Annotated in this window: 101 protein-coding genes and 3 tRNA genes (2 of these 104 only partly in view); 46 read left to right on the forward strand and 58 right to left on the reverse strand. The window is 69.4% G+C overall.

Going from position 1 to position 115,343, the window contains the following annotated elements; genetic code table 11:
* Nucleotides 1-1,178: the 3' portion of a Stk1 family PASTA domain-containing Ser/Thr kinase gene (gene pknB, locus OG408_RS19570; protein ID WP_326671061.1), read on the forward strand. The gene continues 814 nt to the left of window position 1, outside the view; only the last 1,178 of its 1,992 coding nucleotides appear in the window; its start codon lies off the left edge, out of view; the stop codon is at nt 1,176-1,178.
* Between the two features lie 75 nt (nt 1,179-1,253).
* Here the strand turns inward: pknB and OG408_RS19575 are convergent, their stop codons facing one another.
* The 6 genes from OG408_RS19575 to OG408_RS19600 all read right to left on the reverse strand — a co-directional run bounded on the left by OG408_RS19575 (nt 1,254) and on the right by OG408_RS19600 (nt 5,838).
* Nucleotides 1,254-1,982 carry a class E sortase gene (locus OG408_RS19575; RefSeq protein ID WP_285569820.1) on the reverse strand — a complete coding sequence of 243 codons (729 nt, stop codon included), beginning with the start codon at nt 1,980-1,982 and terminating at the stop codon, nt 1,254-1,256.
* Nucleotides 1,983-2,016: 34 nt separating this feature from the next.
* Nucleotides 2,017-3,414: a class E sortase gene (locus OG408_RS19580; protein ID WP_326671064.1), complete on the reverse strand. Its 1,398-nt coding sequence runs from the start codon at nt 3,412-3,414 to the stop codon at nt 2,017-2,019.
* Nucleotides 3,411-4,049 (reverse strand): aminodeoxychorismate/anthranilate synthase component II, encoded by a 639-nt coding sequence (locus OG408_RS19585; RefSeq protein ID WP_266780374.1) that lies wholly within the window; start codon nt 4,047-4,049, stop codon nt 3,411-3,413. Before OG408_RS19585 ends, OG408_RS19580 begins: the two co-directional genes overlap by 4 nt.
* The gene (locus OG408_RS19590; protein ID WP_266780375.1) at nt 4,046-4,234 is read right to left on the reverse strand and encodes a hypothetical protein; all 189 of its coding nucleotides are present in this window, start codon (nt 4,232-4,234) and stop codon (nt 4,046-4,048) included. Before OG408_RS19590 ends, OG408_RS19585 begins: the two co-directional genes overlap by 4 nt.
* Nucleotides 4,235-4,322: 88 nt before the next feature.
* Nucleotides 4,323-5,045 (reverse strand): class E sortase, encoded by a 723-nt coding sequence (locus OG408_RS19595; RefSeq protein ID WP_266780376.1) that lies wholly within the window; start codon nt 5,043-5,045, stop codon nt 4,323-4,325.
* 25 nt (nt 5,046-5,070) lie between these two features.
* Nucleotides 5,071-5,838, reverse strand: a complete 768-nt coding sequence (locus OG408_RS19600; RefSeq protein WP_266780377.1) for a DUF881 domain-containing protein — start codon at nt 5,836-5,838, stop codon at nt 5,071-5,073.
* Between the two features lie 141 nt (nt 5,839-5,979).
* Between OG408_RS19600 and crgA the strand changes: the two genes are divergently transcribed.
* Nucleotides 5,980-6,234 carry a cell division protein CrgA gene (gene crgA, locus OG408_RS19605; RefSeq protein ID WP_136326732.1) on the forward strand — a complete coding sequence of 85 codons (255 nt, stop codon included), beginning with the start codon at nt 5,980-5,982 and terminating at the stop codon, nt 6,232-6,234.
* A gap of 352 nt (nt 6,235-6,586) precedes the next feature.
* On the opposite strand, the gene OG408_RS19610 is transcribed toward crgA, so the two are convergent.
* Nucleotides 6,587-7,486 carry a rhomboid family intramembrane serine protease gene (locus OG408_RS19610; protein WP_266780378.1) on the reverse strand — a complete coding sequence of 300 codons (900 nt, stop codon included), beginning with the start codon at nt 7,484-7,486 and terminating at the stop codon, nt 6,587-6,589.
* A gap of 153 nt (nt 7,487-7,639) precedes the next feature.
* A complete protein-coding gene (locus OG408_RS19615) occupies nt 7,640-8,167 on the reverse strand; it encodes a peptidylprolyl isomerase (RefSeq protein WP_266780379.1) in 528 nt (175 codons plus the stop codon).
* A gap of 381 nt (nt 8,168-8,548) precedes the next feature.
* Here OG408_RS19615 and OG408_RS19620 point away from each other — a divergent pair, with 381 nt between their 5' ends.
* On the forward strand, nt 8,549-9,274 hold the full coding sequence (locus OG408_RS19620; protein ID WP_266780380.1) for a DUF5324 family protein: 726 nt from the start codon (nt 8,549-8,551) through the stop codon (nt 9,272-9,274).
* Nucleotides 9,275-9,346: 72 nt separating this feature from the next.
* Here OG408_RS19620 and OG408_RS19625 read toward each other — a convergent pair.
* A tRNA-Ala gene (locus OG408_RS19625) sits at nt 9,347-9,419 on the reverse strand.
* Nucleotides 9,420-9,589: 170 nt separating this feature from the next.
* Between OG408_RS19625 and OG408_RS19630 the strand changes: the two genes are divergently transcribed.
* Both OG408_RS19630 and OG408_RS19635 read left to right on the forward strand, forming a co-directional pair.
* Complete coding sequence (locus OG408_RS19630; protein WP_266780381.1) at nt 9,590-10,138, forward strand: helix-turn-helix domain-containing protein; 549 nt, start codon at nt 9,590-9,592, stop codon at nt 10,136-10,138.
* Between the two features lie 76 nt (nt 10,139-10,214).
* Nucleotides 10,215-11,579: a serine/threonine protein kinase gene (locus tag OG408_RS19635; RefSeq protein WP_326671069.1), complete on the forward strand. Its 1,365-nt coding sequence runs from the start codon at nt 10,215-10,217 to the stop codon at nt 11,577-11,579.
* 32 nt (nt 11,580-11,611) lie between these two features.
* On the opposite strand, the gene OG408_RS19640 is transcribed toward OG408_RS19635, so the two are convergent.
* The 3 genes from OG408_RS19640 to OG408_RS19650 all read right to left on the reverse strand — a co-directional run bounded on the left by OG408_RS19640 (nt 11,612) and on the right by OG408_RS19650 (nt 15,186).
* Nucleotides 11,612-12,952, reverse strand: a complete 1,341-nt coding sequence (locus OG408_RS19640) for a hypothetical protein (protein ID WP_326671071.1) — start codon at nt 12,950-12,952, stop codon at nt 11,612-11,614.
* Nucleotides 12,952-14,901 carry a vWA domain-containing protein gene (locus tag OG408_RS19645; protein ID WP_266780384.1) on the reverse strand — a complete coding sequence of 650 codons (1,950 nt, stop codon included), beginning with the start codon at nt 14,899-14,901 and terminating at the stop codon, nt 12,952-12,954. The genes OG408_RS19640 and OG408_RS19645 overlap by 1 nt, the downstream gene beginning before the upstream one ends.
* Nucleotides 14,902-15,051: 150 nt before the next feature.
* On the reverse strand, nt 15,052-15,186 hold the full coding sequence (locus OG408_RS19650; RefSeq protein WP_003958712.1) for a DLW-39 family protein: 135 nt from the start codon (nt 15,184-15,186) through the stop codon (nt 15,052-15,054).
* Between the two features lie 328 nt (nt 15,187-15,514).
* Between OG408_RS19650 and OG408_RS19655 the strand changes: the two genes are divergently transcribed.
* Nucleotides 15,515-15,886 (forward strand): DUF6344 domain-containing protein, encoded by a 372-nt coding sequence (locus OG408_RS19655; RefSeq protein WP_266780385.1) that lies wholly within the window; start codon nt 15,515-15,517, stop codon nt 15,884-15,886.
* A 365-nt stretch (nt 15,887-16,251) separates the two neighbouring features.
* Here OG408_RS19655 and OG408_RS19660 read toward each other — a convergent pair.
* The 9 genes from OG408_RS19660 to dnaA form a co-directional block, all read right to left on the reverse strand.
* A tRNA-Ile gene (locus OG408_RS19660) sits at nt 16,252-16,325 on the reverse strand.
* 77 nt (nt 16,326-16,402) lie between these two features.
* On the reverse strand, nt 16,403-17,014 hold the full coding sequence (locus OG408_RS19665; protein ID WP_266780386.1) for a DUF3566 domain-containing protein: 612 nt from the start codon (nt 17,012-17,014) through the stop codon (nt 16,403-16,405).
* A 93-nt stretch (nt 17,015-17,107) separates the two neighbouring features.
* Nucleotides 17,108-19,777 (reverse strand): DNA gyrase subunit A, encoded by a 2,670-nt coding sequence (gene gyrA, locus OG408_RS19670; RefSeq protein WP_285574555.1) that lies wholly within the window; start codon nt 19,775-19,777, stop codon nt 17,108-17,110.
* A 52-nt stretch (nt 19,778-19,829) separates the two neighbouring features.
* Nucleotides 19,830-21,917 (reverse strand): DNA topoisomerase (ATP-hydrolyzing) subunit B, encoded by a 2,088-nt coding sequence (gyrB, locus tag OG408_RS19675; RefSeq protein ID WP_285574558.1) that lies wholly within the window; start codon nt 21,915-21,917, stop codon nt 19,830-19,832.
* A 423-nt stretch (nt 21,918-22,340) separates the two neighbouring features.
* Nucleotides 22,341-22,889, reverse strand: coding sequence for a DUF721 domain-containing protein (locus tag OG408_RS19680; protein WP_266780388.1), 549 nt, complete (start codon nt 22,887-22,889; stop codon nt 22,341-22,343).
* A complete protein-coding gene (gene recF, locus OG408_RS19685; RefSeq protein ID WP_266780389.1) occupies nt 22,886-24,016 on the reverse strand; it encodes a DNA replication/repair protein RecF in 1,131 nt (376 codons plus the stop codon). Before recF ends, OG408_RS19680 begins: the two co-directional genes overlap by 4 nt.
* Before the next feature lie 84 nt (nt 24,017-24,100).
* Nucleotides 24,101-24,979, reverse strand: a complete 879-nt coding sequence (gene gnd / locus OG408_RS19690; RefSeq protein WP_266780390.1) for a phosphogluconate dehydrogenase (NAD(+)-dependent, decarboxylating) — start codon at nt 24,977-24,979, stop codon at nt 24,101-24,103.
* 147 nt (nt 24,980-25,126) lie between these two features.
* Nucleotides 25,127-26,257: a DNA polymerase III subunit beta gene (gene dnaN, locus OG408_RS19695; RefSeq protein ID WP_266786289.1), complete on the reverse strand. Its 1,131-nt coding sequence runs from the start codon at nt 26,255-26,257 to the stop codon at nt 25,127-25,129.
* A 982-nt stretch (nt 26,258-27,239) separates the two neighbouring features.
* Nucleotides 27,240-29,042, reverse strand: a complete 1,803-nt coding sequence (gene dnaA, locus OG408_RS19700) for a chromosomal replication initiator protein DnaA (RefSeq protein ID WP_266780391.1) — start codon at nt 29,040-29,042, stop codon at nt 27,240-27,242.
* 380 nt (nt 29,043-29,422) lie between these two features.
* On the opposite strand from dnaA, the gene rpmH reads away from it, so the two are divergent.
* The 9 genes from rpmH (at nt 29,423) to OG408_RS19745 (ending at nt 36,231) form a co-directional block, all read left to right on the forward strand.
* Nucleotides 29,423-29,560: a 50S ribosomal protein L34 gene (rpmH, locus tag OG408_RS19705; protein ID WP_010985740.1), complete on the forward strand. Its 138-nt coding sequence runs from the start codon at nt 29,423-29,425 to the stop codon at nt 29,558-29,560.
* Nucleotides 29,561-29,581: 21 nt separating this feature from the next.
* The gene (gene rnpA, locus OG408_RS19710; RefSeq protein WP_148019659.1) at nt 29,582-29,953 is read left to right on the forward strand and encodes a ribonuclease P protein component; all 372 of its coding nucleotides are present in this window, start codon (nt 29,582-29,584) and stop codon (nt 29,951-29,953) included.
* Nucleotides 29,950-30,309, forward strand: coding sequence for a membrane protein insertion efficiency factor YidD (gene yidD / locus OG408_RS19715; RefSeq protein ID WP_266780392.1), 360 nt, complete (start codon nt 29,950-29,952; stop codon nt 30,307-30,309). Before rnpA ends, yidD begins: the two co-directional genes overlap by 4 nt.
* Nucleotides 30,310-30,312: 3 nt before the next feature.
* On the forward strand, nt 30,313-31,575 hold the full coding sequence (gene yidC, locus OG408_RS19720; protein ID WP_266780393.1) for a membrane protein insertase YidC: 1,263 nt from the start codon (nt 30,313-30,315) through the stop codon (nt 31,573-31,575).
* A gap of 14 nt (nt 31,576-31,589) precedes the next feature.
* Complete coding sequence (locus OG408_RS19725; RefSeq protein WP_266780394.1) at nt 31,590-32,099, forward strand: Jag family protein; 510 nt, start codon at nt 31,590-31,592, stop codon at nt 32,097-32,099.
* A gap of 84 nt (nt 32,100-32,183) precedes the next feature.
* A complete protein-coding gene (gene rsmG, locus OG408_RS19730) occupies nt 32,184-32,924 on the forward strand; it encodes a 16S rRNA (guanine(527)-N(7))-methyltransferase RsmG (RefSeq protein WP_405404287.1) in 741 nt (246 codons plus the stop codon).
* A 292-nt stretch (nt 32,925-33,216) separates the two neighbouring features.
* The gene (locus tag OG408_RS19735; RefSeq protein ID WP_285570735.1) at nt 33,217-34,293 is read left to right on the forward strand and encodes a ParA family protein; all 1,077 of its coding nucleotides are present in this window, start codon (nt 33,217-33,219) and stop codon (nt 34,291-34,293) included.
* Nucleotides 34,290-35,393, forward strand: coding sequence for a ParB/RepB/Spo0J family partition protein (locus OG408_RS19740; protein ID WP_285570651.1), 1,104 nt, complete (start codon nt 34,290-34,292; stop codon nt 35,391-35,393). The genes OG408_RS19735 and OG408_RS19740 overlap by 4 nt, the downstream gene beginning before the upstream one ends.
* Before the next feature lie 220 nt (nt 35,394-35,613).
* Nucleotides 35,614-36,231: a GNAT family N-acetyltransferase gene (locus OG408_RS19745; protein ID WP_326671081.1), complete on the forward strand. Its 618-nt coding sequence runs from the start codon at nt 35,614-35,616 to the stop codon at nt 36,229-36,231.
* A 79-nt stretch (nt 36,232-36,310) separates the two neighbouring features.
* Here the strand turns inward: OG408_RS19745 and trxA are convergent, their stop codons facing one another.
* The 7 genes from trxA to OG408_RS19780 all read right to left on the reverse strand — a co-directional run bounded on the left by trxA (nt 36,311) and on the right by OG408_RS19780 (nt 45,885).
* Nucleotides 36,311-36,640, reverse strand: coding sequence for a thioredoxin (trxA, locus tag OG408_RS19750; protein WP_266780398.1), 330 nt, complete (start codon nt 36,638-36,640; stop codon nt 36,311-36,313).
* Nucleotides 36,641-36,682: 42 nt separating this feature from the next.
* Nucleotides 36,683-37,645 (reverse strand): thioredoxin-disulfide reductase, encoded by a 963-nt coding sequence (trxB, locus tag OG408_RS19755; protein WP_285570645.1) that lies wholly within the window; start codon nt 37,643-37,645, stop codon nt 36,683-36,685.
* Nucleotides 37,646-37,777: 132 nt separating this feature from the next.
* Nucleotides 37,778-38,722 carry an anti-sigma factor family protein gene (locus OG408_RS19760; RefSeq protein WP_326671084.1) on the reverse strand — a complete coding sequence of 315 codons (945 nt, stop codon included), beginning with the start codon at nt 38,720-38,722 and terminating at the stop codon, nt 37,778-37,780.
* Complete coding sequence (gene sigM, locus OG408_RS19765; RefSeq protein WP_326671086.1) at nt 38,719-39,489, reverse strand: RNA polymerase sigma factor SigM; 771 nt, start codon at nt 39,487-39,489, stop codon at nt 38,719-38,721. The genes OG408_RS19760 and sigM overlap by 4 nt, the downstream gene beginning before the upstream one ends.
* A gap of 36 nt (nt 39,490-39,525) precedes the next feature.
* A complete protein-coding gene (locus OG408_RS19770) occupies nt 39,526-41,247 on the reverse strand; it encodes a protein kinase family protein (protein ID WP_326671087.1) in 1,722 nt (573 codons plus the stop codon).
* A 128-nt stretch (nt 41,248-41,375) separates the two neighbouring features.
* Nucleotides 41,376-43,535, reverse strand: coding sequence for a murein biosynthesis integral membrane protein MurJ (gene murJ, locus OG408_RS19775; protein WP_266780403.1), 2,160 nt, complete (start codon nt 43,533-43,535; stop codon nt 41,376-41,378).
* A 49-nt stretch (nt 43,536-43,584) separates the two neighbouring features.
* The gene (locus tag OG408_RS19780; protein WP_326671089.1) at nt 43,585-45,885 is read right to left on the reverse strand and encodes a DUF6049 family protein; all 2,301 of its coding nucleotides are present in this window, start codon (nt 45,883-45,885) and stop codon (nt 43,585-43,587) included.
* Nucleotides 45,886-46,066: 181 nt separating this feature from the next.
* Here OG408_RS19780 and OG408_RS19785 point away from each other — a divergent pair, with 181 nt between their 5' ends.
* Nucleotides 46,067-47,518 carry a CCA tRNA nucleotidyltransferase gene (locus OG408_RS19785; RefSeq protein WP_285570626.1) on the forward strand — a complete coding sequence of 484 codons (1,452 nt, stop codon included), beginning with the start codon at nt 46,067-46,069 and terminating at the stop codon, nt 47,516-47,518.
* 96 nt (nt 47,519-47,614) lie between these two features.
* Here the strand turns inward: OG408_RS19785 and OG408_RS19790 are convergent, their stop codons facing one another.
* From OG408_RS19790 to OG408_RS19800, 3 genes are all read right to left on the reverse strand, one after another.
* Nucleotides 47,615-48,874: an MFS transporter gene (locus OG408_RS19790; RefSeq protein WP_285572276.1), complete on the reverse strand. Its 1,260-nt coding sequence runs from the start codon at nt 48,872-48,874 to the stop codon at nt 47,615-47,617.
* 124 nt (nt 48,875-48,998) lie between these two features.
* Nucleotides 48,999-50,081, reverse strand: a complete 1,083-nt coding sequence (locus OG408_RS19795; protein WP_266780407.1) for an inositol-3-phosphate synthase — start codon at nt 50,079-50,081, stop codon at nt 48,999-49,001.
* Between the two features lie 62 nt (nt 50,082-50,143).
* Nucleotides 50,144-50,848: a PadR family transcriptional regulator gene (locus tag OG408_RS19800; protein WP_266780408.1), complete on the reverse strand. Its 705-nt coding sequence runs from the start codon at nt 50,846-50,848 to the stop codon at nt 50,144-50,146.
* 401 nt (nt 50,849-51,249) lie between these two features.
* Here OG408_RS19800 and OG408_RS19805 point away from each other — a divergent pair, with 401 nt between their 5' ends.
* A complete protein-coding gene (locus OG408_RS19805; protein WP_326671094.1) occupies nt 51,250-53,976 on the forward strand; it encodes a transglycosylase domain-containing protein in 2,727 nt (908 codons plus the stop codon).
* Between the two features lie 138 nt (nt 53,977-54,114).
* Nucleotides 54,115-55,611, forward strand: a complete 1,497-nt coding sequence (locus OG408_RS19810; protein ID WP_285572270.1) for a glycosyltransferase family 87 protein — start codon at nt 54,115-54,117, stop codon at nt 55,609-55,611.
* 21 nt (nt 55,612-55,632) lie between these two features.
* Here the strand turns inward: OG408_RS19810 and OG408_RS19815 are convergent, their stop codons facing one another.
* The 3 genes from OG408_RS19815 to OG408_RS19825 form a co-directional block, all read right to left on the reverse strand.
* A complete protein-coding gene (locus tag OG408_RS19815) occupies nt 55,633-56,664 on the reverse strand; it encodes an alanine racemase (protein ID WP_266780411.1) in 1,032 nt (343 codons plus the stop codon).
* A gap of 133 nt (nt 56,665-56,797) precedes the next feature.
* Nucleotides 56,798-57,916: a lipid II:glycine glycyltransferase FemX gene (locus OG408_RS19820; protein ID WP_266780412.1), complete on the reverse strand. Its 1,119-nt coding sequence runs from the start codon at nt 57,914-57,916 to the stop codon at nt 56,798-56,800.
* 187 nt (nt 57,917-58,103) lie between these two features.
* Nucleotides 58,104-58,418, reverse strand: a complete 315-nt coding sequence (locus OG408_RS19825) for a hypothetical protein (RefSeq protein WP_266780413.1) — start codon at nt 58,416-58,418, stop codon at nt 58,104-58,106.
* Nucleotides 58,419-58,698: 280 nt separating this feature from the next.
* Here OG408_RS19825 and rpsF point away from each other — a divergent pair, with 280 nt between their 5' ends.
* From rpsF to rplI, 4 genes are all read left to right on the forward strand, one after another.
* Nucleotides 58,699-58,989, forward strand: coding sequence for a 30S ribosomal protein S6 (rpsF, locus tag OG408_RS19830; RefSeq protein ID WP_018101872.1), 291 nt, complete (start codon nt 58,699-58,701; stop codon nt 58,987-58,989).
* 74 nt (nt 58,990-59,063) lie between these two features.
* Nucleotides 59,064-59,690, forward strand: a complete 627-nt coding sequence (locus OG408_RS19835; protein WP_266780414.1) for a single-stranded DNA-binding protein — start codon at nt 59,064-59,066, stop codon at nt 59,688-59,690.
* A gap of 43 nt (nt 59,691-59,733) precedes the next feature.
* Entirely contained in the window at nt 59,734-59,970 is a 237-nt protein-coding gene (gene rpsR / locus OG408_RS19840) for a 30S ribosomal protein S18 (RefSeq protein ID WP_003967857.1), read from the forward strand.
* Between the two features lie 18 nt (nt 59,971-59,988).
* Nucleotides 59,989-60,435 carry a 50S ribosomal protein L9 gene (gene rplI, locus OG408_RS19845; RefSeq protein WP_018553905.1) on the forward strand — a complete coding sequence of 149 codons (447 nt, stop codon included), beginning with the start codon at nt 59,989-59,991 and terminating at the stop codon, nt 60,433-60,435.
* Nucleotides 60,436-60,609: 174 nt separating this feature from the next.
* Here the strand turns inward: rplI and OG408_RS19850 are convergent, their stop codons facing one another.
* Nucleotides 60,610-61,947, reverse strand: coding sequence for an MATE family efflux transporter (locus tag OG408_RS19850; protein ID WP_266780415.1), 1,338 nt, complete (start codon nt 61,945-61,947; stop codon nt 60,610-60,612).
* 458 nt (nt 61,948-62,405) lie between these two features.
* Here OG408_RS19850 and dnaB point away from each other — a divergent pair, with 458 nt between their 5' ends.
* From dnaB to OG408_RS19865, 3 genes are all read left to right on the forward strand, one after another.
* Nucleotides 62,406-63,884 (forward strand): replicative DNA helicase, encoded by a 1,479-nt coding sequence (dnaB, locus tag OG408_RS19855; protein ID WP_266780416.1) that lies wholly within the window; start codon nt 62,406-62,408, stop codon nt 63,882-63,884.
* Between the two features lie 205 nt (nt 63,885-64,089).
* Entirely contained in the window at nt 64,090-65,220 is a 1,131-nt protein-coding gene (locus OG408_RS19860; protein ID WP_326671103.1) for an NADAR family protein, read from the forward strand.
* 41 nt (nt 65,221-65,261) lie between these two features.
* Nucleotides 65,262-66,644, forward strand: a complete 1,383-nt coding sequence (locus OG408_RS19865; protein ID WP_326671105.1) for a serine hydrolase domain-containing protein — start codon at nt 65,262-65,264, stop codon at nt 66,642-66,644.
* Nucleotides 66,645-66,676: 32 nt separating this feature from the next.
* Here OG408_RS19865 and OG408_RS19870 read toward each other — a convergent pair whose 3' ends face one another.
* From OG408_RS19870 to OG408_RS19880, 3 genes are read right to left on the reverse strand one after another with little or no spacing between them, the layout of a single operon-like run.
* Nucleotides 66,677-67,840, reverse strand: a complete 1,164-nt coding sequence (locus tag OG408_RS19870) for a winged helix DNA-binding domain-containing protein (RefSeq protein ID WP_326671106.1) — start codon at nt 67,838-67,840, stop codon at nt 66,677-66,679.
* Nucleotides 67,841-67,868: 28 nt separating this feature from the next.
* On the reverse strand, nt 67,869-68,321 hold the full coding sequence (locus tag OG408_RS19875) for a GNAT family N-acetyltransferase (RefSeq protein WP_285572251.1): 453 nt from the start codon (nt 68,319-68,321) through the stop codon (nt 67,869-67,871).
* A 37-nt stretch (nt 68,322-68,358) separates the two neighbouring features.
* Nucleotides 68,359-68,817: a MarR family winged helix-turn-helix transcriptional regulator gene (locus tag OG408_RS19880; protein ID WP_266780421.1), complete on the reverse strand. Its 459-nt coding sequence runs from the start codon at nt 68,815-68,817 to the stop codon at nt 68,359-68,361.
* Nucleotides 68,818-68,957: 140 nt separating this feature from the next.
* Here OG408_RS19880 and OG408_RS19885 point away from each other — a divergent pair, with 140 nt between their 5' ends.
* From OG408_RS19885 to OG408_RS19895, 3 genes are all read left to right on the forward strand, one after another.
* The gene (locus OG408_RS19885; RefSeq protein WP_266780422.1) at nt 68,958-70,169 is read left to right on the forward strand and encodes an MFS transporter; all 1,212 of its coding nucleotides are present in this window, start codon (nt 68,958-68,960) and stop codon (nt 70,167-70,169) included.
* A 55-nt stretch (nt 70,170-70,224) separates the two neighbouring features.
* Nucleotides 70,225-70,650: a GlcG/HbpS family heme-binding protein gene (locus OG408_RS19890; protein WP_285572247.1), complete on the forward strand. Its 426-nt coding sequence runs from the start codon at nt 70,225-70,227 to the stop codon at nt 70,648-70,650.
* 71 nt (nt 70,651-70,721) lie between these two features.
* Nucleotides 70,722-71,351, forward strand: coding sequence for a hypothetical protein (locus OG408_RS19895; RefSeq protein ID WP_326671110.1), 630 nt, complete (start codon nt 70,722-70,724; stop codon nt 71,349-71,351).
* Nucleotides 71,352-71,411: 60 nt separating this feature from the next.
* On the opposite strand, the gene OG408_RS19900 is transcribed toward OG408_RS19895, so the two are convergent.
* The 6 genes from OG408_RS19900 to OG408_RS19925 all read right to left on the reverse strand — a co-directional run bounded on the left by OG408_RS19900 (nt 71,412) and on the right by OG408_RS19925 (nt 76,345).
* Nucleotides 71,412-72,299: a GNAT family N-acetyltransferase gene (locus tag OG408_RS19900; RefSeq protein ID WP_326671112.1), complete on the reverse strand. Its 888-nt coding sequence runs from the start codon at nt 72,297-72,299 to the stop codon at nt 71,412-71,414.
* A 5-nt stretch (nt 72,300-72,304) separates the two neighbouring features.
* Entirely contained in the window at nt 72,305-72,832 is a 528-nt protein-coding gene (locus tag OG408_RS19905) for a DUF2269 domain-containing protein (protein WP_266780426.1), read from the reverse strand.
* A 211-nt stretch (nt 72,833-73,043) separates the two neighbouring features.
* Nucleotides 73,044-73,523 carry an NUDIX domain-containing protein gene (locus OG408_RS19910; RefSeq protein WP_266780427.1) on the reverse strand — a complete coding sequence of 160 codons (480 nt, stop codon included), beginning with the start codon at nt 73,521-73,523 and terminating at the stop codon, nt 73,044-73,046.
* A 63-nt stretch (nt 73,524-73,586) separates the two neighbouring features.
* Nucleotides 73,587-74,483 (reverse strand): LysR family transcriptional regulator, encoded by an 897-nt coding sequence (locus tag OG408_RS19915; protein ID WP_266780428.1) that lies wholly within the window; start codon nt 74,481-74,483, stop codon nt 73,587-73,589.
* A gap of 285 nt (nt 74,484-74,768) precedes the next feature.
* Entirely contained in the window at nt 74,769-75,899 is a 1,131-nt protein-coding gene (locus OG408_RS19920) for a cystathionine gamma-lyase (RefSeq protein ID WP_266780429.1), read from the reverse strand.
* Between the two features lie 68 nt (nt 75,900-75,967).
* Nucleotides 75,968-76,345, reverse strand: a complete 378-nt coding sequence (locus OG408_RS19925; RefSeq protein WP_266780430.1) for a phage holin family protein — start codon at nt 76,343-76,345, stop codon at nt 75,968-75,970.
* Between the two features lie 68 nt (nt 76,346-76,413).
* Between OG408_RS19925 and OG408_RS19930 the strand changes: the two genes are divergently transcribed.
* The 4 genes from OG408_RS19930 to OG408_RS19945 all read left to right on the forward strand — a co-directional run bounded on the left by OG408_RS19930 (nt 76,414) and on the right by OG408_RS19945 (nt 78,632).
* Entirely contained in the window at nt 76,414-76,731 is a 318-nt protein-coding gene (locus tag OG408_RS19930) for a cupin domain-containing protein (RefSeq protein WP_266780431.1), read from the forward strand.
* A 126-nt stretch (nt 76,732-76,857) separates the two neighbouring features.
* On the forward strand, nt 76,858-77,070 hold the full coding sequence (locus OG408_RS19935) for a DUF5326 family protein (RefSeq protein WP_266780432.1): 213 nt from the start codon (nt 76,858-76,860) through the stop codon (nt 77,068-77,070).
* A gap of 252 nt (nt 77,071-77,322) precedes the next feature.
* Complete coding sequence (locus OG408_RS19940; protein WP_285572232.1) at nt 77,323-78,093, forward strand: IclR family transcriptional regulator; 771 nt, start codon at nt 77,323-77,325, stop codon at nt 78,091-78,093.
* Between the two features lie 101 nt (nt 78,094-78,194).
* Complete coding sequence (locus OG408_RS19945; protein WP_114245561.1) at nt 78,195-78,632, forward strand: SsgA family sporulation/cell division regulator; 438 nt, start codon at nt 78,195-78,197, stop codon at nt 78,630-78,632.
* A gap of 80 nt (nt 78,633-78,712) precedes the next feature.
* Here OG408_RS19945 and OG408_RS19950 read toward each other — a convergent pair whose 3' ends face one another.
* On the reverse strand, nt 78,713-80,044 hold the full coding sequence (locus tag OG408_RS19950) for a YibE/F family protein (RefSeq protein WP_326671118.1): 1,332 nt from the start codon (nt 80,042-80,044) through the stop codon (nt 78,713-78,715).
* Between the two features lie 198 nt (nt 80,045-80,242).
* On the opposite strand from OG408_RS19950, the gene thiC reads away from it, so the two are divergent.
* Both thiC and OG408_RS19960 read left to right on the forward strand, forming a co-directional pair.
* On the forward strand, nt 80,243-82,045 hold the full coding sequence (thiC, locus tag OG408_RS19955; RefSeq protein ID WP_266780434.1) for a phosphomethylpyrimidine synthase ThiC: 1,803 nt from the start codon (nt 80,243-80,245) through the stop codon (nt 82,043-82,045).
* Nucleotides 82,046-82,221: 176 nt separating this feature from the next.
* A complete protein-coding gene (locus tag OG408_RS19960; RefSeq protein WP_326671121.1) occupies nt 82,222-83,898 on the forward strand; it encodes a DUF885 domain-containing protein in 1,677 nt (558 codons plus the stop codon).
* An 87-nt stretch (nt 83,899-83,985) separates the two neighbouring features.
* Here OG408_RS19960 and OG408_RS19965 read toward each other — a convergent pair whose 3' ends face one another.
* The 3 genes from OG408_RS19965 to OG408_RS19975 form a co-directional block, all read right to left on the reverse strand.
* Complete coding sequence (locus OG408_RS19965) at nt 83,986-84,822, reverse strand: hypothetical protein (protein WP_266780436.1); 837 nt, start codon at nt 84,820-84,822, stop codon at nt 83,986-83,988.
* A gap of 180 nt (nt 84,823-85,002) precedes the next feature.
* Nucleotides 85,003-86,061, reverse strand: a complete 1,059-nt coding sequence (locus OG408_RS19970; RefSeq protein WP_326671123.1) for a metallophosphoesterase — start codon at nt 86,059-86,061, stop codon at nt 85,003-85,005.
* 173 nt (nt 86,062-86,234) lie between these two features.
* The gene (locus OG408_RS19975; protein WP_266780437.1) at nt 86,235-87,347 is read right to left on the reverse strand and encodes a LacI family DNA-binding transcriptional regulator; all 1,113 of its coding nucleotides are present in this window, start codon (nt 87,345-87,347) and stop codon (nt 86,235-86,237) included.
* 371 nt (nt 87,348-87,718) lie between these two features.
* Between OG408_RS19975 and hisC the strand changes: the two genes are divergently transcribed.
* From hisC to OG408_RS20000, 5 genes are all read left to right on the forward strand, one after another.
* Nucleotides 87,719-88,798, forward strand: a complete 1,080-nt coding sequence (gene hisC / locus OG408_RS19980; protein ID WP_266780438.1) for a histidinol-phosphate transaminase — start codon at nt 87,719-87,721, stop codon at nt 88,796-88,798.
* 246 nt (nt 88,799-89,044) lie between these two features.
* Nucleotides 89,045-90,553, forward strand: coding sequence for a cytochrome ubiquinol oxidase subunit I (locus OG408_RS19985; RefSeq protein ID WP_266780439.1), 1,509 nt, complete (start codon nt 89,045-89,047; stop codon nt 90,551-90,553).
* A 19-nt stretch (nt 90,554-90,572) separates the two neighbouring features.
* Complete coding sequence (cydB, locus tag OG408_RS19990; RefSeq protein WP_266780440.1) at nt 90,573-91,574, forward strand: cytochrome d ubiquinol oxidase subunit II; 1,002 nt, start codon at nt 90,573-90,575, stop codon at nt 91,572-91,574.
* 46 nt (nt 91,575-91,620) lie between these two features.
* Nucleotides 91,621-95,223, forward strand: coding sequence for a thiol reductant ABC exporter subunit CydD (cydD, locus tag OG408_RS19995; protein WP_326671129.1), 3,603 nt, complete (start codon nt 91,621-91,623; stop codon nt 95,221-95,223).
* 139 nt (nt 95,224-95,362) lie between these two features.
* Entirely contained in the window at nt 95,363-97,087 is a 1,725-nt protein-coding gene (locus OG408_RS20000; RefSeq protein WP_326671131.1) for a sensor histidine kinase, read from the forward strand.
* Between the two features lie 117 nt (nt 97,088-97,204).
* Here the strand turns inward: OG408_RS20000 and OG408_RS20005 are convergent, their stop codons facing one another.
* Nucleotides 97,205-98,071 (reverse strand): HAD hydrolase family protein, encoded by an 867-nt coding sequence (locus OG408_RS20005; protein ID WP_326671133.1) that lies wholly within the window; start codon nt 98,069-98,071, stop codon nt 97,205-97,207.
* Between the two features lie 230 nt (nt 98,072-98,301).
* Between OG408_RS20005 and OG408_RS20010 the strand changes: the two genes are divergently transcribed.
* Complete coding sequence (locus tag OG408_RS20010) at nt 98,302-99,258, forward strand: LLM class flavin-dependent oxidoreductase (protein ID WP_285572203.1); 957 nt, start codon at nt 98,302-98,304, stop codon at nt 99,256-99,258.
* A 29-nt stretch (nt 99,259-99,287) separates the two neighbouring features.
* On the opposite strand, the gene OG408_RS20015 is transcribed toward OG408_RS20010, so the two are convergent.
* The 4 genes from OG408_RS20015 to OG408_RS20030 form a co-directional block, all read right to left on the reverse strand.
* Nucleotides 99,288-99,830 carry an RNA 2'-phosphotransferase gene (locus tag OG408_RS20015; protein WP_285572202.1) on the reverse strand — a complete coding sequence of 181 codons (543 nt, stop codon included), beginning with the start codon at nt 99,828-99,830 and terminating at the stop codon, nt 99,288-99,290.
* A gap of 184 nt (nt 99,831-100,014) precedes the next feature.
* Nucleotides 100,015-100,965 (reverse strand): MerR family transcriptional regulator, encoded by a 951-nt coding sequence (locus OG408_RS20020; RefSeq protein ID WP_285572200.1) that lies wholly within the window; start codon nt 100,963-100,965, stop codon nt 100,015-100,017.
* On the reverse strand, nt 100,962-102,734 hold the full coding sequence (locus OG408_RS20025) for an SDR family oxidoreductase (RefSeq protein ID WP_266786297.1): 1,773 nt from the start codon (nt 102,732-102,734) through the stop codon (nt 100,962-100,964). The genes OG408_RS20020 and OG408_RS20025 overlap by 4 nt, the downstream gene beginning before the upstream one ends.
* A 5-nt stretch (nt 102,735-102,739) precedes the next feature.
* Nucleotides 102,740-103,591 carry a M24 family metallopeptidase gene (locus tag OG408_RS20030; RefSeq protein WP_266780447.1) on the reverse strand — a complete coding sequence of 284 codons (852 nt, stop codon included), beginning with the start codon at nt 103,589-103,591 and terminating at the stop codon, nt 102,740-102,742.
* A 256-nt stretch (nt 103,592-103,847) separates the two neighbouring features.
* On the opposite strand from OG408_RS20030, the gene OG408_RS20035 reads away from it, so the two are divergent.
* The 6 genes from OG408_RS20035 to OG408_RS20060 all read left to right on the forward strand — a co-directional run bounded on the left by OG408_RS20035 (nt 103,848) and on the right by OG408_RS20060 (nt 108,839).
* The gene (locus tag OG408_RS20035) at nt 103,848-104,882 is read left to right on the forward strand and encodes an ABC transporter ATP-binding protein (RefSeq protein WP_266780448.1); all 1,035 of its coding nucleotides are present in this window, start codon (nt 103,848-103,850) and stop codon (nt 104,880-104,882) included.
* Complete coding sequence (locus OG408_RS20040) at nt 104,872-105,780, forward strand: ABC transporter permease (protein ID WP_266780449.1); 909 nt, start codon at nt 104,872-104,874, stop codon at nt 105,778-105,780. Before OG408_RS20035 ends, OG408_RS20040 begins: the two co-directional genes overlap by 11 nt.
* Nucleotides 105,777-106,688: an ABC transporter ATP-binding protein gene (locus OG408_RS20045; protein WP_266780450.1), complete on the forward strand. Its 912-nt coding sequence runs from the start codon at nt 105,777-105,779 to the stop codon at nt 106,686-106,688. Before OG408_RS20040 ends, OG408_RS20045 begins: the two co-directional genes overlap by 4 nt.
* A 28-nt stretch (nt 106,689-106,716) precedes the next feature.
* A complete protein-coding gene (locus OG408_RS20050; protein WP_266780451.1) occupies nt 106,717-107,436 on the forward strand; it encodes an ABC transporter permease in 720 nt (239 codons plus the stop codon).
* Nucleotides 107,437-107,757: 321 nt separating this feature from the next.
* Nucleotides 107,758-108,453 carry a hypothetical protein gene (locus OG408_RS20055; protein WP_326671141.1) on the forward strand — a complete coding sequence of 232 codons (696 nt, stop codon included), beginning with the start codon at nt 107,758-107,760 and terminating at the stop codon, nt 108,451-108,453.
* 299 nt (nt 108,454-108,752) lie between these two features.
* Nucleotides 108,753-108,839 (forward strand) — tRNA-Ser (locus OG408_RS20060).
* A 72-nt stretch (nt 108,840-108,911) separates the two neighbouring features.
* On the opposite strand, the gene OG408_RS20065 is transcribed toward OG408_RS20060, so the two are convergent.
* The 5 genes from OG408_RS20065 to OG408_RS20085 form a co-directional block, all read right to left on the reverse strand.
* Nucleotides 108,912-109,709, reverse strand: a complete 798-nt coding sequence (locus OG408_RS20065; RefSeq protein WP_266780453.1) for an HAD family hydrolase — start codon at nt 109,707-109,709, stop codon at nt 108,912-108,914.
* The gene (gene serS, locus OG408_RS20070) at nt 109,706-110,995 is read right to left on the reverse strand and encodes a serine--tRNA ligase (protein WP_266780454.1); all 1,290 of its coding nucleotides are present in this window, start codon (nt 110,993-110,995) and stop codon (nt 109,706-109,708) included. Before serS ends, OG408_RS20065 begins: the two co-directional genes overlap by 4 nt.
* 641 nt (nt 110,996-111,636) lie before the next feature.
* On the reverse strand, nt 111,637-112,572 hold the full coding sequence (gene pheA / locus OG408_RS20075) for a prephenate dehydratase (protein WP_266780455.1): 936 nt from the start codon (nt 112,570-112,572) through the stop codon (nt 111,637-111,639).
* A gap of 28 nt (nt 112,573-112,600) precedes the next feature.
* Nucleotides 112,601-113,935 (reverse strand): iron uptake transporter deferrochelatase/peroxidase subunit, encoded by a 1,335-nt coding sequence (gene efeB / locus OG408_RS20080; RefSeq protein WP_442806046.1) that lies wholly within the window; start codon nt 113,933-113,935, stop codon nt 112,601-112,603.
* Nucleotides 113,936-113,943: 8 nt separating this feature from the next.
* A protein-coding gene (locus OG408_RS20085) for a copper resistance CopC/CopD family protein (RefSeq protein ID WP_326671143.1) crosses the window boundary here: on the reverse strand, nt 113,944-115,343 show its 3' portion. Its footprint extends 589 nt past the window's final position; only the last 1,400 of its 1,989 coding nucleotides appear in the window; the start codon falls outside the window, past its right edge; its stop codon occupies nt 113,944-113,946.

A 115,343-nucleotide genomic window follows, 5' to 3' on the forward strand; every position in this document is an offset into this window, starting at 1 on the left:
ACATCGAGGCCTGCCTCGACGGCCAGCCGGTCGCGGCGACCGCGGCGATGGGTGCGGCCGGTTACGGCGGCTACGGCGGTTACGACAACGACCAGCCCACCACCGCCCTGCGCGCCACGGACCAGAACGGCGAGCGGACGTCGATGCTGCCGCCGGTCAACCCGGACGACGGCGGCTACGGCTACGACGACCGCCCCGACCGCCGGCGCCAGAAGAAGAGCAACACCTCGACGATCCTGCTGGTCATCGCGGGCATCCTGGTGCTGATCGGCGCGATCCTCATCGGCAAGGCCGTCTTCGGCGGCGACGGCGACAGCGGCGACGGCACGTTCAAGGCGCCGAACATGGTCGGTTCGACCTTCAAGGAAGCCCAGCAGCTCGCGGACAACACCAACACCGTGGTCAAGCAGGGCCCCAAGGAAGAGTGCGAGGACCAGCCCGCGGGCAAGATCTGCCGGCAGAACCCGACGAAGGACCAGCAGGTCTCGGAGGGCGACACCATCACGGTCTTCGTCTCCAGCGGTGCGCCGAAGATCGAGGTGCCGGACGTCACGGAGAAGTCCGAGGAGAGCGCCCGCAAGAACCTCGAGGACAAGGGCTTCACGGTCACGGTCACCTCGGTCGAGTCCGCCGACGCCGATCCCGGCACGGTCCTGAAGCAGTCCCCGAAGGGCGGCGCCAAGGCCGAGAAGAACTCCGAGGTGAAGCTCTCGGTCGCGACGGAGAAGCTGCTCTCCATGCCGCCGGTGACCGGCCGCTCGTTCGACGACGCGGTCGCCCAGCTCAACGGGAACGGCTTCACCAACATCGGCAAGAGCGAGGTCGACTCCGAGAAGCCTGCGGGCGAAGTGGTCGATCAGAACCCGACAGCCGGCGAGAAGGTGGGCAAGGACACCGCGATCGTCCTCAAGGTGTCCAAGGGCCCGACGCAGCCCGCGACGGTGCCCGTCCCCGAGGTCAGGGGCGGGAAGGTCTCCGACGCCAAGGCGAAGCTGACCCAGGCCGGCTTCACGCAGATCAAGTTCGCCGACGGCAGCTCGCCCGACGACAACGCCACCGTCGTCAACATCGACCCGCAGCCGAACACCCAGGCCGACCCGGCCACCACCGTCATCACACTCACGACGATGGGCGGCAACGGGAACGGCGGACTCCTGGGCGGCGGGAACGGCCAGTAGGACGCACGGTCCAGTACACACAGGGCCCCGGTCACCTCAACGGTGACCGGGGCCCTGTGTCTGTCTGCGACCGGGTCAGCGCAGCTCCGCCGGCTTCGTACGGTCGCGGTCGACCTTCTCCGTACGCACCAGTTCGCCCCACACGATGTAGCGGTACTTCGACGTGAAGACGGGGGTGCACGTCGTCAGCGTGATGTAGCGGCCGGCCTTCTTCGCGCCGGAGCCCTTCGGCACCGCCTGGAGCACGTCGACGTTGTACTTCGACGTCTCGGGAAGCTCCTTGAAGACCTTGTAGACGTACCAGGTGTCCTTGGTCTCGAAGACGACCGCGTCCCCGGTCCGCACCTTGTCGATGTTGTGGAACTTGGCCCCGTGGCCGTCGCGGTGGGCGGCCAGGGTGAAGTTGCCGGTCTTGTCCGAGGGCAGCGCAGATTTCACCGGATCGGTGTAGTAGCCGGCGATGCCGTCGTTGAGATTCTCGGTGTCGGTGCCCTTCTTCACGAGCACCTCGCCGTTCCTCATCGACGGGACGTGGAGGAAGCCGATGCCGTCCTTGGTGTCCAGGGCGCCGGGGCCGCCGGCCCAGCGGTCGCGGACGGTGTGGCTCTGCGCGGTGGCCTCGCGGTCGGCGAGCACGTTCGTCCACCAGAGGGAGTAGACGACGAACAGGCCGAGCACCAGACCTGCGGTGATCAGGAGTTCGCCGAAGACGCTGACGGCGGTCGCGACGGGATGGCGGCCCCTGGGTCGCACCGGGGGCGCGGACTCGCCGGTCTGCTCTTGGTCCTCGGTCCTCGCTGCCACCGCACCGTCCCTGTCGTGATGTCGTTCGGCCCGCTCACTCCACGAGCGCGTCGGGTTTCCCCTTGCTGCGCGGCCGTTCGTCGACCATCTTGCCCCAGACGATCAAACGGTACGTACTCGTGAATTCGGGCGTACAGGTCGTCAGGGTGATGTACCGCCCGGGCTTCTTGAAGCCGGACTGCGGCGGCACCTCGCCGATGACCGACACGTTGGACGGCGAGGTCTGAGGCAGGACGCTCGTCATCTCGTACGTGTAGTAGGCGTCCTGGGTCTCGACCACGACCTTGTCGCCGGGGTTCAGCCGGTTGATGTAGCGGAACGGCTCGCCGTGCGTGTTGCGATGACCGGCCAGCGCGAAGTTGCCCTGCTTGTCCGACGGCATCGCCGTGCGCAGCGGTTCCTCCCCGTAATGGCCGACCATCCCGCGGTCGAGCACCTTCTCCTTGCTGATGCCCTCGGCGATCGGCGTGACGACGTCGAGCTTCGGGATGTGGATGATGGCGAAACCCTGGCCCGGTGCGAACACTCCGGGGCTGCGTTTGCCATGGGCCCAGTCGTCCTGGATCTTGTGCGTCTCCTTGCCGGCGATCTGTTCGGCACGCACGTTCGTCCACCACAGCTGGTACGTGACGAACAGCAGCATCAGCACGCCGAGCGAGATGAACAGCTCACCGACCACCCGGCTGACGACGACCGCGGGGCTGTCCTTGGCCGCCTTGGCCGCACGGCGCGCCTCGACCCGCGACATCGGCTTCGCCGGGGCCGCCGCGCCGTCCGCTCCTGCCGCCCCGGTCACCGGCTGCGCGTCCCCGCGCCGGTGGCCGCGGCCCTTCGCCGCACGACGCCGCTCGGCCCGGCCACCGGTGGCCGCGGACCCGGGATCGGTATCCCGCTCCGGCTCCGGCTCCGGCTGCGAGTCCGGGCGGACCGTCGTCACCGGCAGGACGGCCGTGACCGCTTCGTCGGCGACGACTATTCGCCGGGGCTCCGCCTTCCGCAGCGCGACGGTCTCCTCATGGCGGGGCATCGGAACAGCGGGCGCCGTGGGAACCGGCTCTGCCGGCACGGCGGCGGGCGGGGACTGCGCGGGCGAGGGCCGCACGGGCTCCTGGTGGCCGTACCAGTCCCGCTCGTACCCTTCGGGGTCGTACCACTCGCTCGGCTGGCCCTGGCCCGCCTGTGGCCCCTGTGACGCCTGCGTCGGGGTCCCTGCGGCGACGGGCTCCGCCGCCCCGCCGCCGTCCGCGGCAGACTGCTCCGCGGGGATGCTGTCCACCCGGAACCAGGGGGACGCGTGCCGCCCCGGCAGCGGATCGTTCAGTGGGTCCACCAACTGGTCGACCGCCGCCTCGAACGCGCCTGAGGCCTCGTACGCACCGGGGTCGTACGGGCCGTCCTGTCCGGCGTCGGATCCGTGGCGGGGTGGGGTCACGCGACGGCCTTGCCCACCACCGGCGCGAGTCCCGCCGACCTCTCGACGGCGCCGGTGTCACCGCACTGTGCCAGCCAGTTCGCCAGCATCAGATGGCCGTGCTCGGTGAGCACCGACTCCGGATGGAACTGCACTCCCTCGACCGCCAGCTCCCGGTGGCGCAGCCCCATGATGATGCCGTCGGCCGTCCGCGCGGTGACCTCCAGCTCATCGGGGACCGTGTCCGGTTCGGCGGCGAGCGAGTGGTAGCGGGTCGCGGTGAACGGGGAGGGCAGACCGGCGAACACGCCCCCGCCCTCGTGGATCACCGGGGAGGTCTTGCCGTGCAGCAGCTCGGGGGCGCGGTCCACAACACCGCCGTACGCCACCGCCATCGACTGCATGCCCAGACAGACGCCGAAGACCGGGACACCGGTCGCCGCGCAGTGCCGCACCATGTCGACGCAGACACCCGCGTGCTCGGGGGTGCCGGGGCCCGGCGAGAGCAGGACGCCGTCGAAGCCGTCCTGCGCGTGGGCCGTGGTCACCTCGTCGTTGCGCAGCACCTCGCACTCGGCGCCCAGCTGGTAGAGGTACTGCACGAGGTTGAAGACGAAGCTGTCGTAGTTGTCGACGACCAGGATGCGGGCGCTCACCGGACGGCCCCCATCGCGCTCGTGCCGTCGCCGTCCACCGTCACATCGCCGAACGGAAGCAGCGGCTCCGCCCACGGGAAGACGTACTGGAACAGCACGTAGACGACCGCCAGGGCGAGCACGAGCGAAATGACCCCACGCACCCAGACGTTGCCCGGCAGATGCCGCCAGATCCAGCCGTACATGCTGACCCCTCCATTCGGTACGGGACCAGACTAAAGGGCCCGGGCATCGCCGTGGGTCAGCTGTGGAAAGCCGCGGGCCCACGGCGGGTCAGCTGCGGAGGGCCGCCGGCCTGCCGTCGGTCACCGGCTGCGTCGCGTCCAGGTGCGCCCAGGCGATCAGCCGGTGGCTGCTGCCCCATTCCGGCTCGCAGGTGGTCAGCGTCAGATAGCGGCCGGGCCCGTCGAAACCGGACTTGCGGGGGACCGGGTCGATGACCCCGACATCGCTCGGCACGGTGCGGTACGGCTTCTTGTCGATGCGGTACGTGAACCATGTCGTCCCGTCCGTCACCAGCACCGCGTCGCCGGGGCGCAGTTTCGGGAAGTCCTTGAACGGGTCTCCGTAGGTGCGGCGGTGCCCGGCCACCGCGAAGTTGCCCGTCTCGCCGGGGCCGGCCGTGCCGCGGTAGTGGCCCAGCCCCTTCTGCAAGGTCTTGACCTCGGTGTTCTCCAGGACGGGCCGCTCCCAGCTCTTGCCGAAGCGGGGTATGTACAGCATCGCGAACGGCTTTCCGTCGCGGAGGGCCTTGTGGTCCGGGGCTTTCGGGTCGGGCGTCTCCGGTGACGCCGACGGGGCGGGCGCCGGTGCGGGTGCGGGCGTGACCACCGCTCCCTGGGCCCACTGCTTCTGCAGGGCGTCGATCTGGCCCTCGGTCGCACCCGCGGCCTTCACTCCCGTCCAGAACAGGACGTACACCACAAAGAGAACGATCAGGGCGCCGACGGTGATGCACAGCTCGCTGAACGTCCTGACGATCAGTCGCACCGACACCGGTCGGCCTCCCCGCAGCTGCTCGCTACTTCACCGGCTCCGCATAGTGGAGATCCACTGTGCCCGAGTAGCCGGGAAGAGTCACCGCCTCGTGCTCGTCGACTTTCCAGCCGAGCCCGTAGGCCTTCACGTAGAGCAGGTAGTTCTGGATCGCCGGGGAGGCGTTGAGCGCGCGCTCCAGCTTCCCCGGGTCGCCCACGGCGGTGATCTTGTACGGCGGTGAGTAGACGCGCCCCTGGAGGATCAGGGTGTTGCCGACGCAGCGCACCGCGCTGGTGGAGATCAGCCGCTGGTCCATGACCTTGACGCCACGGGCGCCGCCCTGCCACAGGGCGTTCACCACGGCCTGGAGGTCCTGCTGGTGAATGACCAGGTCATTGGGTTGCGGATCGGGGTAGCCGGGGCTCGCGGTGGCGTTCTGCGGGGCATCGTCGAGGGTGACGGACACGGCCCGGCCCGAGAGCTTCGAGGTGCCGGCGGCCCGCTCCAGCGCCTTCAGCCGGGCGTCCTCCGCCTTGGTGCTGCCGTCGTCGCGCTGGGCGAGGGTGTCGATGTCCTGGCGCACGGAGGCGGCGGACTCGTCCAGAGCGGCGTTCTTCTCGCTGCGCTGCTGAATGAGATCGGAGAGTTTCAGCAGCGAGGAGTCCGTACGGATATTGGTGCCCTTGGCGGTGTTCGCACTGGTCACGAAGATGAGTCCGGCCAGGGCGAAAACGGCAGCCGTGAGCACTTTGGCCGGATGCCGGAAGCTGCGCCGGACCGGCCCTGGGGGAGAGTCGGCAGAATTGCTCAACGTACCCTTATCTCCTTCGGCGCCACGGAAGCACTACGCTAACGGACGCCCGGGGGAGGCAGCATTCCCCCTCGCGCCCAGCCCCGGCGCCAGCCACAGTTCCCTGCGCGGTCACGCAGCGCATCGACAGGAGAGTTCCTCGTGCCGAAGTCACGTATCCGCAAGAAGGCCGACTTCACGCCGCCTCCGGCGAAGCAGGCAACCAACATAAAGCTGACCAACCGCAGTTGGGTCGCGCCGGTGATGCTGGCGCTGTTCCTGATCGGTCTGGCCTGGATCGTCGTGTTCTACGTGACCGACGGCGACCTGCCGATCGATTCGCTGGGGAACTGGAACATCGTCGTCGGCTTCGGCTTCATCGCCGGCGGCTTCGGTGTCTCGACCCAGTGGAAGTAGCTCCGCGGACCGCCTAGCACCACAGCGGGCACCCGTCCCGCAACCCTTGCCCTGAGTTACCCACAGCGTTATCCACAGGCGGGGGAAAAGGTCAGACGATCTGTGGATAACTCCTCGGCCATTGACGCCGGTGTGACTGCAGCCACCCTCGACGCGGGCGGCACGCCCCTTGTCCTCGCTGGAAAAACCCAGCTCAGCGACAAGGGGCACAGTTGTACCCGCTGCATGCACAAGATCGCGTGCACGCTGTGGACAACTTCGATCACAAACGGTCGATAACGCCCCCGGTGGCTTCGTGCGCAGCCGTATCCGCGTCGGCATCCGCATTCCGCCTATCGAGCCGCGGAGCCGTTTACGTCAGCGAGGCCGTTCTCGCGACGACGATCAGGATCACCACGAGCAGCACCGCGGCACAGGTGCCGAACTGCACCAGATTCCGCCGCTCCCGTGGCGCGTGCACCATGCCGATCCCGATCAGCGCACCGGCGACCAGCCCGCCCACATGGGCCTGCCAGGCGATGCCGCCCCAGGGGTTGAAGGTGATGACCAGGTTGAGCGCGAGGAGCGTGAAGACCGGGCGCATGTCGTAGTTCAGCCGGCGCATCAGGACGACGGTGGCGCCCAGCAGCCCGAAGATGGCACCCGAAGCACCCAGCGAGGGCTGGTTCTCCGCGGCGAGCCAGTAGGTCAGGGCGCCGCCCGCCAGCCCGGAGATCAGATAGAGCGCGAGATAGCGGGCGCGGCCGAGCGCCGCCTCCAGCGGACCGCCCAGCCACCACAGTCCCAGCATGTTGAAGGCGATGTGCCACACCTCCTGGTGCAGGAACATCGACGTCACCAGCCGGTACCACTGGCCTTCGGCGATGCCCTCGGGCGGACCGCCGTAGTAGAAGTTGGCCCGGCCCAGCAGCACCAGGTCGTCGACCAGGGCCTTGTTGGCCAGCACCGCGACGAACACCGCGAGGTTGATCCCCAGCAGGATCTTGGTGACCAGCCGGGGATCGGCCGCGACGGTGCCGCCGGCGACCGTGCGCGGACTGTTCGCCGCCGGGTGGTGTCCCGTACCCGACCCCTCGCGCACGCAGTCGGGGCACTGGAAGCCGACCGAGGCGCTGACCATGCAGTCGGGGCAGATCGGGCGCTCGCAGCGGGTGCAGCGAACCGCCGTCTCACGGCCCGGGTGGCGGTAACAGCTGACCGGACCGTCGACGGACGGGCTCGGGTCCTGGCCGCCGGGCGGCTGCTGGTCCATCGGTCCCATCACTCCCGGCCCCTCGGTCCTCGTCGTCGCGGCGGCGCGCACGCCACCGCCCTGCGCGTCCGCTCTCTCATCAAGTACGGACGGGCAGGGCGGTTGGTTCCCGAACGGAAGGACCGGAGAGTGACCGCCGGTGACGAAAGGCGATCAGCGCTTCTCGACGACGACCGACTCGATGACCACGTCGTCCAGCGGGCGGTCGGTGCGCGCGTTGGTCGGGATGGCCGCGATGGCGTCGATCACCTTCTGGCTCGCCGGGTCCACCACCTCGCCGAAGATGGTGTGCTTGCCGGTCAGCCATGCTGTCGGCGACACGGTCAGGAAGAACTGCGAGCCGTTGGTGCCCGGGCCCGCGTTGGCCATGGCCAGCAGGTACGGCTTGGTGAAGGCGAGGTCGGGGTGGAACTCGTCACCGAACTCGTACCCCGGACCCCCGGTGCCGTTGCCCAGCGGGTCGCCGCCCTGGATCATGAAGCCGCTGATGACCCGGTGGAAGACGGTGCCGTCGTACAGCCGGTCCGTGGACTTGGCCCCGGTCGCGGGGTGGGTCCACTCGCGCTCACCGGTGGCGAGCTCGACGAAGTTCCTGACCGTCTTCGGCGCGTGGTTCGGCAGGAGCCGGATCTCGATGTCGCCCTGGTTGGTCTTCAAGGTGGCGTAAAGCTGCTCGGCCACGATCTGCCTTCCGTAAGTCTGGTCTGACGTCCACCGATCCTCGCACGGTCCACCCCGCCCGGCGCCCGGCCCGGCCGCGCCGCACGGAGCCTTCGCACCCCTGCGCCCCCTCGCACGCCGTCCGCCTGCGGCTTCCCATACTTCGCGCCGAACGGGGCACAAGAACAAATGCGGCCAAGTGTGTGACCAATCGGCGCGTGGCGGACCGAACCGTGGCATTGTCATCGGGAGGCTCCCCTTGCACCTGCTTGTCCCACGGCATCCTGCATGACTCGAATGACCCGGATGCCCGTCCCACGTGCCCCACAGGCCCCCTGCAGGCATGATCTCGAATTGGGTGGAAAGGCGGAGTACCTACCCGCCACCAAGGAGGAGGATCCCGTGACCCGCATCGACAGCGTGCGCGCCGCAACCGACTCGGCGAAGGACAGCGTGCAGCACGCCGCGGTAGTGGTGGCGCCCTACGCCGACTCGGCCAAGGAGCAGGCCGCTCACTACGCGAACGAGGCACGCACGCTGCTCGCGCCGAAGGTGTCGAAGGCAGCGCAGCAGGCCCGAGTCCAGTACGACGCGCACCTCGCACCACGACTCGAACTCGCCCTCGCACACGTGCCCCCCAAGGTCGACGAGGCGGCACAGCGCGCCGCGCGGGGCACCCGTAAGGCCGCCAAGAGCGCCGCGGACTACACCGTGCCCCGCTTCGAGCACGCCCTCGCCGCCGCCCAGCCCGTGGCCGAGGAGGCCACGGCCCGCAGTTCGGCCGCGCTGGCCGCCCTGCGCGGACAGGTCACGGCGAAGGAGATCAGGAAGCTCACCAAGAAGCACGACCGGCGGGCCAGGGCCGGCCGGGCGTTCAAGGGTCTGGCCGTGGCCGGCCTCCTGGCGGGCGGCGCGTATGCCGTCTGGCGCTGGTGGGACAAGCAGGCCAACCCCGACTGGCTGGTCGAGCCCCCCGCCCCCACCGAGGTCGACGACCGCGCCCCGCTGACCTCGGTCGACGGCAGCGGCGAGCCGATCCTGGACCCTGAGGTCCAGGCGAAGCAGGCCGACGCCGAGGCGGACGGCCGGGACACCGTGGACGGCAAGGACCTGGACGACCGTCCCTGACCTGCCGCCGGACCCGCTCACGAAAAATGCCCTCTGATCTGCGTTCACGCAGATCAGAGGGCATTTCGTATGTGGAGCCTAGGAGATTCGAACTCCTGACATCTGCCTTGCAAAGGCAGCGCTCTACCAACTGAGCTAAGGCCCCGAGAAGCAGGCAGCACCCGACGCTCGGCGTCGTGGGCCACCGCCGCAGACCAGAGTACCGGGTCACCCCCTGATTCCTCCAAAAAGATGGGGGCTCCCGGTCGGCAACCACGCTCCGTAAGATGCTCGTCGAGGTTCGCAGCAGCGAAGCCGCAGCGAAGGGGAGACGCCATGGATGCAGCGCAGCAAGAGGCAACGGCGAGAGCCAGGGATCTTCAGCGCAGTTGGTACGGGGAGCCGTTGGGCGCGCTCTTCCGCCGGCTGATCGATGATCTCGGTCTGAACCAGGCCCGGCTCGCCGCGGTGCTCGGGCTGTCCGCCCCCATGCTCTCCCAGCTCATGAGCGGTCAGCGGGCGAAGATCGGCAACCCCGCGGTCGTCCAGCGCGTCCAGGCGCTCCAGGAACTCGCCAGTCAGGTCGCGGACGGCAGCGTCAGCGCGGGAGAGGCCACCGACCGCATGGAAGAGATCAAGAAGTCCCAGGGCGGCTCCGTGCTCACCGGCACCGGCCAGACCACGACGACCGGCGGCGCCCCCACCGTGCGCCGTGTGGTCCGCGAGATCCAGTCGCTGCTGCGGTCCGTCGCGGCCGCCGGTGACATCATCGATGCCGCGGACTCCCTCGCCCCGACCCACCCGGAACTGGCAGAGTTCCTCAGGGTCTACGGCGCAGGGCGCACCGCGGACGCCGTGGCGCACTACGAGGGCCACCAGAACTAGACGCCGGACCGGACGGCGGCGGCAGTGGCAGCAGAACGCACGGACCGAGACGGGAACGGGGAGCGGGCGCAGCACAATGGGTGAGGTCTTCGCTGGTCGGTACGAACTGATCGATCCGATCGGACGTGGTGGGGTCGGTGCTGTCTGGCGTGCCTGGGATCACCGGCGCCGCCGTTATGTGGCGGCCAAGGTCCTCCAGCAGAGCGACGCGCACACGCTGCTGCGCTTCGTGCGGGAGCAGGCCCTGCGGATCGAGCATCCGCACGTGCTCGCCCCGGCGAGCTGGGCGGCGGACGACGACAAGGTCCTGTTCACGATGGACCTGGTCAGCGGTGGCTCGCTGGCCCATGTCATCGGTGACTACGGCCCGTTGCCCCCCAGGTTCGTCTGCACGCTCCTCGACCAGCTGCTGTCCGGGCTGTCGACGGTGCACGCCGAAGGGGTCGTCCACCGGGACATCAAGCCGGCGAACATCCTGATGGAGGCCACCGGAACGGGACGGCCGCACCTGCGGCTCTCCGACTTCGGGATCTCCATGCGCAAGGGCGAGCCGCGCCTCACCGAGACGAACTACGTGGTGGGGACGCCGGGTTACTTCGCCCCCGAGCAGATGATGGGCGCGGAGCCGGACTTCCCCGCCGACCTCTTCGCGGTCGGCCTCGTCGCCCTCTATCTGCTCCAGGGCCAGAAGCCCGACTCCCAGGCGCTCGTCGAGCACTTCGCCTCGTACGGGACGCCGAGCGCCCCGCAGGGCATCCCCGAACCGCTGTGGCAGGTCCTCGCGGGGCTGTTGCAGCCGGACCCGCAGGCCCGCTTCCGTACGGCCACGGGCGCGCGCAAGGCCCTCACCGCCGCCGTCGAGATGCTGCCCGAACCCGGGATCGACGACGAGCCGGTGGAGGTCTTCGACCAAATCGGCCCGCTGCCCGCCGGGTTCGGCCCCACGGGCCCCGAGCAGGCCTCCCGGACCTCCCACACCTCCGAGGCCCCTCAGATCCCTCAGGCATCCCCTCAGACCTCTCAGGCACCTCAGACTCCTCAGGCAACGGGGCAGCAGCCGTACGCGCAGCCGCAGCCGCCCTCCGCGATGTCGGAGACGGGCAGCTTCCACCTCCCGCCGCCCCCGCAACACCCCACGCCCGCGCCCCAGGCGATGACGCCCGTCGCGGCGCATCCGGCCCAGCAGGCCGCCCCCTACCCCGCTGCCGTACCGGACGCCTCGCAGGCCCCCACCGCCGCGGTGCCGCACGACCAGCCGCTCACCCGGGCCTACACCGCCCAGCACCCACAGGCCCCACAGGCCTCCCATGCCCCGGTGGCCTCCCACGCGGCCCCGGCCCCGCAGACGCGTCCGGGACCGTCCCCGAAGGTGGCGGTCCCGGTCCTGCTGGTGGCGCTGATCTGTTTCGCCGTGGGCATCTGGGCGCTGACCCAGGCCTGAGCGGAGCCCGGCCCGTGAGGGGGGCCGGGCCGCTACCAGGCCTGCGGCGGCCCTCCGTACGGTGACTGCCCGCTGCCGGCGCTGCTCGCACGGCGGCGCGCGAGCAGTGTCCAGGCGCCGAGCGCGATGACGAGCACCGCGCCGGCGCCGATGCCGGCCGCGCCTACCAGCTTCATCGTGTCGCTCTTGCTCTCGGCCGCCTGCAGATCGCTCTGGCCGTTCTTCGCCATGTCCTTGTCGTCCTGCGTGACGGAGAAGATCCCGGCGTCACCCTTGTACGGCGTCCCCTTGGCCTCGCCGTCCACCTTGACCGTCAGCGTGAGCGGGAACGGCTTCTTGCCGTAGGCCGTACCGACCTCCGGGCTCAGTGCGACGGACAGGTAGTACCAGCCGGCGAAGCGCATGGCGCTGACGCTGCTGTCGGAGTCGAACCTGTTGTTGTACGCCACCGGCGGCACCGGGTCGAGGGAGACGGAGGCGGGCTTGCCCGAGTACGCCATGGGCGAGACGTCGTCCACATGACCGCGGGCCGGGTTGTCCAGGGACATCGCGAGCGCGTTGCCGATGTACTCGTTCTCCTCGGTGCCCGTGCTGTTGCCGAGGCCGGCGGTGGCGAAGACCTGCTGCCCCCAGTCGACCGGGACCCGGTAGAAGAGGGTCTGGCCCGGCGTGATCTCGTCCTTCCACTCGCCCGTCTCCAGGCTCGTGGCGTCGTAGTAACTGCTGCCGCCCTGCCTGCGGTTGTCGGCCGCCGCGGCAGGCGGTTCCGGCGAGGCGGACGGCCATTCCTCCGGGGCGTTCGTCGGCATCGAGCCGCCCTCGGCGAGCTCCGGCTCCGTCTCGTACCGCAGCTCCAGGTCCCAGTCCTCCGGGCCCGAGGTGTCCTTGCTCTCCCGCTCGACCAGGACGTTGAACGTACCGGCGCCCTGGCAGGTGCTGCTGTCCTTCTCCACGGTCCGGTAGGCGTACGCGGCGATCGGCCGCGGGTACTCCGCGGACTCGAAGTGGGCGTCCTCGGAGCTGCACCGCAGGTCGGAGTTGTCCCTGATGCTGACCGTGACGCCGTCCCCGTAGGCCACCTTGCCGCCGCCCTTGGGCACCACGACGGCCGAGACGTACGCGTTCGTCGTCGCCGCCAGGTTCAGGCGGTAGTAGAGCTTCTGGCCGGCCTTGATCGTGCTCTTGTAGACCGAGCCGGCCTTGAGCTCCGACGCCTCGGTGTTGACCTCGGCCCCGGTCACCGGCTTCGCGCCCGGGTCGAAGGCGTACGCGCCGTTAGCCCCGTCCGCGTACGCCTGTCCCGGCAGCGCCGCCACCGCGCACATCGCCGCGAACGCGGCCAGTGCCACCCGGCCCCTGCTGCGCTGCCTCATCACGCGCTTCCCCTCGTCGTCCGTGCGGCTGACCCGCGGCGGCTGCGTACATATACGAACACGGCGACCAGTACGGCCATGACGCCCGCCCCGGCAGCAGCCGCGATGCCGGTCCATCCTGCCCCTCCCGCACCACCGCTGTCTGCGGACGCGATCGAATCGCCCCTCTTGTCCGCATCCTGGCCCGCCTCGCCGCCCGCCTTCCCTGCCGCGGCGGGGGCGCCGTGCTCCGGTCCGGTGCGTGCCTCGCCGAGCACCGACACCCGCAGCACCAGACCGATCTGCGGATTCTCCGCGATCTCGGCGGCCTGCGCGCCCAGCGTGACCGAAATGTAGAACTCGCCCCCGGCGTGCACCGGCTGGACGTCGGTCCGGTCCTCGTAGCGGTTCGTCCAGGCGACCGGGACACCACCCATCGCGACCGCCGAAGGACGGCCGCTGTACATCGTGCTCGTGCTGAACTCGCCGCCCCCGGTGAGCGGATGGCGGGCCGGCGTGTAAAGCCGGGTCGCGCCGTAGGAGTACGTGGCGGCCGTCCCGTCCACCGTGGGCTCGTTCGCGAACTCCACGTCGTAGCGCACCTGCTGGCCCCAGCTCGCCGGGACCTTGTACCAGAGCGTCTGGGAGGGCAGGATCCGGTCGCGCCACACGCCCTGGGCGATGGTCCGGGCGTCGTTGAACCCGGTGCCGCCGCGCACGTCACGCGGGTTGCCCGCGGGCAGCGTGGCCTCCTTGCCGCCCCGGCCGTACTCCGTCTGCGACTGGGCGGGCGTCACGCCCTTCGCCAGCGGCGCCTCCGCCCCGAGCACGAGCTCCAGCGGCCAACGTGCGGCGTCCGAGCCCTTCTTGCTCTCCCGCTCCACCACCAGCCGGTACCGGCCCGCCCGGTCGCAGGTACGCGTCCCCGTCTTCGAGCGGATGCGGGCGACCGCCGACGTCAGCGGTACGGCCCCCTCCTTCTGTGCGAAACGCTCGGTGTGCGTCCCGCAGGAGCCGTGCTCGTCGTACTCGATCCTGGTGCTCAGCGCGTCGAACGTGTCCACGGCCGCACCCGGCTGCGGCACCGCCGTCGCCGCGAGGTCCACCGTGGACTCGGAGTCCAGATCGGCGGCGTAGTAGCGCTTCTCGCCCGGGCCGATGGTGTCCAGATACTGCCCCGGTACGAGCACGGGCGCCCGGTCCGCGGTGGCCGCGCCCGCGACGCGCCGGCCCCGGAGGCGGTAGCCGTCCGCGGAGAGCTGCGAGGCACGCTGGAGCTGGCGGGCCAGCGCCTTGGCGTCGGGTGCGTCGTAGTAGCGGCCGTTGCCCGCGTTCGCGATGCACTCCAGCTGCTTGCGGGCCGCGCCCTTCACCTGGAAGCCGACCGTGTCGATCCGCAGCCCGATCCCCTCCCTGCCGAGCTGTTCGGCGACCTCGCAGGGCTGCGGCGTACCGCAGTTGTCCTCTCCGTCGGAGATCAGCAGGACCGTGCGCGTACCGATGGCGCCGCCCGTGGGTTCCGGCAGGTCCTGGGCCGCTTTGCGCAGCGACAGGCCGATGGGGGTGTCGCCCCGGGGCCGTACGCCCGCGACGGCCCGCTTCACCGCGGCCCGGTCGAGCTTCTGCACCGGGCGGACCAGCCGGGTGTCCGTGCAGCCCTGCGGGTGGTCGGCGCCGTACACCCGCAGACCGGTCGGATAACCGTCGGGCAGACCGTCCACGACCGTGCCGACGGCCGTGCGGGCACTCTCCATCCGGGTGTGCCCGGTCCCGTCGTCGTCCCCCATCGATCCGGATGAGTCGAGCACCATGACCAGGCTGCCGCTTCCGTCGGACCGGGCCGCGTCCACCGCGGCGCCGGCACCGGGCGGACCCGCCAGGGCCGGCAGCGCGCCTGCCACCAGGGCGAACAGCGCCCCGCCGATCAATGTCCCCGCCCGCGCAGTGCGGTGGTGTGTGCGTGCCGTCACCCGTGCCCCCTCGACCGAAACCTCAGCTCGTTTGCTCAAGCAACCTATTGATTTGCTTGAGTGAACTCAAGAGCACAGGCGTCACGGTCCCGCAACAGCACGAAGCCCCGGCCGCATCAGCGACCGGGGCTCGCAACAGGCTGTTCTGTCTCACACACCCGAACCTGCGGGCACGGAGTCAGTCGCCTCCGTCCACAGATCCTGCTCGGCGCGATCCGCCTGGATCTGGCGGTACACGAGGAGCCCGCCGATGGCGGCCAGTGCGACCAGGAGAAGCTTCTTCACCGCGCGACCTCGTCTTTCCTTGGCGTAGGGGACTTCTGCTGCCCGACTATACACATCGGCCGATATCGACCGGTGACCTCCCCGCAACCCAACTGGCGCCTGCCGAAGAGCGATCGCCCGGAGACTGTGCATCCGCGGCCGCCGGGTTCCGGCACCCAGGGAACCTCGCCCGGAGCCGGCCCGGACACCGCCTCCGGGGACCGGTTGCACCATACGAGTGGTGTTCATCTGAAGATCGGCGCATCGGCGCCGTCGGTCCACGAAATCGGGAGCCGGATCCACATCATCAGAAAGGTAAGCAAAACGGACCACCTGAAAGTGAGGGGCCATGAGCACCTTCAAGGCCAAGAGCATCTGGACCGCCTTCATCACCGCGTTCTTCGCACTCCTCGCGTCGCTGGGCCTCGCAAGCTCCACCGCCGCGGCCACGGAAGCCACGGTCACGGAGCCGGCGACCACGACCCAGCAGCACACGGGGGCGGCCACGGCAACCGTGACCACACCGTCCGTGCGATGGACCCTTCCGCGTGACCGGGCCCTGCCGCCCACGATGAAGCAGCGGATCCGCGCCGAGGCCCACGGCTCCTCACCCGCCACCCGGCACCTGTCCGCAGACACGACGGACACCGCGAACACCACCAGCACCGCCCGCGCCTCGCACGGAGCCCCGGCGGGGGACGCGTCCCTCCTCCCGCCCTGAGAGCGGCGCACCTGAAGCCCAGAGCCCCCGGGCCGGTTCACACCGGACGGGGGCTTTCCCGTGCCCCCGCACACAGCTCCGTCCCGCACACAGCCCCGTCCCGTCCCTGCGCCCGCTCACGCCTCCTCCCGTGAGGCCGCGTGCGGGGCTTTCCGGGTTCGGGGGTTCTTTCCGTGCGTCAGCATGTGGGCGGGGCAGCCCCGGTGCGTACGACAGGGACACGCAGCGGCACGCAGCCGCGCACAGCGGCACAGGGTCAGCGCGGGGGCCAGGCGCCGGGCGCTCTCCCCGCCCACGTCGGACACCCCCGCACACGCAGAAGGCCCGGTCCCTCCGAAGAGGAACCGGGCCTTCTGCTGTCACTGTGGGGCTAACAGGATTTGAACCTGTGGCCTCATCCTTATCAGGGATGCGCTCTAACCAACTGAGCTATAGCCCCGCCGCGCTTTTGTGTCGCGCTGACGTGAAGAAGATTAGCGCACGTCGGGGCCAGTCCCAAAATCGATAGATGCGTCGCTACTCGTCCTCGGCCAGCGTGAGCTCGACACCGCCCACGAAGCCGGCCGACAAGTTGTAGATGAAGGCGCCCAGCGTCGCCAGCGCGGTCGCCAGCACCACATCGATCACCGCGATGACCGAGGTGAAGATGAGGACCCGCGGCAGCGACAGGAACGACTGCAGGTCGAAGCCGTTGCCCTCGTTGGAACCGGTCGCCTCGCTGATCGTGCCGCCCACGGTGGAGAAGACGCCCATCGCGTCCATCACCATCCACAGGACCGCCGACGCGATCACCGTGCAGATGCCCAGTGCGATGGACAGCAGGAAGCTGACCTTCATCACCGACCACGGATCCGCCTTGGCCACCCGCAGACGCGCCTTGCGGGTGCGCGGAGTGGTCCGCGCCCCCGTCCGGGGTCTGCGGGTCGCCTGTGCCGTGCCTGCGCCCGGCATGCCGCCCTGCTGACCCCCGCGGGGCCGGCCGCCTCCCTGGGTCCCGCCCGGGGGCGAGGGGTAGGCCTGCGGCGGGTGGTAAGGGCCCGCCTGCCCCGGTGCGGGTTCCCGCTCACCGGGCAACGGCCCGGTCGCGTAACCCTCGTACTGGGGCTGAGGGCCCCGGGTATCCGTCACAGTGCCCCCTTGGGAGTCCGTGGCAGGGCCACGGGCACCGTTACCTCCGGTTTCGGAAGCTGCCGGACCGGCGCCCGTGGCTCCACTCACGCTCTACTCCTCGTGCTCCCCGGTCGAGGACGTGTTGCCCTCGACAGTGCCGTCGACCGTGCTCTCGGCAGTCGCCTCGGCCGTGGTGGCCTCGGCTGTCGCTGCCTCGGTCGTCTCGCCTTCGGCATCGAGGTCGACGGCTCCGTCGACCTCTTCGGCCTCGCGGCCTGCCTCGGCGTTGCGAGCGATACCGACAACGGCGTCGCGCTTGCCCAGATTGATCAGTTGGACGCCCATGGTGTCACGGCCCGTCTCCCTGACTTCATTGACTCGCGTACGAATCACACCACCGCCGAGCGTGATGGCGAGGATCTCGTCCGTCTCCTCGACCACCAGCGCACCGACCAGCGAGCCCCGGTCCTCCACGATCTTGGCGGCCTTGATGCCGAGGCCGCCGCGACCCTGGACGCGGTACTCGTCGACGGGGGTCCGCTTCGCGTACCCGCCGTCAGTGGCAGTGAACACGAAAGTACCGGGCCTGACGACATTCATCGAGAGCAGTTCGTCTCCCTCGCGGAAACTCATGCCCTTGACACCCGAAGTGGCACGGCCCATCGGCCGCAGCGCGTCGTCCGTCGCAGTGAACCTGATCGACTGGGCCTTCCTGCTGATGAGCAGCAGGTCGTCCTCGGACGACACCAGCTCCGCGCCGATCAGCTCGTCGTCGCTGCCGTCGGCCGTCTCGCGCAGGTTGATCGCGATGACGCCGCCGGAGCGCGGGGAGTCGTAGTCCTTCAGCGCGGTCTTCTTCACCAGACCGCCCTTCGTGGCCAGGATCAGATACGGCGCCGCGTCGTAGTCGCGGATCGCCAGGATCTGCGCGATCTGCTCGTCCGGCTGGAAGGCCAGCAGGTTCGCCACGTGCTGACCGCGCGCGTCACGGCCGGCGTCCGGCAGCTCGTACGCCTTCGCCCGGTAGACCCGGCCCTTGTTGGTGAAGAACAGCAGCCAGTGGTGCGTCGTCGACACGAAGAAGTGGTCGACGATGTCGTCTTCCTTGAGCTTCGTGCCGCGCACGCCCTTGCCGCCGCGCTTCTGCGAGCGGTAGTCGTCCGTCTTCGTGCGCTTCACATAGCCGCCGCGGGAGATCGTGACGACGATGTCCTCCTCGGCGATCAGGTCCTCGATGGACATGTCGCCGTCGAAGGGCACCAGCTTGGAGCGCCGGTCGTCGCCGAACTTCTCGACGATCGCCGCCAGCTCCTCGCTGACGATCTGCCGCTGCCGCTCGGGCGACACCAGGATCGCGTTGTACTCGTTGATCTTCGCCTGGAGCTCGTCGTGCTCGGCGGTGATCTTCTGGTGCTCCAGAGCGGCCAGCCGGCGCAGCTGCATCTCCAGGATCGCGTTCGCCTGGATCTCGTCGATCTCCAGCAGGCCCATCAGGCCCTCGCGCGCGATCTCCACGGTGTTGCTGCGCCGGATGAGGGCGATGACCTCGTCGATGGCGTCCAGGGCCTTGAGCAGACCGCGCAGGATGTGCGCGCGCTCCTCGGCCTTGCGCAGCCGGAACTTCGTACGCCGGACGATGACCTCGATCTGGTGCGTCACCCAGTGGCGGATGAACGCGTCGATCGACAGGGTGCGCGGCACGCCGTCCACCAGCGCCAGCATGTTGGCGCCGAAGTTGCTCTGCAGATCGGTGTGCTTGTACAGGTTGTTCAGGACGACCTTGGCGACCGCGTCCCGCTTCAGGACCACGACCAGGCGCTGGCCGGTACGCGACGAGGTCTCGTCACGGACGTCCGCGATGCCGCCGACCTTGCCGTCCTTCACCAGGTCGGCGATCTTCTGCGCGAGGTTGTCGGGGTTGGTCTGGTACGGAAGCTCCGTGACCACCAGGCACTGGCGGTTCTGGATCTCCTCGACCGCCACGACCGCGCGCATCGTGATCGAGCCACGGCCGGTGCGGTACGCCTCCTCGATGCCCTTGCGGCCCACGACGAGCGCGCCGGTCGGGAAGTCCGGTCCCTTGATGCGCTCCATCAGGGCGTCCAGGAGGTCCTCCTGCGAGGCCTCCGGGTGCTCCAGGTACCACTGGGCGCCGGAGGCGACCTCGCGGAGGTTGTGCGGCGGGATGTTGGTCGCCATGCCGACCGCGATGCCCGCGGAGCCGTTGACCAGCAGGTTCGGGAAGCGCGCCGGCAGGACCGTCGGCTCCTGGTTGCGGCCGTCGTAGTTGTCCTGGAAGTCGACGGTCTCCTCGTCGATGTCCCGGACCATCTCCATGGACAGCGGCATCATCTTGCACTCGGTGTACCGCATGGCGGCGGCCGGGTCGTTGCCCGGGGAACCGAAGTTGCCGTTGGAGTCCACCAGCGGCATGCGCATCGACCAGTGCTGCGCCAGGCGCACCAGGGCGTCGTAGATGGAGGAGTCGCCGTGCGGGTGGTACGTACCCATGACGTCACCGACGACGCGGGCGCACTTGTAGAAGCCCTTCTCGGGCCGGTAGCCGCCGTCGTACATCGCGTACAGCACCCGGCGGTGGACGGGCTTGAGACCGTCCCGCACGTCGGGCAGGGCACGCGACACGATGACGGACATCGCGTAGTCGAGGTAGGAGCGCTGCATCTCCGTCTCGAGCCCGACGGGCTCGACACGCATGCCCACGCCCTCGACGGGCGGGACCTCTTCGGGCGTCACGGGGACAGGGGTGTTCTCGTCGGCCATTGCTGGTCAAAATCCTTTCGCGCTGCGGCTGCGGCTTGCTTGTACGGCCGACTCAGATGTCGAGGAAGCGGACGTCCTTGGCGTTGCGCTGGATGAACGAGCGCCGCGCCTCGACGTCCTCACCCATCAGCACCGAGAACAGGTCGTCGGCCTGCGCCGCGTCGTCGAGCGTGACCTGACCGAGCACACGGTGGTCGACGTCCATCGTGGTGACACGCAGCTCCTCGGCGTTCATCTCGCCGAGACCCTTGAAGCGCTGGATCGAGTCTTCCTTGATCCGCTTGCCGTTCTGCTTGCCGAGCGCCACCAGGGCGTCGCGCTCGCGGTCCGAGTACGCGTACTCGAAGTCGTCCCGGCCCCACTTGATCTTGTAGAGCGGCGGGCGCGAGAGGTAGACGTGCCCGGCCTCGACCAGCGGACGCATGAAACGGAAGAGGAACGTGAGCAGCAGGGTGTTGATGTGCTGACCGTCGACGTCGGCGTCCGCCATCAGGATGATCTTGTGATAGCGGAGCTTCTCGATGTCGAAGTCCTCGTGGACCCCGGTGCCGAAGGCCGAGATCAGCGCCTGGACCTCGGTGTTCTGCAGGATCTTGTCGATCCGGGCCTTCTCGACGTTCAGGATCTTGCCGCGGATCGGCAGGATGGCCTGGTACATCGGGTTACGGCCGGACTTCGCCGAACCACCGGCGGAGTCACCCTCGACGATGAAGATCTCGCACTTCGTCGGGTCGTTGGACTGGCAGTCGCTCAGCTTGCCCGGCAGCGAGGCGCTCTCCAGGAGCCCCTTGCGGCGGGTCAGGTCACGCGCCTTGCGGGCCGCCACCCGGGCGGTCGAGGCGGCGATGCCCTTGCGGATGATGTCGGCGGCCTCGTTCGGGTTCCGGTCGAACCAGTCCGTCAGCTGCTCGTGGACGACCTTCTGCACGAAGGTCTTGGCCTCCGTGTTGCCCAGCTTGGTCTTCGTCTGGCCCTCGAACTGCGGCTCGCCCAGCTTCACCGAGATGATCGCCGTCAGACCCTCGCGGACGTCCTCACCGGTGAGGTTGTCGTCCTTCTCGCGCAGCAGCTTCTTGTCGCGCGCGTACCGGTTGACCAGCGAGGTCAGTGCCGCACGGAAGCCCTCCTCGTGCGTACCGCCCTCGTGCGTGTGGATCGCGTTGGCGAAGGAGTAGACACCCTCGCTGTACTGCGTGTTCCACTGCATGGCGATCTCGGCCGAGAGGAGACGGTCCTTGTCCTCGGCCTCGATGTCGATCACCGACTGGTGGATGACGTCGCCCTTGCGGGAGTTGAGGTACTTGACGAAGTCGACGATGCCGTTCTCGTAGTGGTACGTGACCGTGCGGGTCGTCTCGTCCTCGGGGACCTCGGTCGCCTCGGCGCTGTCGGCGCCGGCCGTGGCCTTCGCCGACTCGCGCTCGTCGGTCAGCTTGAGGGTGAGGCCCTTGTTGAGGAAGGCCATCTCCTGGAAGCGCCGCGAGAGGGTCTCGAAGGAGTACTCGGTCGTCTCGAAGATGTCCCCGTCGGCCCAGAAGGTGACCGAGGTGCCCGTCTCGTCGGTGGCCTCGTTCTGGGCCAGCGGGGCGGTCGGGACGCCGAACTTGTAGTCCTGGGTCCAGCGGTAGCCGTCCGTCTTGACCTCGACGGCCACCCGGGTGGACAGGGCGTTGACGACGGAGACGCCGACGCCGTGCAGACCACCGGAGACGGCATAGCCGCCGCCGCCGAACTTTCCGCCCGCGTGCAGGACGGTGAGCACGACCTCGACGGCCGGCTTGCCCTCGGACGGCACGATGCCGACCGGGATACCGCGACCGTTGTCGATCACGCGCACCCCGCCGTCGGCGAGGATCGTGACGTCGATGGTGTTCGCGTGCCCGGCCATGGCCTCGTCGACCGAGTTGTCGACGACCTCTTGGACGAGGTGGTGGAGACCGCGCTCACCGGTCGAGCCGATGTACATGCCAGGCCGCTTGCGGACCGCGTCCAGACCCTCGAGCACGGTGATCGCGCTGGCGTCGTACGAGGCTGTCACCTCGCCCGAGGCGGGAGCGACGCTGCTCTCACCGGGGGTGGACGGAATGTTCTCGTTGGGGTTGCCGGAATCGGCCACGAAGCGCCCTTTCTGGCACAGCACAGGCCGTTCTCCGGGCAGGCGGGAGCGGCTGCGTCGTTCGGCTTGTATCGACGAATCCCGCAAGGACGCGGGATTGTCCACCAGTCTACCGGTAGCGCCGACCCGAATGGGGGTTTGCCGGTACCTGAGTCCGCATGTGCCGCCCTGAATGAGCGCCTGACGACTCCCCATATTCGGGAAGGGGCCTCAAGAGGCTCACACGGGCGTTGAGCGCTTCGGCCTGTCAGCTCCCCACTACGGTGAGGGACGCCCGCTGCCCGGCATACGGTTTCCACCACCACGCACCCGGGCAACACGGGTCCCCGGCCCCTCGGTGACAACCGGGACACGCCCCGCCGCGGCTCCCTCCCGCGCACCACGGCAACCGCGGGCGAGCAGGGCAAAAAGGCCAGGTCAGGACAGGTGGGAGCGAGTCGGGACCGGTCAGCCGTAGGTGTCGCCGGGGCCCGTGCTGCCCGGGGCGCGCAGCGGTCCGTACCGGCGCTGCGGGCCGCCCGGGCCCAGCACCTTGATCATTCTCACGGTGCCGTGACCCAGGTCCGCGTTGAGCCGGGCCACCAGCTGCGGCGCCAGCAGCCTCAGCTGCGTCGCCCACGCCGTGGAGTCGCACTGCACCGTCAGGACCCGCTCGTCGGGGTCCTCGTCGTAACGCAACGGCACACAGTGATTGGCCAGATCGTCACCCACGATCTGCGGCCAGCGGCCCATCACACCGCCCACCGCGGCGGGCGTCTCCCAGCCGCGCTCGGTGATCAGACGGTTGATCGCGGCCCCCAGCGGCAGCGGATCCCGGCCGTCGGCACGCGCCCCGGAGCGCAGCCCGCCACCGCGCCTGGCCTGCTTCTTCTGCTGCGCGGCCGCGCCGCGGGCCCGCGCCTGCTCCTTCGCCGCGCGCAGGGCCACCCGGGCCAGATCCACACCCGAGGGCTCCGGCTGCTTCGCCGGGTCCTTGCCGTCCCCTTCGCCGCTCACAACCGCTCCACCTCACCGGCGGACACCGCGTACCGCGCGCCCGCGAGCACCCCGGGGACGTCGTCGTCCACCGCGGCCGTCACCAGCACCTGCTCGCCCGGAGCCACCAGCTCGGCCAGCCGCTCGCGGCGCCGTGCGTCCAGCTCGGCGAAGACGTCGTCCAGCACCAGCACCGGCTCGTTGCCCTCGGTGCGCAGCAGATCGTACGAGGCCAGCCGCAGGGCCAGCGCGTACGACCAGGACTCCCCGTGGCTCGCGTACCCCTTCGCCGGCATCCCGCGCAGCCCGAGGACCAGGTCGTCGCGGTGCGGGCCGACGAGCGTCACACCGCGCTCGATCTCCTGCTTGCGCACCTCGGCGAGGGCCTCGATCAGTTGCGCGTACAGCTCCTCGCGCGTGCGCGCGGGCTCCACACCCGCGCCGACCGAGCTCCGGTACTCCAGCGTCACCGGACCGCCGCCAGGCGCCACGTCCGCGTAGGCCTTGTCGGCCAGCGGCTGGAGGGTCGCGATCAGGTCGAGACGCTGCGCCAGCAGTTCGGCGCCCACCCGCCCCAGGTGCTGGTCCCAGACGTCGAGCGTCGACAGGTCCATGGAGCGTCCACCGTGCCGGCGCGCCATCGCCGCGGACTTCAGCAGGGTGTTGCGCTGTTTCAGCACCCGCTCGTAGTCGGAACGCACTCCGGCCATCCGCGGCGAGCGTGCCGTGACCAGCTCGTCGAGGAACCGCCGGCGCTCGCCGGGGTCGCCCTTGACCAGAGCCAGGTCCTCAGGCGCGAACAGCACCGTACGCACTATGCCCAGCACATCACGCGGCCTGACCTGCGACGATCTATTGATCCGGGCGCGATTGGCCTTGCCCGGATTCAGCTCGAGCTCGATCAGCTGGGACCGCTCGCCCTGGGTGACGGCGGCCCTGATCACGGCCCGCTCGGCGCCCATGCGCACCAGCGGTGCGTCGGATGAGACCCGGTGGCTGCCGAGCGTCGCGAGATAGCCGACGGCCTCGACCAGATTCGTCTTGCCCTGGCCGTTGGCCCCCACGAACGCGGTGACGCCCGGGTCGAGAGGCACCTCGACCCGGGCGTACGAGCGGAAGTCGGCCAGCGACAGATGCGTGACGTGCATGGTGTACGCCGACCTTCCCGGCTGCTGCTCCGTGCTTCGTGGGGCGGGGCCCGACCGACCGGCCGGGCCCGCTCCTCGTTGTGGCTACTTCTTGTTCTCGACCGCGTGGCCACCGAACTGGTTGCGCAGCGCGGCGATCATCTTCATCTGCGGGGAGTCGTCCTGGCGCGAGGCGAAGCGGGCGAAGAGCGACGCGGTGATCGCGGGCAGCGGCACGGCGTTGTCGATCGCGGCCTCCACCGTCCAGCGGCCCTCGCCTGAGTCGGCGGCGAAGCCACGGAGCTGGTCCAGGTGCTCGTCGTCGTCCAGCGCGTTGACCGCCAGGTCGAGCAGCCAGGAACGGATGACCGTGCCCTCCTGCCAGGAGCGGAAGACCTCGCGCACGTCGGTGACGGAGTCGACCTTCTCCAGGAGCTCCCAGCCCTCGGCGTAGGCCTGCATCATGGCGTACTCGATGCCGTTGTGAACCATCTTCGCGAAGTGGCCGGCGCCGACCTTGCCCGCGTGGACGGAACCGAAGTCGCCCTCGGGCTTCAGGGCGTCGAAGACCGGCTGGACCTTCGCGACGTTCTCGGCGTCGCCGCCGTACATCAGCGCGTAGCCGTTCTCCAGGCCCCAGACACCGCCGGAGACGCCGCAGTCGACGAAGCCGATGCCCTTGATGCCCAGCTCGACCGCGTGCTTCTCGTCGTCGGTCCAGCGGGAGTTCCCGCCGTCCACGACGATGTCGCCGGGCGAGAGCAGCTCGGCGAGCTCGTCGATCGTGGACTGGGTCGCGGCACCGGCCGGGACCATGACCCACACGACCCGCGGGCCCTTCAGCTTGCCCACAAGCTCTTCGAGACTGTGGACATCGGCGACGTCCGGGTTGCGGTCGTAACCGATGACGGTGTGGCCAGCGCGGCGGATGCGCTCGCGCATGTTGCCGCCCATCTTGCCGAGGCCGACGAGACCGAGCTCCATCAGAGATTCCTTAAGCGTTGTGCCGATTCGTACCCTGGACCGAGCCTACGCCCGGCAGGGGACAGGACGCCGGGCATGCTCGGCGCTGAACGTGCCCGTCGGGTCCTGCCGCGATTCCTTGGACGTCGGGCAGGACCGGTGACCGGATCAGCCGGAGAGGCGGACCGGCATGATCAGGTACTTGTACGCGTCATCCGCCTCGGCGTCCACGGCCGGCCGGCCGCTGAGCAGCGCGGGCTTGGTGGACGTCGTGAAGGAGAGCTGGGCGACCGGGGAGTCGATGGCGCTCAGGCCGTCCAGCAGGAAGGTCGGGTTGAAGGCGATCGAGATGTCGTCGCCCTCCAGCACCGCGTCGACGCGCTCCACAGCCTGTGCGTCGTCGCTGGAACCCGCTTCCAGGATCAGCACGCCCTGCTCGAAGGTGAGCCGCACCGGGGTGTTCCGCTCGGCGACCAGGGCCACACGCTTGACGGCCTCGACGAAGGGGGCCGTCTCGATGACCGCGACCGAGTTGAACTCGGTGGGGAAGAGCGTGCGGTACTTCGGCAGATCGCCTTCGAGCAGTCGGGTGGTGGTGCGCCGGCCCGCGCCCTCGAAGCCGATGAGGCCCTCTCCGGCACCGGAGCCCGACAGCGCCAGCGTCACCGTGTCGCCGCTGGTGAGCGCCTTGGCGGTGTCCAGCAGCGTCTTGGCGGGCACCAGGGCGACGGCGGACGCGTCGGCGTTCTCCGGCTTCCAGAGGAACTCGCGGACGGCGAAGCGGTAGCGGTCGGTGGAGGCGAGGGTGACGGTGTCGCCCTCGATCTCGATCCGCACACCGGTGAGCACGGGCAGCGTGTCGTCGCGGCCGGCGGCGATGGCGACCTGGGCCGCGGCGGAGGCGAAGACCTCACCGGGCACGGTGCCGGTCGCGGTCGGCATCTGCGGGAGTGCCGGGTACTCCTCCACAGGCAGGGTGTGGAGTGTGAACCGCGAGGAGCCGCAGGCGACGGTCGCCCGTACACCGTCTGTGGAAATCTCGACCGGCCGGTTGGGCAGGGCGCGGCAGATGTCGGCGAGCAGCCGGCCGGAGACGAGCACCGTGCCGTCCTCCTCGATCTCGGCGTCCACCGAGACCCGGGCCGAGACCTCGTAGTCGAAGCTCGAGAAGCTGAGGGCTCCGTCCTCAGCCTTCAGCAGAAGGCCCGCGAGAACGGGCGCCGGCGGACGGGCCGGGAGGCTACGGGCCACCCAGGCCACAGCCTCCGCGAGTACATCGCGCTCCACCCGGATCTTCACCGGAACCGCCTCCTGCTGTTGCTCGCTCGCCCTGCTGGCCTTCGTCGTCTGGTCGGGTCGCTCCACCGATGCCGGGGGAGGACGCCGGGGACCAGTCTGACGTACGGCACCGACACTCGGTGCTGCTCGGGGTCAAGTCGCGACAAGAGGTTCGGGGAGCTCCGGCGCCGAGTTGTGCACAGGCCCCACTTCGAAGCGGATTCCGGGCTAACTATAGGTGGCAGTAGTAGTAGGGCCTGTGGAAACCGTGGATAACGTCGTTTTCGCAGGTCAGACCCTGTTTTTTGTCCACCGACCCTGTGGGTGGCACCGGTGGACAACCCGGGGTTTCTGTGGACACCCGAAAGTTCTGCACAACCGATGCACAGGGCAGGGGGGTTTCTCCCCAGGCCTGTCCCCAGCTTTACCCACCTTCCCCACAGCCCAACCGACCCTCTTGGTGTGACGCCTTTCACTCGGTGCGGTGAAAGCGGGTGTTGCGTTGCCGAACAGTGGACAGCGGTGTGGAGAAGCCCGTCCGGACTGGGGAAAACGGCGGCCCGCCTGTGGGCCGACGGTGGACAACCTTGATCGCTCCCTGTGGACGAAAAACTTGTCCACAGGCTGTGGATCATTGTTGACCACAAATCCCCAGGCTCCTGAGCTGGCCTGATGGAGTATCGGACGCCGCGCCTGTGGAAGCAGTATGGACAACTTTTGGATCCCCAGGCTGTGGAGGGAAAATTCTCCCCAGATCTGTGGAGAACAGCCGTAACCCAGCAGGTATTCGAACAACGCGGGCGGCCGCGCCCCCTCTTCGGGACCGCCCGGAGCGCCGGGAAGGGGCCTCCGGGAGCGGTCGAGGGCGCTTCGGCGGACGCCGGGAGGGCTTCCGGAGACGTGAGGGAGGCGCTCCGGGAGACGCGAGAAGGGCGCTGTGCGGACTCCTGGAGAGTCCGCACAGCGCCCTTCCGGTGCCTGCGGGAGACGGTATGGCGCCCCGTCAGCCGTTCTTGATGCGGTTGGTGAGCTCGGTGACCTGGTTGTAGATGGAGCGCCGCTCCGCCATCAGCGCGCGGATCTTGCGGTCGGCGTGCATGACCGTCGTGTGGTCACGGCCGCCGAACTGCGCCCCGATCTTGGGCAGTGACAGATCCGTCAGCTCGCGGCACAGATACATGGCGATCTGGCGTGCCGTCACCAGCACACGGCTGCGCGAGGATCCGCAGAGGTCCTCCACCGTCAGACCGAAGTAGTCGGCGGTCGCCGCCATGATGGCCGGCGCCGTGATCTCCGGAGCCGCGTCCTCGCCGCCCGGGATCAGGTCCTTCAGCACGATCTCGGTCAGCCCGAGGTCGACCGGCTGACGGTTCAGGCTGGCGAAGGCCGTCACCCGGATGAGAGCGCCCTCCAGCTCACGGATGTTGCGGGAGATGCGGGAGGCGATGAACTCCAGGACCTCGGGCGGAGCGTTCAGCTGCTCCTGCACCGCCTTCTTGCGCAGGATCGCGATCCGCGTCTCCAGCTCCGGAGGCTGCACATCGGTGGTCAGACCCCACTCGAATCGATTCCGCAGCCGGTCCTCCAGCGTCACCAGCTGCTTGGGCGGGCGGTCCGAGGACAGCACGATCTGCTTGTTGGCGTTGTGGAGCGTATTGAAGGTGTGGAAGAACTCCTCCTGCGTCGACTCCTTGCTCGCCAGGAACTGGATGTCGTCGACGAGCAGGATGTCGACATCGCGGTACCGCTTGCGGAAGGTGTCGCCCTTGCCGTCGCGGATCGAGTTGATGAACTCGTTGGTGAACTCCTCCGAGCTCACGTACCGCACCCGGGTGCCCGGGTAGAGGCTGCGGGCGTAGTGCCCGATGGCGTGCAGCAGGTGGGTCTTGCCGAGCCCGGACTCCCCGTAGATGAAGAGCGGGTTGTACGCCTTCGCGGGTGCTTCGGCGACGGCGACGGCCGCGGCGTGCGCGAACCGGTTCGACGCCCCGATGACGAAGGTGTCGAAGAGGTACTTCGGGTTCAGCCGCGCGTGCGGTTCGCCGGGGCCGGGTGCCGGTGCGGGCTGTGCGCCCATCGGACCGGTGCCGCCGCCGGGCCGGCCGGTACCGCCGCCCTGCCGGTGCTGCGGCTCCTGCATGTCGTGGCGCTCGGGGCGCTGGGACTCGTACCCCTGGCGCTCGGGCGGCTGCGGACGGTAGTCGTGCTGCGGCTGCTGCTGGGGGCGGCCGCCGTACGGCTCGCGCCACTGGTCGGCGGACGGATCGCGGTCCTGGAATCCGCCGAGCCGGGGCTGCTGCCAGGAGAGGTCCTCCTGGGTGCGCGGCCAGGCGCCGGGTTCCGGGCGCTGCTGCTGCTGGTAGTCGGGGTAGGCGGGCCGGGCCGTCGGCATTCCGTCGTCCGAGGGCCGGTGGCCGTAGCCGTCGTACCCGTCGTTGTGCTGCCGCTCGTCGTGCTGCGGTCCCTGGTAGCGATGCTGCTGCGGCTGCTGGGACTGGTGCATCGGCGGGGCCGGCGGGTTCGGCGGTTCGCCCGCGGAGTCGTCGACCGTGATCGCGATCCGGATCGGCCGGCCGCACTCGCGGCTCAGCGTCTCGCTGATGAGCGGGGCGAGCCGGCCCTCCAGGACGCGCTTGCCCCATTCATTGGGGACGGCGAGCAGGGCGGTGTCGGCGACCAGTGCGAGCGGCTGGCAGCGCTCGATCCACTGCTTGTCCTTCGGCTCGATGCCCTGCTGGCCCTCCCCGAGGAGTTGCTCAAGCACTCGTGGCCACACTGCGGCAAGATCGGCAGGTACGTCAGCCACAAGGCACGCTCTCTCGCTGGTCCCACGAATGTGTGTTTCTCGGGACGTATGGGTCGGGATGGGTGAGGACCGGCAGGCGGGAAGAAAAAGAACCGGGGTTCAGCCACGGTAGGCGGGCCGACCCGTGCGGTTCAAGTCGTTGTCCACAGGCTGTGCACAATGGGGGGTCCGACAGGGTCGGTTTGACCGGATGGCGTAGCCGCGCGTACCGTGACCAGGTCGAGTTGTCGATGGCTGCTGCCGCCTGCCTCCGATGGGCAAAGATCACGATCTGTGATTGTGAAGCGGTGCAACTAGGGCGTTTACGCGAGTCTCTCGTGGGCGCACGGTGACAGCCAGGCGATGTCCCGCCAATACACGATCATTACTGGAGCCCCCGAGTGAGCAAGCGCACCTTCCAGCCGAACAACCGTCGTCGCGCGAAGACCCACGGTTTCCGCCTGCGTATGCGGACCCGTGCCGGCCGCGCGATCCTCGCGTCCCGCCGTGGCAAGGGCCGCGCCAGCCTGTCCGCCTGATCGCGTACAGGTCGTCATGACGTGCTGCCTACCGAGAATCGGCTGAGGCGGCGCGAGGACTTCGCGACCGCGGTACGACGAGGACGCAGGGCCGGCCGCCCGCTGCTCGTCGTCCATCTGCGTAGCGGTGCAACGGACCCGCACGTGACTGGGGAGACTGCTCCCCCGCCGCGTGCGGGTTTCGTTGTCAGCAAAGCAGTGGGTGGTGCGGTCGTCCGCACAGCGGTGAAGCGCAGGCTTCGCCATCTGGTCCGCGAACGGCTCGCCCTGCTGCCCCCCGGTAGCCTGGTTGTCGTACGTGCGTTGCCCGGTTCGGGTGACGCCGACCATGAACAGCTGGCCCGAGACCTGGATGCCGCTCTTCAGCGGCTGCTGGGAGGGGGCGCGCGATGAAGTACCCGCTGCTGGCTCTCATCAAGCTGTACCAGTGGACGATCAGCCCACTTCTCGGGCCTGTCTGCCGTTACTACCCGTCGTGTTCCCACTATGGATATACGGCGATCGACCGGCACGGAGCGATCAAGGGAACGGCGCTGACAGCCTGGCGCATCCTGCGGTGCAATCCGTGGTCACCCGGCGGCGTGGATCACGTTCCCCCACGCAAACGTCCGCGTTGGCACGAACTGCTGCGCAGTGCCATGCGCGGCAGCAAGGGCGGGGACTCCGCCGCTGATGTGCCTCCCGGGGGATCGGTCAACGATCTCCCGAGCTCGGCCGCAGAGACTTCGCCCAATGCTCAAGGAGCCTGATTAGTGGACACGATTGCCAGTCTGTTCAGCTTCATCACGTGGCCCGTTTCCTGGGTCATCGTCCAGTTCCACAAGTTGTACGGGGCGATCTTCGGCCCTGACACGGGATGGGCCTGGGGTCTTTCCATCGTGTCCCTCGTGGTGCTGATCCGTATCTGTCTGATCCCGCTGTTCGTCAAGCAGATCAAGTCGACGCGGAACATGCAGGTGCTCCAGCCGAAGATGAAGGCGATCCAGGAGCGCTACAAGAGCGACAAGCAGCGTCAGTCCGAAGAGATGATGAAGCTGTACAAGGAGACGGGTACCAACCCGCTCTCCTCGTGCCTGCCGATCATCGCGCAGTCGCCGTTCTTCTTCGCCCTGTACCACGTGCTCTCGGCCATCGCGTCGAACAAGAAGATCGGCGTCATCGACCAGTCGCTGCTGGACAGCGCGCGTCAGGCGCACATCTTCGGTGCTCCGCTGGCCGCCAAGTTCATGGACAGCGCGGACAAGGTCGAAGCCCTGGGCGCTTCGCTCACGGATGTGCGGGTCGTCACCGCGGTCATGATCGTGATGATGTCGGCCTCGCAGTTCTTCACGCAGCGCCAGCTGATGACGAAGAACGTCGACCTGACGGTCAAGACGCCGTACATGCAGCAGCAGAAGATGCTCATGTACATCTTCCCGCTGATCTTCGCCGTCATGGGCATCAACTTCCCCGTCGGTGTCCTCGTCTACTGGCTGACCACGAACGTCTGGACCATGGGTCAGCAGATGTACGTGATCAACCAGAACCCCACCCCGGGCAGCAAGGCGCAGGAGCAGTACCTCGGCCGTCTGCTGAAGAGCGTCACCACGCACGGCGAGGTGCGCGGCCGGACCCGGCGCAACACCGTCAAGCGGATCGTGTCCAAGGGCCCGGACCGCAATGACATCGAGCGGAAGTTCGTCACGAGCCTCGCCAAGCTCGGCCTCGCTCCCCAGGAGGACGGCTCGGTGGTCAAGAGCGACACCGCCGTGGCCGAGGCCGAGGGTGGAGCGGCCCAGCGCCGTCAGCAGCCCAAGCGCCAGACCAAGGCGAAGCGCCAGACCGGTGCGGGCCACCAGGGCGGAGCCAAGGACGCCGACTCCAGCGAGTCGGAGTCCAAGACCTCCCTGGAGAAGAGTGCCCCCCAGGACGACAAGCCCAAGCCGGCGGCCAAGCCCGCGTCCGGCTCCTCACGCCAAGCCAAGTCCGGACAGCGCAAGGGCCCGCAGCGGCCCAAGCACCCGTCCAAGAAGTAAGAAGGAGTCCATCCGTGACGGAAGGCACCACCTCCACGGCCGCTGAGGGCAGCGACACCTTGACCCGCCTCGAGCAGGAAGGGGAGATCGCAGCGGACTACCTTGAGGGCCTGCTCGACATCGCCGACCTGGACGGCGACATCGACATGGACGTCGAGGCGGACCGGGCCGCGGTCTCGATCATCAGTGAATCGGCACGTGAACTGCAGAAGCTCGTGGGCCGCGACGGTGAGGTGCTGGAGGCACTCCAGGAGCTGACGCGGCTGGCCGTCCACCGGGAGACCGGTGACAGGAGCCGTCTGATGCTCGACATCGGGGGCTTCCGGGCGCAGAAGCGCACGGAGCTCGCGGAGCTGGGTGCCAAGGCCGCGGACGAGGTCAAGAGCACCGGTGAGCCGGTGAAGCTGGACCCGATGACGCCGTTCGAACGCAAGGTTGTGCACGACGCGGTCGCGGCCGCGGGTCTGCGCAGCGAATCGGAGGGCGAGGAGCCGCAGCGCTTCGTCGTCGTCCTGCCGGCCTGACCGGATCCTCTCCAGTCGGCCCCGTCTGTTCGCAGGCGGGGCCGATCTTTGTCAGCCTGATAGTCAGCCACCCATGGTGCGGTAATGCGGTATGGAAGGACGGTTCCCGTGACGGAGGAAGTAGCGCTTCCCCAGGCGCCCGACGAGGCCCGGGAGGTGTTCGGTGAGTGCTTTCCCGAAGCCGTCCGGTACGCGGAACTGCTGGCAGATGCGGGGGTCAAGCGAGGGCTGATCGGCCCGCGGGAGGTCCCTCGGCTGTGGGAGCGGCACCTGCTGAACTGTGCGGTGCTCTCCGAGGTCGTGCCCGAGGGGGTCACGGTCTGCGATGTGGGTTCCGGCGCGGGGCTTCCGGGGATTCCGCTGGCGCTGGTGCGCCCGGATCTGAAGATCACCCTGCTTGAGCCGCTGCTGCGACGGACCAACTTCCTCCAGGAGGTCGTCGAACTGCTGGGCCTGGAGCATGTGACGGTCGTCCGCGGCCGGGCCGAGGAGGTTCTGGGGACACTTCAGCCCGTGCACGTGGTGACGGCTCGCGCGGTGGCCCCGCTGGACCGCCTGGCGGGCTGGGGAGTGCCGCTGCTGCGCCCCTACGGGGAGATGCTGGCGCTCAAGGGTGATACCGCCGAGGAGGAGATCAACGGCGCACGAGCGGCCCTCAGCAAGCTCGGGGTCGTGGAGACCGAGGTGCTCCACGTGGGCGAAGGCGTCGTCGACCCGCTGTCCACCGTGGTGCGCGTGGTGGTGGGTGAGAGCCCCGGCGGAGTGAGGTTCGCGACGAAGCGAGCCAGGGCCGCGAGGGTCAGTCGGACCCGTCGTCGCCGCTGAGTGACGCGATGACGCTGCGCATCTGACCGTTACGCACCGTTTGGTCCCGGTCTCGGCCATGTGTCAACCAACGAGCTGTACGTACCCCGTGCGGAGTGTCGTGCCCCTGTAGCTACGCTGCAGGGGCATCGTGTTTCACGTGAAACGTCGCTCTCTGCTGCATGGAATCATCGGCCGCGGTCGTGCGGCCGCCACCCCTCGCCATCGCAGGCCCGTTAGGGCTACGGAGTTGTCCACAGAAGTGGATTCATCCACAGAAGAGCGGGCCTCGCTGGTTCACGACCCCGAAACCATGGCAGGCTCTGTTCATTGCGAGCCTGAAGTCGAGGAGAGTGAATCCTTGCGGTCCGACGCCAACATCGCGGGACCGATGACCGATCCGGTCCCCGGTCCCCGATCCGAATCGGCGGGGGACGGTGTTTCACGTGAAACACCGCCGCCGATGGATGACACACCTATTGGCCGTGCGGCCCAGCTGGCGGTGGAGGCCCTCGGCCGTGCCGGTGAGGGGCTGCCGCGGCCTGACCAGACGCGGGTCATGGTGGTGGCCAACCAGAAGGGTGGGGTGGGTAAGACCACCTCGACGGTCAACCTTGCCGCGTCGCTTGCACTCCACGGTGCCCGCGTTCTGGTGGTCGACCTCGACCCGCAGGGGAACGCCTCTACGGCGTTGGGCATCGACCACCATGCCGAAGTCCCCTCTATCTATGACGTCCTGGTGGAGAGCAAGCCGCTCTCCGACGTGGTTCAGCCCGTTCCGGACGTCGAAGGTCTCTTCTGCGCCCCGGCGACCATCGATCTCGCCGGTGCGGAGATCGAGCTGGTGTCGCTGGTGGCGCGGGAGAGTCGACTGCAGCGAGCGATTCAGGCGTACGAGCAGCCTCTCGACTACATCCTGATCGACTGCCCGCCCTCGCTCGGCCTGCTGACAGTGAATGCTCTGGTGGCCGGCGCGGAGGTGCTGATCCCTATCCAGTGCGAGTACTACGCGCTGGAAGGCCTGGGCCAGCTGTTGCGCAACGTCGACCTGGTGCGGGGACATCTCAACCCCGATCTCCATGTGTCGACGATCCTGCTCACCATGTACGACGGCCGGACCAGGCTCGCGTCGCAGGTCGCCGAGGAGGTGCGCAGCCACTTCGGCAAGGAGGTGCTGCGGACCAGCATTCCCCGTTCGGTGCGGATCTCCGAGGCTCCCAGCTACGGGCAGACCGTACTGACCTACGACCCGGGTTCGAGCGGGTCCCTGTCGTACCTCGAAGCGGCTCGCGAGATCGCGCTGCGCGGGGTCGGGGTCCAGTACGAGGCCCAGCATGCCCACACGGGCAGTCGGAACAGCCAGCAGAATACTTCGGAGGGGATCCAGTGAGTGAGCGTCGTAGAGGGTTGGGGCGTGGGCTCGGTGCCCTGATCCCCGCCGCTCCGCAGGAGAAGCAGGTGCCGTCGGCCGGGATGGGTACGTCCACGCCCGGAACACGACCGGTGCTGACGTCCGAGCGGGGCGTGGCCGTCGCGAAGGTGACCACCCTCGGCTCGGGCCCTGTGGTGCCGGAGCCGAGCAGCCCTGTGTCGGTGTCCGACGGGACCGATGGGCCGGCCGAGGTGGCGGGAGCCTATTTCGCCGAGCTGCCCATCGACTCGATCACACCGAACCCTCGTCAGCCCCGCGAGGTGTTCGATGAGGACGCGCTCGCCGAGCTGGTCACCTCCATCAAGGAGGTCGGTCTTCTCCAGCCCGTCGTGGTCCGGAAGTCGGGGACCGGACGCTTTGAGCTCATCATGGGTGAGCGGCGCTGGAGGGCCTGCCGGGAGGCCGAGCTCAAGCAGATCCCTGCGATCGTCCGGGCCACGGACGACGAGAAGCTCCTTCTGGACGCGCTCCTGGAGAACCTTCACCGGGCTCAGCTGAACCCCTTGGAGGAGGCGGCCGCGTACGACCAGCTCCTCAAGGACTTCAAGTGCACCCACGACCAGCTGGCCGACCGGATCGGGCGTTCGCGGCCGCAGGTGTCCAACACCTTGCGTCTGCTGCGGCTGTCGCCGCCGGTCCAGCGCAGGGTCGCGGCCGGGGTGCTGTCCGCGGGACATGCGCGGGCGCTGCTGTCGGTGGATGACTCCGAGGAGCAGGACAAGCTGGCGCACCGCATCGTGGCCGAAGGGCTTTCGGTGCGTGCGGTCGAGGAGATCGTGACGCTCATGGGCTCCAGGCCCACGAGCACCACACGGTCCAAGGGCCCTCGGGCCGGTGGCCGGCTGTCGCCGGCGCTGACCGACCTGGCGTCCCGGCTCTCCGACCGGTTCGAGACCAGGGTGAAGGTCGACCTCGGGCAGAAGAAGGGGAAGATCGTCGTCGAGTTCGCCTCGATGGAGGATCTGGACCGCATCCTCAACAGCCTCGCGCCGGGTGAGGGCCGTGTCCTGGACCGTGCCCCGTCGGAGGAGGAAGCGTCCGAGGACGACGAGAGCTGACGTTCTGAGCGCTGAGGGCGGGTTGTGTTCCGGTCGGTGACGGAGGACAGCCCGCTCTTTGCGTTCCCCCGGTCGCCCTTTGCTTTCTCTCGGTGTCGGCTTGATCCCCGGGTGGATACGATGCGTTCTGGTAGGGCACACCCAATTGATCCACCTCCGTGATCGGAGTGCACCGGCCGTCGCGCGATGCGGTGGGTGAGGGAAGTGAGGAACAGCCTTCATGGCGCGTCGGCTCGTACCGCTCACGTTGGACAACCTGACTGATCTCCCCCGGCGCTGCCGCTCGTGTGTGTTCTGGGAGCTTGACCCGGTGCGTGGAGAGGCCGCGGTCAAGGGCGGGAAGCCCGAGGTGGAGAAGGAGGCCTGGATCTCCGCGGTCCTGCTGGAGTGGGGTTCCTGCGGACGCGTGGTCTACGTCGACGATGTGCCGGTCGGCTTCGTCCTCTACGCTCCGCCCGCCTATGTGCCGCGGTCCACGGCCTTCCCGACGAGCCCCGTCTCCCCCGATGCCGTCCAGTTGATGACCGCCCTGATCCTTCCGGGCTACCAGGGCCAGGGGCTGGGCCGGGTCATGGTGCAGACGGTGGCCAAGGACCTGCTCCAGCGGGGGTTCAAGGCGATCGAGGCCTTCGGGGACGCCCGCTGGAAGGAACCTGCCTGTGTGCTGCCTGCGGACCATCTGCTGGCGGTGGGATTCAAGACCGTACGGCCCCACCCGGTGCATCCGCGGCTGAGGCTTGAGCTGCGTACGACGCTTTCGTGGAAGGAAGATGTCGAGATGGCCCTGGACCGTTTGCTCGGGGCCGTACAGAAGGAGCCCGCGCTCCGGCCGCTGTGAGCCCGAACGTGAAACGGGCCCACCCCCTGCGAGGGGGGTGGGCCCGTTTCACGTGAAACAACAGGACTGCGGTCCTGCCTTATTCGCTGATGAAGCCTTCGAGGTCGCGGAGGATCGCGGCCTTCGGCTTGGCGCCGACGATCGTCTTGGCGACCTCGCCGCCCTGGTAGACGTTCAGCGTCGGGATGGACATGACGCCGTACTTGGCAGCGGTGGCCGGGTTCTCGTCGATGTTGAGCTTGACGATCTCGATCTCGCCGTGCTCGGCCGCGATCGCCTCCAGGGAGGGGGCGATCTGACGGCACGGGCCGCACCAGGCAGCCCAGAAGTCCACCAGTACGGGCTTGTCACTCTTCAGGACGACCTCGTCGAACGAGTCGTCGGTCACGTTCTTCAGGGCGCCGGCCACGGCGGCCTCCTTAACTTCGCGGGGTGTGGGGTGAGGCGTGGATCAGACGGTGGCCGCAGCGGCCTTCTCGTTGTCGGCGAGCGCGGCCAGGAAGCGCTCGGCGTCGAGAGCGGCGGAGCAGCCGGTGCCGGCAGCGGTGATGGCCTGCCGGTAGGTGTGGTCGACGACGTCGCCGGCGCCGAAGACACCCGTGAGGTTGGTGCGCGTCGACGGAGCGGCGACCTTGAGGTAGCCCTCGTCGTCGAGGTCGAGCTGGCCCTTGAAGAGCTCCGTGCGCGGGTCGTGGCCGACGGCGATGAACAGGCCGGTCACGGGGAGCTCGGACGTCTCGCCGGTCTTGGTGTTGCGCAGGGTCAGACCGGAGAGCTTCTGCTCACCGTGGACACCGGCGACCTCGCTGTCCCAGGCGAACTTGATCTTGGGGTCGGCGAACGCGCGCTCCTGCATGGCCTTGGAGGCACGCAGGGAGTCACGGCGGTGGACGATGGTGACCGACTTGGCGAAGCGGGAGAGGAACGTGGCCTCTTCCATCGCGGTGTCGCCACCGCCGACCACGGCGATGTCCTGGTCCTTGAAGAAGAACCCGTCACACGTGGCACACCAGGAGACGCCGCGTCCGGAGAGGGCGTCCTCGTTGGGCAGACCGAGCTTGCGGTGCTGCGAGCCGGTGGTGACGATGACGGCCTTGGCGCGGTGCACCGTGCCGACGGTGTCGGTGACCGTCTTGATGTCACCGGTGAGGTCCACGGCGACCACGTCGTCCGGAATGAGCTCCGCGCCGAAGCGCTCGGCCTGGGCGCGCATGTTGTCCATGAGCTCCGGGCCCATGATCCCGTCCTGGAAACCGGGGAAGTTCTCCACGTCGGTGGTGTTCATCAGCGCACCGCCGGCGGTGACGGCGCCCTCGAAGACCAGCGGCTTCAGTGAGGCGCGCGCGGTGTACAGGGCGGCTGTGTAGCCCGCGGGGCCGGAGCCGATGATGATCACATTACGCACGTCACTCACGGGATTCTTCCTCGTCTCTGCAGACTGCCTACTGTCCACGCCTACTGGGGTCGGTTCAACGACTCTCACCCCACCCAACGGATCCTACGGGGGATGCATTCCCGACGTGCCGGGCGGCATCCGGCGTGGTCCTCAGGGGCGTGCGTACGTGTGTGTCAGCAGGAGCTTCCCCTTGGCCGGGGGCTCGGCACCGACACATGCCGCGTCGACGACATAGGCCTGGACCCGGCCGACGTCCGTGGGGTGGGGCAGCACGACGAGGAAGGCATCAGCACCTTCATACGTGCCGCGCTCCAGGGCGAGGGCGCCGGTGTTCCGGCCGATTCCCTGCTCCACACAGGAAGGGACGCTCACGGAGGGCGCCCGGAGCGGGGACTGCGGCGATGCGGACGTCGTCGACGTGCTCTTCGGCGAGGACTTCGTGCCGAGGGAAGGAGCCTCCTTGTCGCCGCTGCTGTCCTGCGGGCTGGCAGCGTCCGTGTGGGAGCCCAGGAGGTCGTAGACCTGCTCTTCGAGCGTGGACTGCGAGAACGTGTCCGTGCCGGTCTTCGAGAGGGAAGACCCGCGGTCCATGACGGTGTTGTCGTCACTGCTCTGGGACAACTGGACGTTCTGCAGCAGGAAGATGCTCACGCCGACCACGGCAGCGCCGAGGGCTGCACCGAGCACTGCGGTGCGCCGCCGTCGCCGTGCCGGACGACGGCCGGGACCTGTCGCAGCGCGCGGGTGTCCGGCGGGGCGGTCTGTGACCTCCGGGGAGGCAATGGCGGCAGAGGGCTCGGTTTCACGTGAAACATCGGTGGCCGCTTCCGGCACCGCTGTATGTATGGATGGGGCTTCCAGAGCGAGCGCGGCGTCGATGCGGTCTGCGATGTCGGAGGGCATGGGCTCCGGGGCGGGCAGAGCGCCGAGAAGATCGCGGATCTCCATGAGCGACGTGTGTACCTCGGCGCAGAGCTCGCAGCCGTCCACGTGATGCTGGACATCAGCCGTGCGGGACGGGGAGAGCAGACCTTCGGTGAGATCGGAGATCTCCGAGACGTCCGGGTGCCGGGTCGTGTCGGTCGTTGATGTCATGCGTGTCCACCTCCGCCCTTCGCTGCTGCTGGATCAGTCGTCTCTGCGTCTCTCGGTGCCGCTGCCGGTGGGACGGATGTTCTCGGCGTCCGGTTCCCTGCCGTCTCCTGGCCCTGTTCCTGCCCCGGGCTATCGCCGGTTCCGCTTCTGTCGCTGTTTCGGCCGCGGAGATGGGTGAGCAGAGGAGCCAGCCTGGCGCGGCCCCTCGCGCAGCGGCTCTTCACGGTGCCGACAGGCACATCGAGTACGTCGGCGGCCTCGGCCACCGGGTATCCCTGCATATCGACGAGGACGAGCGCGGCGCGCTGTTCGACGGGGAGAGTGGCGAGGGCAGCGAACAGCTCGCGGTGGAGGTCCTGACGCTCGGCCGGCGCCTCGGCGGACTCGTGCGGCTCCATGAGCTGGTCGAGCCGTTCCGGGTCGTCGACCGGTGCGGTCTTCCGGGAGGAGGCCTTGCGGACCCGGTCCAGGCAGGCGTTGACCGTGATGCGGTGCAGCCAGGTGGTGACGGCGGACTGGCCGCGGAAGGTGTGGGCGGCGCGGAAGGCGGAGATCAGGGCGTCCTGCACGGCATCGGCCGCTTCCTCGCGGTCGCCCAGGGTGCGCAGCGCCACGGCCCACAGCCGGTCGCGATGACGTCGTACGAGCTCGCCGAAGGCATCGGGTTCACCGGCTACGTGGCGAGCGAGGAGGTCTGAGTCGCTGAGTTGTCCCGACGGCTCGGCGGCCACCTCCCCCTCCCTCCCACGCTGAATCAAGGTCCGCATGTCTATCACGGTTCAGGTGGGCAGGGGGAGGGCCGGTCAGCCGAGAACGGAGATCTCCGAAATTCCTCCGCGATAGCCACTCCCGGTGTCGTCCTGAGGGAGTTCCGTGACGTGGATCAGGACGTAGCGGGTCCGTACCGGCTTGGCGAGGGATTCCTTGAGACTGCTTCCCGCCGTGGCGAGCGGGGTGAGGCGCTGCGGGAAGTCCGACAGGGACGAGGGTGCGGAGGCATTCTCGTCGGCTGCCAGCACCTCCGTCTTCTGCCCGCTGCGGTACATGGTGACGTCGATGCCCGAGACGTCCTTCACGCTGCCCAGGTCAACGACTATCCCGCTGCCGTCCTTGCGGGCCACGATGTTGCCGAAGTTCGGGTAGCCCTGGTACCGCGGGGTGACCCACGAGGTGCCCGGCTTGCCGTCGATCGTGTTCGGTACCTGCTCCGGCTTGATCCCTGAACCGCTGGGCATGAACTCCGCGGCGTCGGTGATCTTCAGGGGGGTGGCGGGCGGCTTGGGCTTCGGCTCGTCGCCGTTCTCCGGGTTGGTCTGGGTGGTTCCCGGGTCGCTGGAGCCGTTGTCGCGGTCGAGGAGCGTCTCGGCGAGCTGCCAGCTGCCGAGCCCCAGCGCCGCGATGAGCAGCGCGGACACGGCCCACTTGAGGGCCTTTCCGGTGCGGCTCTGGAGAGGGGCGGGAGGTGTGGCGAGCACGGGCTGAGGGACGCTGCCGCCGGGCCCGGCGGGGCGTCCGTAGGTGCCCTGCTGGTACGTGGTCCGTTGGTAGTCGGGCGGAGCCGTGAACGTGGGCTCGGGCGGGCGGATGCGCGGCATCGCAGCGACGGCCTTCGCGAGCTCGTCCGGTGTGGTGCACGGCTGCTCCTGACGGGAGGCCGTGGCTCCGTCGTTGGCGAGCGCCCGCATGGCGATCTCGGAGAGCCCGCGGTGGACTCCGGCCCGCACCTGGTCGGGTGCGATCAGGCCCACGCCCTTGGGCAGCCCGGTGAGGCCGTAGGCATCGCTCTCGTACGGCCAGCGCCGGGTCAGGGCCGCGTACAGAAGGGCGCCGATCGCCTCGGTGTCGGCCCGCTGGGGTCCGTCGGAGGTGATGCCCCGCAGTGCGGCGTTCACCGCAAGACCGCGGATGCGGTACTGGCCGGAGGAACTGCGCAGCACCGCTCCGGGCGTGAGCCTCAGATGGGCCAGGCCCTCGCGGTGCGCTGCTGCCATGGCCTGGGAGAGCTGGCTGACGAGCTGATAGGCGTCGTGGGCGTCCATCGGGCCGGCGCCCAGGAGAGCGGTGAGCTCTACGGCGTCCGGAAGCCACTCGTGGACGACGTAGACGAGGTCGTTCTCCTCGACCGCGTCGAGGACCTGCACGAAGCGGGGGTCGCCGAGGAGCGCCGAGGAACGGGCCGCAGCCAGCACCGAGCGGGCCCGTGGATGGTCGGCGGGCAGGAGGTGGACGCCCACAGCGCGCCGCAGTTTCTCGTCGACAGCGCGCCAGCTGCTGAATCCGTCCAGACGGGTGACGCACTCCTCCAGCCGGTAGCGGCCGGCGAGTTTGTGCCCGCTGTGGAGATCAGGCGAGGACATGGCGACATCGGAGCCGCCCGGCTCCTCCTCCGCTTCCTCATGGCCTGTGCTCGTCGAATCCTGAGCTTCTGCCGTGCCGTCGGTCGTGGCCTCGTCCGCCTTGGCGGCCAGCGGTTCGTCCCCGCTGTTGTCGGCCACGTCGACGGCAGCCGTGCTACGTTCCGCCACGGTCGTTCCTGCCTCCCCATCCGTTGCGCGATGCCAGCCAGCTCTGCACAGTCACGCCAATTGTGCCCATACTCCGGCACCATGCACGACACGCGGAGACCGGCGATGGTTGTGCGGGCCGGCCATCCTCAGCGGCCGAGCCGTCCTCGGACCATGCCGACCATGCCGTTGATCTCCTCGATCCGCATGCGCTTCGCCGCGACGAAGAACACTCCCAGCAGCATGGCACCACCGCAGATCAGCGCGACGAGCGAGCTGAAGGCTCCGTCGCCCAGCACGTGGAGCAGACCGAATCCCACAACGCCGCCGAGCACGGTAGCGGGGAGAGCGGCGAGACAGAGCCGGGCGTAGGTGCGCACGACATGGGCGCCGTCCAGATCGCCACCGAGGCGGTTGCGAAGCCGCCGCCAGGCGATACCGACGCCGACGGCGTAGGCGAGCCCGTAGGAGGCTGCCATGCCCACCACGGCCCACTGGGCGGGCAGCACGACGTAGCAGATCGCCGAGGCCGCCGCGTTGACCAGGGCGACGATCACGGTGTTGTAGAAGGGGGTGCGGGTGTCCTCGTACGCGTAGAACCCGCGCAGCACCACGTACTGCACCGAGTAGGGGATCAGGCCGAGGCCGAAGGCCATCAGGATGAATCCCATGGAGCGGGCTGCCTCGGGGCCGCTGGAGGCGTAGAGCAGGGTGCACATCGGCACGCCCAGGGCGAGGAAGCCGAAGGCGACCGGCACGATGGCCACGGCGGAGTTGCGCAGGCCCTGGGAGATGTCGTCGCGGACCGCGCCCGGGTCGTTGTCGTGGGCGGCACGGGAGATGCGCGGCAGCAGCGCGGCCATGACCGACACGGTGATGATCGCCTGCGGCATGCCCCAGATCAGCTGGGCGTTGGAGTAGGCGAGGAAGCCCGCCCCGTTCTGGCCGGACGCCTTGCCCGCGGAGGTCGCGAGCTGGGTGACGACCAGCACACCGGCCTGGTTGGCGAGGACGAACAGCACCGTCCACTTCGCCAGCCTGACCGTCTTGCCGAGCCCGTGGCCCCTCCAGTCGAAGCGCGGACGGAAGCGGAACCCGGCCTCGCGCAGGTACGGGATCATGGCCAGGGCCTGGACGACCAGGCCGAGCAGCGTACCGATGCCCAGCAGCCGGACGCCTTCCGGCGGGATCGTGTCGACGCCCATGTGGGACTCGTGCGACGTGCCGTAGACCCAGATGAACAGGCCGAACGTGAAGATCATGACGATGTTGTTGAGGACCGGGGTCCACATCATCGCGCCGAACTTCCCGCGGGCGTTGAGGATCTGGCCCATGACGACGTGCACACCCATGAAGAAGATGGTGGGCAGGCAGTACCGGGCGAACGTGGTGGCCACGTTGTTGGCCGCGGGATCGTTGGAGATCGTCGACGACATCAGCCGGATGAGGAAGGGCGCCGCGAAGACCGCGACGGCCACGATCAGGCCCAGCGCGACCATCACGAGGGTCAGCAGCCGGTTCGCGTAGGCCTCGCCGCCGTCCTCGTCGTCCTTCATCGACCGGACGAGCTGCGGGACGAAGACCGAGTTGAGACCGCCGCCCACCGTGAGGATGTAGATCATCGTCGGCAGTGTGTAGGCGATCGTGAAGCTGTCGCCGAGCAGGGCCGCGCCGAGCGCCGCGGTGATCACCAGGCTGCGGACGAACCCTGTGAGCCGCGAGACGAGGGTTCCGGCGGCCATGACCGCACTGGACTTCAGCAGACTGGACGCCCGGCCACCGCCGGACTTCGCCGGGGCGGGTGCAGGAGCAGGCTCCGGCTGGGAGGGGGGCGGGGATCCCGCGGGGCCCTCCTGGTCCCGGAAGAGGTGCGCGAAGGCATCCGGCTCCTCACGGTTCGCCGACGCCTGCGTGACGAGATCGTCCACACCCACGAACTGCGTGGTCGCGGCGTCGTCCCCGTACGGCAGATGACGCGAAGGACCGTCGGGCTCGGGAGGCGGGGTCTGTGCCCAGATCCGGGGATCGGGCGGGTACGGAGCGGCCGGCGGCTGCTGGTAGAGCGGCTGCGGCTGCTGGTAGGTGCCGGGGGGCGGCGGCGGATGCGCGGCGCGGTCGTACAGCGCCTCGCTCACCGGGTCCTGGGCGGAGAGATCCTGTGCCCGGTAGGGGTCGTAGTCGTACGCCGCCTGCAGATAGGGGTCGGGTGCCTGTGGCACCTGCTCCGGCCCAGGGGGTACCGGTGGTCCGCCGGAAGACCCAGCTCCGCCCGTACCCTGACCGCGGTCACCGTCGTACGGCGCGTTCATCGAAACCCCACCTCATCGTCCCCGGCCGACCGGCCACGACAGACATCGCTCAACGGTCCACTTTCTCACCCGTGCCCGACGGCTCCGTGCTTTCGGGACCGGTGTCCGGCGTCGGGTCACTCGGCTGCTCGGGTTCACTGCCGTCGTCGCCCGCCGCGCCGCCCGCGTTCGCACGCTTGCGATGTGCATACATCCGGATGCCGGCGAGCACCAGCAGCAGCAGTCCGCCGGCGATCACGAGCAGCACGGTCGGAGTGAGCTCGGACACCTTCACGGTGAAGGGCATCGCCGCGCCGTACGGCCTCCCGTCCTCCGTGTAGAGCTGCGCCGTCATCTGCACCTGGCCGTTGATCTTGGCCGCGGCGTCGAACTTCACGGACTGGCTGTGGCCGGCGCCGATCTGGATCGGCTGCTCAGCCACCGCGCCGCCGTCGTTGAGCTCGAGACGCGTCGCGTTCTCCGACCTCAGCCGGAGCACCAGGTGATCGACGTCCTGGAGAAGCCTGTTCTGCACCGTCACGGGGATCGTGGCGCTGCGGCCCGACAGCGTGACGTCCGACTTCGAGATGAGCTGGACCTCGCTGATGAGGCCCTGGAGGTAGGTGCGCACCGAGTCCCGGTACTGCTGCGCCTCCAGGGGCTTGCCCCGCCACGACGTCGACATGGACCGGTTGACGGCGTTGCCGAAGGGGGTCACCACCCGCTCGGGCTGGGTGAGGATGACCTGGAAGTCGTCGAGCGAGGCCTGGGTGGACTTGATGTCCTGGAAGGCCTGGGTGGGCAGCTCCTGGCTGCGCAGCTTCCTGGGGTACTGGGACGCCCGGGGGACCGCCGTGGTGGCCTCTGCGTCGGGCTTCGCCGCCGCGGCCTGGATCAGGGTCCGGGACTGCGTCCAGCGGTCGTCGTCGAGAGCGTGCAGGGCACGGGCCATCGACTGGGCCTGGGCGATCGTCGGCATGCGCTGGGGGGCGACGACGATGTTCCGGTCCTTGTCCGTGTCCTGTTCGGACAGGGCCAGGGTGAGGGCGAGGAACTTCTGCACGGCGAGCGTGGAGTTCCCGGCGTCTGCCATGTCGCCCTGGAAGGCCGTGGAGAGCCGGGCGTCGGAGACCACCGCGGTGGTACCGCCGCCGATCGGCCGGGCCGCGTTCGGCGTGTACGGCAGGCCGGCCGTCTCCTGAAGGCTGTCGCTGCGCGCGATCACGTTGTGAGCGCCGGCGGAGGTGGCCACGTCGACGATCGACGGGTCGATCGCACCGTCGACGGGCCAGGCGAAGTCGGTCGACGGCTTCATGTGGAGGATGGTCTCCACCGTCGTCCCGGCGACCTCACTGGCGGTCTGGAGGTGGCGGAGCGTGCCCGACACGTTCTTGCCGCGGTGTGCGATCGACGCCAGGTCGGGGTCTCCGAAGGGAAGCGCGACGACCTTCCCGTCGGCCACGGCCGCTTCCAGCGAGGTGAGCCACTTCTTGGCCACGGCCTGGTTCGTCCCGGCGACCGTGGTGTCACCGGACTTGACCCGGTAACTCTTGGTCATGGCGTCGACACTTGCCAGCAGATCCGGATCGATGACCCAGGTCACGGGCAACTGACTGCCCAGCGACACCATCTGTTCGAGGCGGCCGCCCGGCGCGATCTCGCCGGCCAGGTCGTCGTCGGCGAACACCGGCGTCTGCTGCTCGTCGGAGCCCGTCTCCGCGGTGAGGTGGGCCGATGCGATCAACGGCCAGAGGTAGCTGATCCCGGTCTTGGTCTCCCGGTCCTCGCTCTGCCAGGGCAGGAAGGTCCGCTTGATGCCGAGCACCTGGTCGTACTGGGCGTGAGACGTCCGGCCCGTCAGGGAGACGCCCAACTGGTAGACGCCGTCGTCGCCGAGCTCCAGCTTGCTGACGGGCACCGACAGCGAGAAGTCCTGGCTGATGCCCGAAGGAAGCTTGTTGATCTCGACGGTGTACTTGCCGCCGATCGGATAGGGATCGGTTCCGGGGATGTACCCGGTGCGCCGGGCGGCCGCATCGATCGAGGTCCTGTTGTACAGCCGCGGACCGACCCGCAGATCGACCTGCGCGTCGGTGACGGTCTCCTTGCCCTTGTTGGTCAGGGTCCCGGAGACGGTGAGTGTGTCCCCCTTCACGGGGGCGCTGGGCGTCAGGGTGTCCAACGCCACGGAAACGGTGCTGGACCCCGTGGGCGGCGCCTTGGTCACCGCGCCGGCCTGCGCCTGCGGGGCGGCCACGCCTGCCAGTACCGCGGCGACGAGCGGAGCCCCGGCGAGCGCGGAGGCTGTGCGCCGCAGCCACCGGCGGGCAGGAGAGGGACTCATCCCCTGGATGTCTGCCGCCTCGGCCACGCGTACCCGTCCCTCGTCATCGTCGGCTGCTGTCGATCGTCGTCCGTTGCTGCGTCCCCGCATGGTAACGATGTGCGCCGTGACCAAGTGCCGGGGAGTGCGCCACATGATCGGGAGAGTCTCGCAGGGCCGACGGAAACCATGACGCCCGGGCCGGTCCGGGCACGTACCCTTTTCTGTTGTGCCGAACGCCAACGAAGACAACCCCAGCGCCCTGACCCAGGTGCAGCTCCGCGCAGTCAGTGAACTGCTGCGGGTGTCCCCGGTCGCCGATGATCTCGCCCGCCGATTCCTGGATGCCGGATTCAGTCTCGCGCTAGTCGGCGGTTCGGTCCGGGACGCGCTCCTCGGCAGGCTGGGGAACGACCTGGACTTCACGACCGACGCCCGCCCCGAGGACGTGCTGAAGATCGTCCGGCCCTGGGCTGACTCGGTGTGGGAGGTCGGGATCGCTTTCGGCACGGTGGGTGCCCAGAAGGACGGTTACCAGATCGAAGTCACCACATACCGGTCCGAGGCGTACGACAGGACCTCACGGAAGCCCGAGGTTTCCTACGGTGACTCCATCGAGGAGGACCTCGTCCGCCGCGATTTCACGGTGAACGCGATGGCTGTCGCACTGCCGGAGAAGGAGTTCGTCGATCCGCACGGCGGCCTCGACGACCTGGCGGAGCGCGTGCTGCGCACCCCCGGAACGCCCGAGGACTCCTTCTCCGACGACCCTCTTCGGATGCTGCGGGCCGCGCGCTTCGCCGCGCAGCTCGACTTCGAGGTGGCCCCAGACGTGGTCGCCGCGATGACGGAGATGGCGGGCCGGATCGAGATCGTCTCCGCCGAGAGGGTCCGGGAGGAGCTCAATAAGCTCCTGCTGTCCTTGCACCCCCGCAAGGGTCTGGCCCTCCTCGTGGACACGGGACTGGCCGAGCAGGTGCTCCCCGAGCTCCCCGCACTCCGGCTGGAAAGTGACGAGCATCACCGTCACAAGGATGTGTACGAGCACTCCCTGACCGTCCTGGAGCAGGCGATCGCGCTGGAGGAGGACGGACCGGACCTCGTTCTGCGCCTCGCGGCGCTGCTTCACGACATCGGCAAGCCGAGGACCCGGCGGTTCGAGAAGGACGGGCGGGTCTCGTTCCATCACCACGAGGTGGTCGGAGCGAAGATGGTCAAGAAGCGGATGGCCGAGCTCAAGTACTCCAACGACATGGTCAAGGACGTCTCGAAGCTCGTGGAGCTGCATCTGCGCTTCCACGGATACGGGGACGGGGAGTGGACCGACTCCGCGGTCCGTCGCTATGTCCGTGATGCCGGGCCCTTGCTGGAGCGGCTCCACAAGCTGACCCGCTCGGACTGCACCACGCGGAACAAGCGCAAGGCCAATGCCCTCTCACGGACCTACGACGGGCTGGAGGAGCGCATCGCCCAGTTGCAGGACCAGGAGGAGTTGGACGCGATCCGGCCGGACCTGGACGGCAACGAGATCATGCAGATCTTGGGCGTCACGCCAGGCCCTGTCATCGGCAAGGCGTATGCGTTCCTGCTCGAACTGCGGCTGGAGAACGGGCCGATGGAGCATGACGCCGCAGTCGCCGAACTCAAGAAGTGGTGGGAAGCGCAGAGCCAGGACCGTTGAGGTCCGCTCTGCCTGGAGAGCCGGCGGTCATGTTTCACGTGAAACATGACCGCCGGCGGCTGTACCGAGGGCGCTGTTTCACGTGAAACAGCGCCCTCACTCCTGCCTGCGCCACCGGAACAGCTTCACGGCCACGAGGGCATAGAGCACCGCCACCCCGATCACCACGACGGGCGATCGGCCATCGGGCGGCAGGAGCAGGGCGGAGGCCGCCGCAGCGCCTACGAAGGCCACGTTGAACAGGACGTCGTACAGCGAGAACACCCTGCCGCGGAACGCGTCGTCCACCGCGGTCTGCACCACCGTGTCCGTCGCGATCTTCGCTCCCTGCGTGACAAGGCCGAGCACGAACGCGGCGACGAGCATCGGCGCGGGCCTGAACCACAGACCCAGAGCCGGTACGAGTACAGCGGCTGCCGCCGCGCACACCACCATCCAGCGGAACCTGCCGAGCCGTCCCGCGGCCCAGGGGGTCAGCACGGCCGCGGCGAAGAATCCCGCACCGGACGCGCCCACCGCCAGGCCCAACAGGGCCAGCCCGTCGGAGTCGTTGTCGGCCCAGGCGTACCGGCACAGCATCAGGACCATGACCGTCAGAGCCCCGTAACAGAAGCGGATCACCGTCATGGCGGCGAGCGCCCGTGCGGCGTTCTTCCGCTCCGCCAGATGGCGCACCCCATGGACCAGCCCGCGGGCGGTGGTGGCCAGAGCCGTGCGCAGCCGCAGGCGCATGTCTTTCCGGTCCGGCCCCAGTAGCCCGGAGGCGAGGCTCAGGGACGCCAGTGCCGAGGCGAGGTAGAGCCCAGCGCCCAGGAGCACCACCGCGGCATCGGAATCCGCCAGCAGCAGGCGGACGGCGAAGGCGAGGCCGCCGCCCGCTGTGGCGGCGAGGGTGCCGGCGGTCGGTGAGAGCGAGTTGGCCAGTACCAGCAGGTCCCGGTCGACCACACGCGGCAGCGCTGCGGAGAGGCCGGCCAGGACGAACCGGTTGACCGCGGTGACGCAGAGGGCCGAGGTGTAGAAGAGCCAGTCGGGGGCGGAGCCGAGGATCAGGAGCGCGGTGCAGCAGGCGAGTGCGGCGCGCAGCAGATTGCCGTAGAGAAAGACCTGGCGGCGTGGCCAGCGGTCCAGCAGTACCCCGGCGAACGGGCCGATGAGCGAGTAGGGCAGCAGCAGGACGGCCATCGCGGAGGCGATGGCGCCGGCGGACGCCTGTTTCTCCGGGGAGAAGACGACGTGTGCCGCGAGGGCCACCTGGTAGACGCCGTCGGCCGACTGGGACAGGATCCGCACGGCCAGCAGGCGGCGGAAGTTCCGAAGGCGCAGGAGTACGCGCAGGTCACGCACGACGGGCATGGGAGCAAGGGTCACATACGTTGAGGGTCCCCGGGCGGATTGCCCGGGAACCCTCAATGGTGCGGGAGTCGAGGAGTGTTGCCGCTCCTCACTGCGCCGCGCCGACGCACCGTGTCAGGTGACGTTACTCGGAGACCTCACCGCGGATGAACTTCTCGACGTTGTCGCGCGCCTCGTCGTCGAAGTACTGGACCGGCGGGGACTTCATGAAGTACGAGGACGCGGAGAGGATCGGGCCACCGATGCCGCGGTCCTTGGCGATCTTCGCGGCACGGACGGCGTCGATGATGACACCGGCCGAGTTCGGGGAGTCCCAGACCTCGAGCTTGTACTCCAGGTTCAGCGGAACGTCACCGAAGGCGCGGCCCTCGAGGCGCACGTACGCCCACTTGCGGTCGTCCAGCCAGGCCACGTAGTCCGACGGGCCGATGTGGACGTTGTCCGCACCGAGCTCGCGGTCAACGATCTGCGAGGTGACGGCCTGCGTCTTGGAGATCTTCTTGGACTCCAGGCGCTCACGCTCGAGCATGTTCTTGAAGTCCATGTTGCCGCCGACGTTCAGCTGCATCGTGCGGTCCAGGACGACGCCCCGGTCCTCGAACAGCTTCGCCATCACGCGGTGCGTGATGGTGGCGCCGACCTGCGACTTGATGTCGTCGCCGACGATCGGGACACCGGCCTCGGTGAACTTGTCCGCCCACTCCTTGGTGCCGGCGATGAAGACCGGGAGAGCGTTGACGAACGCGACCTTGGCGTCGATGGCGCACTGCGCGTAGAACTTCGCAGCGACCTCGGAACCGACCGGCAGGTAGCAGACGAGGACGTCGACCTTGCGGTCCTTGAGGATCTGGACGATGTCGACCGGGGCCTCGGTGGACTCCTCGATGGTCTGGCGGTAGTACTTGCCCAGGCCGTCGTGGGTGTGGCCGCGCTGGACGGTGACACCGGCGCTCGGCACGTCGCAGAGCTTGATGGTGTTGTTCTCGCTGGCGCCGATGGCGTCCGAGAGGTCGAGGCCGACCTTCTTCGCGTCGACGTCGAAGGCGGCGACGAACTCGACGTCCGACACGTGGTACTCGCCGAACTGGACGTGCATCAGACCGGGCACCTTGCCGGCCGGATCGGCGTCCTTGTAGTACTCGACGCCCTGGACCAGCGAGGCGGCGCAGTTGCCCACGCCGACGATGGCTACGCGAACCGAACCCATTCCGGTTGCTCCCTGTGTGTAATGGATGTTCCTGATGAGGACCCCGCGGATCTGCGGGGAACTCACTTGGCGGTGTCGCCGGACGGATCCGGCGGGTTGTTATCCCGCCGGGGCAGGCCGTCCGGCTCTCCTGCGGTGTTCTGCTGAGCTGAGCCCTCGGGCGAGGATCGTCGCTGATCCCGTCCCGACCGCTCGCTCTCGATGAGCTCGTTCAGCCAGCGCACTTCGCGCTCCACGGACTCCATGCCGTGTCGCTGCAGCTCAAGTGTGTAGTCGTCGAGGCGCTCGCGGGTGCGGGCCAGAGAGGCGCTCATCTTCTCCAGGCGCTCCTCCAGCCGGCTGCGACGGCCTTCCAGCACCCGCATCCGCACGTCGTGCTCCGTCTGCCCGAAGAAGGCGAACCGAGCAGCGAAGTGCTCGTCCTCCCAGGAGTCGGGGCCGGTGTGCGAGAGCAGCTCCTCGAAGTGCTCCTTACCTTCTGCCGTCAACCGGTAGACGATCTTGGCGCGACGCCCTGCCAGTGAGGAGGAGGGGGCGACCGCCCGGCCGGGGCCGGGCGGAAGGTCTGCCGGAGCGTTTCCCGGTTCCTCAATCAACCAGCCGTTGGCGACCAGCGTCTTGAGGCAGGGATAGAGGGTTCCGTAGCTGAACGCACGGAAGATCCCCAGTGAGGTATTGAGGCGCTTGCGCAGCTCGTAGCCGTGCATCGGGGACTCGCGGAGCAGTCCGAGGACGGCGAACTCGAGTATGCCTGAGCGTCTGCTCAACCTCGCCTCCTCCTTCTCCGAATGCTCTCGCGTGGCCCTGTGCCGAACAGTATGCCGAGCCGATGTACCGAGCTGATGTATCGACTCGATACATCAGCACGATAGATCGGACTCCGCCCCGCGACAAGGGCGGCCTTAGTGAGCGGTGTCACATCGGTAATTCGTAGCAACCGACTTGCGTAATTTGGGGTGAAGTTCGGCCCCGGGAGGGTTTTGACCGTGCGTAGTCTGTGCGGCATGCAGACCACCGGGAACCGTGTGACGTCCGAGTGCGTCAGTTTTCGCGGACTGACCGGATGCACTGCGGATGAGCCTGTCGCAGGGCTGGTCCGTAATTCGGGGGGACCGGATCTCAACTGCCGCTTCCAGGCGATCTCGCCTGCCCGAGGAGTAGTCGTTCGATGAGCGAGCACCGTCGCAAGATGCCGCAACCGCAAGGTGGCGGGCGTGCCGCGGCCAGACGAGCCGCCCAGCAGTCAACCGGACGCCGCGCGGCACCGTCACGCGGAGTGACGTCCGAATCACCTTCCGGTTCTTATGGTGAGGAAGCCCCGTACGGCGGCCGTGCCGCGGCCAGAAAGGCCGCACAGCGCGGCGGCGCAGGCCGTGGCGGTTCCGACGGCGGTGGCCGTCGCCGTGGAGGCGGTGGCGGCGGCCAGGAAGGCCCCGGCCGGGGCCGCGGCCGCGCCGGTCAGCGCCCGGCCAAGAAGCGCTTCATCGACTACCCGCGCGCCGGCCGGTCCGGCCTGCGGCGCTGGGTGCCGTCGTGGAAGCTGGTCTCCAGCCTCTGTATCGGCTTCCTCGGCCTTCTGATGGGCCTTGCGGGGCTCGCGTACGCGATGGTGGCCAAGCCCGAGGTCCAGGCGGCCGCGAAGGCGGAGAACAACGTCTACTTCTGGAAAGACGGCACCCAGATGGTGGCCACCGGCGGTGATGTCAACCGTCAGGTCATCGATTACGCCCAGATCCCCGAGGCGATGCGCAACGCCGTCATCTCGGCGGAGAACAAGTCCTTCGACCACGACCACGGCATCGACCCGATGGGTATCGCCCGGGCCGTGTTCAACATGGCCAAGGGCGGCCAGACTCAGGGTGGCTCGACGATCACCCAGCAGTACGTGAAGAACTCGCGGCTCTCCCAGGAACAGACCCTGAGCCGTAAGTTCGAGGAGCTCTTCATCACGCTGAAGGTCGGCAGCGAGATGGACAAGAAGGAGGTCATGGCCGGGTACCTCAACGTCTCGTACTACGGCCGCGGCGCCTCCGGTATCCAGGCCGCGGCGCGGACGTACTACAACAAGGACGCCAAGGACCTGAACCCGAGCCAGTGCGCCTTCCTGGCCACCCTGCTCAAGGGGGCCAGCTACTACGACCCCGCGGGCGCCACGGAGGTCGACCCGGTGCAGGCGACCCCGCAGAAGAACAGGGAGCGGGCCGAGAAGCGCTGGAAGTGGATCCTCGACGAGGAGGTCAAGGACGGGCGGCTGGAGCAGTCGGTACGAGACAAGTACACGAAGTTCCCGATGCCGCTGAAGCCGAAGAAGGACGCTCAGCTGGGCGGCCAGATCGGCTACCTCGTCACGACGGCCAGGACCGAGTTCCTCACCAGCCACAAGAAAGTCAGCCGCGATCAGCTCGACCAGGGCGGCTACGAGATCCACACGACCTTCGACAAGAAGAAGATCGCTCAGCTCAACAAGGCCGTCAAGAAGGTCTACGACGAGAGGATCGACCCCAAGAAGCGCCCGACGAAGGACACCCACGTCCAGTTCGGCGGCTCTTCTGTCGACCCCAAGACCGGTGCCATCGAGGCGATCTACGGTGGTCAGGACGCGACGAAGCACTACACGAGCAACGCCGACCCGACCGGCGCCGCGGTCGGATCGACCTTCAAGCCCTTCGTGCTGGCGGCCGCGATGGAGTACGGCAAGCGCGACCCGACGGGCGGTGCGGACCAGGGCGAGTCCGAACGTACGAAGGTCTCGCCCAAGAGCATCTACAACGGCGACGACAAGCTGAAGATCAAGAAGTACAACGGCGACATCTGGACCGACGAGAACGGCGACGAATGGCTCCAGGCCAACGACGGCCACGAGTCGCTGGGCCCTGTCACCCTTCGCGAGGCGATGCGGGTGTCCGCCAACTCGCCCTACGTGCAGCTGGGCATGGACGTAGGCACCGACAAGGTGAAGGCGGCTGCCATCGCGGCCGGCCTGAAGGACGACAAGTACATGGCGAACGCCAACGTTCCGTCGTTCTCCATCGGTACCTCCTCGCCCAGCACGACCAGCATGGCGGGCGCCTATGCCACGTTCGCGGCCAGCGGCCAGCAGCGTGACCCCTTCTCGGTGACGGAGGTGAAGAAGCGCGGCGAGGTGATCTACCGCCACGAGGTGGTCACCAAGAGCGCCTTCTCCAACGTCATCGCCGACAACGTGACCGACGTCCTCAAGAACGTCGTCGACAAGGGAACCGGTACCCCGGCCAAGCTTCCCGGGCGGGATGTCGCGGGCAAGACGGGTACGACGGACGACAACCTGTCCGCCTGGTTCGTCGGCTACACCCCGCAGCTGTCGACGGCGATCAGCATGTACCGGCTGGACGACGACGACAACAACAAGAACCGCAAGTTCGAGAAGATGTACGGCACCGGCGGTGAGGAGAAGATCCACGGAGCCTCGTTCCCCGCCCGGATCTGGCACGACTACATGGCCGAGGCGATGGAGGGCCAGGACAAGGTGTCCTTCCCGAAGCCGGAGCCGATCGGTGACACGGTCTACGGTGGCGGCGCGCACAGCCCCACCCCCACGCCCACGCCGACGCCGACGCCGACGCCCACGCCTTCCGAGACGCCGAGCAGCACGCCGTCGCCGACGCCGGACCTGCCCACGCCCGACCCGTCCCAGACCTGCGGCACATGGGGCTGGGACTGCCAGGACAACGGCGGCAACGCCAACGGCGGGGCCGACGCGGGTACGGACGCCGGCACGACGGACGGCACCACGAGCGGTACGGACGCAGGCACCACGGCCGGTGACGGGGGTACCAGTCCCTCGCCCGACACGGGTGGCAACGGGAACGGCAATGGCAATGGCAACGGGAGTCTCTTCGGCGGCGGGGGCGGATAGCTCCCCCGGCCGGCAGCACACCGCGCGCGTCCGACAGGCCCGCGCGGGGTGATCCCGGACAGGATGACGAGGGCCGCCGCACCACGGGGTGCGGCGGCCCTCGTCGTTTCCACAGACCGGTACGGCAGGATGTGCGGCATGCCAAGCGCAGAGGACACGAGCGTGCACCAGGAACGGTCCGTCGTACGGCCCACGCACCAGGACGAGATCGCCGCGGCCGGCAGCGAGCTGATCGGCGGGAGGTCGGGGCGCTGGACGCGGCTCGGCAGCACCGCGCTCACCCCCGTCGGAGCCGTCGCGCTGGTGGCGCTCGGGATGTTCGCGCTCGGCATGGTGCAGAAGCTGCCCTGCTACAACTGGGCCTGGTTCAGAGGAGCCGGCTCCCAGTACACCCATGCCTGTTACTCCGACATTCCGCATCTGTACTCAGGACGCGGCTTCGCCGAGGGCCTGGTGCCGTACTTCGACCGGCTGCCCGGCGACATGCAGTTCCTGGAGTACCCGGTCCTCACCGGTGTGTTCATGCAGGTCGCCGCCTGGCTGACCCCGGGCGGCTCCATCCAGGAGCAGGAACAGGCCTACTGGATGGTCAACGCGGGCATGCTGATGATCTGCACCGCGATCATCGCCGTCTGTGTCGCCCGCACGCACCGGCGCCGCCCCTGGGACGGCCTCCTGGTGGCGCTGGCGCCCGCGTTCGCGCTCACGGCCACGATCAACTGGGACCTGCTGGCCGTCGCCCTCACGGCCGCGGCGATGCTCATGTGGTCCAGGAGCCGCACCCTGGCGTTCGGCATCCTCGTCGGGCTGGCCACGGCCGCCAAGCTGTATCCGGTGCTCCTGCTGGGCCCCGCCTTCGTGCTGTGCTGGCGGGCCGGGAAATGGCGGGAGTTCGGGGTGGCGGCGCTCGGCACGGCCGGATCCTGGCTGGTGGTCAACCTGCCGGTGATGGTGTTCGCCCCCGAGGGCTGGAAGAAGTTCTACACCTTCAGCGAGGAGCGCTCGATCGACTTCGGGTCCTTCTGGCTGGTCATCACCCAGCGCACCGGCGCCCCCATCGAGGTCTCCACGGTCAACACCGTCTCCACGCTGGCGACTCTCGTCCTGTGCGCCGGCATCGGCGCACTGACGCTGACGGCCCCCCGAAGGCCGCGGTTCGCGCAGCTCGCCTTCCTCGTCGTCGCGGTGTTCATCCTCGTCAACAAGGTCTACTCACCGCAGTACGTGCTGTGGCTGATCCCCCTCGCCGCGCTGGCCAGGCCGCGCTGGCGGGACTTCCTGATCTGGCAGGCGTGCGAGGTCATGTACTTCCTCGGGATCTGGATGTACCTCGCGTACACGACGAGCGGCGACAAGCACCAGGGGCTGCCGACGGAGGGCTACCAGCTCGCGATCGTCCTGCATCTGCTGGGCACGCTGTACCTGTGCGCCGTGGTCGTACGGGACATCCTGATGCCGGAGCGCGACGTGGTGCGGCGCGACGGCTCCGACGACCCGTCGGGCGGGGTGCTCGACGGTGCGGAGGACGTCTTCGTCCTGGGACACGCGGCGGCGCATCCGCCGCGCCACGCGGCACTCACGGTCGCGGGACCGCGTGTGGAGTGGGGCACGGCGGGCACCCCGGCCGCCGACTGAGGACCGGGGCCGGCCGGCGGTTCAGCGGTCGACGAGCCGGTCGAACTGTGTGGTCGTGTGGCGCAGATGGGCCACCAGCTCGTCGCCCACCCGCGGTTCCTCGGCGTCCGAGGGCACGAACAGGATCGACACCTGCATGTGCGGCGGCTCGGCGAACCAGCGCTGCTTGCCGGCCCAGACGAACGGCGACAGGTTGCGGTTGACGGTGGCCAGACCTGCCCGGGCGACCCCCTTGGCGCGCGGCATCACGCCGTGCAGGGCCTTCGGGGCCTCCAGGCCGACGCCGTGCGACGTACCGCCCGCGACGACGACCAGCCAGCCGTCGGATGCGGCCTTCTGCTGCCGGTAGCCGAACCGGTCGCCCTTGACGACGCGCGTGACGTCGAGCACGGCACCCCGGTACTCCGTCGCCTCGTGGTCGCCGAGCCACAGCCGGGTACCGATGCGGGCGCGGAACCGGGTCTGCGGGAACTGCTGCTGCAGCCGGGCCAGTTCCTCGGCCCGGAGGTGGCTGACGAACATCGTGTGCAGCGGCAGCCGGGCCGCCCGGAGGCGGTCCATCCAGGCGATGACCTCTTCGACCGCGTCCGAGCCGTCCGTGCGGTCCAGCGGCAGGTGCAGGGCGAAACCTTCGAGGCGTACGTCCTCGATGGCGGCGTGCAGCTGCCCGAGCTCCTCCTCCTTGACGCCGTGGCGCTTCATCGAGCTCATGCACTCGATGACGACCCGGGCGCCCACCAGGGCGTGCACGCCGTCCACGGAGGACACGGAACGGATGACGCGGTCCGGCAGCGGCACCGGCTCCTCGCCCCGCCGGAACGGCGTGAGCACCAGCAGATCACCGCTGAACCAGTCCTTGATGCGGGCCGCTTCGTAGGTCGTGCCGACCGCGAGGATGTCGGAGCCGAAACGGATCGCCTCGTCGGCCAGCCGCTCGTGGCCGAAGCCGTACCCGTTGCCCTTGCAGACCGGTACGAGACCGGGGAACTGGTCGAGAACGGATTTCTGGTGCGCCCGCCAGCGCGCGGTGTCGACGTACAGGGAGAGCGCCATGGCCGGTCCGGAACCTTTCTGGTGGCTGCGGTGAATCAGAGGTGTGCGGAGCTACTCGAAGAGCCCATTGAAACGAATGAAGCCGGTTTCGTCAGCCTTGCGCCGAGGATCGGCGGCGCGGCGGACGCATGGATCAGCGGCGCGACATATAGATGTCGAGCGCCTTGTGCAGCAGCTTGTTGAGCGGGAAGTCCCACTCACCGAGGTACTCCGCGGCCTGACCGCCCGTGCCCACCTTGAACTGGATCAGTCCGAAGAGGTGATCGGTCTCGTCCAGGGAGTCGGAGATGCCGCGCAGGTCGTAGACGGTGGCACCCATGGCGTACGCGTCGCGCAGCATCCGCCACTGCATCGCGTTCGAGGGCCGGACCTCACGCTTGTGGTTGGCCGATGCGCCGTAGGAGTACCAGACGTGTCCGCCCACGATCAGCATGGTCGCGGCCGCGACGTTCTCCCCCTCGTGACGCGCGAAGTACAGCCGCATCCGGTTGGGGTCCTCGTTGTTCAGCGCCGTCCACATGCGCTGGAAGTAGCCGAGCGGGCGCGGGCGGAAGTGGTCGCGCTCCGCCGTGATCTCGTACAGCCGCTGCCACTCGGCGAGCTCCGCGTAGCTGCCCTGGACGACCTCGACGCCGGCCTTCTCGGCCTTCTTGATGTTGCGCCGCCAGAGCTGGTTGAAGCCCTTGTGGACGTCTTCGAGGGAACGGTTGGCCAGCGGCACCTGGAAGATGTAGCGGGGCTGTACGTCACCGAATCCGGCGCCGCCGTCCTCGCCCTGCTGCCAGCCCATCTTGCGCAGCCGGTCGGCGACCTCGAAGGCGCGCGGCTCGATGTGGGTGGCCTCGACGTCACGCAGGCGCTTCACGTCCGGGTCCTGGATGCCGGCCTTGATGGCGGCGGCGTCCCAGCGCCGGATGACGACCGGCGGGCCCATCTTCACCGAGAAGGCGCCCTGCTGCTTGAGGTGCGTCAGCATCGGCTGCAGCCAGTCGGCCAGATTCGGGGCGTACCAGTTGATCACCGGGCCCTCGGGCAGATAGGCGAGGTAGCGCTTGATCTTGGGCAGCTGGCGGTAGAGCACCAGACCGGCTCCGACGAGCTGACCGTCCTTGTCGAACCAGCCCAGGCTCTCCGAGCGCCACTCGGCCTTCACATCCGCCCATGCCGGGACCTGCATGTGACTGGCCGCGGGCAGACTCTGGATGTACGCCAGATGCTGCTCTCGGCTGATGGTCCTCAGGGTCAGGCTCATGCGGGGCGCTCCTCGGCAGGTGTGTCCCCATCGGTCAGGGGCTCCGGCTCTCGCGCCGAAGCCTACTGTGACCGGGAAGCGCGCGGTCTGGCCCCGTCGTACCTGTGCGGTCCGGCACGGTCCGCGAGGCGGCCCCGTCCGTGGACGGCACCGCCCCGCACACCGCCGGGCCGCTGCTGCGGCGCGGTCAGCCGACCACGCCGCCGAAGAGACCGCCGTGGGCCATGCCGAGGAAGAACCCGAGGGCGGCCGCTCCCATACCGAGGATCAGCGGGAACCGTTCCCGGGTGGTCACGGAGATGTACTGCCCGTACGCACCCGTGATGATCCCGATCAGCCCGGCCCACGAGCTGATCAGATGCAGGCTGTGGAACATCGCCGTCACGAACGCGAGGGCGCCGAGCACCACCGTCACCGCCACCAGGGTGTCCTGGAGGGGGTGGGGCCTGCCGTCGGTCGCGAAGAGGGAGACGGAGGAGCGGGATCGCATTGCTTGTGCCATGGAGTACCTCCTGGCCGAAAGGCGGCGCATCGTGGCGCCGCTCACACCCGATGTGTACAGATTGCGTCTCCTGACCACCGGATTTCAACCGGAAGCCGGTCTACAGGTACTCTGTACGGTCTGCACCGGTGTCTGCCCAGGCCAGCACAGTCAGCCCCTCCTCGAGGGAGGGCGTTGTCAGTGGCGGCTGTTTTACTCGGAGACACTGATGCTTCACGCATCACGACCCTCCTGCCACGGAACGACCGTGGCCGCTGAGTCCAAAGGAGGTGGGTTCCACATGCGTCACTACGAGGTGATGGTCATCCTCGACCCCGATCTCGAGGAGCGAGCAGTCTCCCCGCTGATCGAGAACTTCCTCTCCGTCGTCCGTGAGGGCGAAGGAAAGGTTGAGAAGGTCGACACCTGGGGCCGTCGTCGGCTCGCTTACGAGATCAAGAAGAAGCCCGAGGGCATCTACTCGGTCATCGACCTGCAGGCCGAGCCTGCGGTCGTCAAGGAGCTCGACCGCCAGATGAACCTGAACGAGTCGGTCCTCCGGACCAAGGTCCTCCGTCCCGAGATCCACTGAGCTTCTAGCTCAGTGGTCATCGGGTTCGAGTAGCAGCAAGCAGCCAGAAGCAATCCCCGCCGAGAGGTTCATCCATGGCAGGCGAGACCGTCATCACGGTCGTCGGCAATCTCGTCGACGACCCCGAGCTGCGCTTCACCCCGTCCGGTGCGGCGGTCGCGAAGTTCCGCGTCGCGTCCACTCCCCGCATCTTCGACCGGCAGACCAATGAGTGGAAGGACGGCGAAGGCCTGTTCCTCACCTGCTCGGTCTGGCGTCAGGCGGCGGAGAACGTCGCCGAGTCGCTCACGCGAGGCATGCGCGTTGTCGTGCAGGGCCGGCTGAAGCAGCGGTCGTACGAAGACCGCGAGGGCGTCAAGCGCACGGTCTACGAGCTGGACGTCGAGGAAGTCGGCCCCAGTCTCAAGAGCGCCACGGCCAAGGTCACCAAGACCACCGGTCGTGGTGGCCAGGGCGGCCAGGGCGGCCAGGGTGGATACGGCGGCGGCCAGCAGGGTGGCGGTAACTGGGGCGGCGGTCCCGGTTCAGGTGGTCAGCAGGGCGGTGGCGGTGCTCCCGCCGACGACCCGTGGGCCACCAGCGCGCCGGCCGGCGGCCAGCAGGGCGGGGGCCAGCAGAGCGGCGGAGGCGGTTGGGGCGGAAGCTCCGGCGGTTCCGGCGGTTCTTCTGGCGGCGGCTACTCGGACGAGCCTCCCTTCTAGGGCAGCTCGTACCCCCACTTCTTGATCACACAGGAGAAACACCATGGCGAAGCCGCCTGTGCGCAAGCCTAAGAAGAAGGTCTGCGCGTTCTGCAAGGACAAGACCCAGTACGTGGACTACAAGGACACGAACATGCTGCGGAAGTTCATTTCCGACCGCGGCAAGATCCGTGCCCGCCGCGTTACCGGCAACTGCACTCAGCACCAGCGTGACGTCGCCACGGCAGTGAAGAACAGCCGTGAGATGGCGCTGCTGCCCTACACGTCCACCGCGCGATAAGGGAAGGGTGACCGAATCATGAAGATCATCCTCACCCACGAGGTCTCCGGCCTCGGTGCTGCGGGCGACGTTGTAGACGTCAAGGACGGGTACGCCCGTAACTACCTGGTCCCGCGTGGCTTTGCCATCCGCTGGACCAAGGGTGGCGAGAAGGACGTGGCGCAGATCCGCCGCGCCCGCAAGATCCACGAGATCGCCACCATCGAGCAGGCCAACGAGATCAAGGCCAAGCTCGAGGCCGTGAAGGTCCGTCTGGCTGTTCGCTCCGGCGACGCCGGCCGTCTCTTCGGCTCCGTCACCCCGGCCGACATCGCTTCGGCGATCAAGGCCGCCGGTGGCCCGGATGTCGACAAGCGTCGCGTCGAGCTCGGCTCGGCCATCAAGACGCTCGGCGGACACCAGGTGTCCGTGCGTCTGCACCCCGAGGTCGCTGCGAAGCTCGGCATCGAGGTTGTTGCTGCCTGAATAGGCCGCACCTCAGCAGAACAGTGAAGGGCCGCACCCCCAGGGGTGCGGCCCTTCGCCGTGGGCGGTCCAGTTCGGTCTGCCCTCTGCCCTCTGCGGCTCACGGTGTCCCGTTTCACGTGAAACGGGACACCGTCTGTGGGCTGGGCTGGGCGGGTCGTGGAGAACTCCCGGTCAGCGGGTCGCGCCGGTGACCAACCACTTGCCGGAACGGGCGCGGAGCCAGAGGGTCGCCATGCGCACCAGCATCATCAGCGCCATCGCGCACCACAGTGCGGTCAGTCCCCCGCCGAGGGCGGGGACCAGCAGGGCCGCGGGGGCGAAGACCGCCAGGGTGACGAGCATGGCCCAGGCGAGATACGGGCCGTCCCCGGCGCCCATCAGGACACCGTCCAGGACGAAGACGACTCCGGCGACCGGCTGGGTCAGCGCCACCACCAGCAAGGCCGGGAACAGTGTGTCCTTCACCGCTTGATCGCTGGTGAAGAGCGGTACGAACAGGGGGCGGGCGAGAACGATCAGCACGCCGAACACCACACCTGAGGCGATGCCCCACTCCACCATGCGGCGGCAGGCCTCGCGCGCTCCCTTGGTGTCGTCGGCGCCCAGGTAGCGCCCGATGATGGCCTGGCCCGCGATGGCGATGGCGTCCAGCGCGAAGGCCATCAGGCTCCACAGCGAAAGAATGATCTGGTGCGCGGCGATGTCGGTGTCGCCCAGCCGAGCGGCGACGGCCGTGGCGATGAGCAGGACGGCACGGAGCGACAGCGTACGGACCAGGAGGGGCACGCCTGCTTGGGCGCTGGCCCTGATGCCGGCGACGTCGGGCCGCAATGAGGCCCCGTGCCGCCGGGCGCCGCGGACCACCACGACGAGATAGGCGACTGCCATCCCGACCTGCGCGATCACCGTGCCCCAGGCCGAGCCGGCGATGCCCAGCCCGGCGCCGTAGACGAGTCCCGCGTTGAGGGCGGCGTTGGCGGCGAATCCGCCGATGGCGACGTACAGCGGTGTGCGGGTGTTCTGCAGGCCCCGCAGGACACCGGTCGCGGCAAGCACCACGAGCATCGCGGGAATGCCGAGGCTGGAGATCCGCAGATAGGTGGTGGCGTAGGGGGTTGCGGTGTCGGAGGCGCCGAACACCCCCACGAGCCAGGGAGCCAGGGGAAGGGTCACGGCGATGACAGCGAGGCCGAGCAGTATCGCCAGCCAGATGCCGTCCATGCCCTGGCGGATCGCCGAGGCCAGATCCCCGGCGCCGACCCGGCGGGCGACGGCCGCGGTGGTGGCGTAGGCGAGGAAGACGAAGATGCTCACGGCGGTCGTCAGCAGGGCTGCGGCAACGGCGAGGCCGGCCAGTTGCGGAGTGCCGAGGTGGCCGACGATCGCGCTGTCGACCATCACGAAGAGGGGCTCGGCCACGAGCGCGCCGAAGGCCGGGACGGCGAGCGCGATGATCTCGCGGTCGTGCCGACGGCGACGAGACGGCGGGGTCGCCGGTGCCTGGATCATGGGTGCCAATCTAATCTTCCACAGGTAATAGATGCAAGACCTTAGTGATCCTTACATTGGCCGCAGGATGGCGTTCTGTCATGGGCCGGTTGCCGGGATCTTGTGCCGACTGTGAAAGTTTTTCTCCCCCACAGCCCGTGGATGGAGAAAGTGCAGGTCAGGACGGCGATGGAGAGGTCGCTATGAGTTTGTCCACAGTGCTGTCCCCCGGTCCGTGCACAGGTTCTGGAGGGTTCTCCACAGCATCTGGTCCGTCGTCCACATGCCCTGTGGATAACCAGATTGGCTGACGGTGCGGGGCGGCCTACCGTGGTCCGGCGCCCCCACCTCGTTTCGGCCCCGAAACCCGCAGAACCCGACACACCGGAACCGGAGTCGGGCGTCTTGTTTGTCGGTGCCGTGCCGTAAGAAAGAGTGGCACGGCTAGGTCCGCACAGCGGACGGGAGGAGGTGGCCGGATGAGCATTCCCGAGCCTTTGGACGACCCCTGGGCCGACACCGGTCCCAGCGACCGTCTGCCTGTTTCCCGCCAGCGTCGGGGCGAGGGCAGGGACCGCGGGGAGCAGCACGACCGCGGCCGGGAGAGCAGCAGCTGGGAGGGTGGCTCCCCCGGTTTCGAGCGGGTCCCTCCCCAGGACCTGGACGCGGAGCAGTCCGTCCTGGGTGGCATGCTCCTGTCCAAGGACGCCATCGCCGACGTCGTCGAGATCATCAAGGGCCACGACTTCTACCGCCCGGCGCACGAGACCGTTTTCCAGGCGATCCTCGACCTCTACGCCAAGGGCGAGCCGGCCGACCCCATCACGGTCGCCGCCGAGCTGGTCAAGCGCGGCGAGATCACCAAGGTGGGCGGAGCTCCGTATCTGCACACCCTGGTTCAGTCGGTGCCGACCGCGGCCAACGCCTCGTACTACGCGGAGATCGTTCACGAGCGCGCCGTTCTGCGGCGGCTCGTCGAGGCAGGCACGAAGATCACGCAGATGGGATACGCGGCCGACGGCGATGTCGACGACATCGTCAACTCCGCCCAGGCCGAGATCTACGCCGTCACCGAACAGCGGACCAGTGAGGACTACCTGCCGCTGGGCGACATCATGGAGGGCGCGCTCGACGAGATCGAGGCGATCGGTTCACGCAGCGGTGAGATGACCGGTGTACCGACCGGCTTCACCGACCTCGACGCCCTGACCAACGGCCTCCACCCCGGCCAGATGGTCGTGATCGCGGCCCGTCCCGCCATGGGTAAGTCCACCCTGGCGCTGGACTTCGCCCGGGCCTGCTCGATCAAGAGCAATCTGCCCAGCGTGATCTTCTCCCTCGAAATGGGGCGGAACGAGATCGCGATGCGTCTGCTGTCCGCCGAGGCCCGGGTGGCGCTGCACCACATGCGCTCGGGCACCATGACCGACGAGGACTGGACGCGGCTGGCGCGGCGCATGCCCGACGTCTCCGCGGCCCCGCTCTACATCGACGACTCCCCGAACCTCTCCATGATGGAGATCCGGGCCAAGTGCCGCCGTCTCAAGCAGCGCAATGACCTCAAGCTGGTGGTCATCGACTATCTGCAGCTGATGCAGTCCGGCGGTTCCAAGCGGGCCGAGAGCCGCCAGCAGGAGGTCTCGGACATGTCGCGAAACCTCAAGCTGCTGGCCAAGGAACTCCAGCTGCCGGTCATCGCGCTCTCCCAGCTGAACCGTGGCCCCGAGCAGCGCACGGACAAGAAGCCGATGGTGTCCGACCTCCGTGAGTCCGGATCGATCGAGCAGGACGCCGACATGGTGATCCTGCTGCACCGCGAGGACGCCTACGAGAAGGAGTCGCCACGTGCGGGCGAGGCGGACCTGATCGTGGCCAAGCACCGTAACGGTCCGACGGCGACGATCACCGTCGCCTTCCAGGGCCACTACTCGCGCTTCGTGGACATGGCGCAGACCTGATCCGGAAGCGCACAACGGCCGCGACCGGGGAACGACCGTTGACGGGCTCCCGGCCACGAGCGGCCCGCGACCGGCTCGCCCCGAAGGTTCCACCGCCCTCCCCGGCAGGGCAGGAGGCAGCGGCCTGGGGACTCCGTTGCCACTCCCATGATCGTCCCGCAGGCAGTAGCGTGCGCCCATGACTTGGCGGGGACCGACCTATCGGATGGTGGACGGAGAGAGGATCGGCGGGGCCTGGTGCCACGTCTGGCGGCGGTATCGACCGGACGGTGAGTACTACCTCGACGACCTGGTCGTCTTCGCGGACGGAGCGATCAGCTGCGGAGAAGGTACGGACCTCGCCGGCCTCGCGGAATTGCTGGCAAGGGGCTGGCTGGCGGCGACCGATCCTGAGGCTCCACCGCTTCCCGACGAGCCGTCGAAGTGGGCCTCTCGGCGCGGCGAACCGCTGACGCCGGAGGGGTTCCTCCTGGAAGTCGCTGACCGCATCGAGGAACTCAATGAACGGCCAACAGCCGGGCAGCGTTGCTGGGATGCGATCCGGCGCTTCCAGCGGGAGCCGGACGAGTCCAACCGGGCACTTCTCCGGGCGGCGTATCTGTCGGTGCCACCGCATCTTCGGATCTATGTCCTCGGAGACATGGACCGCCAGGACCGTCCCTTGCGGATCCTGCTCACGAACGTTGGCGAGGCCGTCGGCGGCGATGGTCCGGTAGTGACAGCGGAGATGCATCAGGGCGTCCTGGACTACTTCGGCCGCGGAGACGAGGGAGTCGAGAGCGAGCAGGAACAGCGAGCCGTCCGGCATTCCGACGATCCTTCAGAACCCGGCCGACCGGCTCTCGTCTCGCACGAGACCGTGTACCCACAGGGGTGGCCCGAGCAGCCGGGTCTGTTCATGCTCCGCAACGACTTCCCTGCCCGGATCGTGTTCGCCGGCGAGTCCTATGCGTCCGTACTGCACGGGTACTGGGCGCTGTCGGCGGCGGACGCCTCCGACAGAGGCAGGATCCGGGACGCGGCCTCCGGCAGAGAGGCGCATGACCTGGGTGGCCGGGCAGCGCACCGGAGCGACTGGCCCGACGTACGGCTCGCGGTGATGGCAGGGCTCGTCCGCGCGAAGTTCACCCAGCACCCTGAACTCGCCGAGGTCCTCGTCTCCACAGGGGACGCCAGGATCAGCTACACCGGCCTCTCGGACTCACCATTCTGGAGAGACGCCCCCGACGCCCGGGGACGCAACTGGATGGGGCGGTTGCTCGAACTGACCCGTTCGGAGCTCGTCGCCCGGCGATTGCTCCGGCCCGAGGAGACCCCCGCGTCCGGGCGACGGTAAATGAGGTCGCCGTGCGCCGGTGGGGGAGGTACTTGTTGACGATGACTTCTCCCGCTGAACCATTGCTTCCCGGTACGCGGCGCGCGCTGCTGCACCGCATCGCCACCGCTCAGGCCCAGGGGCGCTCGCCCTCGGTGGTCGCTGCCGTACAACGACAGGGGCGGATGGTCTGGGACGGCTCCCGCAGCTGTGTCGACGGCCATGCACCGGATACGGACACCCAGTTCAGGATCGGTTCCCTCACCAAGACGTTCACTGCCGTTCTGGTCCTGCGGCTGCGGGACGAGGGTCTGCTGGACCTGGCCGATCCGCTGGAGAAGCACCTGCCCGGCACCGGCGTGGGTGACGTCACGATCCATCAGCTGCTCGGCCACAGCGCCGGGCTGGCCGCGGAGTCGCCGGCGCCGTGGTGGGAGCGGACTCCCGGGAGTCTGCGTCCGGAGCTGGCGGACGTGCTCGGCGAGCAGACCAGGATGCACCTTCCGGGGCGCCGGCATCACTATTCGAACCCGGGCTACACACTGCTCGGGGCGCTGATCGAAGCGGTACGCGGAGCATCGTGGGCGGAGGTGCTGCGCACCGAGATCCTGGAGCCGCTGAGCATGCTCCGGACGACCCCGCAGGAGCAGGCCCCGCACGCCGGCGGCTGGGCCGTCCATCCGTGGGCGGATGTCATGCTGCCCGAACCGGCCGAGGACCTCGGGCTGATGGCGCCGGCCGGGCAGCTCTGGTCCACCACCGCAGACCTTCTCCGCTTCGCCGCCTTCCTGGCCGAGGGGGACGACCGGGTGCTCGCCGCCGCGTCCGTGGCGGAGATGAGGGAGCCGTCGGCTCCGCCCGAGTCGGGGGACTGGGACGGGCACTACGGTCTGGGGCTGCAGGTGATCCGCAGGAACGGCCGTACGCTCGTCGGGCACACGGGCTCGCTCCCCGGTTTCCTGGCCGCTCTCTGGATCAGCGTCGAGGACGATGTGGCGGCTGTCATGTTCGCCAACATCACGTCCGGGCTGCTGGTCGGTGAGGTGGCCGCCGAACTCGTGGACATCGTCGCGGAGGCCGAACCCCGTATCCCCGAGCCATGGCGCCCGCTGCCCGAAGTGGATCAGGATCTGCTGGCGCTGACCGGCCCGTGGTACTGGGGCACGCGTGCCAACGTCCTCCGGCTGACTCCCGACCGTGGGCTGGAACTGCAGCCCCTGAACGGCCGGGGCCGGGGTGCGCGGTTCACCGCTCGTCCGGACGGCAGCTGGATCGGGCTGGACGGCTATTACGCGGGGGAGATGCTGCGGCTCGTACGGAACGAGGACGGCAGCGTGAGCCATCTGGATCTGGGGTCGTTCGTCTTCACGCGTGAGCCGTACGATCCGGCGGCGGCCGTTCCGGGCGGAGTGGACCCGGACGGCTGGCGCGGGCTGGGCAGTTGAGCATCCGTTTCACGTGAAACAGGCGCGGCGGCTCAGGCCGTCAGCTCCCGTTCCAGCGGGGTGCGGAAGCGGGGTGTGATCCGCGCTTCCCCCACCCAGCCCGCCAGCCGGGACGCCTCCGCCTCGACCGCCGCGGAGGCGTCCCGGCCGGCGTCGGTGAGCAACCGCCAGACCGGCTCCCCGGTGGCTCGCTGGGCCCAGCCGCCGATGATCTGCCCGTTCCACCACACGGTGGGCCCGATGTTGCCGGAGCGGTCGAAGAGTGCCGCCCGGTGCTCGGCCGGGAGGTGGAAACCACGGTCGGCCCATCCCATGGCGCTGGGGTCGAGGGCGGGCAGCAGCGCCGCCCAGGGCTCGGGCTCCGGGTCGGGCGCGACGTCCTGTGGTGCGACCCATGCCGTGGCGCCACTGTCGAGGAGTACCTCTTCCGCTCCCGCGGCCGCCAGCGCCTTACGGACCTGGCCGAGCCCCCAGCCCGTCCACCACTTGAGGTCGCTCTCGGATGCGGGGCCGTACGCGCGGAGCCAGCGCAGTGCCAACTCCGCCTGAGCCCGGCCGGGTTCCTCGACGGGCCGGGGCTCGGACGCCGTCCAGCGGAACTGGCTCGACGTCCAGGAGCCGCGGGGCCGGTCCCGGCGGATCCGCCCTTCGGCGGCGAGGACACGGATGACGCGCGAGGCCACGCCCTGGACCGCCTCCTGCTTCTTGCCGGGGAACAGCGTGATCTTGGTGCGCAGGGCGGGTACGGCGGCGGAGAGCTCGCTGCCCGTGGCGGACCCCCGGGCCGTCAGAACCGCGAGGGCGGCCTTCTCGGTGCCGGCCAGCCACTGCTCGTCGAGCCCGTTGCCGTCCTCCGCCAGGTGCTTCAGGAGGTTCCGGCGTTCCTTGGCGGCGACAGCGCGCGCATTCGACGCCTCGACGTGCGGGGCCGCCTCGGCCGACACGACGAACAGGGTGTTGCGCATGGAGAGCAGCCGGACCAGCGAGACGTCCTCGTAGAGGCATGCCTCCACGGCGGCGGCCCCGGGCGCCCGGAGCCGTGCGCAGGCGGACAGGAAGACGGTGGCGGCGTCGGTGGCGTGCAGGGCGACGACGGCGTCGGCCACGGCAACGGGGGACTCCGACCGCACGGAGGGGGCCAGGAGGTGGCGCCGGCCGATCCTGATGCGGCGCTGTTCGTCGCTGATGCGGTGCACAGTCGACTCCTTGGAGGCGGGGCTGCGGTCAGAGGGTGAGCTTGAAGCCCACATGGCTGGCGACGAAGCCGAGCCGTTCGTAGAAGCGATGGGCGTCGGTCCGGGTCGTGTCGGATGTCAGCTGGACCAACTGGCATTCCTGGCGCCGGGATTCGTCCACTGCCCACTGGATCAACTGGGTGCCGAGACCGCTGCCGCGTTCGTCCGCGTGGACGCGGACGCCCTCGATCACGGAACGGGTCGAGCCGCGCCGGGAGAGGCCGGGGATCACTGTCAGCTGCAGCGTCCCGACGACGCGGTCCGCGCGCACGGCGACCATCAGATGCTGGTGGGGATCGCCGGCCAGCCGCCTGAACGCCGCGAGGTAGGGGCTCAGGTCGTCCGGCGACTCGCGTTGGGCACCCAGCGGATCGTCGGCGAGCATGGCCACGATCTCGGCGAGATCACCGGTGGCCGCGGGGCGTATTTCCAGATCGCTCATGATCGACAGCCTACGCCGCGGGTTCACGGCAGGGCCCTTACACGGGGACCTTCAGCTCCTCGACCGTCCGGACGAGCGGGGCCAGTTCGGGGTTCTTGGCGGCCTCGTCCAGCGCAGCGCGCAGCGCGGTGTCGTTGGTGGGCCGGGCCTCGGAGAGCAGGGTGAGGCCGGCCTCGGTGACATCGGTGTAGATGCCCCTGCGGTCGGTGTCGCAGAGGTACCGGGTGAGCAGCCCCCGGTCCTCCAGGCGGGTGACCAGCCGGGTGGTGGCGCTCTGGCTGAGCACGACGGCGTCGGCCACCTGCTTCATCTGCAGATGTCCGCCCGGCCCGTTGTGCTGCCGGCTCAGGACGTCCAGCAGGGAGTACTCCCGCACGCTCAGGCCGTGCCCGGTCTGGAGGGCTCGCTCGATATGGGCCTCGATCTTCCCGTGGAGCAGGGAGAGCGCGCACCAGCCCTGGGAAAGGGCGGTCAGTGCCGGGTCCGTCGCTGTCATGGGTCTCTCCTCCGTGGCGGAGCTGCTTGCGTCCAGGATAGGCGACGACCGCAATAGCCCGCGCTTGCAATTAGCCCGCGTCTGCAATTATTGTGGACGCTCGTAAGGCGCAGACGCAATCTCCAGGGAAGGTAGAACCCATGCCGCTCGCGCTCCTCGCCCTCGCCATCGGGGCATTCGGTATCGGAACCACCGAGTTCGTGATCATGGGGCTTCTCCCCGAGGTGGCTGCGGACTTCCAGGTCTCGATCCCCACCGCGGGGTTCCTCGTCACCGGCTACGCGCTAGGTGTAGTCCTCGGAGCCCCGCTGATGACCGTCCTCGGCACCAGGGTCAGCCGCAAACGCATGCTGATGATCCTCATGGGCCTGTTCATCATCGGCAACGTCGTCTCCGCGACCGCCCCCGTCTTCGGGGTGATGCTCGCCGGCCGGGTGATCGCCTCGCTCGCCCACGGTGCGTTCTTCGGCATCGGCTCGGTGGTGGCGGCCGGACTGGTCGCCCCGCAGAAGAAGGCCGGCGCCATCGCCATGATGTTCACCGGCCTCACCGTCGCCAACGTCGTCGGTGTGCCGCTGGGCACCTATATCGGCCAGAACGCCGGATGGCGGAGCACGTTCTTCGTCGTCGCCGCGCTCGGTGTCATCGGTCTGCTCGGTGTCGCCAAGCTCGTACCCGAGCAGCCCCGCCCCGAAGGCGTCCGGATCCGCCACGAGCTCGCGGCCTTCCGCAACGTGCAGGTGCTGCTCGCCATGGCGATGACCGTGCTGGGCTTCGGCGGAGTCTTCGCCGCGATCACCTACATCACGCCGATGATGACCGAGATCGCCGGCTACTCGGCCTCCTCCGTCACCTGGCTGCTGGTGCTCTTCGGACTCGGCATGGTCGGAGGCAACCTGCTCGGCGGCAAGTTCGCCGACCGCCATCTGATGCCTCTGCTGTACGTGTCGCTGGGCTCCCTGGCGGTCGTCCTGTCGCTGTTCACGCTGACCGCCCACAACAAGATCGCGGCAGCCGTCACCATCGTCCTGATCGGCGGCCTGGGCTTCGCGACCGTGCCCCCGCTGCAGAAGCGCGTGCTCGACCAGGCGGCCGGCGCTCCGACGCTCGCCTCCGCGGTGAACATCGGTGCCTTCAACCTCGGCAACGCCCTGTCCGCATGGATCGGCGGCATCGTCATCGCCGCCGGACTCGGCTACACCGCACCCAACTGGGTCGGCGCGGCACTCGCCGCCTCCGCCCTGGTGCTCGCCGTCGTCTCCAGCACCCTGGAGCGCCGGACGGCCACCCGCGGCCGTCTCGTGGCCGCCCACGTCCCGGAGCCTGCCGCCGTACCCGCGGCCCGGCACTGAGCACCCCTGATCCCCCCACTCCCCTTCCCACGCACCACATCTAGGAGCAACCCCCATGAGCACCCTCTCCACCGCCGTAGCCCCGCTGACCACGCAGGACGCGGAGGCGCTGATCGAAGCGGCCCGTACCGCCGCCGAGACCGCAGGCGTCGCGGCAGCCGTCACGGTCCTCGACGCGGGCGGTCACCTGCTGGCCTTCCGCCGCGACGACCGGGCCGTCCTGATCGCAGGCGAGACCAGCACCCGCAAGGCGTACACGGCGCTGCAGCTCAACGCCCCCACGGCCGACCTCGTCGACGCGGTCCAGCCGGGCGGCCTCTTCCACACCCTGCCGACCGCACTCGACCGGCCGCTGCTCTTCATCGCCGGTGGCGTCCCGGTCCACCGCGACGGCCGCCTGATCGGCGCGATCGGGGTCGGTGGCGGCGCTCCCGAGCAGGACCACGGGTTCGCGACGACCGCCGTCGCCGGTCTCCTCTGAGGTCCCGTCCGCCCTGCACGCAGGGGTAATTCGCTGGTGTCAGCTCCCATGTGGCCGGAGAATCTCCGCACATGGGAGCTGACATTCACGGGTTCGTCGAGTGCCGGACCCGATGGGCGGATCCGGCGGACGCGTGGACGGCGGCCGTCGATCTCGACCTGCTGTACATGGGCCAGGACTACGACGCGTTCGGCTGCCTGTTCGGTGTGCGCAACCACGCCGGCTTCGCTCCGCTCGCCGCGGACCGGGGGCTGCCGGGGCAGATCTCCGGCGCCGCTCGCGCGGAACTCGATGACTGGGGCGCCGACGCCCACAGCCTCAGCTGGATCTCGTGGGGCGAAGTGAAACGCGTCGACTGGGACGAGCCGGCCGAGACCACGGACCGGCGGGTCCACGCGTACGAAGTCGTGGACGGCGCGTGGACCCTCGTCTCCAAGGCGGTCTGGAGTGCCCGCTTCGCGCGGGTCGCCGGACTGCCGGCCGATCCGGTGACCGACGCGAGCGAGGGCGACGGCCGCGAGGACTGGCCGGAGGGAACCGAGTGGCGCGACGGTGACCGCCTCTACCGGGTGGAGCGGATGACCCGGCGCGAGGCGGTGCGGCCTGACGGCGAGTGGAAGCCGGTGTGGTCCGTGATGGAAGCCCTCGCCGCCGTCCACGGGGACGAGAACGTCCGGCTCACCGTGTGGTTCGACAACTGAGCGAGGGCGTTCCCCCGAGGGTCCGCGGCCGGACGGTTCGGATCGAACCCCTGCCCGGCGTCAGCCCGTCGCCACGCTCAGCGGCGCGAAGCGGCGTGCCCGGTCCCCCGGCAGCTCCGATGCCCCGAGGATCATCACCGTGGTCGCCGAGCCGGACTCCAGCCCGCACTCCTTGAACCAGTCCAGCAACTCCTTGTGGCGGGCGTCGATGTCCGCACGCAGCGGCCGGTCCGTCGCCCCGGCCAGTGACGCCACGAGCAGCTTCGCCGTGGCGGTGTCCCGCGCGATCAGCGGGCCGACCGCATGGCTCTCCGCGCTGGGCCAGAGTGCGGCGTAGCCGATCAGTTCCCCGCCGTCCTCGGCCACTCGAAGATGGTCGGCGAAAGCGGGGAGACGGGCCAGGATGTGCGTCCGGTCGAGGCCGAAGGCATCCGCGTCCAGGCGGAGCATGGCCTGCAGGTCTCCCGCCGATGCGGGGCGAACCGTCGGCCCCGCACCGCCTGCCGGGCCGGGAGGCGTCGCCACCGTGGGCCGGAACAGCCCGCTCACCCGCTCGGTCCGGCCCACGGCCAGGAACCCGAGCTCCTCGTAGAGCGGCCTGCCCGCATCCGTCGCGTGGAGGCTGAGGGGGACGTCCCCGGCCGATTCGATCACCTTCTGCATCAGGTGCCGCCCGATGCCCTGCCGGGCGTGGCGTCCGGCGACGAGCAGCATGCCGATGGCCGCCATGCGGGGCCCGTACGGGGTCACCACACACGTAGCCATCAGGCCTCTGCCCTCGGGATCGTCGATGCCGTAGACCGTGCTCGCAGCCAGCAGCAGGCCCCACCGGTGCTCATCGCGCGGCCAGCCGCGGTCCTCGCTGAGATCGGCGCACGGGACCAGATCGTCCCGGGTGAGGCGCCGCAGGGGCAGATCGGCGAGCGGGCGGGGCAGTGAGCGGGACATAGGGGTCAGGCTGTCCGACGCAGTGATCGCTCGTCCACCGCTTTAACGGATCTGGCCGAGACGCGTAGCCGTCGGCCGCGCCGGGTCGGCCCCCATGGCTTCAGCACGGAGATCGCTGTCATGAAGAGATAGGCCGCCGTGGCCACCGACGGAGCGGCGACCATGCTGATGTCGGCAGCTCCGCGCTCCGCGGCTTCGTTGATGCCGGGTCGCAGTGAGAAGACCGTCAGGCCGGTCGTCACCAGAGTGAGCCAGAACTTCGTCCAGACCCAGCGGTGCCTGGCCAGCCCCCAGGGGGTGCCGAGCGAAAGGATCAAGCCGCTGACCAGGGTGGCCAGCGCGATCGGGATGACCAGCCAGTCACCGAAGATCTTCATGGCCCGGGTGGCGGCCCGCGCGGTTTCGGGATCTCCGGTGGAGAAGGCGGTGATACCGAGGGCCAGCAGACCGACGGTGAGACCGAGCCAGCTGACGGATACCGACACATGGGCGACGAGGAGGCCTCTGCGGGTGTGGCGCTTGAGTGGTTTCACGTGAAACACGGTGCCGGGGGCCGGGTGCCGGGTCATCTGACGAGGGGAGTATCCCCGCGTACTGGCTTCGGCGTATGGCCAGCGCGCGAAGCCGGCCCGCCCAGGCGATGTGGGCGCCACAAGGCCCGTCTGAAGCCTGCCCGTCACGCCGAATGAGGCCCAACCGGGCCCGCGGACCACCCTGAACCGGGCCCGCGGATGGAGCCGCGGATCAGCCCAGGTCAGGTGCGTGCATCGCGCGGACGCCCTCGATGTTGCCGTCCAGGTAGTGCCGCAGCGACAGCGGCACGAGGTGCACGGCAGCGATCCCGACCCGGCTGAACGGCACGCGCACGACGTCGTACTCCCCGCAGGGGTCGTCGATCTCGGGGCCGTGCCGCAGGGAGAGGTCCATCGACTCGAGCCGGCAGACGAAGAAGTGCTGGACCTTGACGCCCTTCACCCCGCCGCCCTCGATGTGTTCCACCGTGTCGACGAAGCAGGGCACCACGTCAGTGATCTTGGCGCCGAGCTCCTCGTCCAGCTCGCGGTGCAGGGCTTCGACGACGGTGGCGTCCTCGGGCTCGACCCCGCCACCCGGTGTGAGCCAGTACGGGTCGACCCCCGGCTTGGTGCGCTTGATGAGGATGAGGTCGTTGCCATCGAGCAGGACGGCGCGTGCGGTGCGCTTGACCACAGGACGTTCGGTCATGGCAAGAGAGTGGCCCGCAGAACCGCTTCTGAAACACCAAGGGGCTGCTGGGCCCTCCTGCGGTCACCAGTCGGCCGCGGAACGCAGCAGCAAATCGTGCGCCCGAGCGACATGCGGCAGCGCGAGCGTGCCGGTGCGCGCGGCGAGGAAGTAGGTGCGCAGCGGTGGCACCGGCGGATCGAGGAGCGCCACCACCTCGCCCCGCTCCAGTGCCTCCTCGCACAGATAGCGCGGCAGCACGGCAAGTCCGGCCCCCGCCGCCGCGCATTCCAGGACCGCCCGCAGATCCGGCGCGATGACGGCTCCGGCCGCCGCGGGCCGGCTGTCGAAGACCGCCGCCCAGTAACGGGAGACGAGCGGCAGGCTCTCGTGCACCTCCACCACCGGCAGCTGCTCCAGGACCACCGGGCCGTTGCGCCGCAGCGTTCCCGGCCCGAGGCGCCCGGCCCAGCGCGGTGCGGCGATCAGGACGTGCTCCTCGTCGCAGAGCGGCGTCGCGGTGAGCAGTTCGCCGCGCGGCCGGGCCGTCACGATGGCCAGGTCGTGGTGGCCGGCGGCCAGGCCCTCCAGCGTCTCGTCGGTGTCCGCCGAGAACGAGGTGCGCAGAGAGAGGCCCTGGGCGATGAGCGGAGTGAGGGCGGGCAGGGCCCGCAGCGAGGTGAACTCCGGCGGTCCCGCCAGATGCAGCGTCCGTACGCCGGACTCCTCGTCGAGCTCGGTCTCGGCGATCTCCACCAGCGCGTCCAGATGCGGAGCCGCCCGGTGCGCGAGCTCGTCGCCGATGGTGGTCGGGGTCACACCGCGGGCCCGGCGGAGGAAGAGCGGGCGGCCCAGCTGCCGTTCCAGCGTACGGATCTGCGAGGTCACGGCGGGCTGGGAGAGGCCGAGGAGTGCGGCGGCGCGGGTGAACGAGCCGGCCCGGTGCACGGTGACGAAGGTACGCAGCAGGGCCAGATCCATCTCTTGTCCCCTCACCCTCGCGGCACCCCGGACCCGGACAACTATAAATATGTCGATAGGTCGCTGTCGCTACTGTGATTGGACACTGACGCAGAGTCAACTAGCCTTGTCGAGGCGGTTCTTCACACGGCGAACGCGTGGACGCTGAACGCCGCGGACGCGGCGGACGCTGCACGCGGCGAAAGCGAAGAGCCGGGACGGTCCGAGCCACGAGGGGGGAGGCTCGGACCGTCCGTACCGCACCGGGGCCTTTCCGGCGGTCCACGACCCCTTCGGCAGGGGCTCTCAGCGGGCGGTGACGGCCTCGGCAAGAGCCCGCTCGACATCGGCCACCAGGTCCGAGGCGTTCTCGGCGCCGACGGAGAAGCGGATGAAGCCTTCCGGTACGGCGTCGCCGCCCCATCGGGCCCGGCGTTCAGCGGTGGAACGTACGCCGCCGAAGCTGGTCGCGTCCTCGGCGAGGTGCAGCGCCGAGAGGAAACGCTCGGCGGTCCCCCGGTCGGCGAGGACGAACGACACCACGGAGCCGAAGCGCCGCATCTGCCGCACGGCGTTCGGGTAGGAGGGGTCGGTGGGCAGCCCGGGATAGCGCAGACCGCTCACCTCCGGGTGTGCGGCAAGGGTCTCGGCGAGGGTCAGGGCGTTCGCGCACTGCCGCTCGATCCGGAGTTCCAGCGTGGCCAGGGAGCGGTGGGCGAGCCAGGCCTCCATCGGCCCGGGGATGGCACCGACCACCTTGCGCCAGCGCCGCACCCCCGCAGCGAGCCCGGAATCGCGGCAGGTCACATGGCCGAGCAGGATGTCGCCGTGGCCGGTCATGCCCTTGGTGTCACTGGCCACCGAGAAGTCGGCGCCGAGCTCCAGCGGGCGCTGGCCGAGCGGGGTGGCGAGGGTGTTGTCGACAGCCACCAGTGTGCCGCCGGCGTGCGCCGCCTCGACGAGCCGCCGCACGTCGCAGACGTCGAGCCCGGGGTTGGACGGGGTCTCGATCCACAGGAGCTTCGCCCCCTCCAGGAGGGCCAGCTGGGCATCACCGCCCGTCGGTGCGGTCCGCACCTCGACGCCGTACTCCTCCAACTGCGCACGTACCAGCGGGAGGGCCTGGTAGCCGTCGTCGGGCAGGACGACGACGTCCCCGGTGCGCACCTGGGACATCAGCACGGCGGAGACCGCCGCCATGCCGGAGGCGAAGACCGTCGTCTCGACGCTCTCGCCCGGTGCTTCGAGCTCACCGATGGCCCGTTCCAGATGGGTCCAGGTCGGATTGGTGTCACGGCCGTAGGTGTACGGACCGGTCGGCTCTCCCGACAGGTGGAAGTGCGCTGCGAAGACCGGACCGGGGAGAGTGGGCTCGTACTGCTGCGGTTCCGGCAGGCCTGCCCGTACCGCGCGGGTTCCGTCGCCCATGCTGCTCATGCTGTTGTCCTCGCTTCTCTCCCCGGTCGGTCACCGGTCCTGCCTGCACTGTTTCAGGTATCCGGGAATCAGTCCTCGTCGGGCAGGACCACGTTCAGCGCCCAGGAGACGATCGAGATGATCAGACCGCCGAGGACGGCGGTCCAGAAGCCGTCGACATGGAAACTCAGGTCCAGTACGTCGGCCAGCCACGAGGTCAGCAGCAGCATCAGGGCGTTCACCACCAGGGTGATCAGCCCCAGGGTGAGGATGAAGAGCGGCAGTGTGAGCAGCTTCACCACCGGCTTGACCAGGAAGTTGACCAGACCGAAGATCAACGCGACCACGATCAGGGTCACCGTCTTGCGGCCGGTGCTGCCGCCGGTCAGCGTGATGTCCTGGAGCAGCCAGATGGCCACGGCCAGCGCACCCGCGTTGGCGATCGTCTTGACTACGAAATTCTTCATGTGTCTGATCGTGGCAGACATGATCGGTGGCGGACACCGGCTGGGCAGAGGCAAGGGGCGGACGGGCCATGAAGGCATTCAGACTGGACGAACTGGAGGCGGAACGAGCCGCCAACGACGGGGCTTATCTCCAGTTCGTCCGCGAACGCAACATGTCCGTCGGGCTGTACGCGCTGGACGCGGGTGAACTCGACCCGCAGCAGCCCCACAACCAGGACGAGGTCTATCTCGTCGTCAGCGGCCGCGCGTCGATCACCGTCGGCATGGAAACCACTCAGGTGGGCAGAGGAAGCGTGGTGTACGTACCCGCCGGAACCGCCCATAAGTTCCACCACATCACGGAGGACCTGCGCGTGATGGTGGTGTTCTCGCCGCCCGAGGGCTGAGCCGCCCCCCGGGGATCCCTAGGGGACGGATCAGGGGAGTTCAAGGGATCCGGAGGCCCCGCAGGCCACCCCCGCGCCTCTAGCATCGAAGCAGGAACTCACAGAGACGAGGTAAGGACGATGGCCGTGCGGGAGATATACGCGGGAATGCCCTGGTGGGTGAAGTGGATCGCGGTGCCCGTCATCGCGATCGTCGTGTTCGGGGGCCTGATCGCCAGCGTCGTCGGCTTCGTGATCGGCCTGCTGTTCAAGGTCCTGGTCTTCGTGATCCTGGTCGGCGGTCTCGTCTTCGTCGTACGGAAGTTCATGTCGTCCTCCTCCTCGCGAGGCGACTGGTAGCCGCGAAGGCCCGCGCACGACCGGCCGCCCGATTAGCCCAGCTGAGCTAAGCGGAATGCGAAACGGCACCCCGTCCGGATGCTCCCGATACAGTGGCAGTCCGCTGCCGCCGCCTGGGAAAGCACCGTCATTCGCCACCCTGACCAGTGGTTTGTACGGCATCCGGCCTTAGGGCCCCAGGCCTGCGGCAGATCTGTGGGGGCGGCCCCCACAGGCGGGCTGACCGCCCGTCACCATGCCTGGGGGTGACCGTTGACCACGGCATCGAGTACCGCCGTCCCGACGCTGATCGGATCGGTGCAGCGGGCGCTGAGGCTGCTGGAGGCTGTGGGCACCCATCGCGACGGGGCGCCGGCCAAGCAGCTCGCGAGGGAAGCGGGGCTTCCCCTTCCCACCGCCTACCACCTGCTGCGCACGCTGACGCACGAGGGCTATCTGCGCAGGGAGAACGGGGTCTTCCTGTTCGGCGCCGCCGCGGAGCGGCTGGTGGACGACGGCGCGCTGCAGAATCGTCGCAGCAGAATGACCCGCTCCCTGAGCCACTGGCGCGACATCATCGGCGCCCCGGTGTACTGCGCCGTCTACCGCGAGGGCGAGATCGAACTCGTCGCGGTCGCGGACACCCCCGCGATGCCGGCGGTGGAGGAGTGGGCCGCCTTCGGGGAGACCGGGCATGCCCACGCGATCGGCCAGTGTCTGCTGAGCCAGCTCGACGACCAGGCGCGCGAGGATCACCTCGACCGGCATCCGGTGGGCCCGCTGACGCGCTACTCGGTACGTGACCGCCCGGCACTCCTTGAGCGGCTTCGGGCACTTGAGCGTACGGAACCTGTCATCGAACGACAGGAGTACGCGCTCGGGACGGTCTGCGCGGCCATCCCGATCACGGCCGGATTCACGGCCGCCGCGATGGCTATTTCGGTCCCTCTCGACCAGGAAGATCGGTTGCTCCCCGCAGTCGAACGACTACGTGGCGAAGTGGCCAGCCTCTTGCGTTCGTTCGTGTTCTCTATCAGTATCTGAAAAATCACTCCTTGTGATCTGCTATCGCGTGCACCACGATGGCGTCAATAGGGCCATGGGGGATCATTCCTGGCCAGATTCATCTACTGCGGGGTTGAACGATGCGCGAGTCGGTTCAAGCTGAGGTCATGATGAGCTTCCTCGTCTCCGAGGAGCTCTCATTCCGTATCCCGGTGGAGCTCCGGTACGAAGTGTGCGATCCGTACGCGATCCGGATGACCTTCCATCTGCCCGGCGACGCCCCCGTCACCTGGGCTTTCGGCCGTGAGCTGCTGCTCGACGGTCTCAACAGCCCCAGTGGCGACGGCGATGTGCACATCGGGCCGACCGAGCCCGAAGGGCTGTCCGACGTCCACATCCGGCTCCAGGTGGGCGCCGACCGAGCGCTGTTCCGGGCCGGCACGGCGCCCCTTGTGGCATTTCTCGACCGGACGGACAAGCTCGTCCCGCTCGGACAGGAGTGCACGCTGGGTGACTTCGAGGGCAATCTGGAAGAGGCCCTGGGGCGGATTCTGGCCGAGGAACAGAACGCGGGCTGAACCGGGCCGTGCCCAGGACCTGCGTGCCGGTCGAACAGCACACCTGCCGAACGGGTGAATCGCTCTCCGTGTCCCGACCCTCAGGCCTTCACCCGCCGACGGCGTCCCCTGCCGCCCCGTACGGGTGCAGGAGCTCCGGCTTCCGCGCCGAGCCCTGTGCGGTCGGCGGAGACGACCAGCGCCGCGAGCGCGGTGGTCACCGGCACCGACGCGACCAGTCCGATCGAGCCGATCAGTGTGCGCACGATCTCCTCCGCCACCAGCTCGCTGTTGGCCACCGTCCCCACGCTGCTCTGGGCGATCGAGAACAGCAGCAGCAGCGGAAGCGCGGCGCCCGCATAGGCGAGCACCAGGGTGTTGACCACCGAGGCGATGTGATCGCGCCCGATTCTGATCCCTGCCCGGTAGAGCTTCTTCGCACTCATCGTCGGGTCCGCCTGATGAAGTTCCCAGACCGCGGATGTCTGGGTGACCGTCACGTCGTCGAGCACCCCCAGGGAGCCGATGATGACGCCGGCCAGCAGCAGACCGCTCATGTCGATGTGCGGATACAGGCCGTGGATGAGGCCGGTGTTGTCGTCGGTGTTCCCGCTCAGACTCGCCCAGCCGATGAAGAGCGAGCCGAGCAGCCCGATCAGCAGCAGTGAGATCAGGGTGCCGATGACGGCGACCGAGGTGCGGGCGGTCAGCCCGTGGCAGATGTAGAGCGCGATCAGCATGATGGCGCTGGCCCCGACCACCGCCACGACCAGCGGGTTCGAGCCCTGCAGGATAGCGGGGAGGATGAACAGGGTCAGTACGGCGAACGACAGGGCGAGCGCGACGAGCGCCATCACCCCGCGCATTCTGCCCACGGCCACCACCACCAGCGCGAAGATGCCGGCCAGCAGCATCAACGGGAACTTCCGGTTCACATCGGTCACGGAGTACTGGAGATCGTGGGGCGCGTCGGGGGCGTACGCGACGACGACGCCTTGTCCCTCGCGCAGTTGCCGGGGCGCGTCGGGCTGGACGACCTCGACGAACTTGCGGCCCTTGTCCTGACCGCTCGTGACCTCCACCGTGGCCTTCTCGCAGAGGCCGGTTCCGCCGCCCTGCTCCCCTGTCGGCGGTGGGGTCTCACCGCTGACTGGCACCTGGGAGGCGTTCACGTCCTTGCAGTCGACCTTGGCGACGCTCACCACCCGGCCCTGCTGGGTCTGCCGGTCGAACCCGACACCGGTGCGCTCGTGCGCCGGCGCACCTCCCGGCCAGAGCACCACGAGCCCGACGACGACCGCGGCCGCGAACGGGATCAACACGGCGGCGATCACCCGGCGCAGATGGGTGGAGACGGGTGCGGCGGGGCCGTGGCTGTGCGTGTGGGAGTGCTGATGGCCCTGCGTTTCGGGGGCGCTATGAGGGGACGTCACCGGCCGATCATCCCAAGAAGGGAGGAGGCCCTCTGTTCAGCTCGCCCACGGGGGCGCTAGCGTGGTGGCACCTTTGCACACGCGGGAGCTCGGAGCACCGGGCTGAGAGGGCGCTGATTCTCCGTACAGCCGTACGGGACAGGCTGCGCCGACCGCCGAACCTGTTACCGGGTAATGCCGGCGTAGGGAGTAGGTCTCATGACCACATCGGACGCACGCACGCCTGCCTCGAATCAGAGCGACGAGGCCGGGAAGTCCATCGGCTGGCACAAGGGGTACGTCCAGGGCTCACGCCCGGACCTCCAGGTGCCGGTCCGTCAGGTGCACCTCACCAACGGCAAGGACGTGACGCTGTACGACACGTCGGGGCCGTACACCGATCCCGCCACGGAGACCGACGTCCGCCGTGGCCTGGCGCCTCTGCGGGAGAACTGGATCATCGCCCGCGGCGACACCGAGGAGTACGCGGGACGCCCCGCGCGCCCCGAGGACGACGGGCTCAAGCACACCTCACCGCGCGGGGGACTGCGCAACCTCGACGCGGTCTTCCCCGGCCGCCCCCGGCAGCCGCGGCGCAGCCGGGACGGCCGGCCGGTCACCCAGCTCGCGTACGCCCGCCGCGGCGAGATCACCCCGGAGATGGAGTACGTCGCGATCCGGGAGAACGTCGAGCCCGAGGTGGTGCGCGAGGAGATCGCGGCCGGCCGGGCCGTGCTGCCCGCCAACGTCAACCACCCGGAGATCGAGCCGATGATCATCGGCAAGCGGTTCCTGGTGAAGGTGAACGCCAACATCGGCAACTCCGCGGTCACGTCCTCCATCGAGGAGGAGGTGGACAAGATGACCTGGGCGACCAAGTGGGGCGCCGACACGGTCATGGATCTGTCCACCGGCCGCAACATCCACACCACCCGTGAGTGGGTTCTTCGCAACTCCCCCGTGCCGATCGGCACCGTGCCGCTCTACCAGGCCCTGGAGAAGGTCGACGGCCGGGCCGAGGAGCTGACCTGGGAGATCTACAAGGACACCGTCATCGAGCAGGCCGAGCAGGGCGTCGACTACATGACGGTCCACGCCGGCGTGCGCCTGCCGTACGTGCCGCTGACGGCCCGCCGCAAGACCGGCATCGTCTCGCGGGGCGGCTCGATCATGGCGGCCTGGTGCCTCGCGCACCACAAGGAGTCGTTCCTCTACGAGCACTTCGAGGACCTCTGCGAGATTCTCGCCTCCTACGACGTGACGTACTCCCTGGGCGACGGGCTGCGGCCCGGTTCGATCGCGGACGCCAACGACGAGGCACAGTTCGCGGAGCTGCGTACGCTCGGCGAACTGAACACGGTCGCCAAGCGGTTCGGCGTCCAGACGATGATCGAGGGCCCGGGGCACGTCCCCATGCACAAGATCAAGGAGAACATCGACCTTCAGCAGGAGATCTGCGAGGAGGCGCCGTTCTACACGCTCGGCCCGCTGACGACCGATGTGGCTCCGGCCTACGACCACATCACCTCGGGCATCGGCGCCGCGATGATCGCCTGGTGGGGGACGGCGATGCTCTGCTACGTGACGCCCAAGGAGCACCTCGGACTGCCCAACCGGGACGATGTGAAGACCGGGGTCATCACCTACAAGATCGCGGCCCATGCGGCGGACCTCGCCAAGGGGCATCCGGGGGCGCAGGAGTGGGACGACGCGCTGTCGGACGCGCGGTTCGAGTTCCGCTGGGAGGACCAGTTCAACCTGGCCCTCGACCCGGTCACGGCACGGGAGTTCCACGACGAGACGCTTCCGGCCGAGCCGGCCAAGACCGCGCACTTCTGCTCGATGTGCGGGCCGAAGTTCTGCTCGATGAAGATCAGCCAGGACATCCGCCGCGAGCACGGCGGGGACCTCGACGCCGGTGAGATCGAGGCGGGCATGGAGGAGAAGTCCAAGGAGTTCGCGGCCTCGGGCAACCGGGTGTACCTGCCCCTCGCGGAGACGGGCGGCAGGACGGCCGGCTGACCCGGCCGCCTCGCTGGAGGCGGGTCCGCCAGGACACCGTTCCTGGCGGGCCCGCCACCGCGGAACCCACCGCGAACGGCTGGTCGCCGCCGTCCGTCACCAGGTGGACGCCGCACTCCGGTACCGGTGTCCGTCCGCCCCTGCGGCCGGGGCCGACGGCACGTCAGGATGTCGATATGACAAACGAGTCGAGCACCCCGCGGAGTATCGCCGACAGCCATCTCGACCAGGTGGCCGCGCACGACCCGCTGACCGCCGCGTGGCTGGGCCTGAACCCGGGCGACGACCGGCAGCCGGACCTCTCGCCGGACGGCTTCGAGGCCCACGCCGAGCTCGCCCGCCGCACTCTCGCCGCACTCGGCGCCGCCCCGGCAGCGGAAGACCCCGCTGAACAGGCCTGCGCCCGGCTGCTGCGCGAACGCCTCACCGCGGAACTCGCGATGCACGACACCGGCGAGAACTTCCGGCAGCTGCGCACCGTCGGAGCGCATGTCGACCAGGTGCGGGCGATTTTCACGCTGATGCCCACCACCACCGACGAGGACTGGGCGGCGGTCGCCGGCCGACTGCGTAACCTGCCCGGAGCCCTGGACGGCTACCGGGCCACCCTCACCGAGGGGATGAGGCGGGGCCTGCTCGCCGCTCCCCGGCAGGCCGCCGGGGTGATCGGGCAGCTCTCGGACTGGACCGGGGGACAGCAGGCGGGTGCGGGCTGGTTCGCCGACTTCGCCGCGAAGGGGACCGACCGGCTGCGGCCCGGGCTGGACGCCGCAGCCCGGTCGGCCACCGGCGCGGTGTCCGAGTTCCGCGACTGGCTGCGCGACACCTATCTCCCCGCCGCGGCGGGCACCCCGGACGCCGTCGGACGGGAGCGCTACCTGCACGCCGCCCGCCACAACACCGGGGCCGAGCTCGATCTGGACGAGGCCTACGCCTGGGCCTGGGACGAGTTCCACCGGACGCTCTCCGAGATGCGCGCCGAAGCCGGGCGCGTCCTGCCCGGCGCCCCGCTCCTCGAAGCCATGCACCACCTGGACGAGTACGGCCACGCGGTCGAGGGCGAGGAGGCCGTCCGCGACTGGCTTCAGCAGCTCATGGACGAGGCGATCGACGCCCTCGACGGCAGCCACTTCGATCTCTCCGGACCGATCCGCACGGTCGAGTCCCGGATCGCGCCCGCGGGCAGCGCCTCGGGGCCGTACTACCAGGGTCCGAGCCTCGACTTCAGCCGCCCGGGCCGCACGTACCTGCCCACCCTCGGGCAGGACTCCTTCCCGACCTGGCAGCTCGTCAGCATCTGGTACCACGAGGGCGTTCCCGGCCACCATCTCCAGCTCGCGCAGTGGGTCGCGGTCGCCGACCGGCTCAGCCGGTACCAGGTCACCGAGGGCATGGTGAGCGCCAATATCGAGGGCTGGGCCCTGTACGCCGAGCGCTTCATGGACGACCTGGGCTTCTTCGCCGAACCCGCACGCCGCCTCGGCTTCCTGGACGGGCAGATGCTGCGCACCATCCGGGTGATCATCGACATAGGCATGCACCTCGAACTCGCCGTCCCCGCCGGCTCGGGCTTCCACCCGGGTGAACGCTGGACCCCGGCGCTCGCCGCGGAGTTCATGGCCACCTACAACGGCAGCCCGGCCGCCCGCCGCAACGCGGAGATCGACCGCTACCTCGGCTGGCCCGGCCAGGCCATCGGCTACAAGCTCGGCGAACGTGCCTGGCTGCAGGGCCGGGATGCCGCCAAGCGCCGGCAGGGTGCCGCCTTCGATCTGAAGACCTGGCACATGAAGGCTCTCTCGCAGGGTTCGCTGGGGCTCGACGACCTGGTCGGCAGTCTCGCGGCGCTGTAGCCCGGGCGCCGTCGTCTGCCGGGAGGCCCGGGGGCGGGCCTCCCGGGGGCGGTTCGCCGGGTCCGGGCCTTCCGGCCTCCTGACCGGTTACTCCGGTTCGTGGTCCGGGCCGCCGAAGTCGGGGCTGGTGAAGTCCGGGCTGGTGAACGTCGGGCGCGGGGCGGCGGCCGGGCCGTCGTCCGGGCTGGAGAAGTCCGGCCTGCTGTAGCCGATCTTCGGGATGCGGTTGGGCGAGCGGTGCGGGGTGCGCGCGGCGGGCGCGGCGCCCGGGTCGGCGAGGGCGTCCCGGAGGAACGGCAGGATGCCGCGTTCCAGCAGGGCGTGCCGCCAGGCCTCCCTGGCGCGTGCCACGTCCTCCGGAAGTTCCTCGCCGTGTTCCTCGGCCGCGAGCGAGGTCGAGCCGTTGCGCAGGGCCGTGACGAGGAGCACGACGGCGGCGACGAGGATGGCGGCCGCGGTGACCGCCGCGAAGAACCAGCCGGCCCCGACCATGCTGCCCGCGAAGGCCGGCGGCGGGTCGAGCATCTTCAGGATGTAGCCGATGAGCAGGAATATCACCGCGGCGGTGCCCGCCAGTACCGGTGCCAGGACGGTGACGACGGCTCCTATGCCGGCGCCCGACTGGTAGGAGCCGGTCGGCGCCGTCTCCGCTTCCCCGGCGCCGGCCCCGTTGTCGTACGGGTCCTCGGCCGCGGCGCGGATCTCCTCGCGGGCCTTCACGTAGTACTCGTACTCGGTGGCCGCCGCGGCCGTGATCAGTGCGGTGGCGGCCATCGCCATGGTGCGCAGCTGCACCGGATTGAGCCGTTCTCCGACAGCGGCCAGATCCGGTCGTTCATGGGCGTGACGCAGCGCGTCGTCGAGGATCCGCTCGTACTCGGGCCGGTCCTCGGTCAGCAGGTGCGGAGCGCTGTTCATGTGCATCCCCCGATGCTCCGTAGGGCCTGTGTGCCCGTTCGAACCGGGCAGTCGGGCGGAAACGGAGGAGAGCCTGCTACTGGTACGCCGATGGTAGAGCGCTCACGGCACGGGGTGACAGGGGGTTTCCGGAAATAGGCCCAGTGGTCGCGTGTTCAGATCGGGATGCGTCTTCCCGGAAGAACGTCAGTCATGCAGGGGGAGTTGGACGACCAGTAGCTTTCCGGCCATGGTCACTCCGCCGTCCATGGCGATGGCGAGCCCGTCCGCGTACACGTGCGGACCGTCCACGACCGGCCCGGAGCCGTCCTCGCCGTCTTCCGATCCGACGTCGCCCAGCAGGTACGGAATGGGGCTGTGACCATGGACGACGCGTCGTCCGCCGTAGGCCGCCATCAGCTCCTGCACGGCCTGCGGACCCGACTCGTCACGGAAGGCGAACCGCTTGGTCAGCTTGCGGAAGAGGTCCCAGCACTCATCGGCGTCGTTCCGCGTGAGAATGGCGTGCACCGTGTCGTTGACGTCCTCGATGGTGGAGCCGTAGTCGAGGTAGGCCGTCGTGTCCGAGTGCATCAGGAGGTGCTCGTCCTCCTCGGCGACCGCGTCGAGGCGGGACATCCACTGGAGGTGGACGTCCTGGAGCCGCTCCATGTCGTTCTTCTGGCCGCCGTTGAGCAGCCAGGCGGCCTGGAAGGTGGCGGTGCCGGCGCCGGAGTTGACCGGGGTGTCCCCGAAGCGCTTGGCGCCGATCAGCAGCAGCTCGTGGTTGCCCATCAGGGCCTTGCAGTAGCCGCCGGAGGCCGCGGCCTCGGCGGACAGCCGCATCACGAGGTCGATGACGCCGATCCCGTCGGGTCCCCGGTCGGTGAAGTCGCCGAGGAACCAGAGCCGCGCGTTGCCCGCGGACCAGCTGCCCTCGGAGTCGATCAGGCCCTGCTCGGAGAGGGCGGCGATGAGCTCGTCCAGATAGCCGTGGACGTCACCGACGACGTACAGCGGTCCGAGCCCGGGGTCCTGGGCGGGCCGGGGGTCGGGCACGTTCCGCACCTGGACGGTGTCCTCGCGGCTGATCACGGGGAGGTCGCGCGCGGTCGGGGTGTACCCCTCCGGCGGCTCGCCCCCCGGGAACGCGTTGCCCGGGTGCGGTGAAGCGGGCGGCGCAGCGGACTGCGCATAGGGCGGTACGCGGAAGTCGCGCAACGTCGCCGTCCGCACCACGGGTTCCTGACCGGCCCCCTGTGTCATCGACCCCTCCACCACCGTCGCGCCGCCGTACACCTGACGGGCCCTGCTGGTCGGGGTGGTCCGCGGTGTCGTGCGCCCATCATAGGAATGAGGATCGTGCTCTGTGACGCACCAGGGGTGGTGAATCCGTCCGCACACCAGGTTCGTCGGTCGATTGGTCCCAATTGGGCTGATCAATCCCCTGCCGGCGAACGCGGCGGGCTCACCGTGGTGCGGGGTGGGCGGCGTTGCGAGGAGGTCCGGACGATGAGTTCCGTCGGTATCACCTGCTCCACCGGACCGTCCTGGTCGACGCCTTCGATGGCGTCGATGAGGAGCTGGACGACCGCCGTGCCGATGCGGCGGGGCTTCAGCGAGAGCGTCGTGATGGGCGGCTCGGTCGTCGCGTACACGGTCGACTCGCTGCAGCAGACCAGCAGCAGGTCCTCCGGGACGCGCAGACCGTACCGGCGGGCGGCCGCCAGCAGATCGGTGCCGTTGGGGTCGAAGAGCCCGTAGACGGCGTCCGGGCGGTCCGGACGGGCCAGCAGGCGGTCGGCGGCCACCGCGCCCGCACACGGGTCGTGGGCGGGGTAGGACTCGTAGACCGGGTCCTGGCCCACGCGCTCGCACCAGTGGAGGTACGCGGTCGTGGAGAGCCGGGTGTACGTGTCGGTGGTGGTGCCGGTGAGCAGCCCGATGCGGCGGGCCCCGGCGGCGGCCAGATGGTCGAGGAGGTCCAGGACGGCGGCCCGGTGGTCGTTGTCCACCCATGCGGTGACCGGGAGGGTTCCGGCCGGCCGGCCGTCGGACACGACGGGCAGGCCCTGGCGTACGAGTTCGGTGACGACCGGGTCCTGGTCGGAGGGGTCGATCACGACGGTGCCGTCCAGTGCGACGTTCGACCAGACGTCGTGGCGTGAGGTGGCGGGGAGGATGACGAGGGCGTAGCCGCGGGCCAGCGCGGCGGAGGTGGCGGCTCTGGCCATCTCGGCGAAGTACGCGAATTCGGTGAAGGTGAAAGGTTCATCCCCGTAGGTCGTCACGGTCAGGCCGATCAGGCCGGACTTGCCGGTACGGAGCGTTCGGGCCGCGGCGGAAGGGCGATAGCCCAGGCGCTCGGCGACCTCGCGGACATGGCGGCGGGTGGCGTCCGGGAGCCTGCCCTTGCCGTTGAGCGCGTCGGAGACGGTCGTGATGGAGACCCCGGCGGCGGCGGCCACATCCCGGATTCCTGCTCGTCCCTGTCGGCCCCCGCGCCGGGGGGTCTCCGTCCGGCTCACCTGGTGCTTCCCTGCTGCTGTCATGGCGAGCCGATAGTAGGGCTCGGGCGGGTACCTGGTCCGGTCGCATATTCACTCGTTGACAGGCACGTTTCTGCATGATCATCGAGCCTCAATCGCCTTGCTAACAAAGGGTGTTAAGGGTCATAGCCGTTGTGTCTCACCTGTCGGGCCGGAGCGGCCTGCCGATAGGTCGATGTCTCGAAGAGGTCTCAACTCACCTCTTCGAGGGACGCGCGCCACGGAGTGAGCCACCGGCGCGCGCCATGGCGGGGAGCGCTCCCCCTCATTCCGGGGTCCACCGGACGAATCCACGGTCCACCCATTCGCACCGGCGCCCAATCCTCATAAGGTGAGCAGTATTGATGTGTACGGACGGTCGAGGAGGACCTGCGGTGAGCGAGACGAGCCCGAAGCTGCGCGCCGAACTGGATGGCGTTCCCGCCTATGTGCCGGGCAAGCCGGCTGCGGCGGACGGACCGCTCGCGTTCAAGCTGTCCTCCAACGAGAATCCGTATCCGCCGCTGCCGGGGGTGATGGAGTCCGCGCTGGCCGCGGCCGCGCACTTCAACCGGTACCCGGACATGGCGTGCACCGGTCTGATGAACGAACTGGCGGACCGTTTCGGCGTGCCGCTGTCGCACCTGGCCACCGGCACCGGTTCGGTGGGCGTGGCCCAGCAGCTGCTGCAGGCCACATCGGGCCCGGGCGACGAGGTCATCTACGCCTGGCGCTCCTTCGAGGCGTACCCGATCATCACGCAGGTCAGTGGCGCGACCTCGGTGAAGGTGCCGCTCACCGACGGTGAGGTGCACGACCTGGACGCGATGGCGGACGCGATCACCGACCGGACCCGGATGATCTTCGTCTGCAATCCCAACAACCCCACCGGCACCGTGGTGCGCCGGGCCGAGCTGGAACGATTCCTCGACCGGGTGCCGGGCGATGTGCTCGTGGTGCTCGACGAGGCGTACAAGGAGTTCATCCGGGACGTCGAGGTCCCCGACGGCCTCGAGATCTACCGGGACCGGCCCAATGTCGCGGTGCTGCGGACGTTCTCCAAGGCCTACGGCCTGGCGGGGCTGCGGGTCGGCTTCGCCGTGGCGCACGAGCCGGTGGCGGCCGCGCTGCGCAAGACGGCGGTGCCCTTCGGGGTCAGCCAGCTCGCCCAGGACGCGGCGGTGGCCTCCCTGCGTGCCGAGGACGAACTCCTGGGCCGGGTGGGCTCCTTGGTGTGTGAGCGGCAGCGGGTGCACGAGACGCTGGTGCGGCAGGGCTGGACGGTGCCGGAGTCCCAGGCGAACTTCGTCTGGCTGCGGCTGGGGGACCGGACCGTCGACTTCGCCTCGGTCTGCGAGAAGGCCGGCGTGGTGGTGAGGCCGTTCGCGGGCGAGGGGGTCCGGGTCACGATCGGTGAGGACGAGGCGAACGACCTGTTCCTGAAGGTGGCGGAGTCGTACCGCCGGGAGCTGTAGCCCCGGAAATCCGTCTGCCGGGCCCCGTATCTCGTTCGCGAGGTGCGGGGCCCGTTCGCGTGCCCGGCCGGGGAGGGGCCTGCCCGGTGCGGGAGGGGTACCCCGCCGTAGATCCCGAAAATGTGTGCGCCATAATTGCTTGTGAATGTGAACGCGTTCACAAGCGTGTCCTGCTTCATCCCGTGATCCGTCGGATTTAAAGGACAAACTGCCGGTGAAACTACGGCGACGTAAGGAGAAGACGACGTGGAGCTAGCTCTGGCGCCGGAGACCCTGGCGCGATGGCAGTTCGGAACGACCACCGTCTACCACTTCCTCTTCGTTCCCCTGACGATCTCTCTCGCCGCGCTCACCGCCGGCCTGCAGACCGCCTGGGTGCGGACCAACAAGGAGAAGTACCTCAGGGCCACCAAGTTCTGGGGAAAGCTCTTCCTGATCAACATCGCCATGGGCGTCGTCACCGGCATCGTCCAGGAGTTCCAGTTCGGGATGAACTGGTCCGACTACTCGCGGTTCGTCGGTGACATCTTCGGTGCCCCGCTCGCGTTCGAGGCGCTGATCGCGTTCTTCTTCGAGTCGACGTTCATCGGGCTGTGGATCTTCGGCTGGGACAAGCTGCCGAAGAAGATCCACCTCGCCTGCATCTGGATGGTCTCGATCGGCACCATCCTCTCCGCGTACTTCATCCTGGCGGCCAACTCCTGGATGCAGCACCCGGTCGGCTACCGCATCAACAAGGAACGCGGACGCGCCGAGCTCACCGACTTCTGGCACGTGCTCACGCAGAACACCGCGCTCACCCAGTTCTTCCACACCATCACGGCGGCCTTCCTGGTCGGCGGCGCGTTCATGGTGGGCATCGCCGCGTTCCACCTGGCACGCAAGAAGCACATCCCGGTGATGCGGACCTCGCTGCGGCTGGGGCTGATCACCGTGGTGATCGCCGGTCTGCTCACCGCCGTCAGCGGTGACCAGCTCGGCAAGGTGATGTTCAAGCAGCAGCCGATGAAGATGGCCGCGGCCGAGGCCCTGTGGGACGGACAGAACTCCGCACCCTTCTCGATCTTCGCCTACGGCGATGTGAGCAAGGGCCACAACTCCGTCGAGATCTCGATCCCCGGGATACTGTCCTTCCTCGCCGACGACGACTTCAACTCGTACGTCCCCGGCATCAACGACATCAACAAGGCCGAGCAGGAGCGCTTCGGTCCCGGCGACTACCGGCCCAACATCCCCGTCGCTTTCTGGAGCTTCCGGTGGATGATCGGCTTCGGCATGGCGTCGTTCGGTCTCGGCATCCTCGGGCTGTGGCTGACCCGGAAGAAGTTCATGCTGCCGCCGGGGATGCGCACCGGTGAGGACGAGGTGCCCCACCTGGTCCTGTTCAAGAACAAGGCGCTCAGCCCGAAGCTGACCAAGTGCTACTGGATCGTCGCGCTGTGGACCCTGCTCTTCCCGCTGATCGCCAACTCCTGGGGCTGGATCTTCACCGAGATGGGCCGACAGCCGTGGGTCGTCTACGGGGTCCTGCAGACCCGTAACGCGGTCTCCCCCGGCGTCTCGCAGGGCGAGGTGCTCACCTCGATGATCCTGTTCACGCTGCTGTACGCGGCGCTCGCCGTGATCGAGGTCAAGCTGCTCGTGAAGTACATCAAGGCCGGACCGCCGGAGCTGACCGACGCCGACCTCAACCCGCCCACCAGGATCGGCGGCGACCACGACGACGCCGACCGGCCCATGGCCTTCTCCTACTGAGAACACAGGGAGCCGAGAGATGGAACTCCACGACGTCTGGTTCGTGCTCATCGCCGTTCTCTGGACCGGCTACTTCTTCCTGGAGGGATTCGACTTCGGGATCGGTGTCCTCACCAAGCTGCTGGCGCGGGACCGCAAGGAACGGCGGGTCCTGATCAACACGATCGGGCCCGTCTGGGACGGAAACGAGGTCTGGCTGCTCAGCGCCGGCGGAGCGACGTTCGCCGCGTTCCCCGAGTGGTACGCCACGCTGTTCTCCGGGTTCTACCTGCCGCTGCTGATCATCCTGCTCTGCCTGATCGTGCGGGGTGTCGCCTTCGAGTACCGGGCGAAGCGGCCCGAGGCGAAGTGGCAGACCAACTGGGAGAACGCGATCTTCTGGACCTCGCTGATCCCGGCCCTGCTCTGGGGCGTGGCCTTCGGCAACATCGTCCGCGGTGTGAAGATCGACGCGGACATGGAGTACGTGGGCAACTTCTGGGACCTGCTCAACCCGTACGCGATCCTCGGCGGACTGGTCACGCTCACCCTCTTCACCTTCCACGGTGCGGTGTTCGCCGGCCTCAAGACGGTCGGGGACATCCGGGCCCGGGCGCGCAGGCTGGCGCTGAAGCTGGGCGCGGTCACCGCGGTCCTCGCGCTGGGGTTCCTGATCTGGACCCAGATCGACAACGGGGACGGCTGGAGCCTGATCGCGATGATCATCGCCGTGGTGGCCCTGGTCGCCGCGATCGGCACCATCGCGGCGGGGCGCGAGGGCTGGTCCTTCGCCTTCTCCGGGGTGACCATCGCGGCCGCGGTCGCCATGTTGTTCCTGACGCTCTTCCCGAACGTCATGCCGTCCTCGCTGAACGACGACTGGAGCCTCACGGTCACCAACGCCTCGTCCAGCCCGTACACGCTGAAGATCATGACCTGGTGTGCGGGGATCGCCACTCCCGTCGTGCTGCTCTACCAGGGCTGGACGTACTGGGTGTTCCGGAAGCGCATCGGTACGCAGCACATCGCCGACGCGCACTGAACGCAGTGAGTGCCTTGACCGAGCCGAGCCCCGTGGGGTGTTTCACGTGAAACCGATCGATCCGCGTCTGCTCCGCCACGCCCGTGCCACCCGCCTGTTCCTGGTGGCCTTGGTGGTACTGGGCCTGGCCGGGGCGGCGCTGGTCATCGCCCAGGCCATGCTCGTCGCCGAAGTGGTGGTGGGCGGCTTCGAGGACGGACTCACGGGCGCGGGACTGCGCACCCCGCTCCTGCTGCTCGCCGCGGTCGCACTCGGCCGGGCCCTGGTCTCCTGGCTCACCGAGCTGGCTGCCTACCGGGCCGGTGCGGCCGTCAAGTCCGAGCTGCGCGGCCGCCTGCTCGCCCGGGCGGCCGAGCTCGGCCCGGACTGGCTGAGCGGGCAGCGCACGGGGTCTCTGGTGGCGCTCGCCACACGGGGGATCGACGCGCTCGACGACTACTTCGCGCGCTATCTGCCGCAGCTCGGACTCGCGGTGGTGGTGCCGGTGGCGGTGCTGGCCAGGGTCGTCACCGAGGACTGGATCTCGGCGGCGATCATCGTGGTCACGCTGCCGCTCATTCCGCTCTTCATGATTCTGATCGGCTGGGCCACCCAGTCGCGGATGGACCGGCAGTGGCGGCTGCTCTCCCGGCTCTCCGGGCACTTCCTCGACGTCGTCGCGGGACTGCCGACGCTGAAGGTCTTCGGCCGGGCCAAGGCCCAGGCCGAGTCCATCCGCACCATCACCTCGCAGTACCGGCAGGCGACCCTGCGCACCCTGCGGATCGCCTTCCTGTCGTCCTTCGCCCTGGAGCTGCTGGCGACGCTCTCGGTGGCCCTGGTCGCCGTCACCATCGGCATGCGGCTCGTCCACGGAGAACTCGATCTCTACACCGGTCTGGTGGTGCTGATCCTGGCGCCCGAGGCCTACCTCCCGATCCGGCAGGTGGGGGCGCAGTACCACGCCGCCGCCGAGGGACTCTCGGCCGCGGAGGAGATCTTCGCCGTCCTGGAGACCGAACCGCGTACGGGCGGTACGCAGGAGGTCCCCGGCTCCCTGCGACTGGAGCTGGAGGGCGTGACCGTCCGGCACCCGGGGCGCACCGAGCCCTCGCTCGCCGCGGCCTCCCTGGTCGTGGAGGAGGGGGAGACGGTCGCGCTGGTCGGCCCGAGCGGGGTGGGCAAGTCCACGCTGCTGAACGTGGTGATGGGGTTCGTGGCACCCGACGAGGGACGGGTGCGGGTGGGCGGGGCCGAACTCGCCGCCCTCTCCGCCGGACTCTGGCGCGAGCGGATCGCCTGGGTGCCGCAGCGTCCGCACCTCTTCGCGGGCACGATCGCGGAGAACGTCCGGCTGGCCCGGCCGGAGGCGGACGACAGCGCGGTGACGGCCGCGCTGCGCGACGCCGGGGCGTACGACTTCGTGGCGGAGCTGCCGGACGGCGCCCGCACACTCCTCGGCGAGGACGGCGTCGGGCTCTCCGCCGGACAGCGCCAGCGGCTCGCCCTCGCCCGGGCGTTCCTCGCCGACCGGCCGGTCCTGCTCCTGGACGAGCCGACCGCGAGCCTGGACGGCGAGACGGAGGCGGGCATCGTCGAGGCGGTACGGAGGCTGGCCGTGGGCCGGACCGTGCTGCTGGTCGTGCACCGGCCCGCGCTTCTGTCGGTGGCCGACCGCGTGGTGACGCTGGAACCGGCGGGAGATGCCGGGGACGCCATGGATGCCGATGGGGGACGGCTCCTGGAGGCCGTAGCGGGCCCGGGGGGGACGGTGACGGTGACGGTGACGGCTGAGGGGTCTGTCGTGGTGCCGCGTCCCGCGACCGGCGCCGAAGGAGGCGCCGGTGCCGGGACGAGGCTGCGTGAACCCGAGGAGGTGCTGCGGGAGACCGTGGCAGGGGCCCGGTGGCACGTGCTTGCGCGGGTGCGGGAGGCCGCCGGAGCGCAGCGCGGCAGGCTGCTGCTCGCCCTGCTGCTGGGAAGCCTCGCGCTGGGCTCGGCCGTCGGTCTCATGGCCGTCTCCGGCTGGCTGATCTCCCGCGCCTCGGAACAGCCCCCGGTGCTCTATCTGATGGTGGCGGTGACGGCGACCCGCGCCTTCGGTATCGGACGGGCGGTCTTCCGCTACGCCGAGCGCCTCGTCTCGCACGACGCGGTGCTCCGGATGCTCGCCGAACTCCGCGTCGCCGTGTACCGGAGCCTGGAGCGGATCGCGCCCGCGGGGCTGCGCCGGACCAGGCGGGGGGACCTCCTCTCGCGACTCGTCGCCGATGTGGACGCCCTCCAGGACTACTGGCTGCGCTGGCTGCTGCCGGCCGGGACCGCGGTCGTCGTGGGGGCCGGTGCCGCCGGCTTCACCGGCTGGCTGCTGCCGGAGGCGGGCCTCGTACTGGCCGCCGGACTGCTGCTGGCCGGCGTCGGGGTGCCGCTCGTCAGCGGGGCCTGCGCCCGGCACGCCGAGCGCCGGCTGGCACCCGCACGGGCAGCGCTGGCCACCCGGATCACCGACCTGCTCGGCGGGACCGCCGAACTGACCGTCGCGGGCGCCCTGCCGGGACGGCTGAACCGGACCAGGGAGGCCGACGGTGTGCTGACCCGGATCGCCTCCCGGGCGGCGACCGCCACCGCGCTCGGCAGCGGTCTCAGCGCCCTGATCGCGGGGCTCACCGTGGTCGCCGCCGCGCTCGTCGCCCTCCCGGCCGTGGCCGACGGGCGGCTGGCCGGGGTGGAACTCGCCGTCGTCGTGCTCACACCGCTGGCCGCCTTCGAGGCCGTCACCGGCCTGCCGCTCGCCGTGCAGTACAGGCAGCGGGTCAAGCGCAGTGCTGAGCGGGTGTTCGAGGTGCTGGACGCCCCGGTGCCGGTGCGGGAGCCCGCCGAGCCGGCCGAGGCGCCCGCGTCGCCCTTCCCGCTGGAGGTACGGGGGCTGTCGGCCCGCTACGCGGAGGACGGACCGGACGCGCTGGACTCGGTCGACCTCACGCTGGAGGCGGGCCGGCGCATCGCGGTGGTGGGCCCGTCCGGCTCCGGAAAGACCACACTGGCCCAGGTCCTGCTCCGCTTCCTGGACGCGCGGACGGGGACGTACCGGATCGGCGGAGTGGACGCGTCCGCGCTGGACGGGGACACGGTCCGGCGGTTCGTCGGCCTGTGTGCCCAGGACGCCCACATCTTCGACAGCTCGATCCGGGAGAACCTGCGGCTGGCCCGTACCGGCGCGACGGACGCCGAACTGCGCGAGGCGCTCCGCCGGGCCCGGCTGCTCGACTGGGCGGAGGCGCTGCCGGACGGCCTGGACACGCTCGTCGGCGAACACGGCGCCCGTCTCTCCGGCGGTCAGCGCCAGCGGCTCGCGCTGGCCCGCGCGCTGCTCGCGGACTTCCCCGTGCTGGTCCTGGACGAGCCGGCCGAGCACCTCGATCTGCCGACGGCGGACGCCCTGACCGCGGATCTGCTCGCGGCCACCCGGGGGCGTACGACGGTACTGATCACGCACCGGCTCGAAGGGCTGGACGCCGTCGACGAGGTGGTGGTGCTGGAGGCGGGCGCCGTCGTGCAGCGCGGTCCGTACGCCGCGCTCGCCGCGGTGGAGGGGCCGCTGAGCCGGATGCTGGAGCGCGAGCGGGAGACCGTGGGCGCGCCGGTCGGGCAGGCGGCCGCGAAGGTCTGACAGGCCGGTCGGGCCGGACGCGCAGGCCTGACCGGCCGATCCGGCTCCCGCCTTCGGCCTCCTCGTCCCCTTCCGGTTCGGCCCGGCCCGGTCCCTGTCTCGACTTTCCCCGACAAAAGGCACTAACTACGCTCTGGGTATGTCAGAGCAGGACCCGAACCAGCCGCAGCAACCGAATGACTCACTCGACGCCGCGACGGAGGCGACGCGCAGCCTGCAGGGCCTGTCCACCGAGCTCACCGCCCGCGTACCGCGGCTGCTCGAAGCCATGCGATCGGTGGGCACGGGACTCGAACTCCACTCCACGCTCGACCGGATCTGTGAGACGGCCGCCGAGCTGGCCCACGCCCGTTACGCGGCCATCGGCGTCGTGGACGAGGAGGGCGGAGGGCTCTCCGACTTCGTCACGTACGGGGTCCCGGAAGCGGTGGCGCGTGAGATCGGCCGCCGCCCCGACGGGCACCACGGGCTGCTCGGCGCCCTGATCCATGACCCCAGCCCCCTGCGGCTCGCGAATCTGACGGGCGATCCGAGGTTCGCGGGCTTTCCGCCGGGCCATCCCCCGATGCGTACGTTCCTCGGCGTTCCGATCCGGGTCCAGGGCGAGATCTTCGGCAATCTCTATCTCGCCGAGAAGGACGGCGGCGCCGAGTTCAACGACTACGACCTGCACATGGTCCGCGTGCTGGCCACCGAGGCCGGCATCGCCATCGGCAACGCGCGGCTGTACGAGGCGGCCAGGCAGCGCGAGCGGTGGATCGACGGTTCGGTGGCCGTGACCACCGCCCTGCTGTCCGGCGGGGACGCCGACGACGCGCTGTCGGTCGTCGCCGAACAGGCCCGTCATCTCGCCGGATCCGCCGCCGGCATCGTGCTGCTGCCGGCCGAGGACGGGGGACTGGAGATCGTCGCCGTCTCCGCGGACGACCCGTCCGCCTCGCTCGGGGTGATCATCCCGGCGCACAGCCCGGTGGTGGCGAGGCTGCTGAGCGGGGAGGCGGTCTTCATAGACGACTCGGCGACCGACTCCCGCATGGTCACCAGGCTGGCCGACCGGTTCGGGCCGAGCATGATGCTGCCGCTGCACAGCGGTGGCCGTGTGCTCGGTGCGCTCGCCACACCGCGGGCCAAGGGCGGCCGGCCGTTCACGGAGACGGAACGGACCCTCGCCACCCAGTTCGCCTCGCAGGCGGCCCTGGCGCTGATGATGGCCGAGGCGCAGCGCGACCGGGAGCGGCTGGCGGTGTACGAGGACCGCGACCGGATCGCCCGTGACCTGCACGATCTGGTCATCCAGCGGCTGTTCGCCACGGGGATGATGCTGGAGAGCGCCCAGCGCCGTTCGGACGTGCCGGAGGTGCAGACGGGGGTGGGCAGGGCGGTCGACGAGCTGGACGTCACCATCCAGGAGATCCGCACCGCGATCTTCGCCCTGCAGCAGGAGCCCGCCGAGGCCCCGTCCGGACTGCGCACCCGGGTGCTGCGGGAGATCAACATGGCGGCCGTCCCGCTCGGCTTCAAGCCGTCCCACCGCTTCCTCGGTCCCGTCGACACGCTGGTGGGCGAGCTGACTGGCAAGAACCTGATCGCGGCGCTCCGGGAGGCGCTGTCGAACGCCTTCCGGCACGCCGAAGCGGCACGGATCGACGTGGTGGTCGACGCGACGGCCACGTTGCCCGACGGCCGGGACGCGGTGCGGCTCTCGGTCGCCGACGACGGGGTGGGCATTCCGCCCGGGGGCCGTCGCAGCGGGCTGCGGAACCTGGCCCGCCGAGCGGAATCGCTCGGTGGGGCCAGCTGGTTCGGACCCGGCATCGGGGACGATGGCGGTGGTACGACGGTGGTGTGGCAGGCACCGCTCTGACCGGTTCGGGAAGGCGGCAGGCCCGGCCGTCTACGCGTCGGCGGGCGTCTGCCCGTGTGCCCGTCAGTCCCTCAGTCCGTCAGTAGTCCCTCAGTCCGTCAGTAGTCCGTCAGTCCTTCAGCGTTCCGTCCGGAGCCGGGTGCGGTCGGCGATGATCCGCTCGATGACGACCGCGACGCCGTCCTCGTTGTTGGTGGCCGTCCGGCCGGAGGCCGCCGCCAGAGCGGCCGGGTGGGCGTTGCCCATCGCGTACGAGGTGCCCGCCCAGCTCAGCATCTCGACGTCGTTCGGCATGTCCCCGAAGGCCACGACCTCGGCGGGGGAGATCCCGCGCTCGGCGCAGCACAGCTCCAGGGTGCTGGCCTTGGAGACGCCGGGCCCGCTGACCTCCAGCAGTGCCGTGGGGCTGGACCGGGTGAAGGAGGCCCGGTCGCCGGCGACCCGGCGGGCCAGGGCGAGGAAGTCGTCAGGGGCCAGCTCGCGGTGGTGGGCCAGGACCTTCAGTACGGGGGCGCCGGCGCCCGGCGTCTCCTCGTGGAGCAGCTTCTCGGCCACCGCCACCGTGGCACCGGGGTCGAGGTGGAACGGCGGGTAGTCCGGCTCGTAGTGGATGCCGGTGGCCAGCTCGACGGCGAAGGACGTGCCGGGGGCGGCCGCGCGCAGCGTGTGCACGACGTCGAGGGCCGCCGCCCGCTCCAGGGCCCTCACCTTCAGCAGCCTGCCGCCGGCGTGCAGGTCGGCGACGGCGGCGCCGTTGGCGCAGATCGCCAGGCCGTGGCCGTGCACGTGGGCACTGACGACATCCATCCAGCGGGCGGGACGGCCGGTGACGAAGAAGACCTCGATCCCGGCCTCCTCGGCGGCGGCGAGCGCCGCGACCGTACGGTCCGAGACGGTCTTGTCGTCGCGCAGGAGAGTGCCGTCCAGATCGGTGGCGATCAGCCGGGGAGTGGCAGGAGCGGGCTGTTCGGTAGCTGAGGTCACCGGTCCATTCTCGCGTACGAGGGTGCACGGGCGTGCGCAGGGGCGCACATCTGAGTGCGTACGCCCGTGAGCAGCAGAACATTCCTCTGGCATATGTCTGCGGATTTCGATGCTCGCCGGCCCGTCCTCGGGCCGTCCTCGGTCCCGCAGTCCGCACCCGGCTCCAAGTGCTCGTCCGGGCGGCCGAGCGCAAAAGATGTGGCGTACCGGGGCCGCCGTAAACTCGAGCCATGAGCTCCACTCCGCGCCTCAGCACCGTCATCCTGCCCGTCCACCGCTGGAACGAGGGCGGGTGCTCCGCCTGGCAGCGCGCCGAGGAGCTCGGTCTGCACACCGCGTACACCTACGACCATCTGGCGTGGCGCGCCTTTCGCGAGCGGCCGTGGTTCGGCGCCCTGCCCACCCTGACGGCGGCCGCCTGCGCCACATCACGTCTGCGGCTGGGGACGCTCGTGACCTCGCCGAACTTCCGGCACCCGGTCACGCTGGCCAAGGAACTGATCTCGCTCGACGACATCTCGGCCGGCCGCATCACGCTGGGCATCGGGGCCGGTGGCAACGGTTTCGACGCGACGACGCTCCTGCGGGGCGACGAGCAGCCCTGGACGCCGCGCGAACGGGCCGACCGCTTCGGTGAGTTCGTTCCGCTGCTGGACGGTCTGCTCCGCGAGCCGGCCGGGCTGACACACGAGGGCTCGTTCTACTCGGCCACCGAGGCGCGGAACGTGCCCGGCTGCGTACAGCGGCCGCGACTCCCGTTCGCCGTCGCCGCCACGGGGCCGCGCGGCCTCAGGGTCGCCGCGCAGTACGGGCAGGCGTGGGTGACCACGGGCGATCCGAAGCAGTACGAGGCGGGCAGCGCGGCGGAGTCGCTCGACGCCGTACGCGGTCAGGTCGACAAGCTGGGGAAGGCCTGCGCGGAGAGCGGCAGGGACGTGGACGAGCTCGACAAGATCCTGCTCACCGGGTTCACGCCGGAGTTCAACCCGGATCTCGCCGGGGGCGGGCCGTTCGACTCCGTGGACGCGTTCGTGGACTTCGCGGGCCGGTATGCGGAGCTCGGGTTCACAGAGATCGTGGTCCACGCACCGGTGCCCGACGGCAGCCCGGACTTCCCGGCAGCGGTGCCGGACGAGAAGCTGTTCGAGGAGATCGCGACGCAGGGCCTGGCCCAGCTCGCCGGCTAGCCGCGGAGTGTGCCGCCGATGGTCCCGGCTCAGCCGGGCAGGCGCAGGAACTCCGGGGGCACGGCGGCGGTGAGCCAGACCCCGTTGGCGCTCACGTAGAAGGTGTGGCCCGCCCGGTGCATCGCCCCCGCGTCCACCGACAGGACGACGGGGCGGCCCCGCCGGGCCCCGACGCGGGTCGCCGTCTCGCGGTCGGGCGAGAGGTGGACATGGGTGCGGTTCATCGGGCGCAGCCCCTCGTCGCGGATCGCGTCCAGGGACCGGCCGACGGTGCCGTGGTAGAGGTACGCGGGCGGCTCGGCCGGCGGCAGGTCCAGGTCCACGTCGACGGTGTGCCCCTGGCTGGCCCGGATGCGGTCGCCCTCGACGGCGAAGCGCTGCTTGTCGTTGGAGGCGACGACATGGTCGAGCTCGGCGCGGGTGACAGGGAAGCGGTGGCGGGCGAGGGCCCCCAGCAGCTCGTCGATCGGCACCCAGCCGTTGGCGTCGAGGGTGAGCCCGATCCGTTCGGGCTGATGCCGCAGGTGTTTCGAGAGGTACTTGGACACCTTGACGGTGCGTCTTTCATCCATACCGACAGCGTGCCCGTGCCGCCGTCCCCTTCGCATCCAGATTTCGCCGCCGGTTCACTTGAGCAATTTTCACTCCGACAGTTTTCGTCCACAGGTTTGATCCACAACCAACTCGGGTTATCCACAGGCTATTTGGCGAATCTGTGGACAAGTGGCTTGCGAATGGCACTATTTGGTCAACTTGTCATGTATTGAAACGAGATGCCGTAAGGGTGTCCAATGTCCTTGTCTGTACCTCTCGTTCGGCAGCAGCCGCGATGAACGCCGCGGTGTTCTCGCGCCCAACAAGTCGTTCCACCGCGCCTATTGTCCCGGCCGGCAGCGTCACCGAGGCCGGTGGCGGACCGGCGGCGTGTGAGGTGAACGGCCCGTCCGCGGCGAGATGGTGATCCAGGTGCCGGGTGGCGAACGTCCGCATCGCTCTGGCGAGTTCGGCGTCCACGGTCTGCTGCGCCAGCGGCCGCAGCCGGCGGACCATCGAAGCCGCCTCGGCCGCGTCCGTGTCGGTCGGCGGACGGTGGCCGAGATAGCGGGCGAAAACGTGCTCGGTCGTGAACTCCAGGAAGCGGGAAGCTATCTGTTCGACCTGGCCGCGAAGTTCCCTCAGATGACCCGAGATTGCGCTCAGCGGCACACCGGCGGCGAACAACTCCACCGCGACCGCCAGCTCTTGCGGGCTCGGCACCAGGAACTCGTCGTCGCGCCCCGGGATCGGTTCCAGGATGCCCAGGTCCACCGCCTCGGCGACCGCCTCGTTGTCGGTGTGCCCGCCGAACTTCGCTTCCAGTTCCGCCCGGGTGATGCGGTCGGCCCGTTCGTCCGTCCACGGACCGTGCACCTCGGCGACGAGTCCGAGCACCCCGCCGAGTCCCCGGCCGGTGTCCCAGGCGTCCAGCAACTCCTTGATGCTGGCCAGGGTGTAGCCGCGGTCGAGCAGGTCAGCGATCTGCCGGAGCCGGGCGAGATGGGTGTCCCGGTACACGTTGGCCCGGCCCCGCCGCTCCGGGGTCGGCAGCAGCCCGCGGTCCTGGTAGGCGCGGATGGTGCGGACCGTGGCGCCACTGGCGTGCGCGAGGTCCTCGATCCGGTACTCGGCGGCCGACCGCCCGGCCGCCGCCGCTCCGGGCCCGCTCACAGCGGCGGCTTCAGCCGGGCGATCCCGCGCAGCACGCCCGGGCTGAGCCGGGACAGGAACCGCACCGCATGGGACTCCGGGGTGACCGGGACGACGGCCTGGTTGCGCACCACCGCCCTGAGGATCGCCTCGGCGACCTTCTCCGGCGGGTAGTTGCGCTTCCCGTACAGCGTGCTCGTCCGCTTCCTCAGCCGCTGTTCCTCCGCCGCGTCCGTCCCGGCGAACCGCGTCGTCGACGTGATGTTCGTGTTGACGATGCCGGGGCAGATCGCACTGACCCCGATCGACTTCTCCGCCAGCTCGGCGCGCAGGCACTCGCTGAGCATCAGCACCGCGGCCTTCGACGTGCTGTACGCGGGCAGTGCGCGCGACGGCTGATACGCCGCAGCGGAAGCCGTGTTGACGATGTGGCCGCCCTGTCCGCGGTCGGCCATCTGCTTGCCGAAGAGCCGGCAGCCGTGGATGACGCCCCACAGATTCACGTCGAGGACGCTTCGCCACTCCTCGGCGGTGGTCTCCAGGAACGAACCGGAGAGCCCGATACCGGCGTTGTTGACCAGCACGTCGACGATGCCGTACTCCGCGGCGACCTTCTCGGCCAGCTTCTCCATGGCCTGCTCGTCGCTGACGTCGACCGTCTCGGCCCAGGCGGCCGGGGCTCCGATCAGCCGGGCCAGCTCCGCCGTCCGGCTCGCCCCCTCCGCGTCCCGGTCCACCGCCACCACCCGGGCCCCGGCCTCGGCGAACGCGAACGCGGTGGCCCGTCCGATCCCGCCGGCCGCCCCCGTCACCAGGACGAGCTGCCCGCCGAACCGGTCCGCGTACGCCCCGCGCGGGACGGTGTCCTGCACCGGGAGACCGCCCTCCAGGGCGGACTCGTTGGCCGCGGCGAACTCGTCGATCCAGGACGCCAGCTGGTCCGGCCGGGTGCGCGGCACCCAGTGCTTGGCGGGCAGCGAGCGCCTGGTCAACTGCGGTACCCAGGCGTCGAGTCCGTCGTAGAGCTGTTCCGAGAGGAATATGTCGCCGGTCGGCGTGATCAGCTGGACGGGGACGTGGGCGAACGCGTCGGCGCGCGGACGGCGCAGCCTGGAGCGGACGTTGTCGCGGTAGAGCCAGGCCCCGTGCGCCGCGTCGTCCGGCAGGGACGGCGTCGGGTAGTCGCCCCGCGGCACCTTCTCCAGCCGCTCCAGGATGCGCGGCCACCGCTTGCCGAGCGGCCCGCGCCAGGCGAGCTCCGGCAGCACCGGCGTGTGCAGCATGTACACGTACCAGGACTTGGCGCCCTGTCCCAGCAACTGGCCGACCCGGCGCGGGGTGGGCCGGGACATCCGCTGCTTGATCCAGTGCCCGAAGTGGTCCAGGGACGGACCGGACATCGAGGTGAACGAGGCGATCCGGCCCTCGGTGCGGCTGACCGTGGCGAACTCCCAGGACTGCACCGAGCCCCAGTCGTGCCCGACCAGGTGCACCGGGCGGTCCGGGCTCACCGCGTCGGCGACGGCCAGGAAGTCGTCGGTCAGCTTCTCCAGGGTGAAGCCGCCGCGCAGCGGGACGGGGGCCGTCGACCGGCCGTGGCCGCGTACGTCGTACAGCACCACGTGCCACTGCTCGGCGAGCTGCCGGGCGACCTGCGTCCAGACCTCCTTGCTGTCCGGATAGCCGTGCACCAGCACGATCGTGGGCCGCGTCGCGTCACCCAGCTCGACGACGCACAGGTCGATACCGCCCGTGGCCACCCGGCGCTCGCGCGCCCCCGGCAGATTCAGCAGACTCACGCCGCCACCTTCTCCTCGGCCCAGCGCCGCACATGCGGCAGATCGTCGTCCAGCCAGAAGGCGCTCTGCTCGGGGTCCCGGGAGTCGGTGACGACCAGGATCTCCTCGAACTTCGCGCCCGTACCCCGGAATCCGAGGTGCGGTTCGACCGCCCACAGGCCCGGCTGCGGAGGATGGTCGGAGAAGCGGTACGGACTCCAGAGCGGCGACCAGCCGTCCCGGTGCCCGTGCACCGCGTCACTCAGCAGCCCCTTCAGCGACTGGGTGCCGAACCCGAACACATGCGGCGACCAACGGCGTTCGGCCACCCGGTCGACCTTGTGGGCGATGACGCCGAAGGGGTAGGCGCGGTGCCGGTTGGCGTACCCCTGCCTGGTCATCAGGCGGTCCACGTCCTCGTAGATCTCGCGCAGCGGGCGCCGCTCACGCACCTCGCGCAGGATCAGGCCGCGGTGGGCCTCCAGGTCCGCGAGCAGTCGGTCGTGCAGCGGATTCAGCCCGAGGCAGCCGGAGTATCCGATGTCGGCGGTGAATCCCTTGTACACAGGGGCCATGTCGAGGATGAAGGGCATCCCCGGCTCCAGCCGCCGGTCGGTCGGGAAGAACTGGAGCGGCACCCTGAACCCGGCGAACGCCGTACGGTCCCCGAACCAGGCGAACGGGAGGTGGAACCAGTCCCGCACCCCGCGCTCGCGCAGCCAGGTGCGCTGCATCCTGGCCGCCTCGCGCTCCGTCACCCCCGGCCTCAGACGGGCGGCGACCGCCTCCGCGCACTCGTACGCGAGACGCTGCACTTCTCTGAACCCCTGAAGCTCAGGGGCCCGTTCGTCCTTGGCTCGCGCGGTCATGCCACCGTCCGTTCCCTGCCGTGTGCGGTACGTGCCCGTAACGTGACACTGATGAATGTGACAATGTCCGGCGGCTGCGTCAAGGGCTGTGCCGGACCTGTGGACAACTCCACGGCCGGCCGGTCCGGACCTGCGCGGCCGTCCCACCGTCCTCCTCCATGGGGTCCCCCTTACGGGTCCGTACGCCTGGAGTCGGACGGGAATCCAGCCGCCAGGTCTGACGACCGGTGTGGCCCGCACCACTACCGTCGATGACGTGACTGTCATTGCGACCGAAAGCCTGAGCAAGCGGTTCCCCCGGGTGACCGCGCTTGACCGGCTCTCCTTGGACATCGGCCCGGGTGTGACCGGGCTGGTGGGATCCAACGGAGCCGGCAAGTCCACGTTGATCAAGATCCTGCTGGGTCTGTCCCCCGCGACCGAGGGCCGGGCCGCGGTGCTCGGGCTCGACGTCGCGACGAGCGGCGCCGCCATCCGGGAACGGGTCGGCTACATGCCGGAACACGACTGCCTGCCGCCCGACGTCTCGGCCACCGAGTTCGTCGTCCACATGGCACGGATGTCCGGACTGCCGCCGACCGCGGCCCGCGAACGCACCGCGGACACCCTGCGCCACGTCGGCCTGTACGAGGAGCGCTACCGGCCCATCGGCGGCTACTCGACCGGCATGAAGCAGCGGGTGAAGCTCGCCCAGGCGCTGGTCCACGACCCGCAGCTGGTCCTCCTCGACGAGCCGACCAACGGGCTGGACCCGGTCGGACGCGACGAGATGCTCGGCCTGATCCGGCGGATCCACACGGACTTCGGGATCTCGGTCCTCGTCACCTCGCACCTGCTGGGCGAACTGGAACGCACCTGCGACCACGTCGTCGTCATCGACGGCGGATCGCTGCTTCGCTCCAGCTCCACCAGCGACTTCACCCAGACCACCACGACCCTCGCGGTCGAGGTCACCGACAGCGACACCCACCCGGACGGGACCGACGCCGTGCGCAAGGTCCTCACCGGTGCGGGGATCAAGCTGGTGGGTCTCGACGGACTGGACACCGAGGGGCTGCCCGGGGCGGGCCACATCCTGCTGATCGAGGCGACCGGCGAGGAGACGTACGACCTCGTCCGCGACAGCGTCGCCGGCCTCGGCCTCGGCCTCGTCCGGATGGAACAGCGCCGCCACCACATCGCCGAGGTCTTCCGCACCGAAGAGGCACCGGAAGCGCACACCGAGGCACGGACCGCGTCCGTGGCCGCCGGTGCCGTACAGCAGAAGGGGAGCGGTCGCGATGAGCACTGAGACCGGCGCCGCGACCGGGAGCGAGACCTCCCGGATCCACAACATCGGCTACCGCGCCTACGACGGGCCGCGCCTCGGCCGCGCCTACGCACGGCGCTCGCTCTACTCGCAGTCCCTGCGCGGTTCGTTCGGACTCGGCCGCTCCGCCAAGTCCAAGGTGCTGCCGATGCTGCTGTTCGGCGTGATGTGCCTGGTCGCGGCGATCCTCGTGGCGGTCGCCATCGCCACCCCCAACTCGACGAAGCTGCCGATCAAGTACACCTCGTTCGCGATCTACCTCCAGGCCGTCATCGGGCTGTTCCTCGCCGCACAGGCACCGCAGTCGGTCTCCAGGGACCTGCGGTTCAAGAGCGTGCCGCTGTACTTCTCGCGGCCGATCGAGCGGGCGGACTACGTACTGGCCAAGTTCGCGGCCATGGTCTCCGCACTCCTGGTGATCACCGGCGCGCCGCTGGTCATCCTGTACGTGGGCGCGCTGCTGGGGAAGTTCGACTTCGCGGACCAGACCAAGTGGTTCGCCCAGGGGATGGTGTCGGTGGCCCTGCTGTCCGTGCTCTTCGCCGGCCTCGGCCTGGTGATGGCCGCGCTCACCCCGCGCCGCGGCTTCGGCGTCGCGGCGGTGATCGCCGTGCTGACCATCACGTACGGAGCGGTCAGCACCATCCAGGGCATCGCCTGGTCCACCGGGTCCACCGGCGCCGTGCCGTGGCTGGGCCTCTTCTCCCCGATCACGCTCGTCGACGGTGTGCAGACCGCGTTCCTCGGGGCGACCTCCGCCTTCCCCGGAGGGGAAGGCCCGGGGGCCGGTGCCGGTGTGGTCTATCTGATCGTTGTTCTCGCGCTCGTCGCCGGCTCGTACGCCGTCCTGATGCGCCGCTACCGGAGGGTCGGGCTGTGACCACCATCGAGATCGACCACACGTCCCGCTGGTTCGGCAACGTGGTCGCCGTCAACGACGTGAGCATGAACGTGGGGCCGGGCGTCACCGGTCTGCTCGGCCCCAACGGCGCCGGCAAGTCGACGCTGATCAACATGATGGCCGGATTCCTCGCCCCGTCGACGGGCACGGTCACGCTCGACGGCAAGGCGATCTGGCGCAACGAGGCCGTGTACCGGCAGATCGGCATCGTGCCGGAGCGGGAGGGCATGTACGACTTCCTGACCGGCCGCGAATTCGTGGTGGCCAACGCCGAACTGCACGGTCTGGGCGACGCCGAGGCGGCCGCCGCGCTGGTCACGGTCCAGATGGAGTACGCGCAGGACCGCAAGATCTCCACGTACAGCAAGGGCATGCGCCAGCGCGTGAAGATGGCGTCCGCGCTGGTCCACAACCCGTCCGTGCTGCTGCTCGACGAGCCGTTCAACGGAATGGACCCGCGTCAGCGGATGCAGCTGATGGAACTGCTGCGACGGATGGGGGCGGAGGGCCGCACGGTTCTCTTCTCCTCCCACATCCTCGAAGAGGTCGAGCAACTGGCCTCGCACATCGAGGTGATCGTGGCCGGCCGGCACGCCGCCTCCGGTGACTTCCGCAAGATCCGCCGGCTGATGACGGATCGCCCGCACCGCTATCTCGTACGGTCCAGCGACGACCGCGCCCTCGCCGCCGCGCTCATCGCCGACCCGTCGACGGCCGGGATCGAGGTCGACCTCGGCGAGAACGCCCTGCGCATCCAGGCCGTCGACTTCGGACGCTTCACCACGCTGCTGCCGAAGGTCGCTCGTGATCAGGGCATTCGTCTTCTGACCGTTTCGCCGTCCGACGAGTCCCTCGAATCGGTCTTTTCCTATCTCGTAGCGGCCTGAGTAGTGGCCTGAAAGGAGCTGTGACGTCATGTACGACCCCACAGTCGCCCGGCTCACCTACCGGGCCCTGCTCGGCCGGCGCCGGGCCGCCATCCTGTTCGTCCTGCCCGCGCTCCTGATCGTCATCGCGGTGGCGGTACGGATGTTCGCGGGGGCCGACGACCAGGTGGCCTCGGACGTGCTGGGCGGTTTCGCCATCGCCACCATGGTGCCGCTGATCGGTGTGATCGCCGGGACCGGCGCCATCGGCCCCGAGATCGACGACGGTTCGATCGTCTACCTGCTGTCCAAGCCGGTGACCAGGCCGACGATCATCTTCACCAAGCTGATCGTGGCGATCGCGGTGACGATGGTCTTCTCGGCGGTCCCGACCCTGATCGCCGGTCTGATCCTCAACGGCAACGGCCAGCAGATCGCGGTGGCGTACACGATCGCCGCGCTGGTCGCCTCGATCGCCTACAGCGCGCTGTTCCTGCTGCTGGGCACGATCAGCCGGCACGCGGTGGTCCTCGGACTCGTCTACGCGCTGGTGTGGGAGGCCCTGTTCGGCAGTCTGGTCCCCGGTGCGCGCACGCTCAGCGTGCAGCAGTGGTCCCTCGCGGTGGCGGAGAAGGTGGGCGGGGGCGGCGCGATCACCTCCGACGTCGGACTGCCGGCCGCGACGGTCCTGCTGGTCGCGGTCACCGTGGTGGCGACCTGGTACGCGGGCCAGAAGCTGCGGACGCTGAAGCTCGCCGGCGAGGAGTGAGCGCAGGCGGCTCGTGACGTACGGCAACCCCCGTCCGCTGGGCGGTGGTTGCCGTATGTCGGACAGTCTTACGCGTAACTGTACGGTTATCGGTTCGTTGTTCCTCATGCGTGGAGGCAACTGGAATCTGTGGCGTCGTAGCTTTCGTGAAATCGGGATAGCCGATCCGGCGGGAATCACCCGTCGGCCGGTCATTGAGTGAGTGGCAACCGTGAGCGTCCTCCGCCCCCTGAAGCCCGGGGAGAGGGCTGTCCTGCCCAGCGTGGACCGTCCGGTACCGGGGCGGTCCGGCATCGGATTCCCTCAGCGGAAGGCATGCTCATGCCCACGGAAGTCGCCCTGCTCGAATCACGCGCGCTGCGCGTCGAACAGATGGGGCGCGTCGACGCCCTGGACAAGGTGAAGAGCCTTGTCATGCTCCCGGACGGAGTTCACGTTCGCACCGAGGACGTGGCCCGGTACTTCGAAGTATCCACAGGTGCGGTCAGGAGGCTGACGGACCGCCATCAGGACGAGCTCGCGCAGAACGGGATGCGGGTACTCCGGGGCTCCGACCTGCGAACCTTCCATAGCGACATGCTGTCGCTATGGGGTGGTGAAGGGGCGGAAAGTTATCCACAGGCGGCGACGCAGCTCCGCCTCTACACCCGCAGGACCGTCCTCAACGTCGCCATGCTTCTTCGCGACAGCGACATCGCACGATGCGTGCGTACGTATCTCCTCGACGCGGAGCAGGACCTGCGCGCCGGGTACACCTCGCTCGAACACCGCGTCACCCGGGTCGAAAGCTGCCTGGCCGGCGTAGGCACCGCGCTGCAGGAGCTCGGGCCCGTGCTCAGCCGGATGTCGCACCGGCTGGACAGCCTCGACCGGCGGCTCGAGGTCACGCATCAGGTGGTCGGCGCCATGAGTGTGCGGCTGGGCGGGGTGACCGAGGTCATCGGCCGGCTCGACGGGCGCATGGACGAGCTCGCGCGCAGCCTCAAGGACCTGAGCCGCCGCAACAGGAGCCGCTGAGAAGGCCCGTGGGCCGGCGCCACCCGTAATTGGGTGGCACCGGCCCACAGGGACGCGGCACAGTGGTCAGTGCGGCAGATGCCGCGGCCGGCACCACGAAGTCAGTGCGGCACCTGCCGCGAACGCGGCACCACGGACCGGGAGAGGAGCGCGGCGATGACCGAGAGTCCGAGTCCGTCGAGCTCCCAGCAGGGCGTGCCCGAGCCGGCACCGGAGTAGTCGAGCGACTGCCCCGCCGCGCCGCTCCGAGCAGCACGCCCGGGCGGCCGTTCCTGCGCATCGCGCGCGGCCGCCCTCCCGGAGGATTGGCCGAGTGGTAAGGCAGCGGCTTGCTAAGCCGTCGTCGGGGCCCGAACCCCGCGCGCGTTCGATCCGCGCATCCTCCGCCCAGGGAAAACCAGCCGCCGGCGTCCGTCGGACCTGTCGCTCATCAGAGCCGACAGCCACCGGTCCCGACGCTAGAGCAGCTGCTCCAGTACCACCGCGATGCCGTCGTTCTCGTTCGACGCGGTGATCTCGTGGGCCACGGCCTTCAGGTCCTCGTGCGCGTTGGCCATCGCCACACCGTGCCGGGCCCACGCGAACATCGGGATGTCGTTCGGCATGTCACCGAAGGCGATCGTGTCCGCCGCCTTCACACCCAGCCGGCGCGCGGCCAGCGAGAGGCCGGTGGCCTTGCTGAGCCCCAGCGGGAGGATCTCCACGACCCCCGGGCCCGCCATGACCACGTCCACCAGATTCCCGACCGCCGCCCGTGCGGCCTTCGCCAGCGCGTCGTCGTCCAGCTCCGGGTGCTGTATGTAGACCTTGTTCAGCGGGGCGGACCACATCTCGGCCGGGTCCTCGATGCGGACGGCCGGCAGCGGGCCCTCCTGCACGCGGTAGCCGGGACCGACCAGCACCTCGCCGTCGAGCCCGTCGCGGCTCGCGGCCAGCGCCAGCGGACCGACCTCGGCCTCGACCTTGGACAGCGCGAGACCGGCCAGCTGCCGGTCCAGCGTCAGTGACGTCAGCAGCTTGTGCTCGCCCGCGTGGTAGACCTGCGCGCCCTGGCCGCAGACCGCGAGGCCCTCGTAGCCCAGGTCGTCCAGGATGTGCCGGGTCCACGGGACGGCGCGGCCGGTGACGATGATGTGCGCCGCACCGGCCGCGGTGACCGCGGCCAGTGCCTCGCGCGTGCGCCCGGAGACCGTGTCGTCGTCACGCAGCAGCGTGCCGTCGAGGTCGGTCGCGACGAGCTTGTAGGGAAAGGTCACTTGGCGACCGGCTCCAGAACCTCACGCCCGCCCAGGTACGGACGGAGCACCTCGGGCACCCGTACCGAACCGTCGGCCAGCTGGTGGTTCTCCAGGATCGCCACGATCGTCCGCGGTACGGCGCACAGCGTGCCGTTCAGCGTGGCGAGAGGCTTCAGGACCTTCTTGCCGTCGCGGGTGTCCCGCATCCGGACGGACAGGCGGCGTGCCTGGAAGCCGTCGCAGTTGGACGCGGACGTCAGCTCGCGGTACTTGCCCTGGGTCGGGATCCACGCCTCGCAGTCGAACTTCCTGGAGGCCGAGGCGCCCAGGTCACCGGTGGCGACGTCGATCACCTGGAAGGGCAGTCCGAGGGCGGTGAGCCACTGCTTCTCCCAGTCCAGGAGCCGCTGGTGCTCGGCCTCGGCGTCCGCCGGGTCGACGTACGAGAACATCTCGACCTTGTCGAACTGGTGGACGCGGAAGATGCCGCGGGTGTCCTTGCCGTACGTACCGGCCTCGCGGCGGAAGCACGGCGAGAAGCCCGCGTAGCGCAGCGGCAGCTTCTCCGCGTCGATGATCTCGTCCATGTGGTACGCGGCGAGGGGGACCTCGGAGGTGCCGACCAGGTAGTAGTCGTCCTTCTCCAGGTGGTACACGTTCTCCGCGGCCTGGCCGAGGAAGCCGGTGCCCTCCATGGCGCGCGGGCGGACCAGCGCGGGGGTGAGCATCGGGATGAAGCCCGCCTCGGTGGCCTGGGCGATCGCCGCGTTGACGAGGGCGAGCTCCAGCAGGGCGCCGACGCCCGTCAGGTAGTAGAAGCGCGAGCCGGACACCTTGGCGCCGCGCTCCATGTCGATCGCGCCGAGCGCCTCGCCGAGCTCCAGGTGGTCCTTGGGCTCGAAGCCCTCGGCACCGAAGTCGCGGATGGTGCCGTGCGTCTCCAGGACGACGAAGTCCTCCTCGCCGCCGACCGGCACGTCCGTGTGGACGATGTTGCCGAGCCGCAGCAGCAGGCCCTTGGCCTCCTCGTCGGCCTCGTCCTGCGCCGCGTCGGCCGTCTTGACGTCGGCCTTCAGCTGCTCGGCCTTCTTCAGGAGTTCGGCGCGCTCCTCGGGGGAGGCCTTGGAGATGAGCTTGCCGAGCGTTTTCTGCTCGGAACGGAGTTCGTCGAACCGGACCCCGGACGACCTGCGCCGTTCGTCGGCGGAGAGCAGGGCGTCGACGAGTGCGACGTCCTCTCCACGGGCGCGCTGGGAGGCGCGAACACGGTCGGGGTCCTCACGAAGCAGGCGAAGGTCAATCACCCCTCCAGGCTACCGGTGTCGGCTTCCCCCGCTCGAACCGATATCGCCAAGCGTGTCAGTTTGCCCGAATTGCCGGTATTGGTAATGCTGGGAACGGAATCTGCGGATGGTGCGGCGTGGCACGGGGCGGCATCGTCAAGAAAAGAGATCCTTTTCCCCTAAATGGGGCAGAAGGGCTATGGATCTTGACGCATCAGCCTTGATCGCAAGGGGAGTTGGCTGCCGCTTGTCCACAGGAGTGACCGGTCCGGGTGGGTTATCCACAGGCTGTGAGGAAGACCTGTGGACATGGAGGAGATCATTCCGAAAGCCGCATCAAGGCTTGTGGATTCACGGTTCAAACCCCCATCACACGCTCGTTCGGGTGGGAATTCCTCGCCCTAAAGAGTTGATCAATGGAATTGAGCTGACAAGGGGCGACCCGCCGACCTGTGGACTGATCTGAGCGGAGTGGGCAGATTTGTCGACCATGTCGCGTTGCGGTGTCGACTTGTCCCCAGGTCGAGGCGTGCGCCTGTGGATAACTTGCCCGGCACGGACAATCGGCTGATCGCACCGGCTGTACGGGGCTGTGGAGGCCCGGGACCGCAGTGCAGGGGGCCCGGGGCGCGAAGGACCCGGAGTACGCGGAACCCGAGCCGTCAGGCCCGGCCGTCCCGGCTCCGGGTGAGCCAGTCGGAGGCCTCGGCGAACTCCACGTCCGACGTCCCCGCGCGCAGGGGCCGTACCTCCGCCGGCGTCACACCGGCCCGCGGATAGGAGCCGAGGAACCGCACGTTCGGACAGATGCGCTTCAGCCCCATCAGCGCCTCGCCGACCCGCCGGTCGGAGATATGGCCTTCGGCGTCCACCGCGAAGCAGTAGTTGCCGATCCCCGCGCCCGTCGGCCGGGACTGGATCAGCATCAGGTTCACCCCGCGCACCGCGAACTCCTGGAGCAGTTCGAGCAGCGCACCGGGGTGGTCGTCGCCGAGCCAGATGACCACCGAGGTCTTGTCGGCGCCGGTCGGTGCCGCCGGCCGGGCCGGCCGCCCCACCAGCACGAAGCGGGTCTGCGCGTTCTCCGCGTCGTGGATCTCCGTCACCAGCGGCTCCAGGCCGTAGGTGGCCGCCGCGAACTCCCCGGCGAAGGCGGCGTCGAACCGCCCCTCCTGAACCAGCCGGGCCCCGTCCGCATTCGACGCCGCCGACTCCCATACGGCCTGCGGGAGATGGGCCGCCATCCAGTTGCGCACCTGCGGCTGAGCGGCCGGGTGAGCGGTGACCGTCTTGACGTCGGACAGCTTGGTGCCGGGACGCACGAGCAGCGCGAAGGTGATGGAGAGCAGCACCTCGCGGTAGATCATGAGCGGTTCGCCGGTGGTCAGCTGGTCGAGGGTGGTGGTGATGCCGCCCTCGACCGAGTTCTCGATCGGTACGAGCGCCGCGGCAGCCGTGCCGTTGCGCACCGCGTCCAGTGCCGCCGGTACGGAGACCATCGGCACGAGTTCACGGGTGGCGGCTTCCGGGAGCGTACGGAGGGCGACCTCGGTGAAGGTGCCCTCGGGGCCGAGATAGGCGTAGCGCGTGGCGGACATACCGTCACCCTAATGTGCCCGTCGCGGCTCAGGCCTCCAGCAGCCGCTGTCCCACGTACTCCCCGTCCGCCGCACCGCCCGGCACCGCGAACAGTCCGCTCGCCTCGTGGCGGAGGAACGGCGACAGGGCGTCGCCGCGGTCGAGTTTCCGCTGCACCGGCACGAAGCCGCGCAGCGGATCCGCCTGCCAGCAGATGAACAGCAGCCCGGCGTCCGGAGTGCCGTCCGCGGCGATGCCGTCGTGGTACGAGAACGGGCGCCGCAGCATCGCCGCACCGCTGTTGCGGTCGGGCGAGGAGATCCGGGCGTGCGCGTTGTCGGGGATCAGGAGCTTGCCGTCGGCGCCCGTCCTGTCTAGGTCCATCTCGGTGGTCTCGGTGCCGCCGCTGAGCGGGGCGCCGTCCGCCTTGCGCCGGCCGATGACCCGTTCCTGACGTTCCACCGGGAGCTTCTCCCAGTCGTCGAGCAGCATCCTGATGCGCCGGACCACCGCGTACGAGCCGCCCGCCAGCCACTCGTACGCGGCGTCGCCGGACGGGACGAAGATGCGCCGGTCGAAGTCGCCGTCGGCCGGCTTCGGGTTTCCGGTGCCGTCGATCTGGCCCATCAGATTGCGGGCGGTCATCGGCTTCGCGGTGGCTCCGGGGGTGCGGTTGAAGCCGTTCATCTGCCAGCGCACGGTGGCCGTCGAGCCGGCCTCCTTCTGCACGGCCCGCAGGGCGTGGAAGGCGACGAGCGCGTCGTCGGCGCCGATCTGCACCCAGAGATCGCCGTTGGAGCGGCGGGCGTCGAGATGGTCGGCCGAGAACGGCGGCAGCGGGTCGAGTGCCGGCGGGCGGTGGTCCGTCAGTCCCGTGCGCGTGAAGAAGGTGGCGCCGAAGCCGAAGGTGACGGTCAGCGAGGACGGCCCGGCGTCCAGCGCGATGCCGGTGTCGTGCCCCGTACCGTCCGCCGCGCCGCCGGTGGATTCACCGGCCATCAGCCGCTGTGCCGCGGCCGACCAGCGGCGCATCAGGGCCGCCGCCTCCTTCCGGCCGGCCCCGGGGGCCAGGTCGAAGGCGATGAGGTGGCCACGGGCCTGAAGCGGAGTGGTGATCCCCGGTTGATGTTTCCCGTGAAACATCACCTCGGTGGAGCCGACGGAGGTCAGCGCGGCCGGCGCCTCGTCCTGGGCCGCGGCATAGCCGGTGGCGCCACCGGCCGCACCGAGCACGAGACCGGTCGCCCCGGCCGCGCCGGCGGTGCCCAGGAGGCGCCGCCGGGAGATCGTGCCCGCCGCCGGGGCGTCGGCAGCGGGCTTGCTGCCCGTGCCGACCGACGGCTTTCCGCCGGTCCTTGTGGTGCTTCTGCTTTTTCCGCTCACGGTCCTGCTCAGCCGATCTTCACGTTCTTGTCGACGGTGGTCTGGTCGATGTCCGAGGTCCGCACGGTCACCGCGACGTTCCAGTCGCCGGCGATCGGGATCTGGACGCCGGTGGACGTCCAGTGGCCCTCGGTCAGCCGGACGGGTACGGCGGGCAGGGGCCCGATGTCCTTGGACTTCAGGGTGAAGGCGAGCTTCACCTCGGGGACGTCCATGGCCTTTCCGTCGATGCCGTCGATCCAGAGGTGCACCACGTTGGTTCCGGTGCGTCCGGGGTCCAGGTCCATGCGGACCGTGCCCTTACCGTTCTTGCCGCCCGTGTCGAAGGGCAGCGTGAGGTTGACGGGGCCGCTCGCCGCGGGTGCGGCGGCCGGCGTGGACGAGCGCGCCGCCTCCTCCTCGGTACGGCCGGGCTCGGTCGAGGTCAGGATGGTGGTGACCGCCAGCAGCGCCACCGCGACGCCGACCTCGGCGAGCACGGAGCGGCGCAGGCCGGACCGGTCGGGGTCGGCGTCCCGTATCCGCTTCTTCTGCGCGGTCGCCACGGCGGCCTGCTGCCGGGCGAGCTGGGCGGTGCGCGCGGGGTCCTCGGCACCGGCGGAGTGCGGGGCCGCGGGTGCCGTGACCTCCGCCGCCTCCCTCTCCTCTTCCTCACTGGCCGTGCTCTCCGTCTCGGCCGTGGCGGACTCGGTGGCCTCTTCCGTGCTTCCGCCCGTCGCCAGCCGGGCGGTCCACCTGCGGGAGATCCCGGCGATCCCGACGAGGACGGCGACGAGCCCCACCTTCACGAGCAGCAGCTGCCCGTACCCGGTCCCGGTCAGCGCGGACCAGGAGCCGACCTGGCGCCAGGACTGGTAGATCCCGGTCGCGGTGAGCACGAGCACGCTGGTGAACGCGATGCGGGAGAAGCGCCGCACGGCGGCGGCGGTGATGTCGGGGGTGCGGTACAGCGCGACCAGCAGGGCGGAGAGTCCGCCCAGCCAGGCCGCGACGGCCAGCAGATGGAGCACGTCGACGGGCATGGCGATGCCCGGCTGGATACCGGTCGACGCATGCTCGGCCAGCGCCCAGGTTCCGGCGATTCCGGCGGCGATGACCGCACCGCCGAGGGAGAGGCCGAAGGTGAGGTCCTTCTTCTCGCGTTCGTCCTCGCGCTTCGCGTACGCCCCGAACAGCACCGCGATGAACAGCGCACTGGCGCCGAGCAGCAGCAGCCGCGAGACGAGCGCGGCGCCCGGCTTGGTGTCGAGGACCGCCTTCAGACCGTCGAGGTCGAAGGCGTCGCCGAGCTTCCCGGAACCGGTGTACGGGCTGCGCAGCAGCAGCATGGCGATCGTCGCGGTGGTGAGGGTCATCCAGCCGCGGACGACGAGGCGCTGCAGCGGGCGCGCGCCCGCCCCGCGCTGCC

Origin of the sequence: Streptomyces sp. NBC_01257 (assembly GCF_035917255.1) — a bacterium.
GTDB lineage: Bacteria > Actinomycetota > Actinomycetes > Streptomycetales > Streptomycetaceae > Streptomyces.

What these genes read in the sequence shown, in the direction of transcription:
- OG408_RS19590 (WP_266780375.1), bottom strand. Translation starts at nt 4,234, where the DNA reads ATGTACGGCTGGATCTGGCGGCATCTGCCGGGCAACGTCTGGGTGCGT.
- OG408_RS19610 (WP_266780378.1), bottom strand. Translation starts at nt 7,486, where the DNA reads ATGGACCAGCAGCCGCCCGGCGGCCAGGACCCGAGCCCGTCCGTCGAC.
- OG408_RS19630 (WP_266780381.1), top strand. Translation starts at nt 9,590, where the DNA reads ATGGATGCAGCGCAGCAAGAGGCAACGGCGAGAGCCAGGGATCTTCAG.
- OG408_RS19635 (WP_326671069.1), top strand. Translation starts at nt 10,215, where the DNA reads ATGGGTGAGGTCTTCGCTGGTCGGTACGAACTGATCGATCCGATCGGA.
- OG408_RS19640 (WP_326671071.1), bottom strand. Translation starts at nt 12,952, where the DNA reads ATGAGGCAGCGCAGCAGGGGCCGGGTGGCACTGGCCGCGTTCGCGGCG.
- OG408_RS19655 (WP_266780385.1), top strand. Translation starts at nt 15,515, where the DNA reads ATGAGCACCTTCAAGGCCAAGAGCATCTGGACCGCCTTCATCACCGCG.
- gyrA (WP_285574555.1), bottom strand. Translation starts at nt 19,777, where the DNA reads ATGGCCGACGAGAACACCCCTGTCCCCGTGACGCCCGAAGAGGTCCCG.
- recF (WP_266780389.1), bottom strand. Translation starts at nt 24,016, where the DNA reads ATGCACGTCACGCATCTGTCGCTGGCCGACTTCCGCTCGTACGCCCGG.
- gnd (WP_266780390.1), bottom strand. Translation starts at nt 24,979, where the DNA reads ATGGAGCTCGGTCTCGTCGGCCTCGGCAAGATGGGCGGCAACATGCGC.
- yidD (WP_266780392.1), top strand. Translation starts at nt 29,950, where the DNA reads ATGAAGTACCCGCTGCTGGCTCTCATCAAGCTGTACCAGTGGACGATC.
- rsmG (WP_405404287.1), top strand. Translation starts at nt 32,184, where the DNA reads ATGCGGTATGGAAGGACGGTTCCCGTGACGGAGGAAGTAGCGCTTCCC.
- OG408_RS19735 (WP_285570735.1), top strand. Translation starts at nt 33,217, where the DNA reads ATGGCAGGCTCTGTTCATTGCGAGCCTGAAGTCGAGGAGAGTGAATCC.
- OG408_RS19745 (WP_326671081.1), top strand. Translation starts at nt 35,614, where the DNA reads ATGGCGCGTCGGCTCGTACCGCTCACGTTGGACAACCTGACTGATCTC.
- OG408_RS19760 (WP_326671084.1), bottom strand. Translation starts at nt 38,722, where the DNA reads ATGACATCAACGACCGACACGACCCGGCACCCGGACGTCTCGGAGATC.
- sigM (WP_326671086.1), bottom strand. Translation starts at nt 39,489, where the DNA reads ATGCGGACCTTGATTCAGCGTGGGAGGGAGGGGGAGGTGGCCGCCGAG.
- murJ (WP_266780403.1), bottom strand. Translation starts at nt 43,535, where the DNA reads ATGAACGCGCCGTACGACGGTGACCGCGGTCAGGGTACGGGCGGAGCT.
- OG408_RS19790 (WP_285572276.1), bottom strand. Translation starts at nt 48,874, where the DNA reads ATGCCCGTCGTGCGTGACCTGCGCGTACTCCTGCGCCTTCGGAACTTC.
- OG408_RS19795 (WP_266780407.1), bottom strand. Translation starts at nt 50,081, where the DNA reads ATGGGTTCGGTTCGCGTAGCCATCGTCGGCGTGGGCAACTGCGCCGCC.
- OG408_RS19805 (WP_326671094.1), top strand. Translation starts at nt 51,250, where the DNA reads ATGAGCGAGCACCGTCGCAAGATGCCGCAACCGCAAGGTGGCGGGCGT.
- OG408_RS19810 (WP_285572270.1), top strand. Translation starts at nt 54,115, where the DNA reads ATGCCAAGCGCAGAGGACACGAGCGTGCACCAGGAACGGTCCGTCGTA.
- OG408_RS19815 (WP_266780411.1), bottom strand. Translation starts at nt 56,664, where the DNA reads ATGGCGCTCTCCCTGTACGTCGACACCGCGCGCTGGCGGGCGCACCAG.
- OG408_RS19820 (WP_266780412.1), bottom strand. Translation starts at nt 57,916, where the DNA reads ATGAGCCTGACCCTGAGGACCATCAGCCGAGAGCAGCATCTGGCGTAC.
- OG408_RS19825 (WP_266780413.1), bottom strand. Translation starts at nt 58,418, where the DNA reads ATGGCACAAGCAATGCGATCCCGCTCCTCCGTCTCCCTCTTCGCGACC.
- rpsF (WP_018101872.1), top strand. Translation starts at nt 58,699, where the DNA reads ATGCGTCACTACGAGGTGATGGTCATCCTCGACCCCGATCTCGAGGAG.
- OG408_RS19835 (WP_266780414.1), top strand. Translation starts at nt 59,064, where the DNA reads ATGGCAGGCGAGACCGTCATCACGGTCGTCGGCAATCTCGTCGACGAC.
- rpsR (WP_003967857.1), top strand. Translation starts at nt 59,734, where the DNA reads ATGGCGAAGCCGCCTGTGCGCAAGCCTAAGAAGAAGGTCTGCGCGTTC.
- rplI (WP_018553905.1), top strand. Translation starts at nt 59,989, where the DNA reads ATGAAGATCATCCTCACCCACGAGGTCTCCGGCCTCGGTGCTGCGGGC.
- OG408_RS19850 (WP_266780415.1), bottom strand. Translation starts at nt 61,947, where the DNA reads ATGATCCAGGCACCGGCGACCCCGCCGTCTCGTCGCCGTCGGCACGAC.
- dnaB (WP_266780416.1), top strand. Translation starts at nt 62,406, where the DNA reads ATGAGCATTCCCGAGCCTTTGGACGACCCCTGGGCCGACACCGGTCCC.
- OG408_RS19860 (WP_326671103.1), top strand. Translation starts at nt 64,090, where the DNA reads ATGGTGGACGGAGAGAGGATCGGCGGGGCCTGGTGCCACGTCTGGCGG.
- OG408_RS19865 (WP_326671105.1), top strand. Translation starts at nt 65,262, where the DNA reads ATGACTTCTCCCGCTGAACCATTGCTTCCCGGTACGCGGCGCGCGCTG.
- OG408_RS19875 (WP_285572251.1), bottom strand. Translation starts at nt 68,321, where the DNA reads ATGAGCGATCTGGAAATACGCCCCGCGGCCACCGGTGATCTCGCCGAG.
- OG408_RS19880 (WP_266780421.1), bottom strand. Translation starts at nt 68,817, where the DNA reads ATGACAGCGACGGACCCGGCACTGACCGCCCTTTCCCAGGGCTGGTGC.
- OG408_RS19885 (WP_266780422.1), top strand. Translation starts at nt 68,958, where the DNA reads ATGCCGCTCGCGCTCCTCGCCCTCGCCATCGGGGCATTCGGTATCGGA.
- OG408_RS19890 (WP_285572247.1), top strand. Translation starts at nt 70,225, where the DNA reads ATGAGCACCCTCTCCACCGCCGTAGCCCCGCTGACCACGCAGGACGCG.
- OG408_RS19895 (WP_326671110.1), top strand. Translation starts at nt 70,722, where the DNA reads ATGGGAGCTGACATTCACGGGTTCGTCGAGTGCCGGACCCGATGGGCG.
- OG408_RS19900 (WP_326671112.1), bottom strand. Translation starts at nt 72,299, where the DNA reads ATGTCCCGCTCACTGCCCCGCCCGCTCGCCGATCTGCCCCTGCGGCGC.
- OG408_RS19910 (WP_266780427.1), bottom strand. Translation starts at nt 73,523, where the DNA reads ATGACCGAACGTCCTGTGGTCAAGCGCACCGCACGCGCCGTCCTGCTC.
- OG408_RS19915 (WP_266780428.1), bottom strand. Translation starts at nt 74,483, where the DNA reads ATGGATCTGGCCCTGCTGCGTACCTTCGTCACCGTGCACCGGGCCGGC.
- OG408_RS19920 (WP_266780429.1), bottom strand. Translation starts at nt 75,899, where the DNA reads ATGAGCAGCATGGGCGACGGAACCCGCGCGGTACGGGCAGGCCTGCCG.
- OG408_RS19925 (WP_266780430.1), bottom strand. Translation starts at nt 76,345, where the DNA reads ATGAAGAATTTCGTAGTCAAGACGATCGCCAACGCGGGTGCGCTGGCC.
- OG408_RS19930 (WP_266780431.1), top strand. Translation starts at nt 76,414, where the DNA reads ATGAAGGCATTCAGACTGGACGAACTGGAGGCGGAACGAGCCGCCAAC.
- OG408_RS19945 (WP_114245561.1), top strand. Translation starts at nt 78,195, where the DNA reads ATGCGCGAGTCGGTTCAAGCTGAGGTCATGATGAGCTTCCTCGTCTCC.
- thiC (WP_266780434.1), top strand. Translation starts at nt 80,243, where the DNA reads ATGACCACATCGGACGCACGCACGCCTGCCTCGAATCAGAGCGACGAG.
- OG408_RS19960 (WP_326671121.1), top strand. Translation starts at nt 82,222, where the DNA reads ATGACAAACGAGTCGAGCACCCCGCGGAGTATCGCCGACAGCCATCTC.
- OG408_RS19965 (WP_266780436.1), bottom strand. Translation starts at nt 84,822, where the DNA reads ATGCACATGAACAGCGCTCCGCACCTGCTGACCGAGGACCGGCCCGAG.
- OG408_RS19970 (WP_326671123.1), bottom strand. Translation starts at nt 86,061, where the DNA reads ATGACACAGGGGGCCGGTCAGGAACCCGTGGTGCGGACGGCGACGTTG.
- OG408_RS19975 (WP_266780437.1), bottom strand. Translation starts at nt 87,347, where the DNA reads ATGACAGCAGCAGGGAAGCACCAGGTGAGCCGGACGGAGACCCCCCGG.
- cydB (WP_266780440.1), top strand. Translation starts at nt 90,573, where the DNA reads ATGGAACTCCACGACGTCTGGTTCGTGCTCATCGCCGTTCTCTGGACC.
- OG408_RS20000 (WP_326671131.1), top strand. Translation starts at nt 95,363, where the DNA reads ATGTCAGAGCAGGACCCGAACCAGCCGCAGCAACCGAATGACTCACTC.
- OG408_RS20010 (WP_285572203.1), top strand. Translation starts at nt 98,302, where the DNA reads ATGAGCTCCACTCCGCGCCTCAGCACCGTCATCCTGCCCGTCCACCGC.
- OG408_RS20015 (WP_285572202.1), bottom strand. Translation starts at nt 99,830, where the DNA reads ATGGATGAAAGACGCACCGTCAAGGTGTCCAAGTACCTCTCGAAACAC.
- OG408_RS20030 (WP_266780447.1), bottom strand. Translation starts at nt 103,591, where the DNA reads ATGACCGCGCGAGCCAAGGACGAACGGGCCCCTGAGCTTCAGGGGTTC.
- OG408_RS20040 (WP_266780449.1), top strand. Translation starts at nt 104,872, where the DNA reads ATGAGCACTGAGACCGGCGCCGCGACCGGGAGCGAGACCTCCCGGATC.
- OG408_RS20050 (WP_266780451.1), top strand. Translation starts at nt 106,717, where the DNA reads ATGTACGACCCCACAGTCGCCCGGCTCACCTACCGGGCCCTGCTCGGC.
- OG408_RS20055 (WP_326671141.1), top strand. Translation starts at nt 107,758, where the DNA reads ATGCCCACGGAAGTCGCCCTGCTCGAATCACGCGCGCTGCGCGTCGAA.
- pheA (WP_266780455.1), bottom strand. Translation starts at nt 112,572, where the DNA reads ATGTCCGCCACGCGCTACGCCTATCTCGGCCCCGAGGGCACCTTCACC.